Raw genomic sequence first — 115343 nt, 5'->3', positions numbered from 1 at the left:
GAATACGGTAAAGTTGAAATTCTTGGAGTTGGAAAATCTAAGAGTCTTGGCGTGCATCGAGGTGTCGTAAACAATATTACCCAAACGATACAATCGATACAACAAGCCGTTCAAGAAGCCGAAAGTGTCTCTGATTTAAAAATTACGGAAGTTGTTGTTGGAATTGCAGGACAGCACATTCGTAGCTTGCAACACAGCGATTACATTACCAGAAGCAATGCTGACGAAGTAATTGATGATGAGGATATTGACTTGTTAATTAACCAAGTTTACAAATTGGTGATGCTTCCCGGAGAAGAAATCATTCATGTGCTTCCGCAAGAATACAAAGTAGATGGGCAAGCTGAAATAAAAGAACCTATCGGAATGTATGGCGGACGCTTAGAAGCCAATTTTCATGTCGTAGTTGGTCAAGTGTCTTCCATAAGAAACATTGGTCGTTGCGTAAAAAGTTCAGGTTTAGACTTGGCAGGAATCACACTAGAACCTTTAGCTTCTGCCAATGCTGTACTAAGTCAGGAAGAAAAAGAAGCAGGAGTTGCGTTGATTGATATTGGAGGCGGAACAACAGACTTGGCAATTTTTAAAGACGGAATCATTCGCCATACGGCAGTTATTCCATTTGGTGGAAACGTAATTACGGAAGACATTAAAGAAGGTTGTTCTATCATTGAAAAACAAGCAGAATTACTCAAAATAAAATTTGGATCAGCTTGGCCAGGCGAAAACAAAGACAACGAAATCGTCTCAATTCCTGGATTGCGTGGTAGAGAACCCAAAGAGATTACCCTGAAAAATCTCTCTAAAATCATTCATGCTCGTGTGGTGGAAATCATAGAACAAGCCTACTTAGAAATTAAGAATTACGGACATGAAGAACAAAAGAAAAAACTAATTGCAGGAATTGTACTTACAGGTGGCGGAAGTCAGCTAAATCACTTAAAGCAATTAGTAGAATACATTACCGGAATGGATACCCGAATTGGTTATCCTAACGAACATTTGGCAGGCGATTCAGATGCAGAAATGGCGAGTCCATTATACGCAACGGCTGTCGGCTTGGTAATGAATGCAATAGAAAACCAATCAAAAGTTACCATTGAAGAAGAAATTGTGGAACAACCTACAGAAACAATTTCAGATGCAGAAACTGCGTCTATTGATGCTAACGAAGAACATACCAATACCAGTGCTCCAATACAATCGGAACCCAAAAAAGAACGCAAGTCGATCTTTGAAAAATGGGCCGATAAGTTGAAAGATTTTTTAGATAACGCAGAATAAAAAAAACAGTTAAAGAATTATGAGTAGCAACACAGAATTCGGAAACATTTCATTTGATTTACCAAAAAACCAATCAAATGTAATTAAAGTGATCGGTGTAGGCGGTGGCGGAAGTAATGCCATCAACCACATGTTCCAACAAGGAATAAAAGGAGTAGATTTTGTGATCTGTAATACAGATTCACAAGCTTTACAAAACAGTGCAGTGCCTAATAAAATACAATTAGGAGTTTCTCTTACGGAAGGTCTTGGCGCAGGAGCCAATCCAGAAGTAGGAGAAAAAGCCGCATTAGAAAGTATAGAAGACATTAGTACGATGTTGGATACCAATACCAAAATGGTCTTCATCACGGCAGGAATGGGCGGAGGAACCGGAACTGGAGCCGCACCAGTCATAGCAAAACTTGCCAAAGACAAAGACATATTAACGGTTGGTATTGTTACAATTCCTTTTAAATTTGAAGGAAAAATGCGTAATACACAAGCGCGAATTGGAGTAGAAAAACTTCGCTCACATGTAGATTCGCTGATTGTGATAAACAACGATAAACTACGAGAAGTTTACGGAAACTTAGGATTTAAAGCAGGATTCTCTAAAGCAGATGAAGTACTTTCTACAGCATCTAGAGGAATTGCAGAAGTAATTACGCATCACTATACGCAAAATATTGACTTGCGTGATGCGAAAACGGTGTTATCTAATAGTGGAACCGCTATCATGGGGTCGTCTAACGCTTCTGGTGCAAACCGAGCAAGTGAAGCGATTATGAAAGCGTTGGATTCTCCATTGCTAAACGACAATAAAATTGCAGGAGCTAAAAACGTACTGTTGCTTATCGTTTCTGGTTCAGAAGAAATTACCATTGATGAAATTGGAGAGATCAACGATCATATTCAAAATGAAGCTGGTGGTGGTGCAAACATCATTATGGGTGTTGGAGAAGATGAAACCTTGGAAGATGCAATTTCGGTGACGATTATAGCTACTGGTTTTGATGTAGATCAGCAGGATGAAATTGTAAATACAGAATCAAAAAAAGTAATTCACACTTTAGAAGATGAGCAACCTGCCGTTCAGAACTTAACAACAAAGCCAACTTCTGTGGTAACACCAAACATTCCACAGAAACCGACACAAGAAATACCGCCTAAGAAAGCAGAAGTAATTCGTCATACTTTGGTAGATGATACTACGGAACTCAATTTAATTCCGACCACGGAAATCATCAAAAATATGTCAGTAGTATATGAAGAAGTGTCAGCTACTAAAGTAGAGGAGGAATTCGTTATTACGACAATGACGGATGAAATTAAGAATATAAAGGTAAATGAGCCAGAATTTGTAATTGCTGAAACGCAAGAAGAAGATGAGGAAAATCAAATCGCAATTACATTCGACATGCCATTGGCAAATCCTACAGTAGAAGAAACGCCAAAGCAAGAAGAAAATATTGTCAAATTTGAATTAAATACAGAGGAAGTTAATGCTATTGAAGTTAACGAGCCTGTAGAGGTAATTCCTGTGACAGAAGTGCATGACAAAGGTGTCACACGTTACAGTTTGGATGATTATATGGACGAAGATGCTGCTGAAGAAAAAAATATTTCGCAAGCAGCCGAAGATGGTATAGTTTTTGAAAAGAAAATAATTGAAAGTCCGAGTGAAGAAACTAAAGAAGCTGAAGGTGTTGATCCATTTAACAGTACAATTGAAGAAAGCTTAAAAAGTAGAACGGACGAACGCAGGAGAAAATTAAAAGAATTTAATTATAAATTCAATAATAGTGTCTCTCGTATTGATGAAATTGAGAAGCAACCAGCCTATAAAAGAGCAGGGATTGAGCTAAACGATACACAATCGACTGACAATACTTCCCGAACCAGTTTGGGTACGGATAGTAATGATGATATGCAATTAAGAAGTAACAATTCTTTCTTGCATGATAACGTTGACTAATTAGATTTAGTACTATTATATATGTTTTTTAGACCCGGAAATTGCTGTTCTATTTTCGGGTTTAATTTTTTATCTTCGCTTTACCAAAAAAATAAGAAATCATGAGATTACAACAAGATATAATGATGGCGATGAAAGCTGCTATGAAAGCGAAAGATCAAACTGCTTTACGAGCTTTACGCGCTGTAAAATCTGAATTACTTTTAGCAAAAACTAGCGGAAATAGTGATGAATTATCAGAAGAAGACGAGATCAAATTACTTCAAAAACTGGTAAAGCAACGCAAAGATAGCGCGGCTATATTTTTAGAGCAAGGTCGTAAAGATTTAGCTTTGCCAGAAATTGATGAGGCAGAAGTGATTAGTGAATTTTTACCAGAGCAATTATCGGAAGAAGAAATAGAAAAAGTAGTTGTCATGACTATTGATAACATTGGCGCTTCAGGAATGAAAGACATGGGAAAAGTAATGGGAATTGTTTCCAAAGAATTGGCTGGTCAGGCTGATGGAAAAACAATTTCTACGATTGTAAAAGCTAAATTGGCTAATTAAAAAAAGAAATTTATTAATAAGATTCCCACTTTCATGGGAATACGGCCTCGTGGCGCAACTGAATAGCGCACTGGATTTCGGCTCCAGCGGTTGCAGGTTTGAATCCTGCCGGGGTCACAAGACAAAGCCTTACTGTTTCTAGTAAGGCTTCTATTTTTTTATTTTAATTCTTAAGATCGTGTAGAATTCCTCTGAACCAAATTTGTTTCTAGCTCTATAATTTTTGGAGTAATTTGTTTCTTTTTCTTTTTGGCTTTTAATTCTCTATATAATTGCTTAAAAGCCATTTTTCCCATTTCAAAACCTGGTTGATTTATAGTGGTTAATGAAGGTGTAATGGCAGAAGACATAAACCAATTACTAAAACCAACAATAGAAATATCTTTAGGAATATTCACACCTTGTCTATTAAATTCTGTAATAGCTCCAATGGCAACCAAATCGGTATTTACAAAAATACCATCCACATCAGTATGCTCAGATAAAATTTTTCTAGCGAACATTTCTCCGACTTCAAACGTCATGTCGTCAAAAATATACACCAAAGAAGGATCGTAAGTCATTCCGTTATCTTCCAAAGCTTTTTTATAGCCTAGAAAACGATCAATAGAATTTTGTGGCAATAGCGGACCACGAAAATGGGCAATACGCTTGCAACCTGTGTCAATTAAATGCTGAGTAGCTGTATACGCAGCTTTCCGATCGTCAATAATAACTTTTGAACACTTGACAATTTTTGCGATTTTATCGAACATCACAATCGGTTTTCCTTGATCCATAATGTCGGTAATATGTTTAAAATCTGCTGTTCCATTTGCTAGCGATATCAAAATACCATCAACACGTTTACTTACCAATAAATCGAGCTGTTTCTTTTCTAAATCATACGATTCATTAGATTGTAAAATTATCACCAAATAACCCTTCTTTTCCGCCTGACTTATAATTCCTTTAATCACACTCGAAAAAAAGTGGTGCACAATCTCAGGAATAATCAAACCAATTGTTTTGGATTCTTCCGTACGTAAATTAACAGCAAAAGCATTGGGTTTATAATTCAAAGTTTCTGCAAGTTCTTTTACCAAAGCACGCGTTTTTTTACTCACATCAGGATAACCTTTTAATGCTTTCGAAACTGTAGTAACAGAAATCCCTAATTTTTCTGAAATATCTTTTAAAGTAATTGGTTTCATAGAAACTAACGTAGTTTTTATATAACGAATGACTAAAATACGAAATCGAAAACGTTTTCGGTAAAATCGAAAACGTTTTCGATGAGAAAAATGTAAAATAGTATTGCTATAAATATAATTTAGCTAAAAATTAATCCAAAAAACTATAAATAATACAATGAAAAATGCTACTAACTTAAAAGGTCTTTGTTCCTTATTGTTACTTTTGGTTACGACAATATCACTTGCACAAACCAAAATTTCAGGAACAGTTAATGATAAAGCTGGAATGCCAATTCCAGGTGTAAATATCATTCTTGATGGAACTACAAAAGGCGCTGTTACTGATTTTGATGGAAAGTTTGCTATTACAGGAGTTGAAGATGGAACATATACATTAAAAGCTTCTTCAGTTGGATACACTACATATAATCAATCAGTAAATGCAAACGGAAGTGCTATTGTGCTTAAAATTAAATTAGCAGATGATGCAGAATCTTTAGATCAAGTAATCATTACTGGTGTGGTAAATCCGAGATCAAAAATAGAATCAAGTGTTTCGGTAACGAGCATGCAACCAGCAACTATTAAACAATCAGCTCCAAGAAGTACCGCTGAAATCTTTAGAACAATTCCTGGTATTCGTTCAGAATCATCTGGTGGAGAAGGAAATGCTAATATTGCAGTTCGTGGTGTGCCAATTTCTTCTGGTGGATCAAAATATGTACAATTACAAGAAGACGGATTGCCTGTATTATTGTATGGAGATATCTCTTTTGGAACCGCAGATATTTTTACACGATTTGATTACAACGTAAAAAGAATAGAAGCCATTCGTGGAGGTTCGGCGTCAACATTAACGTCAAATGGACCTGGAGGAATCATCAATATTATAAGCAAAACAGGAAAAAATGAAGGCGGCGCTATCGGAACTACATTTGGTTTAGATTACAATTCTTTCAGAACAGATTTTAATTACGGTTCAAAAATAGGAGATGGTTTATACTTTCATGCTGGTGGATTTTATAGAGCAGGCGAAGGTGTTAGAGAAACTGGATTTACAGCAAATAACGGAGGACAATTAAAGCTTAGTTTGACAAAAGAATTTGAAAATGGCTCCGTACGTGTCTATGCCAAATATCTAAACGATAGAGCTGCTGCGTATTTACCAATGCCAATACAAGTAACAGGAACCAATAGCGATCCTGATTGGGGAAATGCACCAAACTTTGACGCAACAAGAGGCTCACTTCATAGCGCAAATCTTACACAAACTGTTAGAATTGGTGCTGACGGACAAATACAAAGAGGTGATGTTACTGACGGAATGAACCCGCTTTCTACTTCTGTAGGAATGCAAGCAAATTTCGATTTAGGAAATGATTGGAAAGTAATGAACAACGCACGTTATTCAGCTAATAGTGGTGCTTTTGTATCGCCATTTCCATCACAAGTAGCTGATGCAACTACAATAGCAGATTCTTTTGGAGCAGGTTCAACACTTGCTTTTACAGATGGTTCGCCTGTAAGCGGAAACAGTTTAGTAGCAAGAATTCATATGTTTGATGTAGAATTGAACAACTTCAATAACTTTATGAATGATTTCAAATTATCAAAATCATTTGACAACTTAGATGTTACGGTAGGATACTTTAAATCTTTCCAAAGTATTTCTATGTCATGGCTATGGAATTCGTACTTGCAAGAAGTAAATGATGACAATGCACGATTAATCAATGTATTTGATGCAGGAAACAACGCATTAAGTGAAAATGGTTTGTATGCGTACGGAACTCCTTTTTGGGGAAATTTACATAGAAACTATGATACCGACTACAATGTATCTGCACCTTATGTAAACTTTACACTAGAAGCTTCTGAGAACTTTACAATTGATGCAAGTTTACGTTATGATAAAGGTCGTGTTTCTGGTTCATTTACTGGTGGAACACAAAGAGAATTTGATGTCAACAATGACGGCGTAATTTCTGTGCCAGAGCAAAATGTATTTGCCATTGATAATGCAAACCCTACGGCAGTAGATTATGACTATGATTATGTGTCGTACTCAGTAGGTTTAAACTATAAATTGCAAGATAACCAAGCTGTTTTTGGACGTTACAGTAGAGGTGCTTCTGCAAAAGCTGATCGTATTTTATTTTCAGGATTAGATTATTTAGATGGAGATCGAATCAACGCGTTAGACTTCATCAATCAAGCAGAAATAGGATATAAAAGAGGTTTTGAAAATGGAGCAATTTACGCAACAGCATTCTACGCAAAAACAGAAGAAGAAGGCGGATTTGAAGCGTCAACAAACAGTATCATAGAAAATGATTACAAGTCGTTAGGTGTTGAAGTAGAAGGTTTCTACAGATTTAATGATTTCAGTTTACGTGGAGCAGTTACGTGGACAGATGCAGAAGTAGATTCTGGAGACAATGCTGGAAACACACCAAGAAGACAACCAGATTTTATTTATAACGTAATTCCATCATACAACTTCGGAAATGAAAAGCAAAACTCAGTAGGACTAAGTTTCATTGGACAATCGAAAGCATTTGCACAAGACAACAATGAATTGGTAATGCCTGGATTCTTAATCGTAAACAGTTTTGTAAATGTTGGAATCACAAAATCACTTAACGTAAACATAGCAGCAAACAACATATTTGATTCTTTAGGAATTACAGAATCAGAAGAAGGAAGTATTGTAGAAGGACAAACAAATATTGTAAGAGCAAGACCTTTACCTGGAAGATCAATCTCTCTTACATTGCAATACATGTTTTAATTATTTGAATACCATAAGTTTTTTAATTAGTTTAAAAGAGTTGATGTCAACTGATATTAACTCTTTTTCTCATAAAAACATCACATGAAAAACCTGCTTATTGCTATATTCCCTTTGCGTATATTGGAATAGCTAACGTTGCATATTTTAACTAATTTCTAGAAAAATAATAGCATACTATGAAGTTTAAGAAACCTAAATTAACTTTTTGGCAAATTTGGAATATGAATATTGGATTCTTTGGAATTCAATATAGCTTTGGGTTGCAACAAAGTGCGGTAACACCCATCTATGATTTTCTAGGAGCAGATCCGTCGCAAATTCCTATACTGCATCTTGCAGGTCCCATGACAGGTTTATTGATTCAACCATTAATTGGGGCAATGAGTGATAAAACATGGCATCCAAAGTTTGGACGTAGGAAGCCGTATTTTTTTATCGGAGCACTTATTTGTAGTATTTGTTTACTAGCGTTTCCGTTTAGCAGTTCTTTATGGATGGCGGCAGGATTGCTTTGGATATTAGATGCAGGAAACAATACAGCAATGGAACCATATCGTGCATTTATTGCAGATAAATTAGACGCAGCACAACAACCCTTAGGATTTCAAATGCAAAGTTTCTTTACAGGTATTGGACAAGTATTGGCAAATGTTTCCTTATTTATATTTCCAATGATTTTTATTGGAACTACAGGCTCGTTGCCAACTTGGGTATATGCATCCTTCTTTTTAGGAGCAGTTTGTTCCATAGGTTCTATTTTATGGACAATGAAAACGACAAATGAAATTCCTCCAACAGAAGAAGAACTAGAAGCGTTACGAAGCGAAAAAAGAAGTATATTTCATCCATTAATAGAAATTTATGAGGCAATTGGCGATATGCCTAAAGTAATGTGGCAATTGGCATTGGTGTACTTATTTCAGTGGTATGCGTTGTTTTGTTACTGGCAAAATTCTTCCAAAAGTATTGCGCTTTCAGTTTGGAATGCAACTCCAAAAAGTAATCCAGAAGCGTATGAACAAGCGGCAAGCTGGACAGGTTTAGTAAATGGTTGGTACAATGCGGTTACTTTCTTAGTAGCCTTTGCTTTGGTAGGATATGCAAAAAAATACAGTCCCAAACGCGTGCATGCTTTTTGCTTATTACTAGCTGCGATTGGATTCTTAGTGTTTCCACACATAGAAAACAAGAACCTACTATTTTTCGCTATTACTGGTTTTGGAATAGGTTGGGCAAGTATCATGGGAATTCCATACTTAATGGTTGTACACGACATTCCAAAAGAACGCTATGGTGTATATATGGGAATTATTAACATGATGATTGTTATTCCAATGTTGTTTCAAACCATATCATTTGGATATATATTAGAACACTTTTTAGACAACGATCCGCGTAATGCGATCACATTTGCTGGCGTATTACTCTTAATCAGTGTCATTTGTACGTTATTGATTAAATCCAAAGCAAAAGAAAAAATAGCAGCTGCATGACAAATCAATCTTACATACAAGCAAAAAAACTACTGTTGAAGGCAAGTTCTGAAAAAGGATTTTTAGCAAGTGCAGAAAATATCACAAACTATCAACGTGTTTGGGCGCGTGATGGCGTTATTTGCGGACTTTCTGCATTGTTGGATGGAGATGAAACTTTGGTGAGAACATTTAAAAATACATTAGAAACACTCGCGAATTATCAACATGAATTAGGACAAATTCCGTCCAATGTATATTTTAAGTCAACTAATGAAGTAGCGCTAAGTTTTGGTGGATTGGCAGGTAGAGTAGATACCATTTCTTGGTTCATTATTGGTGTGTGTAACTATTGTTGGATGATGAAAGATGATGATTTCCTTGAAAAATTACTTCCGAATATTAAGAAAGGATTCAAATTACTAGAAGCGTGGGAATTTAACACCAATGATTTATTATATGTGCCACGATCAGGAAATTGGGCAGATGAATACATCACGGAAGGACATACGTTTTACGATCAAGTATTGCGATTGTGGGCATTGCGATGTGTTCAAAAATTAAAGCCATCTGAGGAATTTGAAACAAAAATTGATCGCATTACAGAAAAATTAAACGGAAATTATAGAAAAACAAATTACCAAACACCTTTTCACCCAAAAGCGTATAATAGGCTAGATGATACTTCCTATTGGATGGCTTCTGTAAATCCGTCAGGTTACCAAACCATGTTTGATGCCTTTGGAAATTCCATTGCACAGTTATTACAATTAGGTGACTCATCGTTTCAAAAAAGGCTCATAAACTATTCTGAAAAATTAAGAGAAAATTTACCATTAAACTTATTACCAGCATTTTGGGAACCTATTCTTGAAAATGATGACAATTGGAAATTACTTGTCAATAATTGTAAATATGAATTTAGAAACTTCCCGTATGAATTTCACAATGGCGGTACATGGCAAATGGTAAATGGTTTTTATGGAATGAGTTTGGTAAGTCAGAATTACCTAGAAAACTCCAAAAATGTGCTAAAAGCAATACAGGAATTGAATGCAAAAGAAAATTATGGCTTTTATGAAAATTTCAACACGAAAACTCAGAAAGCTATCGGAGTTCCGCAATGTACGTGGAGTGCTGCTGGAGAACTATTATTAGAACAATATATTAACGGAAAAAGATTATTAGTTTGATTACAAGCAAAAATATAGACATACTTTGTGTGGGAGAAGCATTAGTTGATTTTATTGGACATCAATACGATGTACTCATCAACAATACACGCGATTATCATAGATATTTAGGAGGTTCGCCAACCAATGTCGCTATGAATACAGCACGTTTAGGTCTGCAAACTACGTTGGTGGCTAGTATAGGAAATGATGGTTTGGGAAGTTATATTTTGGAACGACTCAATGAAATTAACATTAATAGTAAATATATAAAACAGACTGGCGAAAGTCCAACATCAGTTATTTTTGTATCTCGGTCAAAAGATACACCTGATTTCATTCCATATAGAAGTGCAGATTTTTTAATTACTGAAGATCAAATTCCCACAAACTTACTTGAAAGAGCAAAAATTTTTCACACAACATGTTTTGCTTTGAGTAAAAATCCTGCACAAGAAACCATTATCAATAAAGCGAAAGAAGCATATGATTTAGGTTGTAAATTGAGTATTGATATTAATTATTCTGAAAAAATATGGAGTGATAAAGAAAATGCACTTAAAATCATTAAAAAATACTGTAGTTACAATCCGTTAGTGAAAATTAGTGAAGATGATGTTTCACGTTTATTTGGGGAAAATATGCTCCACGAAAAGGTATTTACTTTTTTCCATGAATTAGGTGTGGAAATAGTATGTTTAACTTTGGGGAAAGATGGTGTCAAACTATCACAAAAAAACAAAGAATTAATTTTGATGCCTGCCATAAAAATTAACAAAGTTATGGATACAACAGGCGCAGGAGATGCTTTTTGGTCAGGATTTCTATTTGCGTATTTAAAAGAGCACTCTATTGAAGATTGCTTGCATATTGCATTAAATTTAGCAGCACTGAAATTGCAAAATGTAGGTAGATTGCCTAATAACATTAATATCCTGTCGGAATTATTGAAAAAATAAACTTTGAAGGATTGAGGTCAATTTGTTTATACAGTTTCTTGATTTTTACTTTTATAAACCAAGGATCGTTTTTGTTTTATTGAATCGGTTTGAAAAGGTCAATGATTTTCATGGCAGTCGTTGGTTAGTCCGTTTTTATTTTAATTCCCGCAAGCAAATAATCTGGATTGTCGGTTCCGAAAGTTAAAAATAAATACAAATAGTTTTCGTGAATGATCGGAGAAATAAATCCGCCTAAATGATCGGACGTCCATTCGTATTGTGGATATTTGTTGTGAATTGTCATCGGATTTACGATCAACGGACTGCGCTCATCATGAATCCATTTGTCATTTTCTAGCGAAAGCAAACCATATTCACGATTGAAAGAAGTCAAATATTCAGAGGGTAATTCTTCACTTCCTAATAAAATGTATAACTTTGAATTGAAGCTGATGTAACTTGCATCATCTGCTTTTCCGTGAAGGTATCCTGTTTCATCTTTGGCTTTTTGAATAATTGTACTAGAAATGATTCCTTTATTTTGATGAAACGCTTTAAGAATATTTTTTGTCGTGATTTCATGTACTTCCGTTTCTACAAACTTTTTACTTCTTCGATGGAATAAAACTCTGAAAATACCTTTATGTTTGGTAATGGCTAACGGAAAACTATTTTGATCTTCGCCATGCCATTCAGGAATGTTGATTTCTTTCGGTGCTTGTACAATTTCTAATTTCTTATTAAGAATCATGTACGCAGACGTATAATTTCCGTTAGATTGTTCTACGCCAAGCAACACCAGAAAAGTACCATTTTTTAGTGCTAACGGATTTCCTGTACTAAACACATTTCCCGCTTTTTTAGCGAAGGGAATTTGAGAAGTATCTAGTATTTTCTCATCGTGAAATGTCCAATTTTCCAAATCCGTACTTGTTGCATAATAAATCGCTCGTGTAGCATGTGCGCCAAAAACGACAGGTGTTAACAATACGTAATCGTTCTTTGCTCTTTGGATGATTCCACCGGCTTGAATATAATTGATGTATTCGTCTTTAATGTGTGTTGGATAGGTTTAAACAGCGGATTGTTTCCGATAATTTTATAGTTTGTAAACGGATTGAAAAATTCCAAAGTTTCGCCTTCATCCATGTTAAAAACACCTGAAAACGTTTCGCCAAGCGTAATCCAACCAGTTTTTATATCTACGTTTTTAATTTCAACAATCGTAGAAGCTTCTTCGCTTTGCGTGATAAACCAAGATTCGTTTCCTGTTGCTTTTACCAATAAATTTTCCAGTTGTGTATAATTCGTTTTAATGCGATTGTTTTCTTCGTCAATTTCAATAATATGTATTGGATTTGCTCTCGCGATATTACTTTCCGTATCAGAAATCAGGCAATTTGCAAAAACCTCATTGAGTGTTTTTTGCGCGTGAAGTGACAGACTTAAAAGGATGGTTAGAAAGAGAATAATTTTTTTCATCGTTTTTATAGATACGGCAAGAAAGGTAGGTAAATTTTAGATGATGTGGAAGTATAGAGAATTGTGATTCTTTATCAATACTTATACATCTCCAATTCATCAAAATCTTTAATTTCAGATAGTTTGATTAGTTTTTCAATTTTTACGTCTTTCCAAGTTTCCTTGAATACTTCATCTCCACCTTCTGCATCTTGATTGGTATTTTCTCGGATTAATTTCTTTTTGGTTAAAAAGTTAATGCTTATTTCACTCAGCGTTACAGGTCCGCGATTGCTACTTTCATCATAACCAATGAGTTTAAAGTTAGCTTCTTGGAATCGGAATGTATAGCTCCAAAATCCATATCGTCCGTGACCGTAATGAACGATTAAATTTCCTCGTTTGAATTCAATAGAAAGTTGCGGCGGAAAATAAACGCCTCCATCTTCATTTTCAGAAGAAAAACAGTTGTAGTTTTTATCCGCAAGCTGATATCCGTTCTTGTGTTTAAATAATATGATAATTCCGCGTCTGTTTCTGTCTACTTCTTTGTCAAATCGATTGAAGACAATATTCTTTTTATCAACTTTTTTTATGATGAGTACACAATCTTCTTGTTTATCCTTGTTCAAGTCACCAAAATATTCTTCAAATTTTACATATCCTTCGGGAATGAAATCAGCAGGCTTTTTATGTTGTGCGTTACAGCCAAAAACGACTACTAGAAAGAAGAATGCTATTTTTAAAAATTGATCCATTTTACAGATTTGAATTATACTCTAATTTAGCAAATAAATAACGGATGGAAAATTTGCGAGGATTTTTGTAAATCGGCTAGAACTAGCAATTAATTATACGCGTAGTTAGCCATAGTTATTTTTCATTTGCTTTTATAAATTCAGATATAATTAAGTCGTTATTCATTCGAGCATTTTCGACAGATTCCATACCATTAAAATCAAGATAATAGCTTCCATAAACTAAGTGGTTTTTGATATTTATTAAGTTATAAACATAAACAACTATGTAACTATGGTCGTCTGAATAAGGTTTTATTAATTTAATTGCAGAATATGTTTTCGGTATTTTGCTATATTCTTGAAGTAAGTATGGCTTATCAGCAGTAATGAATGTTGAGTCTGAATATGCTTTATTAATTGCATCCTCAACTTCAATTGCTTTTACTGACGCTTTGTTCATTTGAATGTCAAAAATCCTTTTTAAATCATAATCTTTGATTTTTCGTTTTTGCTCTTTGTCTCGTATAAAAAACAAACAATAATCGGTAAAGTCAATGTAATCTATACTGTCTTTTCTTTTTGCAGTTTCATTATTAAGATAGACACCAATAATTGTAGTTCCGCTGTTTGAGTTTTCGTCAAAGCGTTTTTTAACCAGTTCGTAAGAATAAAGTTCGCTCCAATTATTTAATTCAGGCAATTCGATATTAATTCTTTCAGTTTCATTTAATTCCGCTGTAATATTCGAATTTGAGGAAGTGTCTTTGCAACTTATTAATCCAAGTAATAAAATTATGATGGCTTTTCTCAATGGTTGGGTTTTATTATGGCTAACGGTTTTGTATGTGAAAAGTAGCGGGTTTTACTCACGGACTTTTCGGTTTGGTACTGCCAGAAATTTATAAAATTCATTTTCAATTAAGCACTTAAACCGCTAATTTTTATATACGTTGTTGTACGCTAGCTTTTTTCCATTTTCTATTATTCTACATTGTTCAAATTTCATTTCGGGATAAGCATCATTTGCCCAATCACTTAACATCTTTAAAACGGGTAAAAGTCCAACTGCTTTTTCGGTTAATGAATATTCAACTCTTGGTGGAATTTCAGCAAAAGACTGTCTTAAAAGCAATCCATCGTTTTCTAATTCTTTAAGCTGATTAGTCAGCACCTTTTTTGATATTGTAGGTATTAGAGTATTCAGCATCCCAAATCGCATAGAACCATTTGACAATAAATATAAAATAATTGGTTTCCATTTATTGCCAATTATGTTCATTGTATGAACAAGGGAACATGCATTTGGATTGTCTATATATTTTCTTGCCATTAGTTACTTTTGGGTTACCACTATTTGTTCAATTGAAAACTAAATAGTTTCGTTTTTAAACTAATATCAGTTTCTTTGTGAAACAAATATAATTAAAATTTTAAAATGAAAAATATTTTTATAATCAACGGTCATCAGAAATATCCATTTTCTGAAGGAAAATTAAACGCAACTTTAACTGAAAAAGCGGAAAGCTACTTTAAGAGCAATGGTTACAATATCAAGAAGACTACAATGGAAGATAATTATGATGTCAATGAAGAAATTGAAAAATTTAAATGGGCAGATGTGGTCTTTTTTCAAACACCTTTAAATTGGATGGGTGTAAGCTGGTCATTTAAAAAATACATTGATGAAGTATTTTCGATGGGTATGATGGGCGAAATGTCTGATGGTGATGGCAGAAGTAAAGAAGCTCCAAAAAAGAACTATGGATTAGGTGGAAAGTTAAACGGAAAGTATATGATGTCAGTAACGGCTAATGCACCAAAAGAAGCTTTTAATAATCCAGAGGAAACATTTTTTAATGGAATAAGCGAAGATGAGCTTTTAAAACCAATGCATCTAAATTTTAAATGGTTTGGTTTTGAACCATTACCAACATTTATGGCATATGATGTAATGAAAAACCCAGAAATAGAGAATGATTTTAATCGTTTTGAAAATCATTTAAAAGCAAACTTTTAAAGTATTTATTATGAATAGACCAACACCAAAACATATAGCACCAGATTTGCAATTTCCATTATTAGATGGAAATCAATGGAATTTAGCAGACCAAAATCCAGACAATTTTACTTTGGTTGTTTTTTATCGAGGGTTACATTGTCCACTATGCAAAAAGTATTTACAACAATTACAAGAATTGCTACCTGAATTTGAGCAAAGAGGCGTTAATGTAGTAGCGGTAAGTATGGATACAGAAAAAAGAGCAAGACTTTCTCGACAAAAGTGGGAACTACCAAATATTAGTTTGGGATATGAGTTACCTGAAACCGCAGCAAGAGATTGGGCCTTATATTTAAGTGCAGGTGTTAAAGATGGAGAACCAAGTAAGTTTAGTGAACCAGGATTATTTTTAATTGACAATAATGATCAAGTTTATTATTCAGCTATAAACAGTAACCCTTGGGGAAGACCATATCTTCCTTCTTTTGTAAAAGCGGTAGATTACATTATTACAGCACATTATCCAGCTCGTGGAGAAATGTTATAACTTTACATTATGGATGCAACAACAAAAGAAAGACTGATTCGTCTTGCAGAAGAGGAAATCCCAATTCATAAACATTTTGGTTTAAAAGTTGATACCGTTGAAAAGGATTTCATAAGAGTACGAGTGCCTTTTCGAAAGGATTTAGTTGGTGATATCCGTACCAATCATTGGCATGGAGGAATTATTGCTACGATTTTGGATTCTGTTGGTGGTGCAATTGGTATAGCCAATTTTAATTCAGCAGAAGACAAGCTGTCAACAATAGATTTGCGAGTAGATTATTTAAGATTTGCAGATGGAAAAGATTTAATCTTTGAAGGAAAGTTGGTCAGAATGGGAAACCGAATTATGGTGACCAAAATGAAAGCATTTCAAGAGGATGTATTAGTAGCTGAAGGAAAAGGAGTGTATAATTTTATACGTTCAAAAAAATAATTTCTATTGAAGAAAACATTCAAATATTTAGTTCAAAATAGGCATGCCACATGGTTGGAGCTTTTTTTTGATTTGGTTTTTGTGTCCAGTATAGGTATTGTTACGCATCAACTTGCACATACGCATCACAATCATATAGATCCTAATCAAATTTGGATGTTTCCTCTACAATTCCTATCTATTTGGTGGATTTGGACACTACATACCTTATTCGCTAATCGTTTTGATACAGACAGTAGATACCATAGAATTTCAAGTTTGGCTATCATGTTTTTAATGATAACAATGACTGCCTTTTTAGGTAGTAGTTTATTTGAAAACTATGGGATGTTTATTGGCTTTTATGCAGTTATTCAAATAATTATTGCGGGCTTGTATATTAATTCTACTAAAGCACTTAATGAGTCAAAAGAGTATGCTAATAAAAGTGGTTTAATAATAATTATTGGGACAATTATTACTGGTACCTCATTTCTCTTTCCTGATCCTTACAGAGAAATTACTTTAGTTTTAGGAATCGTCTTTGAAATGATAGCTTTTGTTATTGTAAGCAAAAACAAGGCCGTACGTCCAGTTCATAAAGAGCATTTAGTTGAAAGAATTGGTCTTCTTTCCATTATACTGTTGGGTGAATCTATTATTAACCTGAGTTCGATTAATATTCAGGATAGTTTTACTACCAAAAAAAGATAGATTTTTAGTAAATTAAAGTGTTGAAATTCAATTTATTAATCTAAAAATCTATCTATGGTTTCTTTTTCTAAAATTACGGAAATATTTTGTATTGTTGATGAATTCTGCAAAGAATATGATCAAATAGTTGATAAATCGCTACTTGGTAATGCTCCCAAACGACCTCCAATAATGTCAAAAAGTGAAATTATTACCATTACAATACTTTTTCATTTAAGTGGTTTTAGAACTTTTAAGCACTTCTATATATTTTATATTCAGAAGCACATGCAGGAAGAATTCCCTAAAACTATATCTTACAACAGATTTGTCGAACAAATGCAAAGTAATTTAATGGCTATGACTTTATTTTTGAAGACTTGTTGTCTTGGTGATTGTACTGGGATTTCTTTTGTGGATTCCACACCTATTAGAGTCTGTAAAAACAAGCGTATCAAACGCAATAAGGTATTTAAAGGAATAGCCAACACTGGAAAGTCTACTATGGGATGGTTTTATGGATTTAAACTTCACATCGTCATAAATGATAAAGGCGAAATCCTAACCTTTACAATTACACAAGCCAGTGAAGATGATAGAACACCACTAAAACAAGAACGATTTTTAGACAAAATATTTGGAAAACTATTTGCTGACAAAGGATATATAGGCAAAGAACTAGCCAAATTACTATTCATTGATGGCGTACAACTGATCACCAATATTAAAAATAATATGAAAAACGCGCTGTTGACAATATCAGATAAAATACTGCTTAGAAAAAGATCCGTAATAGAAACGGTCAACGATGAACTTAAAAATATTTGTCAAGTAGAGCATTCAAGACATAGAAGTTTTGAAAACTTTCTTAGCAATCTAATTGCAGGATTGATAGCTTACAGCTTTTTACCTAAAAAACCACAAATTAGATTTCAGTCAAATAATAGTAATCAAATTTACTTGTTTTAATAATCGAACTCAGGTTATTAGTTTAACAACAGCCTTAAGAAATATTAATTGGGATGCACTGAGTATCATTGCTGCCGTAACTGGATTTATAATGATAGGATTAATCTGGTGGATTTATTATGATAGCTTTCATGTAATGGAAAGATTAAAAGCAATGAAGCATGGTTTTACGCTCATTTATTCTCACTTCTTTCTTGCTATGGGATTTGTAATATTAGCGAATGTCATCAGACATGCTATTTTGAATGATTTAAGCCAAAACGATTTTAGGATACTGGCAATAGTAGGAATGTGTTTCTTTTATGTAGGAAAACAAACCATATACTTTAAATTTTTACCACCTTTCAGAAAACCAATAGTTATCAATACACTTATTTGTGTTTTTATAACAGTGGGTTCAACGTTTCTTCCAAAAATTGAATACGCACTTATAGGAATAACAATTGGAATGTTATACTACACAATAGGGAATTTTAAGTTTACATTGACAAAGGACGTGTCGAGGTTTTTGGATTAATAATGATTTGAAATAGTCTTTCAGCTTGCGTACAACAGTATTGGCTATGAGTAGTTGCGAGGATTTTCAGAAGTAGGCGAGAAACAGCAATTACTTATAGCCATTGTGCCTGTTGCACAAGTCTAAGATATTGAATAATTACGTATCTTACTATATGCAAGGCAAGAAAGTCTATCAAGAAAAATTATTCAATAATTTTCAAAATAAAGTCACTATTTGTCAACCATAGCTGGATTTTAAGCGGTACTAATTTTAAGTGTCAATAGGAAAACTCAAAAGAAAGGCACTCTTAAAAGTGCTAAGAATGCCCTATTTTTTTGAAATTATAAGGTTGTGCAATGGTTACCATTGTTGGCAAACGTTATTTGTTAACTGTAGTAACTTTAGATCCATATGAGTAAATTAATATGTCTTTATTATTTGTAACAAAAGTGATTTTTGCTAAATGGTAATTTTCATTTTCTTCTGGTAGAATACTAATAGTATCTAAAAAAACATTTGAGTTTATAACCAAATCTTTATGAATTGATTTTAAAGCCTTTTGAAAATTAGATCTTAAACCCGTATTAGGTTTCTCAAAATATTCTATTGTTTTTTCTTCTTTTTCTGTGGCATCATGAATAAAAGACGCTATGATGCCCTTAAACCTAATTAGTGCCATCTCTGGATTGTCTTCTACATTGGCCCCAATATATTCATCGTATGCCTTTAAGGGCTTTTCTGCAAATTCGGGCACTATTATAAAGGAATCAAACTCTCTAGACATAAAATAGTATTATTCATTTACTTTAATTAGTTAAACAAGAAAGGAGATTATCACAATCTGAATGAAAGCCAAATCTAACATTAATTTTTCTTTTCATTTTCTTTACGAATTTTTACGTAGTTTATTTTAAATTTATGTCTATAACTCTTTTTGTATTTGCCATCTTTGGTGTGGTAAAAAGTAATAAAGTTACTTTCTAGATCCAAGTAAATTCGAGTCTTTTCTCCTTCTTGGTTAGTTACATGAAAAGTGATACTCCTTTTGTTATTATCGTCAACTTCATATTTTATGATGTGAAATACTTCTTTTGTCTCTCCCAATTTTTTTATGATGGTTTTGGCAACTTCGTCTATTACAATTTCAAAAGTTCCTTCTGGTTTGTTTTCCCACCAACAAGGTAGTAATCCATTAACCTCATGTTCTATAACTTTAGGATCAGTAGATCCTTCACAATTACACGCACACTATTTTTTTTCAGCATTAAAATATAGAGTTTGAGCTTTACTTTGGTTGCCAATTACTACAAGTACTAGAAAGAATAAGATTTGTTTTAGATACATGATGTTTTTTTATTAAGTGGGTGGAAATATTATTATTGATATTTGAAAGTGATGTCTTTTGTTTTTTCAAAAATCACTTGGCTTGCTCATTTTCAAAATACAGGCATTATTTGGTAACCATAGCTGGATTTTAAGCGGTACTAATTTTAAGTGTCAATAGGAAACTCAAAAGAAAGGCACTCTTAAAAGTACTAAGAATGCCTTGTTTTTTGTAGAATTATGGGCTTGTGCAACGGTTACCGGTGTTGTACACCGTTTTTATTTTTTCAATTTCTGTTATTATTTCAGTTATCTCGTATCCTTTGTCAACATAAATTAAATGACATTTATGTTTTTCGCAAAGTTGTTTTTTTCTTTTATCTCTTTCTACAGTTTTTTCAAATGCTTCTTGTCCACCAAAAAATTCGATTGGTTCATAATGTTGAGCACCTTGATATTCAATTCCGATGTTTAACTTTGGTAAATAAATATCCAAATGTTGGCGTCCAAGCCACTTTGGTGATGCGTGATGTATAACTTCATCATTTTTAAAATAGTCCGATATTTTATAAAATAACTCTGTTTCACTTATCCAACCTTCTCCAACTTTTGGCATTCCAATAGTTTCTCTATATAAATCTTCAGCTTGTTTTAAAATTAATCTGCATTGATTAAAGATTGATTTCTCAACTACGTGAGGAAATAAACTTTTATAACCTGATTCAGCTTGATAATCATCTATTGCTTTGTAATGTTCATATTCTGCTTTTGATAAGAAAAAATCTTCGTAATATGCCGAATCGTATTCAGATATGATTTGTATGTTTGGCTTTTTAAAAAGTCCAAATAATGATTTTTTGTTGGTAATTTCAACTGTTTTTGTGGTTGTTATTGGTTTACCATCTTTAACAAATAGATTGAAGAATTCAGTTCCTTTTTCAAGTTTATATTTTTCAAGTTGTTGGTTGGCAAAAGGTTTTATTTCGTTTATGTTTTTCTGTCCAAACTCGGTTAAATGACTAAATCCACCAAGTTTTGCAATTAGGTCGCCATTTAATAATTCTCGGTTTAGTTTATTTTCATATTCAATGATTTTTTGTACATTGATATAATCTTTTTGTGAAACTAAATCCCATGCTTTTTCATAATTTCCCAACTTTTCTAATTTTTCTATTATCGCAGATTCTCCATATATTTTTGTTTTAGGATAATATTTTGCAAGTTTTTTTAGATGACTTTGCAATTCTTTTGTGTCTGAATTATGATTTTCTAATAAGTCATAAAATAGAATGAAGGAATAATTATCGTTGCCTTTTATGTCAATGTATTTATCGTTTAGAAAATGTTTTTTATATACTCTATAAAATGCTAATTGTTCCGAATTTGCTTCTCCAATTTCTCTAAATGAATAAACGTATTTATGTTTCCAATGAGGAACTGGGTTATCATAATCGAAATATCCCATTTCACTTTTTGGCAAAATTTTCTTTCTTGTTTTACTATCGTTCCAAAATTTAATTTTACCTTTTACAATCAGATTAGCAAGGTCAATTTCTTTTTCTATTCTTTTTGGCAAAAACAGGTCGCCACCAACAAATTCTAATGAACCTAAATTCCTGATATTAGTATCTCTCAAGCTTAATTTACCGCCAACTTTTTTTAAAGCACCTAAATCTTCAACATTCGAGTATCTTAAAATTAAATCTCCACCAACAAATTCCAAGTTGTCTAATGATTTGATATTTGAGAATACAATATTTGTGCTAATAAAGAGATTTCCTTTGACTTCTTTTAGAGTCCCAAAACTTTCAATAGTTGAATCACTTATTCCAAGAAACCCATTTACTTTTTCAACTTTCTCAAGTTTTTTAATGTTTTCTCCTCTAATTATTATATCAGAATGAATTTCATTTTTGGTAATGATTTTCTTTAAATCAGCAGTTGTAAATATGTCTGTTGGATTGTAGTTCAATGGTTTTCGTCAAATGGTGTACAACGTATGTATATACCGAATTCGGTATATCATACCAATATTAAGTAATAACAGGAACTCATTTCTCAACAACTTCCTGTTATTTCCCATAAATGTAAAACAAAACCCACACATACACAATGTGGTTTTCCGTAAATAAAGTAAAATAACACATGAGTTTCTAAAAAGTATAGATTCCTACCTTTATTTCGGCAAGCTCAGCATGAACGCAGGAATGACAAAATTACGGTACTTTGAAGTTACTGAATGTATGCAAAACATAAACATTCCATTAAAAACACGAAAAATATCATTTTGCGAATTCCGCAATAAAAACATCAATTTTTATAGTTTTATTGAAGAATTCTCAATAAAAATGACCCCGAAACCTTCTCGCAGCAATGCAACAAGCTTTCGGGAAGTCCCGAAACGTTCTCGCAGCGGTGCAACAAGCTTTCGGGAAGTCCCGAAACGTTCTCGCAGCAATGCAACAAGCTTTCGGGAAAACCCGAAACGTTCTCGCAGACCTGCAACAAGCTTTCCAACGCGTTGGAAACGTTCCTGCAGACCTGCGAGACGCTTTCAAACGTGTTTAACGTGAGTTCGACGTAAGAATTTTAGTTTGAAACTTTTCTTTTCCGCAGTATAGCAGGAGTTTTTCGTTAAAAATTTTCGAAACCTTGGAGAAATGTTAACTCATGAACTCCATAACAGAAAATAGAACATGGTGAACTAAAATTTAGAAAAACTCATGCGGTTTTAGTTTTTCCCTAAAAGAAAAACTAAAAATACCTCTGGAAATCAAAGATTCATGAGTTCCATAATTGGAAATAGAAATCATACGAACTAAAAGTTCCCTTTCTTTTGTTGATGCCTGTGCTGAACTTGATTCAGTATTCTTTGGGTAAGCAAAGAAAACGAAAATAAAACCTTAAAAATGAATTATATAGCAGAATTATTTCTAAAATTACTATAAATGTAAATTGAATGATTTATATCGAACTGATGTTATTTAAATCGTTCTCGCAACTGTGCAACACGAAAACTTCTTGCTTTTTTAAGAAAAATGGACTTAATACTCAAATTCGTCTCGAATGATTTTATGTTTTTCTCGACGCTGTTTTTTGATGCGATCTGATTTTTCTTTTGCTGCAACATCATTCTTATCAGATGCAAACCATACGTGATTTTCAGCCAATCGAGAACCTTGTTTAATCATAATTCTGTTGTACGGACAGTCTTTATAGCCGCAATTGTGTTTGGAATAGTCGCCAAAGTTTCGATGTTTTAACTTCTTATCAGAAAGAATTTTTTGTTGTCCCGCTCGGATATCATCCCAAATTTGAGCTTCATCAGCAACCGTTAATTCCATTCCTAATGTTGTTAATTCAAAATAGGTAAAAGGATCTTTTAATTGATAAAAGTTGAAGGTTTTCTGAAAAATAGTATTTGCATATTCGCGTACTTCAATTTTATCATCTAACGAAAGTTTTTCATTCTCACGGATAGAACGGTACATTCCTAAAGTATTGAAATCTGTATACTTTTTGTAATTATCTATATAATGGAAATAGTCACTTTTACTAAGTGTATTGAATCGTTTTCCGATTTTCATGTTTAAAAAGGTAAAAAATATCAAAAACCAGTCATCAACCAATCAATATTCATATATAGAATATACAACATATGTACTCCTGCGATAACAAAGGCAAAGGTTTTCTTTTGTTTGTCTTTTATGGCAGCAGCTAGTAAAAATATAGTAGCTCCACCTATGATACTTAGCAAGATAAATCCGTATTGTGCTGGTGCTTCGTACCAATTAGGAACAAATTTTCGTATCGCAAAACTGATAATTTCATTAAAAAGTAAATATCCTAAAAAGATCATGATGAAGGTGTCGGAAGATTTACTCGTAGTTGTTTGCTTGCTTGGAAATAAGTTGGTTCCGCAGTTGATGCAAAATTGCTGAATGCCTTTTACTTCTGTATTACAGTTTGGACAATGCATAGGTGTCATTTTAGTTTTTATAATCTCTTACTTCTATTACTTGTGTATTGGCAGCTTTATCACCTAATCGTCTTCCATCTTCGGCAGCCAAAACCATGATGGGTTCTATAAGCCAACCTACATACGGAATGAAGCCAAGTAAGGTCATTACAATATTACGTGTAAACGATTGCCCGTAGTCGCAAGGTTTGTTGGTTGGTAAATGTATAACCATGAGTCCGACAGCTTTCTTTCCCCAACTTTGTCCATCGCCAATTCCGTCTTTAATAAAACCATATACTAGAGGAATTAAATATAATAAAGCGGCTAATATAAAGTAAACTCCAGCGGCTGCTTCACTACCACGATAGCTATCCATTTCTGAAAAACCAGCGACCAAAAATATGATAGAAGGAATGGCTAATCCTATAGTTATCAACAAATCTAAAAGGTAAGCTCCAAAACGATTTCCTGCTGAAGCTTTCATATATTGGTCATTGTTGTAAGGATTATTCCTGCTATTCCCGTAGTTTGGTGGTGGTAAATTTTGTTGTGATCGTTGTTGATATTGGTTTCGTCCTTGCGATTGATTTTGTTGCTGACTATATCCGTGTGGCGGTGTTTGTGAACTTGATGTTGTTGACGAAATAGTTGTGATAGAACCACCATCTTTTGGGCAAAACTTTACATCACTTGAATATTCTGTAGCACAAACTACACATTTTCGAATTGTTTTTGAAGGAGCTGATAGTGGAGTCCCGTCAATATCGCAAAATTTTGAACCTTCAGGAAATACTTTACTACATGTTGGACACGTAATTTTTTTTTCAGTTTCTAGTGCAAAGTTATATCCGCAGTTTTTGCAAAATTTCGCTCCTACCGTATTGATATTATTGCATTTAGGACAGGTTTTGGTATTCATGTAAAGTCGTTTTGTTAGTTGTCTTAAAAATAGGAGAAGTGTAAAATAATGATTCTCAGCTTGCTTTTATTTTGTCTAAAAGTAAAACAAAGATTATAGATATGCAATGTGAATTCCCGTAATGCAGTATAGAAAACGATGTTATTGTTTGATTTTGAGTATAATTTATTGAAGTGATTTAAACTTTTCGGGTTTAAGCGAAAATTAGAAGTTTTAAGTACTGTTGAAGGCTTTTTTGAGTTTCATAGCGGCGCTACGGAACGAAAAAAAGACGAAAACAGGGCTGAAAACAGTAATTTTTTAGCAAATCAAAAAAGTTTAAATCACTTCATTGTATAAAATCATTCAAAAACAACCTCATCAATATAAATAGATTGATAAAAACCGCTACTTGAAGAAAAAAGCACAAAACCTGAACGAATACAACTTAAATCTAATCGTTTGACTTTGATGGTGTATTTTTTCCATCGATCGGTAAGTTTTATTTCTTTCGATTTTTTTGCGGTATCTGGAAATGGTTTGTCTTTGTCAATCAATCCGAAACCAATGGTTGCATAAACACTATTGCTATCTGCTTTTGCCCAAAATGAAAACTTTTTGGCACCTTCAATCTCATAACCTCCTAAGGTGTTTCCCCAATCATTTTTAGGATCAACAAAAGCAATTCCGTACCAACCACTTCGTTCTTTATAAGCTATTTTAATAGCATGCTCGCCAGCATACACTTCTTCTGTGTTTTTGACATCTACTGATAAAGCTTTGTAATTGCCCATATAACCTGTTGGTAAATAAGGCAATTCGTCTCCATCTTTATATACGTAGAATGGAAGTGTGGCTTTTGGGACAAGGTATTTCTTATTTTTCATTTCGGAATCGGTTACTGAAATTCCTGTAGAAGCAATGCCAATATTATTGAATGTATCTTTTACATTTACATATATTTTTAGTGAACCATGTACTTTAGGAACTTGAATTTCAAAGCCATCTACAAGCGAACCTCTATAGGTAAGCTCGTTAATTTGTTTTCTTCGTTTGCGACTTCCTGTATGTTGATTGTAATGAAAGCTAACTTCTAAATCATCGTTTTCTGCATCAATAACGTCTAAATTTACAGGAATCCAAGTGCCACTTTTAAATGTTTCGTTTGCTATTGAAAATGTCTTGATACTCGGAATAGCGTTTGTTGGTTCTTTCCCTGTGTAAGCTTTTCGAATTCCCCAATATGTTGGACGATACGAACCTTTGTGATGCGTAAATAACCAAGGTGAAGCATATTCGTTGCCATTGCTATAATGAAATATGTAAACGCCTAAACAGTTAGTTTTATTCTGGATCCAATTTTGATAACCATTAACAATGGCACTGTATTTTTCTTCGTCTGATGGTTCTACTTTTACACCGTTGATTTCAGCTTTAATATCCCATTCGCCCGTTACATTAAATTCGGTAATCACGTAAGGTTTATCAATGTTTCTTTTTGATAATTCTTCCGAAAGGAAATCGGCACCAGCACCATAACAATTCAATCCATAAACATCAATGGAAGGCACATATTTCTCCCACCAATCGAGTCCAAAAGTCCAAGCTTCTGTAGAACTAATTGGGTGATTTTGATCGATCTTTTTAATATTACTACACAAACGTTCTAGAAATTTAGAATAAGCTTCTTTCTCGGCGTCGGTTGCTATGTTGAGGTACACTTCGTTTCCAATTCCCCACGCCAATACCGCAGGATGATTTTTATATTTCTCTACCACTTTTATGGAATGATTGTACATGGTTTCCATACCTTCCGTATCTTCTAGATAATCAAAGCTGTCATCGTCTTCCATGCCAGGACGTCCGTGTCGCATCCAAATACCAACCATGACTTTGATGTTGTGTTTTTCTGCCGTATTTAAAAGTTTTTCGGTATGTTCTCCCGTTGCCCAAGTCCGAATCGTATTTACACCAAGTGCTTTCAAGTCTTTAAAATACAGGTCGTAATTTGCAGTATCATTATCATGTCCAAACGTCACACCTTTTACTGTAAAAGGTTTTCCGTTAACCATAAAACTCCATGTAGTATCTTTTTTTTCTAGGGTAACTTGTGCGTTTGCGAGAAAACAACAAAAGCAGAGGAGAAGTAGGGGAAAAATAAAACGAATTATTATTTTCATATTTTGAGAAGCTACTAAATTTGTTCTTAATTTTCTTTTATAAAATACCGTGCGATTCCTTGTTGAAATTGCCATACATCATAATAATCAGCGGGAACAACGAGTTCTCCTTTAGTGTTGATAACGCCACCTTTTTTGTTCAATTGTATGTGTGAAAGTCCGTTTCTAAATGGAATTGCAGAATCATAAATTGGTGCTATTTTTACCTTTCCAGAAGTGTCAATAAAACCATATTTGCCATTTTCAGCCTTAAAAACCGCAAGACCTTCATGAAAATTGCCTCTCCATGTCGATTTTAATTTAATAGGAATTACAATTTCTCCAGATCTATCGATGTATCCTGTTTTTCCTTTTTGTGTGACCATTGCCAAGCCTTCTGAAAAACCACCTGTTTTATCATATAGAAAATCGATCACGACCTCATTTTTTAAGTTTATAAATCCCCATTTTTTGTTTTTCCTTACAGGAATTAGCTCACCATCAAAATCAAAGCTGTTTTTACCATATTCAATAGGAATTACAATTTCTCCTTTACGATTTACATAACCAGTTTTATTGTTATTTTGAACATGCATTATTCCATTAGAAAAATAACCGCCTACAAGATCATATTTTGCTTTTACAATAATTTCTCCTTTTGTACTGATGAGTCCTTGCTTTATTTCTCCATTGATCGTATCTTGATAAATGATGTTTCCATCGTAGACAAACGTAGCTTTGATATTTAGCGTATCATTAAAAATTTTAGTTCCATTATTATCTATCACAAACCATTTTCCGTTTTGCTTTACGGTAAAATAGCCCTCATCAGAAAACTTTAAATCATCGTAAATCATGGCTGTTTTTAGCTTTCCTTGTCTATTAATCAAAGCAGCTTTTCCGTTTTTTGCAGCATAACCAATGCTGTCTGTATACCAATAAACTTTGTCATATTCTGGGAAAAACCTCGTTTTTCCTTGTCTATTTACATAGCCAAAAGCGCCATCTTTATATACATTTGCATAGTTACCAAAAAAGTTGGTGCAATTATTAAAAGTGGTGTCAAACAAACGTTCTCCTTTATCGTTCACAAAACCGAAAGTTCCCTTTGTTCTTGCGCCGTATGATATACATCTATCAATTCCGTGAACCATAATTTCACTGTAGCTTCTTTTTACTTTTGGAACGATAGCTTTGGAAGCAATTTGTTTTGTAGCACAAGCAGTAATGCTAATAATTAGTATAATGTAGAGGTATTTTTTCATGGTTGTTAATTTGTGCGTATGCGATGTGTTAGGATTCTATAGTTTCAGATAGAAATATACTACATTTAAGGGTTTTTGGAAATGCTTCAAAAGAGAAACTTCAAAAATAAAATTCCCAAAAGTCCAAAACTACTTTTATCTTTACACTTTAGAATTCTACAAAACATGCGAATACATTTTATAGCAATTGGCGGAAGCGCAATGCACAATTTAGCACTCGCTTTGCACGCCAAAGGATATCAAATTACAGGAAGTGACGACGTGATTTTTGAACCTTCAAAAGGACGTTTGGAAGCGAAAGGCTTACTGCCAGAAACATTTGGTTGGTTTCCTGAAAAAATCACTGACGATTTAGATGCCATTATTCTCGGAATGCACGCAAAACCTGATAATCCAGAGTTGTTGAAAGCACAAGAATTGGGCATAACTATCTATTCGTATCCAGAATTTTTATACGAACAATCAAAATACAAAACGCGTGTCGTAATTGGAGGAAGTCACGGAAAAACCACAATTACATCGATGATTTTACATGTGTTAAATTACCACGATATCGCTGTAGATTATATGGTTGGCGCGCAATTGGAAGGTTTTGATACCATGGTGCATCTTACGGAAGAAAATGATTTTATCATTCTTGAAGGTGACGAATATTTATCTTCTCCGATAGATCGCAGACCAAAATTTCATCTGTACAAACCAAACATTGCCTTGCTTAGTGGCATTGCGTGGGATCATATCAACGTGTTTCCAACCTATGAAAACTATGTAGAACAGTTTCAAATCTTTGTAGATTCGATCACCAAAGGCGGAAGCATTAATTATAACGAAGAAGATGCAGAAGTCGTAAGAGTCGTTGAAGCTTCCGAAAATCCGATTCGTAAATTAAGCTACAAAACACCTGAATATATTATTGAAAATGGGCAAACGTTATTGCTTACGCCTGATGGTTATATGCCAATAGAAGTATTCGGTAAGCATAACTTGAACAATCTTGCAGGAGCAAAATGGATTTGTCAACACATTGGCGTGGATGAAGAAGATTTTTACGAAGCCATTTCTACTTTTAAAGGAGCTAGCAAACGTTTGGAAAAAATTGCCGAGAAAAATTCCACGGTAGTGTTTAAAGATTTTGCACATTCGCCAAGTAAAGTAAAAGCAACAACCAATGCCGTAAAAGAACAATACCAAGACAGAACGGTTTTTGCCTGTTTAGAATTGCACACGTATAGCAGTTTGAATGCCGAATTTTTAAAAGAATACAAAGGTGCATTGGATGCGGCAGACAAAGCAGTCGTTTTCTATTCGCCACATGCTGTAAAAATTAAACAACTTGATGCAGTTACAGAAGCACAAATTGCTGATGCTTTTGAGCGTGATGATTTGATTATTTACACAGATCCTTCAAAATTTAAAGAATTTTTATTCAGTCAAAACTTAGCAGAAACTGCCTTATTATTAATGAGTTCTGGGAATTATGGTGGATTGGATTTTTCCGCATTTAAACAACACATATACTAAAATAAAAAAAGCTGCGTTTACAAAACAGACCGAACCAACTAAAACCAACACGTATACTTCATAATTACTTTTTTTACCAATTTAATAAATCGATTAATTATGAAAAATTACTTTTTACTAGCGTTTCTTGCGCTATCAATTATTTCCTGTTCCAATGATGACGACACAACTCCTGAACCAGAAGAAAGTTTTTATGCTTTAAAAGTAGGGAACTCTTGGGTTTATGACTATTTGAATAGGGAAAACCCTATGGCAGACTTATTTAATGGAACCAATTCTATGGCAGCAACTACTGTCATTGATTCTGTAAAAATTGTGGGAACGGAAGAAATAGGAGGAAACACATTTTATAAATTCCGAATTCGGACTTCTGGAAACGATCAAAACTATCCAATGTGTTATAGCGATGGAGAACACTTTCAATATTACCGTGATTCGTTAGGATATCTTGTCAATCAATTTGGAAAAGTAAAATTTGCCGTTGAAGGTGATACACAAGAATTCTTGCAACGAGAAGATCAAAATTTCCGTTACTTTATGCAACTTTCCGAAGAAAGTGAAATGGTTGATACTCCATCGGGAACGTATGATTGTTTTCATATGGACTTTTACCTTCGAAGCTTAGGGAACAATGAACGTTCTGTAGGAGAAAACAATATCTATTATCAAGAAGGAATTGGAGAAGTTTTTTCTACAATTTCTTTTGCTAGCGAAGCATTACACAGAATGGAACGTCGCTTAGTTTCGTATGACATTCAATAACAATTTTTAGTTTAGTACATATAAATACTAGGGTAAAATGCATGTGTTTGTGCCATAAAACACAAGGCGTTTTGTATTTACATGGAGTGTTATTTTTTTAAAATACCGTCAAGAAAAGCCGTAATATCATTGCGGCTTTTTTGTATCAAAGCTTCTTTGGCAAGATTTCGATCTTTTGGTAATTTATCTTGTGATAGCTTAAATTTTCCTTCCCAAGCCGTAATTTCTAGCTTAAAACCAACAATATAATCGACTAAAGTTTGAACTCTCGGATTTTGTTGATCCAACACGTATGGATTTGCCGAAGTCTCTAAAAAAGAAGTCATCTTTGCAATAGAACGAACAATAGCGTCATTATCAGAAATTCGTGTGGCTTTCGCCGAAATATGCACTTTTACATAATTCCATGTTGGCAATTGTGTGGTGCTATACACATTTGGAGAAATATAGCAATCAGGTCCGTGAAATATCGCTTGCGCGGGAATGTTCTCTTGAAGCAATGCTATATGCGGATTATATTTATCTATATGACCAATCAACGAACCAAACTCTCCGTCGGAAGCATCATACATCAAAGGAACGTGTGTGGTAAAAATTTTGCTGTCTTTCGCCGAAATCAAAGTTGCTAGCGGATATTGTTGAATCGTATCGACAATATTTTTAAAATCAGTTTCCTGATGATGTTTTGGTGGATAGTTCATAATTACACGCCAAACTGTGTTAAATGATGGTCTAAATGTTTATACTGCATTTTTCCCCATTGTTCATGTGTAAATTTTCCAAACATCGGATGTGCTGGCCATTGCGTCGTGTCTTTCTGTTGATGAAACTCAGTAACCAATGCGGATAATTTTGCTTTTTCTGCAGCAACATCTTTTTCATCAGCAACTACAAAATCGCGTACTGTTGGTAAGTTTTTACTCCAAGGCTTGTCATTATACATCAAAGGTTTGTACAATTTAAAAACCATGCGTTTCATAAAACCAGGTTTCTTTCCGCTCAAACCAATTTTTCCCATAGACAGTTCTAACGGTTTTTGGCAATGTGTACACATTTGTCCTACAGACATTTTTCCCCAAGAAGCTGTTGTATCTGGAGTTAGGCTTTCTATTCGTGATTGAATTTCAGAATGAACATTTGGATCAAATAACGATTTCATTTTAGGTGTTTTTTGTTGGTGTAAATACAAAAATTAAGTATGAATTAAAGGTACTGCAATCGAATTACTTCTAAAAATAATTCTCAAAAAATAACGCTTACACATTTTTTACAACGCTTATTAACTCATTTTACGATTCTACTCAAAAAAACGGGTAGTTTTATAAAAATAGAAAGTAAAAATGGAAGATAACAATCTACAATCTATAAAATATTGGTCTAAGGACGACCGACCACGAGAAAAATTGGCAGACAAAGGAAAAACAGCGTTGAGCAATGCCGAATTGCTCGCTATTTTAATTAGACTGGGAAACAAAAACGAAAGCGCGGTATCACTTTCCAAGCGTATTTTGGCTTCGGTTGGTGGAAATTTGAACGAACTCGGAAAGCTCTCATCCGATCAACTCAAAAAATTCAACGGCATCGGATTGGTCAAAGCAATTACCATTATCGCTGCGTTAGAATTGGGCAAACGCAGACAAATAGAAACCAAAAAAGAACTCAAAAAAATTACCTCAAGTCGGATGGTTTTTGAAATCATGCATCCCATTATTGGCGAATTGCCACATGAAGAATTCTGGATCATTTACCTCAACAATTCCAACAAAGTGTTGAAAAAAACACGACTGAGTAAAGGTGGCATTACAGGAACATTGGTTGATATTCGATTGGTCTTAAAAACGGCTTTAGAAGTTGGTGCCGTTGCGATTATTTTAGCACACAATCATCCGTCGGGAACTTTAAAAGCAAGTGCAGCCGACAAAGCAATTACCAAGAAATTAAAGTTAGGTGCAGAAAATATCGATATAAAAGTATTAGATCATTTAATTATCACAGAAAAAGAGTATTTTAGTTTCGCTGATGAAAACTTACTCTAAATGCTGTTAGTATACACACAAAAAATTACGCCAAGACTACGGTATACATTCAAACACCTCATGACAAGAATATTGGGGATTCCTGTTGATTTTACAACAAAAATCGAAACCTTTATTGCACACAATGAAGTAAAAATGTCATACGTAAAACAACCGCTTGGAGATGAATTTTTTGTGCGTTGTCAAGATTTACTTTTTGAACAAGGAATTGGCGAAGTAGAGCTTACTATTCAACAATGGGATGAAATACCTTGCTTCTTTCCCGCAAGCGAAAAAAGTACCGTTCCGTATGATATTTTTGCAGCAAGTTTCTATATGTTAAGTCGTTACGAAGAATATTTACCGTATGTAAAAGACGAACACGGACGTTATACTGCACAAGAAAGTTTAGCGTTTAAAAATAACTTTCTGACGATTCCTGTAGTTGATATTTGGTGTCAAAAGTTTTTAAAAATCTTTCAAGAGAAATTTCCAAACATCGTTGCAGAAAAACGCACATTTACTTACAAGCCCATTGTCAATATTCCCGTAGCTTTTGCGTATAAAAAACGTGGGATGATTAGAACACTTGGTGGATTTGCAACTGATATTGTACGCTTACGATTTTCTCGTTTCATAGACCGTTTAGCAGTATTGATAGGCATGAAAGAAGATCCATACGACAACTTTGAAGCATTTATCAAACTACACAAAGAATACAAAACAAAGGCTTTCTACTTTTTTCAAATTGGCGATTATTCAACCTACGATCACAATATTTCAGTCTATAAAAATGTGTTCATCCGACTGATAAAAAATGTGTCTGATTACAGTAAAGTCGGATTGTTAGCTTCCTATGATTCTTCTGCAGATATCAAAAAACTCAAAATGGAGAAGAAGCGGCTAACAACAAGCATTAACAAACCTGTAAAGCGTGTGCGACAGCATTACAACATGCTCAATATGCCACAATTTTACAGAAATTTAATCGATTTAGAATTCACAGAAGATTATTCTATGGGATATCGCGATACCATCGGATTTCGAGCAGGAACGTGCAGTCCATTTTATTTTTATGATATCGGAATGGAAATTCAAACACCTTTGCAAGTACATCCGTTTTGCATGCAATTTACAGGAGAAGTAGACGCAGAAATTTTTACTGATGAAATTATGAAAATGGCAACAGAAGTCCAAAAAGTAAATGGTACTTTTGCAGCAGTATTTCACAATGTTGTGCTTTCTGAGCAAAATATTGCTTGGAAAAAATTGTATATCAATTTGTTAAAAAACATATCATAATGCAGCACATCACTGATATTTTCTTTGATTTAGATCACACACTTTGGGATTTTGAAAAAAACTCCGCTTTAACATTCAAAAAAATTCTAACAGAAAACAAGGTTGCTGTCAATTTTGATCGTTTCTTGGAAGTATATGTGCCTATCAATTTAGAATTTTGGCGTTTGTTTCGTGAAGAAAAAATAACAAAAGAAGAACTGCGTTATCAGCGCTTGTCAAAAACTTTTAAGCTTTTAGAAGTTGACGCTTCAGACGATTTAATCAATCATTTAGCAAAAGAATATATCACACATTTATCAAGTTTCAATCACCTTTTTGACCATACAATAGAATTGCTTGATAATTTACATGGAAAATACAAACTTCATATTATTACCAATGGTTTTCGTGATGTGCAACGACGAAAAATAAAAGCATCTGGTATTTTTGATTATTTTGAACATATCATTGATTCTGAAAGTGTACACGTAAAAAAGCCAAACCCTAAAATATTTAATCATGCGTTGCAATTGGCAAATGTTGCACCCGAAAATTCACTGATGATTGGTGACAGTTTGGAAGCAGATATTAAAGGTGCATTGGCTTTGCAGATCAATGCAATTCATGTAGATTTAGAAAAAAAACACGAACATTCGCTGTGTCCAATTGTTCGTCACTTGTCTGAAATTGAAGAATTACTGTAATAAAACAAAAAAAGTGTCGTTTTTTTAGGGTACAGTTGTTATTAAAAAAAGTCATATTCTTTTCAGAAATATTGTCATTGGCTTACAAACGAACTCTAAAATTCCCTGATGTTAAAAAAAATTGCTCCTTTATTGCTATTATTTCTTGTCGCAGCTTGTGTAGAAGATGTCGATTTTGAACAGGCAGAAAACATTTCGATTTCTCCAATAGTCGAATCGAGTTTGATCTTTTTTGACTTTCCAGCGTCTGAGTTTTCAGAACCTACAGGAACTGCTATTGTGGTGGTTGGTGACGAATTGGAATTGGATGTTTTTAATGATGAATTTCTTCGTGACAACTTAATCAAAGCCGAATTCTTTTTTGAAGTAACCAATTCGATTGACCGAAATTTTCGGGCAGACATTATCATGTACGATGCCAACGATCAAATTACCTATGCTTTCGCAGTAAATATTATGCCAGATGGAAATAATGAAGTCGTAACCACACATACCGAAGTTTTTGAAGATGATTTGTTAGAACAATTAAAAAATACGGTACGAATGGAATTGGTGTTGAGCATGTTTCCAAGTCCGTCAGGAATTCCACTTGATGAAAACAGTATCGGAAATATAAAAATGCGCTCAAAAGCAACCTTATTTTTTCAAATAGACAACGAATAATTAGCATTCACACGGTGAAAAAACGATGTATACTCATATTGCTCTTTTCCTGTGCTGTGTTTTCACAGCATAAGCAATTGCTGTATAATTATACCGACATTCCACAGTCATTATTGTTAAATCCAGGTGCAGAAGTGAATTACAAATGGCATGTTGGAATTCCGTTATTATCACACATTCACGCTAGTGCTGGTGCTTCTGGAGTTTCTGTGTACGATTTATTTGCAGATAATGGTGTCAATTTTAATGAAAAATTACGCCGTGCCGTGTACAATTTAGATCGAAATGATTATTTCACCATCAATCAACAACTAGAAATTATAAGTGGCGGATTTGCGTATGGAAATTCCTATGAACCCAATAAATATCTATCCTTTGGGTTGTATCAAGAATTGGACGCACATGTTTATTACCCAAAAGATTATGCTATTTTAGCTTATAAAGGCAATCGTGACAATATTGGGCGTGTGTTTGATTTGAGTGATTTGAACGGAAAAGCAGAATTAATTTCGGTGCTTCATGTCGGAATCACTACAAAATTGAATAAAAAATGGACATATGGTTTTCGCGGAAAAATCTATTCGAGTTTGCTCAATTTTAAATCCACCAATAACAAAGGAAGTTTTGTTACGACAGAAGGTGCCAACAATTTTTACAATCATAACTTTGATTTAGACTTGGAATTTCAAACATCAGGTTTGGCTTCTTTAGTAGATTTGGATAATGATGGACAAAACGATTGGAATGCGAAAGCAGTAAAAGAATTACGCAAGCGTGTACTTTTTGGTGGAAATTTAGGTTTGGGACTCGATTTTGGCTTTACCTATCATCCCAAAGAACAATGGACAGTAACTGGAAGTGTACAAGATTTGGGTTTTATTTATCATACCAAAGATGTAGAAACGTATACGCTGAAAGGTCAATATACATTTGAAGGTGTCAATCCACTATTTCCAAATAATGGCTCTGGGCAAACCGCAGACGAATATTGGCAGGAAATTACCGATAATTTTGAAGATTTATTCCAACTTGATACCATTACCAAAAATTATGTGGCTTGGCGTTCTCCGAAATTAAACGGTTCTGCTTCATACAAATACGGGAAAAAAGTATTAAAAGAATGCAATTGTACCGCAGATGATAGCGATTACTTAAATGAAGTAGGTTTGCAATTATTCGCTATTGGAAGATCGAGAAGACCACAATTTTCTGTTTCAGCTTTTTATTACAGACGATTATTTAGCTTTTTAAGTGGAAAAATAACCTATACAGCTGACGGTTTTTCTAAAACAAACGTCGGTATTGGTCTGTCGTCACACATTGGAAATGTAAACTTTTACATTATGGCAGACAATCTTTTTGAATATCAAAACCTTGCCAAAGCCAATTACGCTTCATTACAACTTGGCTTTAATTATATTTTTCCGATGGAGAAAAAGTAGCGGATTCCAATAAAATTCTTAATTTGGAAGCCTAATACCAGAAAATTGAAGATCACTATTGCTTAAAATCATTACCTTAAAACGAAATGGTATAATTTTTGGCAACTTCTTTCTGATAAAATTAACTTAATATACTAAACAGATGAAACGTTTTTTAGCGAGTGTTGTTTTTCTTTTAATCACTTTTTCATGTTTTTCACAAGACTTAAATAGCTACAAATATGTGGTAGTTCCTTATAAATTTGACTTTTTAAAGAAGCATGATAAATATCGTGTAAACACATTAATACGTCACTTGTTCAAGCAAGAAGGTTTTGTAGTGTTGTATGACAACGAAAAGTTTCCAGAAGAATTGGCAGACGACAGATGCTTAGGATTATACACAGACATCAATAACAAATCAACCATTTTTACCACAAAAATGGCAATTGTATTGCGTGATTGTTCCAATCAAATTGTGATGGAAACCAATTTTGGACGTTCTAAAATTAAGGCATACGAAAAAGGGTATAATCAGGCATTACGCAGCGCTTTTGAAGAAATAAAAGCAAAAAATTACACATATATTCCAAAAGTAAAAGAAGTTCCTGCGACAGCAGTCAAAACCGTTGAACAAACACAAGAGAAAGCTGTTGAGAATGTAAAAGTTACGGTAACGAAAGAACAAACACCTATCAAAAAAAAGGTAGTACAAACAAAAACGACGACTGTAACAACAGAAACATCAAAGTTAGTATTGTATGCACAACCTATTGAAAACGGATATCAATTGGTAGATAGTACGCCAAAAGTAGTCATGATTTTACTAAAAACAGGTGTGCCAAATGTCTATTTAGTCAAAGGACAAGATGCAACCGTTTACAAAGAAAACGGCAATTGGATTTTGTCGAAAGCTACTGCAGATGGAAATGCAAAATCTACTTTACAGATTAAATTTTAATGATCAAAAATGCTTTTTAAGCAGCATTTGATTAAACTACCTTTTGTTGAATCTTCAAAATAACTACACATAGTAGAGATGTGTGCAACTAATACAGACAGATGAAATTTGAATACCTAATCGGAGATATTTATCAGAAAATAAATGACATTGAAGATAAAGGAGAAATCGCATCATACATTCCAGAACTTTTAAAAGTTAATCCAAATAATTTTGGAGTACATATTACAACAATTCATCAAGTTAACTTTGGTGTTGGTAATTATAATGATAAATTTTCTATTCAGAGTATTTCTAAAGTACTAGCATTAATTTTGGCTTATCGTATTGTTGGTGATGAAATATGGAGCAAAGTTGGCGTGGAGCCTTCTGGTACTGCATTTAATTCGTTAGTACAGCTTGAAGCTGACAAAGGTATTCCTAGAAATCCATTTTTAAATGCAGGTGCAATCGTAGTATCAGATATACTTTTGAGTAATTTAAAGAATCCGAAAGAAGATTTTATCGAGTTTGTTCGAAATATATCTAATAATACCACATTGCAATATTCGAATAAAATAGCTCAATCTGAAAAAGCTGTAGGATATAGAAATGTCGCCTTATGCAATTTTATAAAATCATTTGGAAAAATAGAAAATGAACCTAGCGATGTGCTTGATTTCTATTTTGATTTATGTTCTTTGGAAATGAGTTGTAAAGAGCTTTCTGAGTTGTTCTTGTTTTTAGCTAATAATGGACTTACTGTACAAAATAATAAATCAATATTGAGCGAAAGTCAATCTAAAAGAATAAATGCATTAATGCAAACCTGTGGTTTTTATGACGAATCTGGAGAATTTGCTTTTAAGGTTGGACTTCCAGGGAAAAGTGGAGTTGGAGGCGGAATTATTGCCATACATCCAGATCAATATGCAATTGCTGTTTGGAGTCCAAAACTAAACGAGAAAGGCAATTCATATAAAGGAATGAAATTTCTGGAAGAGTTTACAACGAGATCCGAATCGTCCATATTTTAAAAAGAGATAATAGAAGAATTTTTATCTCAAATGAAGTTTTTGAAAGCAAAGCTATTTTGATTCGGCAAAAACATCATTTAATAATCATACTTATCTTTCCAACGATTTTTTAAGAAGTCACGCATGCTTTTTTCTCGCGCACTACTTCCTGGCTCGTAGATTTTAGTGTTAGAAATTTCATTAGGAAGATATTCTTGAGCCACAAAATTATGATTGTAATCGTGTGAATATTTATAATCTTCGCCATAACCCAAATCTTTCATCAACTTCGTTGGCGCGTTTCTTAAATGCAACGGAACCGACAAATCGCCAGTTTCTCTCACAATAGCTTGCGCTTTTTTGATTGCCATGTATGAAGCATTACTTTTAGGTGAAGTTGCTAAATACACCGCACATTGACTCAAAATAATTCGTGCTTCTGGATAACCGATAATAGAAACTGCCTGAAACGTGTTTGTTGCAATTACCAAAGCTGTCGGATTGGCAATTCCGATGTCTTCACTTGCAGAAATAAGCATTCTACGCGCAATAAATTTTACGTCTTCGCCACCTTCAATCATTCGCGCTAGCCAATAAACAGCACCATTAGGATCGCTTCCGCGGATAGATTTGATAAAAGCAGAAATGATATCGTAATGCTGTTCGCCAGTTTTATCATATAGAACTGTGTTTTTTTGCACACGACTCAATACCAAATCGTTGGTAATTTCTACTTTCTCTGTTCCTTCCGAATTGATTAAAAGCTCAAAAATATTTAGCAGTTTTCGTGCATCGCCGCCAGAAAGTTTCAAGAGTGCTTCTGTTTCTTTAAGTATAATTTGTTTCTTGGCGAGTTCTGTATCTTCTTTAATGGCACGTTGTAATAATTTTACCAAATCGTCTTTCCCGAAAGGATTCAATACATACACCTGACAGCGAGATAATAGTGCAGGAATCACTTCAAAACTTGGATTTTCAGTCGTAGCTCCAATAAGTGTTACCCAACCTTTTTCAACGGCACCCAAAAGCGAATCTTGTTGCGATTTGCTGAATCTGTGAATTTCATCAATAAACAAAATTGGGTTTTTTGTCGTAAACAAACCATTGTCTTGTTTTGCACGTTGAATCACTTCGCGTACTTCCTTCACACCAGAACTAATGGCACTTAAAGTATAAAAAGGTCTGTCAGAAGTGGTTGCGATAATATTTGCCAAAGTCGTTTTTCCTGTTCCTGGTGGTCCCCAAAGAAGGAGCGAAGGAATAATTCCTTGTCGAATTTGGCGTGTAAGCACACCAGTTTCTCCCACAAGATGCTCTTGACTTATGTAATCTTCTAGTGTTTTTGGACGAATGCGTTCTGCTAAAGGTTCACTCATGGTGTAAAAGTAGTACATTGTGTATAAAGTGACAATTTTTCATGCGGATGAATCTTGGCTAATTTTTTGACTACTTGATATAAAATTAGTTAATGAAACCCAAAGAACACCCGTTTGTATTTACGCCAGAAGTTGTACTGATACCATTTTTATTTGTCTTTTCGATTTGGTTGGTGTATTGGAGTGAAATTCGATTTGGATTTCGTTTCAACTCCTATGGAGTATACCCAAGAACGTTTACAGGATTGCGTGGTGTCTTATTCAGTCCGTTTATTCATGGAAATATGAAACACCTTTGGAGCAACACTATTCCGTTATTTTTATTGAGTATGGCGGTTATTTATTTTTACAGGTCGCAACGTTGGACTGTTTTTTTGGTAGGATTATTAGGTTCAGGAATCATTACTTGGATTATTGGTAGAGAAGCCAATCACATTGGTGCAAGTGGTTTTATTTATGTGTTGATGAGTTTTATTTTCTTTAAAGGAATTATTACAAAGTATTATCGATTTGTGGCATTATCGTTGATTATCATGTTTATTTATGGTGGAATGTTATGGTATTTATTTCCTGTAGAACCGCATATTTCTTGGGAAGGTCACTTAGGTGGATTTATCACAGGATTTCTATTGGCAGTTTTTCTTCCTGTAGTTTATGTAAAAGAAACTTTTGAATGGGAAAAAGAAGAATTTGTTCCAGAAGATGATCCTTTCATGCGTCATTTTGATGAAAACGGAAACTTCATTGAAATTTTGCCTGATGAAGTAGAGGAGGACACACAAGTTGTCTCTACGCCAATAAAAGTAAACTATATTTATGTAGATCGTTCTAAAAATACAGAAGAAGAATAGTTACGATTGACGTTGTCGTACTATTTCATACAAAAATGCACCACACGCTACTGAAACATTCAAAGAAGCAATTTCGCCAAGCATTGGTAATTTTGCTTGATGATCTACAATTTTCAAAATAGAAGGAGAAACTCCTTTTCCTTCAGATCCCATTACGATGGCTACGGGAATTGTAAAATCGACATCATACAATGTATTCTCTGTTTTTTCGGTTGCCGCTACGATTTGCACACCTGAACTTTGCAAATGATAAATGGCATCTTTGATGTGATCTACTTTACAGATTGGCATTTTGAAGATAGCGCCGGCCGAAGTTTTTACGGCATCTGCATTTACAGGTGCGCCACCTTTTTTCTGAATGATGATTCCGTCTACTCCGGTACATTCGGCAGTTCTAATAATCGCTCCAAAATTACGCACATCGCTTAATTGATCTAAAATCAAAAACTTTGGAACACGTCCAGATTCAATTACATTCAATACTAATGTATCAAGATCATGAAATTCTATAGGTGAAATTAATGCAATAACGCCTTGATGATTTTTTTTGGTAAGTCTATTTAACTTTTCTGGCGGAACAAATGAAGTACTGATTGCGTTTGAGCGTAGAAGATGGTCTAATTCGTTAAATAGTTCGCCTCTAAGTCCTTTTTGAATAAAAACTTTATCTATAGTGCTCCCAGAATTTATTGCTTCAATAATGGCTCTAATACCAAATATTTGTGTGTTATTATTTTGCATGGCACAAATATAAAATAAAAAACCACCCGATTGGGTGGTTTTTAGTATATGTTGAAATGTTATTTCTACATTGGTGTGTAAACAGAAACTCCGTTTTCTCCGTATCCTTCACAGAACCAAGAGATAGTCATTACTCCTGTTGCTACGTCAACTTCGTTAACACCTCCATTTAAAGGAATGATAGCTCCCCAAGGGTCGCTTTGGTTTTCCCACTGGATTTTGTTACAAGAGTTGCTAAATACTACGTCCATACTTGTTGGACCAGTTCCGTAAGCAGTACTGTAAGGACCTCCATTGTAAAGACCTCCTGAGAAATCTTGTACGAAGAAAGTTCCGTCACCGTTATCAACTACTTCCATTACTTCAGTATTTGGGTTGAAGCTTGGTAAGAAATCATGGTATCCGTAGTTAGTAGTTACACTGTACATTCCACCTAAGTCTAATGTAAGGTCACATACTAAGTTTACTCTGTGACGTACTACTGCAGATCCATCAGATAATCCAACTCCAACACCTCTTGAAGCTCCTTGTAATACAATATCGAAAGAGATATCAGAAGCAACCAAAGCTGTAGCAGCAGTTGGGATGATGTTTAAGTCAATTAAAGCTGAATTTGTATTAGCAGCGATATTCACTGTTCCACTAACAGTTACTGCATCACTAGAAGCACCAACTACATCTTCAATAGTATATGTTACATCTACTGGGCTTGTGTTGATAGGAGCTGTAAAGTTTACAGGAACTGTAATTAACGTTAGTGAGTTATTTACTGACGTTGTAGTTTCAGTAGTAGGGAATTCAATCCATCCAGATTCTGGATCTGATTGAAATCTACTGTCATCATCACTTACACAGCTAAATGTAAGAACCAATACCATTGGTAAGATGAGTAAATTTATAATTTTTTTCATAACAATGTTGATTATATTTTAGTTAATGTATAGGAAGTTACAGCTACAGATCCACAAATCTCTTCAGTATCTTCTGCGAAGATTAGGGTCATGTTTGTGTCATCTCCAACAGTGTATGTTCCTGGTGTTGAAGGACCAAATGCGATAGATCCACCACATCCAACTCCTGAAACTTGACCGTCTAAAAGACCGTTAGCTACCGTAGTACCACATACCAAGCTGAAAGAAAAATCAACTGGTGGGTTAGCAAAACCAAAGCTTGGGTAGCATTTTACGTTGAATGTTCTTTCAGTTGATGCAGCTCCACCAACTAACTCAACAGTAATTCCAGTACCTAAAGCTGGAGCAAATCCAGCAGCACCGATACCACCTGATACAAAGTTTAAGTTGTACATTCCTGTTGCAAATGTTGGAGCAATAGGACAAATTTCTACTAAAGATACAGTGTGTACTTGAGAACTTCCGACACCACCGTCAACAGAATCAATCTTTAATGATAAAGTTTCTCCAGCAGTAGTTAATCCGTCATCGATACCTGTTACTGTTAAAGTTCCAAAAAACTCATTAGCAGGAATTGTTACGGTAGATGAGAATGAGTACATTCCACTTGTAGCACTTGTATTGTCAGCATCAACAGAAACCATTACAGTTCTGTCAGTTGATGATGTAGTACTAACTCCTACAGAAATATCTACAGTGTTAGTATCGTTGATCTCAACTTCTAATGTAGAAGAAGTTCCATTAAAGTAAGCCAATGTTTGGCTACCATCATATATTGGTGATTGCGTCTCCTCACATGATGTGAACATAAACAAAGCACCTATGAAAAGTATTGCGATTTTTTTCATTACTTTCTTTTTTTAGTTATTAGTATCCAGAGTTTTGGACCATGTTAGGGTTAGCATTTATTTCAGCTTGCGGTACCGGGAAAATAAATTTCGGAGACGATACTGGAAGTGAACAAGGAATACCTCCTTGACAATCAGGAGCATCTCTTTCGATACCTTCATTTAAGATATTCTTATATCTCTGAATATCAATATATCTTTTTGCTTCAAAACAAAATTCTAGTCTGCTCTCAGCTTTGATGCTAGTAATTGCTTCATTTAAAGAAGTATAAGTAGCAACAGTTTGAGGAGATCCAAATCTAGCAGATCTGATTGCTGCAATATCCGCTGCTGCTGCTGCGAAATCTGGAGCCGCTTTTCTAGCGTTAGCTTCAGCTCTAACTAAATACATTTCAGAAAGTCTCATTGCTTTGTAGTCATTGATATAGTTAGTATCTGCACCTGCAGGGTACTTACCAATAACTAATACAGGAGGTGAAGCACCTGGATCACTTGAAGGATCAACATTTACAGTACGACGAACATCTCCAGCTTGGAAAAGACCAAATAATTCAGTAGACATTTCGATGAAGTTTCCTCCTGTACCTGTAAAGATCCAGTTGAAAGCGATATTACTGTTGTTTCCTTGTACATTGTCAAACTTAAAGATTACCTCTGTAGTGTCAGTGTCTCCATTGAACATTGCAGTATACTGAGCTTGGTTAGCTAATGAATAACTAGCAATTAAAGTATTTGCATTTGCGATAGCAGTGTTATAATCTCCACTATATAAAGCAACTCTTGCTCTTAAGAAAGTAATAAAGTCTGCCGTAACATAGTTCTTATCAGTTGCACTAGCAGGTATTAAACTAGCAGCTAACGTAAGATCATTGTCAATTTCTGTTAATGCTTCTCCAACAGTTTGTCTTGCTGGGAAATCAGAAGTAGAAACTGTATTTTGATAGTAAACACCTAAAGCAGAAGGATTCATGTTATCCTCAGCATAGTATGTTAATAAATCGTGGTGTAAGTAAGCTCTAAAAGCATAGCACTGTGCTAATACATTGTTGTAAGCATCAGTTTCATCAGCACCAGGCGTGATTGCCGCAGCTCCAGCTAAAACACGGTTAAAGTTGTTTATAGCATTGTATCTGTCAGCCCAAGTTCCTTGGTCCCCTGTTTGAGAGTTTAAAATTTGGTTTAACAAGTTTAATTGTTGTCCACCATTGTCTCCACCGAGTCTGGTATTGTCTGTAAAGATGGAGTTAAAAGCGATTAAACTAGCTTGACCACCTCCACGGTTTATACTATTGATAGCTCCACGTAATCCAGATTCTAAGTCAGATACACTCTGATAAGCGGTTTCTTCAACCAAACTATCTACCGGAAAACGTTCTAATTGATCATCACAACTTACTGTGAAAAGTAAGGTAACAATAATTGGTATTAGAAAATATTTTTTCATTTTTTATTTTTTAAAAGTTTAAGTCAAATCCTAAAGAGAAAGTTCTTGGAACTGGATAGTCGAAGAAACCAGTACTCTGGTTACTTTCAGGATCAAATCCTCTCCATTTTGTCCATGTTGCAAGGTTTGTACCTTGAACGTAAACTCTCATCCCAGATAAGATATTTGTTTTTTCTAAAATTTTAGAATCAACTGTGTATGATAATGTAATGTTTCTTAAACGTAAGAATGATGCATCCTCGATATAACGATCTCCATCAACTGCACGTAAACCTCCGAATGATAAAGCAGGAATGTCAGTTACTTGTCCTGGAGTAGTCCATGCGTTTAATAAAGTAGTAGACTGGTTAGCAAATCCTGCTAATCCTGCATCCTCTACAATCGCTAATGAACTATTTTGTCTATATCTGTCTGCTACAAATGAGAATAAAGTACTTAATGTGAATCCTTTGTAAGATATATCAGCTCCAAAACCTCCAGTGTAAGTAGGATCGAAGTTTTTATCTAAGTATACTGCGTCATTTGGATCAAAAACATTTGTAATGTTTCCGTTTATGTCATAGTACAGTGGCTGTCCGTTTGATGGATCAACTCCTGCCCATCTTACTTGGTGCCATGTGTTAGCTGCAAATCCTTCTGCTACACGTAAGTTGTTACCTGTAAATCCACCAGGTAATTTTTCAACTTTATTTTTGTTGTAGTTACCATTACCGTGAATTCTAACAGACCAAGGGTTTGTTTGAGACTTTCTTAATAAATCGTAAGAAATCTGTAAATCAACACCTGTGTTACTCATGTCTGCAACGTTTGCAGTAACTTGGTTGTATCCTGTTCCTGCAACAGATAATAATTTCTGAGAGAATAAGTCTTTTGTTAAGTTTCTATAGAAATCTAACTCCCCAGATAATCTGTTATTCCAGAATCCAAAACTTAAACCAACGTTTAACTGATTAGAAGTTTCCCATTTGATGTTTTCATCAACTAAAGTACCTAAAGTATATCCTGTACCTAACTGGTAGCTTGGTCCAGCATTAACAGTTTGAAGACCTTGGTAACGGCTTCCTACGTTTTGGTTACCTACAACTCCGTAACTTGCTCTAAGTTTTAAAGTAGAAATGAAATCTACATCACTCATAAAGTCTTCGTTGTCGATATTCCATCTACCTGCTACAGACCAGAAAGTACCTGTTGGGTTTTTAGGGAAACGAGATGTTTTATCACGTCTGATTGTCGCGTCAATACCATATTTTCCGTCCCAATCTAAACCTACTGTTGCGAATACAGAAGCTAAAGCGATTTCAGTTTCTGAAGAACCTACAGTTGGAATGTAGTTGAAAACTTGATCTTCTGGATCATCAACACCATCACCGTTTGTATCAGATGGGAATTCAGCAGTGTTTCCTGCAGTAAAACCACTTCCTGATCCTGGTAAAGCTGGGTTCAAACCAAAAGCTTGGAAATTTGCATTTTGCGTATTAGAGTAGTTGTACTCTCCGTAGATACTAGCAGTTAAGTTTAACTTGTCTGTAATATCATTTTGGTATCTAATGAATGCATTCGTAATAAAGTTTGCATCTCTAAAGAAGTTCTCAAATTGAGTACCTTTTTCCTCAGAAGCTTGGTTAGGAGTAATTAAACCTCTAATACTTCCTGGAGGAGTTATGAATAATGATTCAATATTTGTGTAATCAATACCAACAGAACCTCCAACAGTTAAGTTTTTCGCAAAGTTGTAATCTGCAGAAATACTACCTACTGCTTTAAATTCAGTTTCTTGATCCGTTCCTAATCTAGCTGTGTTTAATGCTAAGTATGGAGTGTTAACAAATCCGTTAGCTCCACTTGCATTTACAGATCCATCAGGATTTAATGCTCCACTTAATTGCGTACCTACAATATTGATGCTTCCATCAGGATTGTAAGGAGATAAGTAAGGTAATCCAATGTAAGGTACAATGAACGGGTTGTCTAACTGACCACCAGTATTGTTTCCTCTTGTTGCATCAACGATAAAGTTGTTTACAGAGTAGTTTAACGTTAATGTAGTAGCATAGTTGAATTTCTTACTATCAGAACTTCCGTTGAAGTTATTTCTGAAAGAGAAACGCTTTAAATCACTACCTAACGTAATACCTTCTTGCTTATAGTACTGTAAAGAAGTATATGAACTTGTGTTTTCATTACCAGTAGAAACACTTAATTCGTGAGATAATGTTGTTCCTTGTTGGAAGAATATATCTGACCAGTTAGTATTTGTTTGAGCTGAAATAGCAGCAATTTGAGTATCTGTTAAAGAGTCTCCAAATTGGTTACCTGGTAATAAATCTCTTTGAAAGTTTAAGAACTGACTTGCGTTCATCACTTCAAATCTTGTCTTTGGCTTTACAGCAACACCGTAAAGTGTTCTGTACTGGATGTTAATTCCAGAACCTTTTTTACCTTTTTTAGTAGTAACAATTACTACACCACCAGATCCTCTGTTACCATAAATTGCGGTAGCAGCTGCATCTTTTAATACAGATAAAGATTCGATGTCATTTTGGTTTAAACTTCTAAAGTTATCTTGATCTACTGGTACACCATCAATAACGAATAACGGCTCTACATCACCTTGTAACGAGTTACGACCTCTAATGATAATCGTACCTGATTGACCTGGTTGACCTGAACCTGTGTTCACACTAACCCCAGCCGCAGCACCTTGAAGTACCTGGTCTAATGAGTTAATAGGAACTTGTTCGATAGTTGATCCATCTACTGTTGCAATCGCAGAGGCTACTTTAGCACTGTTTACAGCACCGCCATAAGCGACAACTGTTACAGCTTCTAAAGCTTCACCTTGTTTTAACTGTACATTGATAGTCGCAGATGATACTTTAATTTCTTGAGTAGTAAATCCAACATAACTAAATACAAGCGTTTGCCCGTTGTTAGCTTTGATAGAATAATTACCATCGAAATCAGTAGTTTTACCTGTGGTTGTACCTTTAATCAAAACAGTTGCTCCTGGTAACGGCATACCGGTGTCATCGGTTACTGTACCTGAGACAGTCTGTTGTTGTGCAAACAGAATTTGCACAAATAACGCTAGGAATAGCGTTAGAATTCCACTAAACTTTGTTCTCATTTTTTTAATTTATTTGAATTAGCTATCGCCAAAAATCCTAATTATATGTTAATAATCCAATTTTTTTTTCTTAAAAATGCTTAGAAATGTGAAGTTTTTTTGAAAAACATGGTTTATTTTATGCTAATAAACAGGCTTATAACTATAGAAATGAGGATAATGCACGATTGTAAATCATAAAATTATCAAAATTCGATTGTTTTGTTAAATATTTTAACGGATTGATAAAATACTGAAATTAAAGCGTATGCTTTATTAACAATTTCATTTTTAAATAAAAAAATCAACAATATAAAGCATAGGATTATTGCTTAATTGTTGATTTTTATTTGACTGTAAATTTAGATTACTACCCTTTGTTAAATTTTGTCTATTCTTTGATGATTTTAGTAGTTGATATTTTAGTGTCTGAATAGATTTTTATAATGTATATGCCAGAACGTTGATTGCTAAAGTCAATTACTTTGTTTTGGGTGGTTGATAGGAGCTCTCCTAATACAGAATAGATTTCAATAGAATCAATATGAGCATCTCCTGATATTGTCAATGTATTTTTAACTGGATTTGGTGCAAGCTTTAAATCAAGAGTTTCCGATTCAGAAATATTCAGAATTGTGCAACCCATTAAATCGGGATTTTGTTCTACTGGCGCTCCAGCCGTTAGCGTTCTTCCTGTAAATGCTGGATAATCTGCAGCATACCGAAGTACTCTAAAAGTTAAATTTGGGGACGCGGTTGAGTCATCTCCCTGAGATAATATTCCTGTAGGTGTTACTGGATTTATATATTCCCAAACAATTTCTTCACTTGGAGTAATCTCAAAAAAGTAGCCATCATCACCATCACAAATAAGCGTATTTCCATTTGGTAGCCTTTGTGCGCTTGATAGTATTCTAGAATAAAAGTCGGTTTCAACTATATTTTTATAAGTGTAATCAGTATTTATTGGTCCGTAAGCAGTTCCTGGTGTGTAGCTGTAAACTCCTTCTGAATTTTCTGGTGGAGCAATGATGTCAATTTGCGAAACACTAGGAATGCGATTGAAACCGTTGTTGAATAGTATAATTTTTCTTTCATCCGCTAAGCCGTCAGCAATAAAATGTGCGTAGTGTTGACCAAATAATTTTTGATCTGTTGCAGTTCCTCTTTTGTAAGCTTGCGGATTTCCCCATCGATATAAAAAATCACCACCTTTTCCTCTAAGACCTCCAGAATGACTTGCCGCTTCCGCTATTGTGGTACTATGATCGATAATGTAAATTTCGCTAAGTAATCTAGAACTAATAACAATTTGATCTAATCGTTCATCATATTGAATAGAGTTGAAATGGAGCCAATTGGCATTTCCTGCGGAGTTTCCTAAAAAGTTAATGTCAAGCAATTGCGGATTATCTTCTACAATACCAAAGTTATCTCTTGAAGCATTAAAATCCTGTATAAGATGATCTTTTACATTCCATTCCCAAACAATATTTGCGCCGTTAGCGCCAACAGGTTCTAATTCTAAAATTTGTTCATTAAATAGTTTTCCTTGAATGATATCATTAGGATCTCTACCTGCTTGAATGGCTTCTGCTTCTGTCATCGTGTCTACTGCTAACATAAGAATGTTTCCATTTGGCATTGGAAATACATCGTGATGTTGTGAGGCAGTAGGAGAGGAGTAGGTATATTCCCAAAGTAAATTTCCATCCCAATCAAACAATTCAACTTTTCCACCAACACCTCCAAAGTTTACATCTGGGTTTGAAATTTTCCCTGCGCGAAGTAAGTTTCCATTTTCTAGTAGATAAACAGCATTTCCTGGTGCAACAGTACTGCTCCATTGATTGATAATTTCTCCGCAGTTGTTAATGAGATAGGTTTCTGTGTGACCTGCAGGTGCGTATAAAGTATATCCGTTGAAAGTTCCTGGATTGTTGGTGAGTGTGCCAACTGTATTTTGAGCTTTTAGCGAGATACAAAATAATAGTGTAGCATAAAGAAAGGACTTAGTTTTCTTTTGATTTTTCATAGCATTTAATCTTTTTGAAAACCAGCTTTAGTTTTCAGATGCGAAAATTAAAGAATATATGATAAAAAAAAAACTGCCTTTGAAAATTATTCAAAGGCAGTTGATATTGCTCTGCGATTTTTTTAAAATCTTTTATCTTATTCGTTACATAGGTTTAATGCAATTGGTCCAGCTGAAGCTCCAGCATTTCCTGTAGCTACTGTGCTACCGCTAGGTCCGTAAATTTGATAAGACATTTCTCCCCAGAAATCACCATTAAAAGTGAAATCACCACTTACGTTAGCTGGTATAGTGAATGTTTCTGTACCGCTTGCAAGTCCAGTTGTGCATGCATAACCTGGCGGTTCGTATGGAGTACATAAGCCTAATTCAATAACGCTTCCGTCACTTAAGGTTATAGTAATTCCTGGTCCACCACCGTTACCAGAAGTTGGTTGCCATCCGTCACCATAAGAATCTTGCATATCAATAGTCCAAGTACCAGCAGGTAATGTTGGTGAGTCACAAACTACTGTTGACGAGAAAGTATGATCTGCAGATTGGTTATCAAAGTTAGCACTTACATCAGAAAAAGTTCCTTGTGGGTTTGTTAGTGCTAATCTGTAATCAAAAGTATCTCCACCTTCTAAGTCAGTAGCATTAATTCCTAAAGCAGAAATTATAGATGCTCCATCAAATGAAATATTTACTTCAGGATATCCTCCTGTAGCAGAAGCAGTGAAACTGGAAGCATCAACTGATGTTAATAAAGCTTCAGGTGCAGTTATGTTTTGTCCTGTAATGCTTACAAATACTTCAACTTTTGTGATGTCTGTTCCTCCAGCAGGAGAAACTAATTGATAATCTTTAGAAAAGCTTGAACTAGCCGGATCTAACTTATTTACATTCGTAGATCCGTTAGTGGTAATTTCAGACGCAAAAGGAAGTCCTGTATTGATTAAATCATCAAAATCAACAGGTAACGTATCGTCATCTTTACAGCTATGGAGTGCTAAGCAAATAACACTCAAAGCCAGAATTGTTTTTAAAAATTTATTTTTCATAATTTATTTTTTATTGAATAAATCCAGCAGGATTATTATCCCAAAACACTTGTACTGCAAGTCCAGGTTTTTGAGAGATATTTATATTTCTATCTACTGTAACATTCGGATACAGGAATGATCTTGGGAAAGTACCTGTACCTAACAATGTTGGTTGTAAGTTTCCTGGTGCTCCAGTTCTTCTGTAAAGGTTGTATCCTTCAACTCCGTTACCATACATTGCTAACCAGTATTCTTTACCAATAATGTCCATTTTTTCAGCATCGCTTGATGCTGCCATGTATGCTGCCATTACATCATTTACATAGTTGTCAATATCAGCTGCGGTAGCTACGTTAGTAAAGTCTCCTGGGTTAGGTAGAAATTCTGTAACTGTAGCCATAGAGGATCTGATTCCTTGTTCTAACATTGCAGCATCATTATCTGTAGTTCCTAAGAAAAGTGCAGCTTCTGCTCTCATGAAGTATACAAATGAATCCATCATGATTGGCCAAATTCCAGCACCTTGAAGACCATCATTGTCATCAATAGTATCAGCATCATTGTCATCATAACGACCACCTACAGGGTATACACCAAATGTAGTTCTTTTGTTGTTATCTGGCGGAATACCTTCGCGGTTTGCGTGATCTCTACCCCAATATCCGTCACCTCTACCAAATAGAGAACAGAATGGAAGTGGAACTGCTTGCATAGCGTCAATTGGTGCATATGTTGCAGGTCTTGGATCATTCCAACAGCTGATTTCATTATCTAATGTAGCTTCATCAGTAGGGAAGCTGTTTACTTGTCTGTAAACGTAGTATCTTAATCTAGGATCATCTGAACCTTTTTCTTCTGCTAATGCCCACATTAAGTAGTTAGGAATATATTCCCCAGTATTTGCAGCTAAGTATTCTTCAACGAAGTACGGGTGTCTACTTTGTGGATTGATTGATGTACCAGAAGTCCATTTGAAATCTTCAGAACTAGAAGTAATGATATCACCACTACCAACTAATGCGTTAATTCCAGCAGTTGAACCAGCTGGATCAATTAATCTTCTGTTTAAATAGTATCTTAGTTTTAATGTGTTTGCTAACTTAGTCCAATTAGTCATTGAAGAACTATTGTCTTCTCCGTAGAACAAGTCATTAAAACCAGGAGTGTTTCCGTCAATACTTGCGAAATCAGCTAAAGCTAAATCAAGTTCAGCTAATGCAGCATCATATACGTCAGCACCAGCATCTACAGCAGGGAAAACAATTCCGCTGTTTCCTTGTAATGCTTCTGAGTAAGGTACATCACCAAAGTAATCTACCATAGTCATCATTGTGTATGCTTTGATAATTCTAGCAACACCAATGTGTCTAGAACGTCCAGCGGCAGAAGCAATAGGAATTAATGCTTCAACTTCATTTAGGATGTTTGTATATCCTGTGATCCACATACCAGAGTTGCTGGCATTTGTGTTATTAAAGTTAATTTCGTACGTATCAAACATGTATTCCAAACGTACAGCTTCTGCTCCAGATTCGGTAGCATCTTCAAAGAAAGAAGCTAGCGAAACTTGGATAAAGTTCAAGTTTGTGTCCGCATCCAATGCACTTGGCGCCGGAACATTAGGGTCTACTAATAAGTCCAATTCTGTTGTTTCACAAGAGAATACAAGTATTAGACCTAGCAACCAAAATAATTTATTATTTTTTATTTTCATTGTTAATTTTTTTAGAAAGTTACTTTTACGCTCATACCGTATCTTCTAGAGTTCCAAGAAGTTAAGTAGTCAAATCCTTGAGAGTTACCAACACCTAAACTGTTTAATTCAGGATCGTAGTTTACACTGTCTGGAGTATTAAATGCTTTTACAAACAGGTTTTGTCCAGAAAGAGTAAATGAAATGTTTCCAAAAGGAGTTTTATCTAACCATTTCTTTGGAAGTCTGTAGCTGATCGAAGCTTCTCTTAATCTTAAGTGTGTAGCATCGTAAATTAATGCTTCATCAATACCGAAACCAATATTGTTAAAGTATGCTTCTGTAGCAGTTAATTGAATATCGTTTGGCTGTCCTGTAGCTTGGCGAACACCAGGCAATACAATACTTTGTGTTCTGTCAAAATCAGTATCTTCAACAAGTCCTCTACCTATTAAGGCACCAACTGTAGTTGCGTAAATATCTCCACCTTGTTGGTATTCCCATTGCATGTTTACAGACCAGTTTTTCCAAGTAATTCCAGTATTTACAGTTGTAAACCAATCTGGGTTTGGATCTCCAATAATACCATTGTTAGGGTCTTGAAGCCAATATCCATCTTCTCCTACAAGTCTGTTTCCGTCTTCATCTCTTAAAATCTGTCCACCAACAATAACACCTAATGGCTGATCGTTAATAGCGGCATTTTGAGTAGTAGAGAAGATACCTCCATATTGTATTTGCTCTCCATCATCTAATCCTTTAACAGAGCTTTCGTTTTGAGTAAAGCTACCAGAAAATTTGAGTTCAAAATCTTCTGTTCTAATTGGAGTAACATCAAAAGCAATTTCAAAACCTTCATTAATTACATTACCAATGTTGGTAAATGTACTTGTGTATCCTGTTTCAGGAGCTAAAGGTCTTTGGATAATTTGATCTTCTGTATCTCTGTTATAGTATGTAAAGTCAAATCCGACTCTGTTGTCTAAGAATCTTGCTTCAAGACCAACTTCAAACTCTTTAGAAAGCTCAGGCTTTAAGTCTGGATTTGGTAAGAAGTTAGGAATACTTGTTGTTGTTGTAGAGTTTCCTCCAGCAGTTTGGAAAATGTTTGGTACTAAAGAAATAACTCCTCTTGTTGTGTAAGGACCAGGGAAACCTGGAGAAGTACCGTAACCAGCTCTAAGCTTTAAGAAGTTTAATCCGTTTGTAGAACGTAATCCTTCAAAAGCAGATGTTGGGATAAATGATAAACTCACACCAGGAGAGAATTGTGATCTATTCTCTTGCTCTAATGTTGAATTCCATTCGTTTCTTAAAGATGTATTTAAGTATAAGTAGTTTTTGTACGACAATGTACCAGAAACATAAGCGGCAACGTTGTTTTGCTCACTGAATGTTTGGTATGTTTGATTGTTATCAGCAAAAACAGTCCCTTCAATAATTGTACTAGAGTTGCTAAAGTTTAAGTGATTCCATAATCCATAAATGATTTGGTCTCTACTTTCAGATCCGTCACGTTCAAAAACTTGACGCTTTGTTGTAGCTCCAATAGTTGCCTGAACAGCAAAATCTTCAGAAAGTTCTTTGTCTAAAGAAATCAATAAAGACTGATCCCAAATAGTGAATCTTTCAGAAGTAGTTTGTAAATATCCATTTGGATGTAAACCATCATTAGAACCTTTGTTAATCACACGTCTTGATCTTGTATTTTGACTGTCAATACCTAAACGGTAGCTTAATGTCATCCAATCTGCTGCTTCATAAGAAGCTACAAAGTTTGTAAATACACGATCGGTACTGTTTTTATCTTGTGTGTTATTTGCAGCCCAAGCTGGGTTTGTACGGTCATTACCACCTCTATACCAAATGCTTTCTCCTGTAATTGGGTGTTGGTTAGGTAAAGTGATGTCAACACTTCGTGGTAAGTAAAGTACATTCCATATAGAAGCAATACCTCCAGTACCAGCAGTAGATGATGTTACGTCACTACCTGTAGAAGCATCTGTAAATGGACTTCTAATATCTGTTTTTGCCAAACTAATTTTACCAGATAATGTAAATTTATTTGACATTTTATACGTTCCACCAACAGAGAAGTTATCTCTACGTAAGCTGTTGTTAGGAACGAATGATTGATCGTCTACATGTGCGTAAGAAGCGTTGAAACTTCCTTTGTCTGAAAAAGAACCTGCAACATTAACAGAAGTACTCGCGATTGTTCCAGTTTTGAAAAACTCTTTCTGGCTATCGTAAGGTCTGTACGTTACATTTTGAGCATCTAAATCAGTTCTTCCTGGGAATAATGTTGATGGTTCAACACCAAAGTTGTTTAAAAGTGACGTTCTGAATGCATTGTCAATCGTAGCTTGACTATCAAAACGTGCTCCCCAGTTACTGAAGAAAGCTCCGTATACATTTTGGAAACCATTACCCCAAGTATCTTGGTAGTCTGGTAAAATAATACTGTTAAAGAAAATTGACTGGTTTACAGTTACTTCCATTTTCTTGTTAGCATCTTTTCCTGTTTTCGTTGTAATTAAGATTACACCATTACGTCCTTCACCACCATATAAAGCTGTTGCACTTAAACCTTTTAAGATACTTACGCTTTCGATGTTATTTGGATCGATGTCGGCAAATCTACTGCTCACGTTACCAGACTGGAAAGCACCTGAACTCGCAGATTGGTTTGCTCCACCTGAAGATCCATCAAATGGTACGCCATCTACAATAAATAAAGGTTGGTTTCCACCAGTAATAGAAGACTGTCCTCTAATGATGATGTTAGAACCACTACCAGAAACTCCTCCAGAACCAGTAATTCTTACACCAGAAGCTTTACCACGTAATATCTTACCGATATCCGTATCTGCTTTCTGTTCTAAGTCTTCACTTTCTACAGTAGTTACAGCGTAACCTAAGGCTTTCTTTTCCTTTTTAATACCCTGTGCAGTAATAATTACTTCCTCTAATTGGTTGTCAGGTTCTAAAGAAGCATTAATTGTGCTTGAAGCACCAACAGTTACTTCTTTATTCTTATACCCAACATAACTAAATACAAGAGTTTGTCCTTGATTTACTTTGATAGAGTAGTTTCCATCAAAATCAGTAGATGTCCCTGTGTTAGTTTCTTTAACGACTACACTGGCTGCGGGAAGCGGTATTCCAGATTCGTCGGAAACAGTACCTTTGACTGTTTTTTCTTGTGCGAGCGCAAGCTGCACCATTAACGCCAGCAAAAGCGTTAACATTCCATTAAACTTTGTTCTCATTGTGTTAATTATTTGAATTAGCTATCCCAAAAATCATAATAATATGTTAATATTCCTATTTTTTTAAGGAAAAAAGTCACTAGGTTACAAGAAAAGTAGCGTTACAATTACTGTTAAAAAGAAGTAGATAAGCTTATATGAACCTTAGATTCAGATAGTTTAATAGCTGAGTTGTTGGTTTTTCCAACAGCGTAATTAATTTTTAAAAGCCCTGATTTTGACCGAATTCCAAGTCCAAAGCCAAAGCCATATAATTTCACATCGGTTTGTGTTAAATCGTCTTGCAAATAAGTAAAATCTATAATAGAGTGTACGTACGAATTTCGAGAAAGAATATACCTGTATTCTGTATTTACAGTACTGTAAAGTGTCGCTTCTAAACTATTTTCATTAAATCCTCTAATGGATTGAATTCCTCCAAGGCGAAACTTCTCGTTGGTCAAATACGCATCGGAAATTAAAGCTTCAGATGTGTTGTTGATATAAATAAAATTTCGATTATTTAATTCCCATAAATAATTTCCTGTAAACGAAAATTTTGTCTGTTGGTTTTTTTCTGCATTATTTTTTCGAGTTCCTAACTGACCTTCTAGACTTACAATTACTTTGTCTGGAAAAATACTGTAATTAGAATTTCTTTTTGAAAAAGTATAGCCAGCAGTAGTAAAAAAACTTTTGTAATCGTCAATGGCGGTATTTGTGTTATCATCCAAAAGATTATTTGACTCTATTTGTTGTATGCCAACATGAACTTGGTTGTTTTGATTAATCTGGTAAAAAGTCTTAAACTTTGTGTTAATAATTGTAAAAAGTGAATCGCGCTTAAAAATGTCCAAGCCAGCATTAATTCCTAGCGGAGAATTGAAAACATACGGAATCTTCAAATCGGCTAAAAACTTAGTTTGTTTATTTCCATCATTCTTCCAAAGAAGATTAAACTGTTCGCCAGCATTCAAATTATTGGTCAATTTCAAATCGAGATAACCATTCAATTTTAAGTTTCCAGTATCTTCATTAGAATTAAATCCAATAAAACCATCAAAAAAATTACTCTTTACCTTTTCAATGTATATATATAAGGTAGTAGAATCTTTTGTGAACAACAATTCCGGATCTTTAATTTGGCGAGCAAAAGGTAATTGGTCAATGCGCTTGGTTTGTTTTGTAATTTCTTCCTTATTGAAAATTTTTGAGGTCAACCGCAAATAATGTTTTGTGTATGACTTCGGAAACTTCTCGTATCCTTTAATAATAATTTTATCCAAACGACGCTTTTCTGTAATTTTAATATTCAAATCGGCTAAAATAATGTCGTCTCTCTTTTTAATATTTTGAAGTTGTACTTCTGCAAACGGATTTCCGGTATTCTGAAAATTTTCTACAATAGCTTCTAGAAAAGGTGTAAGGTTTTCGGGAGTAATCTTAAAATGTGTATCGGTATATTCTAAATTGAATGCGTTGAGGAGACTTGCGTCTAAATCGTCACTATTATATGTAATCTTTAAAGAGGTATATTTTCTATTAAGGCTGAATGTGCTTTGGTAAATACTGTCATTTACTTTCTCAAGCTTGGAATAAGACGCATCAAAATATCCTATGTTAAAAAAAGCTTTTTGTAAAGCAGTCAGTTCATCTACAATAGATTTTATATTTTCGTGCGATTTCTTATAATTGGTCGCATCAATAATTTCCTGTTCATCAGAAGTGCTTCCGCTTATTTGTAAAGTTTGACTGCACGCAAACGAAAAACAAAAAAGCATAAAAAGTATAATTGAAATATGTGTTGTTGATTTTTTCAAGCTAAAAAGTGAATCCGATCATTGCTCAAAATAACGCAAAAAAACAGGAAATACTATGTGTGAATGCTTGAAAAAATTAATCTTATTGAAAATTAAGTCGTTAAGATTTGAATAATAAGAAATAATACTTACCTTTGCCGCCCTCTAAAGAGGGTTTTAACATCAAAATATATTTAATAATAGATGCCAACAATTTCACAATTAGTAAGAAAAGGAAGAGCCAAAATAACTAAGAAGAGTAAATCGGCTGCTTTAGATTCTTGTCCTCAGCGACGTGGAGTTTGTACGCGTGTATACACGACAACACCAAAAAAACCGAATTCAGCAATGCGTAAAGTTGCCAGAGTTCGTTTAACAAATGGTAATGAAGTGAATGCTTACATTCCAGGGGAAGGACACAATCTACAAGAGCACTCGATAGTATTAGTTAGAGGTGGAAGGGTAAAAGATTTACCAGGAGTTAGATATCATATCGTTCGTGGAGCTTTAGACACCGCAGGTGTAGAAGGAAGAACACAACGTAGATCTAAGTACGGTGCAAAACGCCCAAAGAAGTAATTAAAAACTTTTAATGTAAAGACATGAGAAAAAGAAAGGCGAAAAAAAGACCTCTTTTACCAGATCCAAGATTTAACGATCAATTAGTAACACGTTTTGTAAACAACTTAATGTGGGATGGTAAAAAGTCTGTAGCATTCAAGATTTTCTATGACGCAATGGATATTGTAGATTCAAAGAAAACAGACGACGAAAAAACAGCTTTAGAATTATGGAAAGACGCATTATCTAATGTAATGCCACACGTAGAAGTTCGCTCACGTAGAGTAGGTGGAGCTACATTCCAAATTCCAATGCAAATTAGACCAGATAGAAAAGTATCTATGGCGATGAAGTGGTTAATTAGCTATTCTCGTAAAAGAAATGAGAAATCAATGGCTTTAAAATTAGCTTCTGAGGTATTAGCAGCTGCAAAAGAAGAAGGTGCGGCAGTTAAGAAAAGAGTTGATACTCATAAGATGGCTGAAGCGAATAAAGCATTCTCACATTTTAGATTTTAATCACACACAACTATAGAAATGGCTAGAGATTTAAAATATACTAGAAATATCGGTATCGCTGCTCATATTGATGCTGGTAAAACAACTACAACAGAGCGTATCTTATACTATACAGGTGTAAGTCACAAAATTGGAGAAGTGCACGATGGTGCTGCAACAATGGACTGGATGGAGCAAGAGCAAGAACGTGGTATTACAATTACGTCGGCTGCTACAACATGTACATGGCAATTCCCAACTGAAAACGGGAAACCAACTGCAGATGCTAAAGGATATCACTTCAATATTATCGATACTCCAGGTCACGTTGACTTTACAGTAGAGGTAAACCGTTCATTACGTGTATTAGATGGATTAGTCTTCTTATTTAGTGCAGTTGATGGTGTTGAGCCACAATCTGAAACTAACTGGAGACTTGCAGATAACTACAAAGTTCCAAGAATCGGATTTGTAAACAAAATGGACCGTCAGGGATCTAACTTCGCTAACGTATGTACGCAAGTGAAAGAAATGTTAGGTTCAAATGCTGTTCAAATTGTATTGCCAATCGGAGAGGAAATGGACTTTAAAGGGATTGTTGACTTAGTGAAAAACCGTGCTATCGTTTGGCATGATGAAACACAAGGTTCTACGTTTGACGTAATTGACATTCCAGAAGAATTAAAAGCAGAAGCAGCAGAAGCACGTGCACACTTAATTGAAGAAGTAGCAACGTATGATGAAAACTTGTTAGAGAAATTCATGGAAGATGAAAACTCTATCACTGAAGATGAAATTCACGCTGCATTAAGAGCTGCTGTAATGGACATGGCAATCATACCTATGATTTGTGGTTCTGCATTCAAAAACAAAGGAGTTCAGTTCTTGTTAGATGCAGTATGTCGTTACTTGCCTTCACCAATTGATAAAGATGATATCGTTGGTACAAATCCTGAAACAGGAGAGGAGATTACTCGTAAGCCAGATGCTAAAGATCCTTTCGCGGCATTAGCATTTAAAATTGCTACAGATCCTTTCGTAGGGCGTTTAGCATTCTTCCGTGCATACTCAGGAAGATTAGATGCAGGTTCTTACGTATTAAATAACCGTTCAGGTAAAAAAGAGCGTATCTCTCGTATCTACCAAATGCACTCTAATAAGCAAAATGCTATCGATTTTATCGAAGCTGGAGATATTGGTGCAGCAGTAGGATTTAAAAGTATCAAAACAGGAGATACACTTTCTGATGAAAAAAATCCAATCGTTTTAGAGTCTATGGACTTCCCTGATCCAGTAATTGGTATTGCGGTAGAGCCTAAAACTAAAGCGGATGTTGATAAATTGGGAATCGCTTTAGCGAAATTAGCTGAAGAAGATCCAACATTCACAGTAAAAACTGATGAAGCTTCTGGGCAAACAGTGATCTCAGGAATGGGAGAGCTTCACTTAGATATTATTGTAGACCGTTTAAGACGTGAGTTTAAGGTTGAAGTAAATCAAGGTGAGCCACAAGTAGAGTACAAAGAAGCATTAACAAGATTAGCAGAACACAGAGAAACATATAAAAAACAATCTGGTGGACGTGGTAAATTCGGTGATATCGTATTTGAAATGAGTCCAGTTGATGAAGATTTTGAAGGTGTTGGATTGCAATTCGTTGATGAAATTAAAGGTGGACGTATTCCAAAAGAATTCATTCCATCTGTAGAAAAAGGATTCAAAACAGCAATGTTGAATGGACCTTTAGCTGGTTTCGAAATGGATTCTATGAAGATTGTTTTAAAAGACGGATCTTTCCACCCTGTGGATTCTGATGCATTATCATTCGAATTGGCAGCAAAATTAGGATACAAATCAGCAGCAAAAGCGGCTGGAGCGGTAATCCTTGAGCCGATCATGAAATTAGAAGTATTAACTCCAGAAGAAAACATGGGAGATATTGTAGGTGACTTAAACCGTCGTCGTGGACAAGTATCTGACATGTCTGATAGGGCTGGATCTAAAGTTGTAAAAGCAACTGTTCCATTATCAGAAATGTTCGGTTATGTAACTTCATTAAGAACATTATCATCTGGTAGAGCAACTTCAACAATGGAATTCTCTCATTATGCAGAAACTCCTTCTAACATTTCTGAAGAAGTAATTGCTAAATCTAAAGGTGTAACTGCTTAAAACTAAGAAAATGAGTCAAAAAATTAGAATCAAATTAAAATCATACGATCATAACTTAGTTGATAAGTCAGCTGAAAAAATCGTAAAAACAGTAAAAACTACGGGTGCTGTTGTAACTGGACCAATTCCATTACCTACGCACAAGAAAATCTTTACTGTATTGCGTTCTCCACACGTAAACAAGAAATCTAGAGAGCAATTTCAATTAAGTTCTTACAAGAGACTATTAGATATCTATAGTTCTTCTTCAAAGACAATTGATGCGCTTATGAAGCTTGAATTGCCAAGTGGTGTTGAGGTGGAAATTAAAGTTTAATTTCCATTCCCGCGCAGGCGGGAATCTCATCAAACTAAGAAGATCAAACAATAAAGTTTTCCACATGCGTGGAAAGTAAACATGTCCGGAGCTGCGTGCAAAGGAAAAACGGTAAAAATACAATTCAGAGCGAAGCGTATTTTCGCTCTGAATTTTTTTAAATAGTAATTAAATAATAACGGATAATGGTGTTAGGTTTGGAAAACAACTGAGCCTAAAAATCCAAAATTCAAAATCTAAAATCAAATTATGTCTGGGTTAATCGGAAAAAAAATCGGCATGACTAGCATCTTTGACGAGAATGGAAAAAACATTCCATGTACAGTTATCGAAGCAGGTCCGTGTGTCGTTACCCAAGTCAGAACCAATGAGGTTGACGGGTATGAAGCTCTTCAACTTGGTTTCGATGACAAGGCAGAAAAACGTGCTTCAAAAGCGGCTAATGGTCACTTTAAAAAAGCAGGTACTTCGCCTAAATACAAAGTTGTTGAATTCCAAGGATTTGAAGAAGAATACAAATTAGGAGACAGTATTACAGTGGAGCACTTTGAAGAAGGTGAATTCGTTGATGTTGCTGGAACTTCAAAAGGTAAAGGTTTTCAAGGTGTTGTAAAACGTCATGGATTCGGAGGAGTTGGACAAGCAACACACGGTCAACACAACCGTTTGAGAGCACCAGGTTCTATTGGAGCTGCATCATATCCAGCACGTGTATTCAAAGGAATGCGCATGGCGGGAAGAATGGGTGGAGAAAAAGTGAAAGTTCAAAATTTAAGAGTTTTAAAAGTTGTTCCTGAGAAGAACTTATTAGTTGTCAAAGGATGTGTTCCTGGGCATAAAAACGCTTATGTAATCGTTCAGAAGTAATGGAAGTAGCAGTTTTAGACATAAACGGAAAAGAAACAGGTAGAAAGGCAAACCTTTCTGATGCTGTTTTTGCTATTGAGCCTAATGATCATGCAGTTTACTTAGATGTGAAGCAATATCTTGCAAATCAAAGACAAGGAACGCATAAGGCTAAAGAAAGAGCTGAAATCGCTGGAAGTACTCGTAAAATTAAAAAACAAAAAGGTACAGGTACAGCGAGAGCAGGTAGTATAAAAAACCCTTTATTCAAAGGTGGAGGTAGAGTTTTTGGTCCAAGACCAAGAAGTTATGCTCAGAAGTTAAACAAAAATGTAAAGAGATTGGCTAGAAAATCAGCTCTTACATTAAAGGCAAAAAGCGAGTCAATCATCGTAATTGAAGACTTTGATTTTGACGCTCCTAAGACTAAAAATTTCATCAATGTATTGAAAGCTTTAGGGTTAGATAGTAAAAAATCGCTATTTGTGTTGGGTGATTCAAATAATAATGTATATTTGTCGTCACGTAATTTGAAAACCTCTGAGGTTTTAACTAGCTCAGAATTAAGTACTTATAAAATAGTTAATGCAAATAGCATAGTTGTTTTTGAAGGTGCATTAGAAGGAATTGAGTCAAATTTAAGTAAATAAGGAACCAAATGAGCATCTTAATTAAGCCAGTTGTAACTGAAAAAGCTACTGCTGATAGTGAATTAAATAATCGTTACACTTTCTTAGTAAATGTAAAAGCTAACAAAGTAGAGATTAAGAAAACTATAGAGGCTACTTATGGGGTTTCTGTAGAGAAAGTTCGTACTATGAATTACGGACCTGATAGAAAAACACGTTACACCAAAACTGGAATCCAGCATGGTAAAACGAATGCGACGAAAAAAGCAATCGTTGATGTAGCGGAAGGAGATATTATTGATTTTTATAGCAATATATAAGTAAAGACAAAAAATGTCAGTAAGAAAATTAAAACCAATTACACCAGCTCAGCGTTTTAGAGTAGTCAATGGATTCGATGCCATCACTACTGATAAGCCGGAAAAGAGCTTGCTCGCACCGAAAAAGAGATCTGGTGGTAGAAACAATCAAGGTAAAATGACCATGCGTTACATCGGAGGTGGTCATAAGAAAAGATACCGTATAATTGATTTCAAAAGAGATAGAAAAGACATTTCTGCGGAAGTGAAAACTATTGAGTATGATCCAAATAGAACCGCTTTTATTGCATTAGTTCAATACACTGATGGTGAAAAGCGTTACATCATTGCTCAAAATGGTTTAAAAGTAGGTCAGTCTGTTGTTTCAGGAGAAAAAGTGGCGCCAGAAATTGGAAACACAATGCCTTTAAGCAACATTCCTCTAGGAACTATTATTTCTTGTGTAGAATTACGTCCAGGTCAAGGAGCTGTTATGGCTCGTAGTGCTGGTGCTTTTGCTCAGTTGATGGCTCGTGATGGTAAATATGCTACGATCAAATTGCCTTCTGGTGAAACAAGAATGGTGATGGCAAATTGTTTAGCGACAATTGGAGCTATCTCAAATTCAGATCACCAATTGTTAGTATCTGGTAAAGCAGGTAGAGGTAGATGGTTAGGTAGAAGACCAAGAACGAGACCAGTAGTAATGAACCCTGTCGATCACCCAATGGGAGGTGGAGAAGGTAAATCTTCTGGAGGACATCCAAGATCAAGAAACGGAATTCCAGCTAAAGGATACCGTACAAGATCTAAGACGAAAGCGAGTAATAAATATATCATAGAACGTAGAAAGAAATAAGACATGGCTAGATCATTAAAAAAAGGACCTTACGTTCACTATAGTTTAGATAAAAAAGTGCAACAAAATATTGAGTCAGGAAAGAAAGCTGTGATCAAAACTTGGTCAAGAGCATCTATGATTACTCCAGATTTCGTTGGTCAGACTATCGCTGTTCATAACGGTCGTCAGTTTGTTCCTGTATATGTTACAGAAAACATGGTAGGACATAAATTAGGAGAATTTTCACCAACAAGATCGTTTAGAGGTCACGCTGGTGCGAAAAATAAAGGAAAAAAATAATAAGAAGCTATGGGAGTTCGTAAAAGAGAAAGAGCAGAGCAAATCAAAGAGGCTAAGAAAAGCATGGCCTTTGCAAAGTTGAATAACTGCCCTACTTCGCCTAGAAAAATGCGTTTAGTAGCAGATTTAGTAAGAGGTAAGAAAGTAGAAATAGCGCTTCATATATTAAAATTCAGTCAAAAAGAAGCATCACGTCGTTTAGAAAAATTGTTATTGTCTGCAATTGCAAACTGGCAAGCTAAAAACGAAGATGCAAGCGTTGAAGAAGCTGAATTATTTGTAAAAGAGATCCGAGTAGATGGTGGAAGTATGTTAAAAAGACTTCGTCCAGCACCTCAAGGTCGTGCACACAGAATCAGAAAACGTTCCAACCATGTTACATTGGTTTTAGGAGCTAATAATAATACACAAAGTTAAGATAGGAAGTATGGGACAAAAGACAAATCCAATCGGAAATCGCCTTGGTATCATCAGAGGATGGGAATCTAACTGGTACGGAGGTAATGACTATGGAGATAAACTTGCTGAAGACGATAAAATCAGAAAGTATATCCATGCTCGTTTATCTAAAGCTAGTGTTTCTAGAGTAATCATTGAGCGCACACTTAAACTTGTAACCGTTACTATCACTACGGCGCGTCCTGGTATAATTATTGGTAAAGGAGGTCAAGAGGTAGACAAGTTAAAAGAAGAGCTTAAAAAGATTACAGGTAAAGAGGTACAGATCAATATCTTTGAAATTAAGAGACCTGAACTTGATGCAAACTTAGTTGCAGCTAGTATTGCTCGTCAAATCGAAAACAGAATTTCGTATAGAAGAGCTATCAAAATGGCTATTGCTGCTGCAATGCGTATGAATGCAGAAGGTATCAAAGTGCAAATTTCTGGACGTTTAAACGGAGCAGAAATGGCACGATCAGAATCTTATAAAGATGGTCGTATTCCTTTATCAACTTTCAGAGCAGATATCGATTATGCACTACATGAAGCTCACACTACTTACGGTAGATTAGGAGTGAAAGTATGGGTAATGAAAGGTGAGGTTTACGGAAAAAGAGAATTATCTCCATTAGTTGGAATGACTAAAAAACAGTCAGGAAAAGGTGGTAATAATTCAGGAGGAAAAGGAAAATCTCGTCGTAGAAAGTAATTTTTTAAAGTAAAAGAAAAATGTTACAGCCAAAAAGAACAAAATATCGTAAAGTACAGAAAGGGCGTATGAAAGGGAACTCTGGTAGAGGTCACTTGCTTTCTAACGGTATGTTTGGTATCAAATCATTAGATGCAAATTTCTTGACATCTCGTCAAATTGAAGCAGCCCGTGTAGCGGCAACTCGTTTCATGAAAAGAGAAGGTCAATTATGGATCAAGGTTTTTCCAGACAAGCCAATTACAAAAAAGCCACTTGAGGTACGTATGGGTAAAGGTAAAGGTGCTCCAGAATATTGGGCAGCTGTTGTAAAACCTGGAAGAATAATTTTTGAAGTAGGTGGTGTGCCTATGCATGTTGCTAAAGAGGCATTACGTCTTGCTGCTCAAAAATTACCAGTTAAAACTAAGTTTATTGTAGCTCGAGATTTCGAAGCTTAATTTTTAAATAAGTTATGAAACAATCAGAAATTAAAGAATTATCTGTAGCTGAGTTACAAGAAAAACTAAAGGAGTTAAAAAAGAATTACTCAGACTTAAAAGTAGCGCATGCTATCTCTCCTTTAGATAATCCAATTCAGTTGCGTTCGGTAAGAAGAACAGTTGCGAGAGTAGCTACCGAACTAACTAAAAGAGAATTACAATAAATTGAATTCTACTGACAGATGGAAAAAAGAAATTTAAGAAAAGAGAGAATAGGTGTTGTTACTAGCAATAAAATGACGAAATCAATCGTGGTTTCTGAAGTAAAAAGAGTAAAGCACCCTATGTACGGAAAGTTCGTGTTAAAAACAAAGAAATATGTTGCACACGACGAAAAGAACGATTGTAACATTGGTGATACTGTCAAAATAATGGAAACACGTCCATTAAGTAAAACCAAATGTTGGAGATTAGTTGAAATCATTGAAAGAGCTAAATAATTATGGTACAACAAGAATCAAGATTAAAAGTAGCAGATAACACGGGAGCTAAAGAAGTTTTAACGATCCGTGTATTAGGAGGAACGAAAAGACGTTATGCTTCTGTAGGAGATAAAATTGTTGTCACTGTAAAGGATGCAACTCCTAATGGAAGTGTTAAGAAAGGACAAGTTTCTACAGCAGTTGTTGTACGTACTAAGAAAGAAGTAAGAAGGCCAGATGGATCTTATATCAGATTCGACGATAATGCGTGTGTTCTTTTAAACCCAACAGGGGAAATGAGAGGAACTCGTGTATTCGGACCAGTTGCCAGAGAACTTCGTGATAAGCAATTCATGAAAATTGTATCATTAGCACCAGAGGTGCTTTAATACATTGTGTAAGATGACAAAACTAAAGATAAAATCAGGAGATACAGTACGTGTAATTGCCGGAGATCATAAAGGATCTGAAGGTAAAGTACTTACTGTACTTCGTGAAAAGAACAAAGCGATTGTTGAAGGTGTAAATATGGTATCTAAGCATCAAAAGCCTAGTGCTCAAAACCCTCAAGGAGGAATCGTTCAAAAAGAAGCGCCTATCCAAATATCTAACTTATCTTTGTTGACTTCAAAAGGAGAAACAACAAGAGTAGGATATAGAATGGAAGATGGTAAGAAAGTAAGGTTTTCTAAAAAATCTAATGAAGTATTATAGTTATGGCTTATATTCCAAGATTAAAAAAAGAGTACAAGGAGAGAGTTATCCAAGCACTTACAGAAGAATTCAGTTACAATAACGTAATGCAAGTTCCAAAGCTTGAAAAAATAGTTTTAAGTAGAGGAGTTGGTGGTGCAGTAGCTGATAAGAAATTAATTGACCACGCTATTGAGGAGTTTGGTAAAATTACTGGGCAAAAAGCCATTGCTACGATATCTAAAAAGGACGTTGCAACTTTCAAATTACGTAAAGGAATGCCAATTGGTGTAAAAGTTACGTTAAGAGGAGAAAAAATGTACGAGTTCCTTGATAGATTAACGACTTCAGCATTACCACGTGTAAGAGATTTTAATGGAATCAAAGCAAATGGGTTTGATGGAAGAGGTAATTACAACTTAGGTATTACTGAGCAAATTATCTTTCCAGAAATAAATATCGATAAAGTAAACAGAATTGCTGGAATGGATATTACATTTGTAACTTCTGCATCGACAGATAAAGAAGCTAAATCATTATTAACTGAATTAGGTTTACCTTTTAAAAAGAACTAAAGTATGGCTAAAGAATCAATGAAAGCCCGTGAGGTAAAAAGAGCAAAAATGGTTGCTAAATATGCTGAGAAAAGAAAAGCTTTAAAAGAAGCTGGAGATTACGAAGCATTACAAAAGTTGCCAAAAAATGCTTCTCCAGTACGTATGCACAATCGTTGTAAACTTACAGGAAGACCAAAAGGGTATATGCGTCAATTCGGTATTTCTCGTGTAATGTTCAGAGAAATGGCTAACAAAGGATTAATTCCTGGTGTTAAAAAAGCAAGTTGGTAAAATTATAAATTGGTTTCAGGTTCGATAACTATCGAAAACCAAAACCGCAAATTCATAAATATGTATACAGATCCTATAGCGGATTATTTAACTAGAGTTAGAAACGCTAGTAGAGCAGGACACAGAGTTGTTGAAATTCCAGCTTCTAAACTTAAAAAAGAAATTACCAAGATCTTATTCGATCAAGGATATATTTTAAGTTATAAGTTCGAAGATACAACAGTTCAAGGAAGCATCAAAATCGCTTTGAAATACGATAAGATGACAAAAGAGCCTGTAATTAAGAAAATTCAAAGAATCAGTACGCCAGGTTTACGTCAGTATGCTGGAGCTAACGAACTTCCAAGAGTATTAAACGGATTGGGAATTGCAATCGTATCTACTTCTCACGGAGTAATGACAGGAAAGCAAGCTCAACGTGAAAATGTTGGTGGAGAAGTTTTATGTTACGTTTACTAATTAAAAAGACTAACGGAAATGTCAAGAATAGGTAAAAACCCAGTAAGCATCCCAGCGGGAGTTACTGTAGATATAAAAGAAGGTCAAGTAACCGTAAAAGGTAAACTAGGAGAATTGACACAGCAAATTGACGGTATCACTGTTAAAGAAGAAGAAGGTCAATTAGTACTAGAACGTCCATCTGAAAGCAAAGATCATAGAGCAAAACACGGTCTATATAGAGCATTACTTAACAATATGGTTGAAGGTGTCTCTAAAGGGTTTACAAAAGAGTTGGAATTAGTTGGTGTTGGATACAGAGCAAGTAACCAAGGACAAAGACTAGAACTAGCTTTAGGATTTTCTCACAATATTGTAATGGACTTAGCTTCTGAAGTGAAAGTCGAAACAGTATCTGAAAAAGGAAAAAACCCAATTATAAAATTAACTTCACACGATAAGCAATTGGTAGGGCAAGTAGCGGCTAAAATCCGTGCGTTCCGTAAACCAGAACCTTACAAAGGAAAAGGAGTTAAATTCGTTGGAGAAGTATTAAGAAGAAAAGCAGGTAAATCAGCTTAATAATTAATTATGGGATTATCAAAGACTGAAAGAAGACAAAGAATCAAAAACAGAATTAGAAAAATCGTTGGCGGTACAGAAGCTAGACCACGATTAGCTGTTTTTAGAAGTAATAAAGAAATTTATGCTCAAATTATCAATGATGTAGATGGTAAAACATTAGTTGCCGCTTCATCAAGAGATAAAGATATCAAAGCTGAAGGAACAAAATCAGAAGTTGCTACCTTAGTAGGGAAGTCAATCGCTGAAAAAGCTCTTAAAGCAGGAATTGAAACAATTTCATTTGATAGAGGTGGATACTTATACCACGGGAGAGTAAAATCATTAGCAGAAGGTGCTAGAGAAGGAGGACTTAAATTCTAAGAAACTATGTATCAGAAATACAAAAACGCAGAATTAGTAAAGCCAGGTGGACTAGAATTAAAGGATCGTTTGGTAGGAGTACAACGTGTAACGAAAGTAACTAAAGGTGGTAGAGCATTCGGATTCTCAGCTATAGTAGTTGTTGGAGATGAAAATGGTGTTGTAGGACACGGTTTAGGAAAATCTAAAGACGTAGCTACAGCAATTGCAAAAGCAATTGAAGATGCCAAGAAAAACCTAGTTCGTATTCCTTTACAAAACGGTACATTACCACATGAGCAAAAAGGTAAATACGGAGGAGCTAGAGTATACATTCAACCAGCATCTTCGGGTACTGGAGTTATCGCAGGTGGAGCTGTACGTGCAGTATTAGAAGCTGTAGGAGTTCACAATGTATTATCTAAATCTCAAGGATCTTCTAACCCACATAACGTAGTAAAAGCAACTTTTGATGCTTTATTACAATTAAGAGATGCTGGTATGGTTGCAAAACAAAGAGGAATTTCTTTAGAAAAAGTATTTAAAGGATAAATCAAGGATAAAATGGCAAAAATTAAAGTAACACAAGTAAGAAGCAAAATTAGTCGTCCTCAAGATCAAAAGAGAACACTAGAAGCGCTAGGTCTTAAAAAGATCGGTCAGGTTGTAGAACATGATGCTACACCAAACATCCTTGGAATGGTAAATAAAGTTAAACATTTAGTTTCTGTTGAAGAAGCTTAAAAATAACAATTAGTTATGGATTTAAGTAACTTAAAACCAGCTGAAGGTTCAGTTCAAAGTAATAACAAAAGAGTTGGTAGAGGACAAGGTTCTGGAAAAGGTGGTACGGCAACACGTGGTCACAAAGGAGCAAAGTCTCGCTCAGGTTATTCAAAGAAAATTGGATTTGAAGGTGGTCAAATGCCTTTGCAAAGACGTGTTCCTAAGTTTGGTTTCACAAACATTAACCGTAAAGAATATCAAGGCGTAAACCTTGATAGACTTCAGGAATTAGTCGATGAAGGTAAAATCACAGATACTGTTGATTTACAAATATTAGTAGCTAATAGAGTAGCTAGAAAAAATGATTTAGTAAAAATCCTTGGTAGAGGAGAACTAAAATCAAAATTAAAAGTTACAGCGCACAAATTCACAGCTTCAGCTAAAGCAGCTATCGAAGCAGCAGGAGGAGAAGCAGTAACTTTATAATTTCTACATAGAAGCATGAAAAATTTTATAGACACAATAAAAAATATCTGGAACATAGAAGAACTAAAAAATAAAGTTTTAGTGACGCTAGGGCTTCTTTTAGTGTATCGTTTTGGTGCACAAGTGAGTCTTCCAGGTATGGACTATACAAAACTTGGCGCTGAGTTTGCCGGTAATTTTGATAATGGACTTGGTGGTCTTTTAAATATGTTTACTGGAGGAGCTTTCGCTAAGGCTTCTGTATTTGCACTAGGAATTATGCCATATATATCTGCTTCTATTGTAGTTCAGTTGATGGGAATCGCAATTCCTTACCTACAAAAACTTCAAAAAGAAGGAGAAAGTGGTCGTAAAAAAATCACGCAAATCACGCGTTGGTTAACAATCCTTATCTGTTTGGTGCAAGCACCTTTCTATTTATGGGGATTAGGACAACTAGGAGTTCCGCCTGAAGCATTTACAATAGGGAGAGGATTAGACTTTATCATTCCATCTGTTATCATCTTAGTCACAGGAACAATCTTTGCAATGTGGCTTGGAGAAAAAATTACAGACAAAGGTATCGGTAACGGTATATCATTACTAATTATGGTTGGAATTATCGCATACATGCCACAAGCATTTGTGCAAGAATTTGCTGCAAACGCAGGAAAACCAATGTTAATTCTTATCGAAATCGTAATCTGGTTAGCAATCATCCTAGCAAGTGTTATGTTGGTAATGGCAGTTCGCCAAATACCAGTACAATACGCTAGAAGAACTGCTACTGGCGGATATGAAAAAAATCTTTTTGGAGCGAGACAATTTATTCCATTAAAACTAAATGCATCGGGTGTAATGCCAATCATTTTTGCACAAGCATTGATGTTTGTTCCAACAGCTATTGGAGAAGGTTTAGGTACAGAGTCTACAGTAGGACTTTGGATGAAAACAAACTTCTCTAACGTATTTGGATTATGGTATAACGTGCTATTCGCATTGCTAATCATCATATTTACATACTTCTACACAGCCATCACAGTGCCTACTAATAAAATGGCAGATGATCTGAAAAGAAGTGGAGGATTCATCCCGGGAATTCGCCCTGGCGGAGAAACTGGAGAATACTTAGACAAAATAATGTCACAAATTACCTTACCTGGATCAATCTTTTTAGCATTGATCGCAGTATTCCCTGCAATAGTTGGGAATATCTTAGGAATTCAACAAGGTTGGGCATTATTCTTTGGAGGAACATCGTTGCTGATTATGGTAGGAGTTGCCATAGATACCATGCAACAAATAAACTCATACTTGTTGAATAGACATTATGATGGTTTAATGAAAACTGGTAAAAATCGTAAAGTAGTTGCATAATTATGGCTAAACAAGCTGCAATAGAACAAGATGGAACAATCATAGAAGCATTATCAAATGCAATGTTCCGTGTAGAATTAGAAAATGGTCACATCGTAACGGCTCACATTTCTGGAAAAATGCGTATGCATTATATCAAATTATTACCTGGTGATAAGGTGAAACTAGAAATGAGTCCGTATGATTTAACAAAAGCAAGAATTACTTATAGATATTAATCTATTAAATGATTCAAGAATTGAAAGATTCAATAACTCGTAGAGAAAAAATCTTTTAATTTTCAATCATTAAATTAATAAACTCATGAAAGTAAGAGCATCAATAAAAAAGAGAAGTCCCGAGTGCAAAATTGTGCGTCGTAAGGGGAGATTATACGTAATCAATAAAAAGAATCCTAGATTTAAACAAAGACAAGGATAGTTATGGCAAGAATCGCAGGAGTAGACATTCCAAAACACAAAAGAGGTGTTATCGCATTAACATACATCTTTGGAGTAGGTAGAAGCAGAGCTAAAGAAGTATTGGCTACTGCAAAAGTAAGTGAAGACACTAAAGTATCTGATTGGACTGATGACGAAATCGGAAGAATTCGTGAAGCAGTTGGAACTTATACAATTGAAGGTGAATTACGTACTGAAGTTCAATTAAACATCAAACGTTTAATGGATATCGGTTGTTACAGAGGTATTCGTCACAGATCTGGACTTCCATTAAGAGGTCAAAGAACTAAGAACAACTCTAGAACAAGAAAAGGTAGAAGAAAAACTGTTGCTAACAAGAAAAAAGCAACTAAATAAAAAATAGACGTCAGTTAATTAGGAGTTAGATGTTAGCCTAAAGCATCCGTTTTAGAATCACTAACAACTAACAACGAACAACAAAACACTAAAGAAAATATGGCAAAGTCTAGCAAGAGTACAAAAAAACGTAAAGTAATAGTAGAGTCTGTAGGAGAAGCGCACGTAACAGCATCTTTCAACAACATTATTATTTCACTTACAAACAAAAAAGGAGATGTGATTTCTTGGTCATCTGCTGGTAAAATGGGCTTTAGAGGTTCTAAAAAGAATACTCCTTATGCTGCACAAACAGCAGCAGAAGATGCTTCAAGAGTAGCTCATGAAGCAGGTTTGCGTAAAGTAAAAGTTTATGTAAAAGGTCCTGGAAACGGTAGAGAATCTGCTATCAGAACAATCCACAATGCTGGAATTGAAGTAACTGAAATTATCGACGTTACTCCATTACCACACAATGGATGTAGACCTCCAAAAAGAAGAAGAGTATAATAAATTAATTTTCACATTGAGAGACTAACGATTATCGAAGGACAGCCTTAATTCATAATCACTCTCATAACAACTATTAGAAATGGCAAGATATACTGGTCCAAAAACTAAAATTGCTCGTAAATTTGGTGAAGCAATTTTCGGAGACGATAAATCTTTTGAAAAAAGAAATTATCCTCCAGGTCAACATGGAAACAATCGTCGTAGAGGAAAAAAATCTGAATACGCAATCCAGTTGATGGAAAAACAAAAAGCAAAATATACTTACGGTATCCTTGAGCGTCAGTTCAGAAACTTGTTCGACAGAGCAAACAGAAGCAAAGGAATTACTGGTGAAGTATTACTACAATTATGTGAATCTCGTTTAGATAACGTAGTTTTCAGAATGGGAATCTCTCCAACAAGAAGTGGTGCAAGACAATTAGTATCTCACCGTCACATCACAGTAAACGGAGAACAAGTAAACATTCCTTCTTACACACTTAAAGCAGGAGATGTAGTTGGAGTAAGAGAGAAATCTAAATCTCTAGAAGTAATTGAAAGATCTCTAGCAAACGCTAGCCACGTATACGAGTGGATCACATGGAACGGAGAAAAGAAAGAAGGTACATATGTATCTATTCCGGAAAGACTTCAAATTCCTGAAAATATTAAAGAGCAATTAATCGTAGAATTATATTCTAAATAATAATAAATCAGAAAGTATTCTTAATATGGCATTATTAAACTTCCAAAAGCCCGACAAAGTTATCATGATTGACTCATCTGAGTTCGATGGCAAATTTGAATTTCGTCCTTTAGAACCTGGTTATGGGCTAACTATCGGGAACGCATTAAGAAGAGTACTTCTATCATCATTGGAAGGTTTTGCGATTACTTCTGTACGAATAGACAAAGTAGATCACGAATTTTCAACGATTTCTGGTGTTGTAGAAGATGTAACAGAGATTATTTTGAACTTAAAGCAAGTTCGCTTTAAAAGACAAATAGATGATATTGATAACGAATCAGTATCTATTTCTGTTTCAGGTAAAGAACAACTTACTGCTGGTGATTTCCAAAAATTTATCTCTGGTTTCCAAGTGTTAAATCCAGATTTAGTTATCTGTAACATGGATGCTAGTGTGAATATCAACATGGAAATTACTATCGAAAAAGGTAGAGGGTATGTTCCTGCTGAAGAAAATAAAAAATCAAACGCTCCGTTAGGAACAATCTTTACAGATTCTATTTATACACCTGTAAAGAATGTAAAATACAGCATAGAAAACTATCGTGTTGAGCAAAAAACTGACTACGAAAAGTTAGTTTTTGAAATCATTACTGATGGATCTATTCACCCTAAAGAAGCGTTAACAGAAGCTGCAAAAACATTAATTCATCATTTCATGCTATTCTCTGATGAGCGTATCACTTTAGAAGCAGATGAAATTGCACAAACAGAAACGTATGATGAAGAATCATTACACATGCGTCAGCTACTAAAAACAAAATTAGTAGACATGGATCTTTCTGTAAGAGCACTAAACTGTTTAAAAGCTGCAGAAGTAGATACATTAGGAGACTTAGTATCTTACAACAAAAACGACTTAATGAAATTCAGAAACTTCGGTAAAAAATCATTAACAGAACTAGAAGAATTAGTAAATGTTAAAGGGTTAAGTTTCGGAATGGACTTATCAAAATACAAATTAGATAAAGATTAATTCCTTTGTAATTTGCTCCTCAAACGAGTTGTAGCAAGATAAAGGTAAAAAACAAATGTCATGAGACACGGAAAAAAAGTAAACCACTTAGGTAGAAAAACAGCTCATAGAAAAGCAATGTTAGCGAACATGGCTTGTTCTTTAATCGAGCATAAACGTATCAACACAACTGTTGCAAAAGCGAAAGCACTAAAACAATTTGTTGAGCCATTAGTAACTAAGTCAAAAGAAGATACGACTCACAATCGTCGTTTAGTATTTAGTAAGCTTAGAAACAAATATGCTGTAACTGAGTTGTTCAGAGATGTAGCTGTAAAAGTTGCTGACAGACCAGGTGGATACACAAGAATCATTAAGTTAGGAAATCGTTTGGGAGATAATGCGCAAATGGCATTAATCGAATTAGTGGACTACAACGAAACGTACAACACTGAGAAAAAAGCGAAATCAACAAGACGTAGTAGACGTGGAGGAAAAAAATCTTCAACGCCTGCACCAGTTGTTGAAACAAAAGCTTCTAACGAAGAAGAATAATGATATTCAATTCATTACATATAAAAGGATAAACTTTCTTAGTTTATCCTTTTTTTTGTGAAGTTCAGTTTTTAGAAGCTTGAAAGACGAACTAAAAACTGTAAACTGAACTAATTCCCCTGAAAAGGAGAATCTAAATAAAAACGAATTACTAAATCAATGATTCAATTTATAAAATCATTATTTCCCAAAAAGCTAAAGAAGTTTGTAAAGAAAAAAGTACTCAAAAAAGGATACGTTCACAAACCTGTACATATCGCTTCTTTAACTAAAGATGAATTTACATTAAATGCTACAATCGCATATAACAAATATGGCGGATATTGTACACCGTATTCAGCACAAAAAGAATCAGTAGTACAAGAAATCTTAAAAGGAAATGTATACGAACCAGAAACCATTCAATACATTATTGATAACTGTAGCGATGGCGATGTCGTGCAAGCTGGTGCATATTTTGGAGACTTTCTTCCAGGAATTGCCAAACACATTTCTAAAAATGCTCAAGTGTGGACATTTGAACCTAGTAAAGAATACTATCGTTGCGCTCAAATAACAATACTGATAAACGATTTAGCAAACGTAAATCTATTTCAAGTCGGATTAGGCGCCGAAAAATCGCAAGTGCAATTACAAATTGAAACAGAAGATGGAAGACGTTTAGGTGGCGCAAGTAGAATAATTGATTCAAAAAGTGGTAAATTTGTGCCGATCAATATTGAAACACTAGATAGTATGATTCCTGAAAATAGAAATATTTCAATACTTCAACTTGATTTAGAAGGTTTTGAAATTCCAGCACTCAAAGGTGCAATCAATACGATCAAAAGATGCAAACCAATTCTAATACTAGAAATACTATCACACAATGACATTCTATCAAACGATTGGTTCAAACAAAATATTCTCTCTCTTGGTTACGAAATCACGGGAAAAGTACACAACAACACTATAGTAAAAATTCAACACAACAAATAATTACTCAAAAACACAACATAACTAAATTGTACAGCTAGATATGAAATACCAAAATCGACAAAAGGCATTATTACTTCTTGAAGATGGAACAATCTTTTATGGAAAAGCAATCGGACAACCAGGAACAGCTTTCGGAGAAGTATGTTTCAATACAGGAATGACTGGATATCAAGAAATATTCACAGATCCTTCGTATTACGGACAACTGATGGTGACTGCAAATGTACACATTGGAAACTACGGAACAGCAGAAGACGAAATGGAATCTGATAGTGTAAAAATTGCGGGCTTAATCTGTAAAAACTTTAGCTACGAATTCTCTAGAGATGCTGCTAATAGTTCGCTAAAAGACTTCTTAGATAAAAACAATTTATTTGCAATCTCAGACGTAGACACAAGAGCATTGGTAAGTTATATTAGAGACAATGGAGCAATGAATGCCGTGATATCTACCGATGTTGATGACATTGATGGTTTAAAAGCAAAATTAGCAGAAGTGCCTAGTATGGCAGGACTAGAATTGGCTTCAAAAGTATCTACCAAAGAACCATATATCTACGGAGATGAAAACGCAACACACAAAATTGCAGCTTTAGATATTGGATGTAAAAAGAATATCTTGCGAAACCTTGCAAAGCGTGACGCTTGCATCAAAGTATTTCCATACAACACAACTTTTGAAGAAATGAACGCATGGAATCCTGATGGTTTCTTCCTTTCTAACGGACCTGGAGATCCAGAACCATTAGCAGACGCAATCAAAGTTGCGCAAGAAGTAATTTCGCGCGACTTACCATTATTCGGAATCTGCTTAGGACACCAAGTAATTGCTCTAGCAAATGGAATCTCTACCTACAAAATGCACAACGGACATCGCGGAATCAATCATCCTGTAAAAAACTTACTCACAGGAAAAGGTGAGATCACTTCTCAAAATCACGGTTTTGCGATCAACAGAGAAGAAACAGAAGCGAATGAAAATGTAGAAATCACACACGTACATTTAAATGACAATACGGTTGCAGGAATTCGTATCAAAGACAAAAACTGTTTTTCGGTACAATACCATCCAGAAGCAAGTCCAGGACCACACGATGGAGAATACTTATTCGATCAATTCATAGAAAATATTCAAAAAGTAAAAACGGTCTAAGTATCGAATCAAAACAAAAAAGAATGAGAAGAATTAGTATGCTAATTGCAGCATTCGTATTGATAGTTTCTTGCGAAGAAGAAGCAAAATCAACTAAAAATGCTACAAAAAAGGTCAAAGAAACAGCAACCACTAAAGTAGAGCCAACAAATCTTTCTAAAGATAAAGAACAAATGTTAGCTACTACGATTGCATATTTCAAAAACTGCAAAGCAAATGCAGAAACTAGAAACGACTGTAGAAACAGCATTACCAAAATGATCTCTGAATTCTATACAATCGATGATTTTAAAAACGAAAATAACGAATATGTAATCTACGATAGCATTCAGCCTATCATCAAAAAATCTGATACTTGGGTACAACTTGGAAACGCCAACGATCAAGAAGCACTCAACAAAGCACAACAAGCTGCCAATGATGGAAAAGCTACCCTAGCAATTGATGTGTCAGAATCATACGGACAAGTCGCAATGATAATTCCAGGGAAACTGACCAACTCAGGTTCATGGAAACTCAAAGTTCCCAATGCAGCCGCTTTAGTAAATTATAGTGCCGACAAGTCTTTTATGGACAAATCGCTATCGTACGCATTCAAATCCACTGAAAATATAGTGCTATTCAGTAAAAATTAGTTGCATTATTTCACAGGGAAAACGTTTTCGCATTTTAGAAAAATAGCCAAAAAAGGCACATCGCTAACATATCCATAAAACCAACGGCAAAGCTTATAAAACTTGACAGAGTTTTGTAAATTAGCCTAGAAGAATAAAAGAAAAAAGACAAAAAAATGAGCAGAATTATTAACATTCACGCAAGGCAAATATTAGACTCAAGAGGAAATCCTACTGTTGAAGTAGATGTAGTCACTGAAAATGGAGTATTAGGACGAGCTGCCGTACCATCTGGCGCATCTACCGGAGAACACGAAGCAGTAGAATTAAGAGATGGTGGAGATGCTTACATGGGAAAAGGAGTTAGTAAAGCTGTTGAAAATGTAAATACAACCATTGCAGAAGAACTCTTGGGGATTTCTGTATTTGAGCAAAATCATATTGACAAAGCGATGATTGATTTGGATGGAACACCAAACAAAGGAAATCTCGGGGCAAACGCCATCTTAGGTGTTTCACTTGCTGCAGCAAAAGCCGCAGCAAACGAATTGGGAATGCCTTTATACAGATACATCGGAGGCGTTTCTGCAAACACACTTCCTGTACCAATGATGAACATCATCAACGGAGGTTCACATTCAGATGCACCAATCGCATTTCAAGAATTTATGGTCATGCCGGTAAAAGCTAAAAACTTTACACATGCCATGCAAATTGGAACTGAAATCTTTCACAATCTTAAAAAAGTATTACACGACAGAGGTTTAAGTACGGCTGTTGGTGATGAAGGTGGTTTTGCACCAACTTTAGACGGAACGGAAGATGCTTTAGACACCATTTCAAAAGCTGTTGCCAATGCAGGATACAAACTAGGCGATGAAGTAATGATTGCTTTAGATTGCGCTGCGGCGGAATTTTATGTAGATGGCGCTTATGACTATTCAAAATTTGAAGGATCAACAGGAAAAGTAAGAACGTCTCAAGAGCAAGCAGATTATTTAGCAGAACTAGCAGCAAACTACCCAATCATATCTATTGAAGATGGAATGGACGAAAACGACTGGGAAGGTTGGAAATACCTCACGGAAAAAATTGGAGACAAAGTACAATTAGTCGGAGACGATTTATTTGTAACCAATGTAGAACGTTTGTCAAGAGGAATTGAAAGCAATACGGCTAACTCAATTCTTATCAAAGTAAACCAAATTGGTACACTAACAGAAACTATTGCTGCAGTAAACATGGCGCACAATGCTGGATACACTTCGGTAATGTCACATAGATCTGGAGAAACAGAAGACAACACTATTGCAGATTTGGCCGTAGCATTAAACACAGGACAAATAAAAACGGGTTCAGCTTCACGTTCAGACAGAATGGCAAAATACAACCAACTATTACGTATCGAAGAAGAATTGGGAGCTGTGGCATACTATCCACAAGACAAAGCTTTCAAAATAAAATAATGCTTAAAAGCACAGAAATAAAAAACGGGTTCTTTTTTAGAACTCGTTTTTTTTGATTATTTTTAAATGAACTCGTTTTGACCGTTTTTTAGGAAACAGAAAAAGTCAAGATGAGTTCAATACTAAAAACCTATAAATATGAAGAATAAAATAATACTAACTTTTATACTAAGTCTCTTTTACTGTATTACATATGCGCAAAATACAGATGCTAAAACCAACATTGGTGATACATTTATCATAAGCGAAGTTCAAAACAATAACTACGAACACATTCACTTTCCCAAAGAAAACTTTATCAGAAAAAAAGGTGGATTGCCTAACTACGAAAATATCGTTGGTCAAAAAGTAGAAATAACTTCTATCAAAAAGAAAGATGACGGAAGTGTTATTGCTACGGTAAAACTAACCTCTGGAAAATCATTCTTCAACAGTCACAAATACATTACTGTAGACTTAAAAGAAGCAATTGATAATGGAGAATTAACGGAGGAATAAGGTCAGATATCAGATCTTGAGTCTTTGGTGTTGAGAAATTTCAAGTGTTAGCGTGAGTTTCCGTATACATGTTGGTAAACAAGCTAATCAGGTATTGGATTTTGGAAATTAGGTATTAGGAAGTTTCTAAGTGTATTTGAAGTTTCAAAAAACAAAAAAATACTATCTTTATCGAATGTCAGAACACAAAAAACCACATGGTTGTATAGTTGCTTTTCAACGATTCCTTTCGGGATCTTTGGCACTATTAGCAACAGGTTTTTTAATTCTTATCCTGATCTTTCTAGGAATAGAGGTTCAAATAGAAGGCATGTCCTTATTAGTATTGGCAATAAGTGGCTTCTTTGTTTTGCGATACCTTTGGAAAAAAGTGAAACGAAAACCAAGTTCCAATACAGCAGCTTTCAAACACCTCTTTTTTGATTTCTTACGTACGGCAGCAGTTATCATTCTATTCTCCGTAATTATGTCAATCTTAGCACACAACGCAGGATACACAGGAGAAACCATCATCACAGAAGAAGAAACCTCAAAAACAGAAGTAGTAGAAACTACCGAGGGTGACAAAACCATTCGATACATTATCAACAAACTACGATGGAAAGATTTTGATGGCGATTGGTATCGGATGAATTTCAAAATTGCAGAAAACGGTGTGCAAGCTTCCAAACAAAACCGTGAAAAATATCGCTACACACGACAATTTACTTGGGGAAATTTCTACAAAAACATGGCAGATCACGATCGTCCGCTACTAGAACATTTGTACACTTCGTTCAGTAAAATACAGAAAGAAAAAAAGATGAACCGTAGGAAATTTGCCGAATTCATCATTACAAGTATTCAAAACATACAATACAACTATATCAAATCGACTCCATGTGATGGTACGGAAGACTATCCATGTGTGGGAAATGTACGTTTGGGAATCTTTGCTCCGGCAGAATTCAGCGCAAACCTTACAGGAGATTGCGATTCGCGCACAGTATTGCTATTTGTCATCTTGGCGAAATTCAACTACGATGTCGCAATTCTAAATAGTAATGAATATAGGCATTCTGTATTAGGAATCAATTTGCCAGCAAGAGGAAAAAGTAAAACATACAACAGAAAAAAATATTATTTCGTAGAAACTACTGCAAAAGGATGTACCATTGGGTATTTACCTAGCAATGTATCCAATATTAATTTTTGGGATTTTGTATTAGTCAACTAAAAAAAGAAACCAATGAACACAGATTTATTCTATCTAGCCTTAAGCCAAATGGTACTTTCCATCGTATTGGCAATTATCATTTTCTTCATTTCGTATAAAGTACTCATCAGAATCTTCCAACTAAAAGAAGAAAACCTAAATGACTCTAACTTGGCATTAAGTATTTTCTTTTCAGGAATCATCTTTAGTACAGGATATTTACTAAGCGGAATCATTCCGTCAATCATTGGCGCAATAGAAATGTTGAAAATTCATGCGAAAGAAAATCTATTTGTAGAAATCTTAAAATATTCTTCACTATCACTATTTATCGGATTCTTATTAGCCGGACTCATTCATTTCAGTTCATTTATGTTGGCAAAAGCACTCACAAAACATGTAGATGAAGTAGGCGAATTAAAAAAGAACAATTTAGCGGTCGCAATTTTACTTACCACAATTATCATATCAATTACCATCATTTCGAGAGACAGTCTCGTATTTTTGATCGAACTCTTTTTACCACAACCAACAGTAATAGAATACACGGCTTAAAATGATGTCATGGTTTCATTCTTTCATTAGTAGAAGCTATATAAAAGAGATAGATAGCCTAACTTTTGGACGTTACACGAGCGATAGTTATGGAGAAGAAACATATGCTATCTATAACCTTAGCAAGGATCAGCTATTTATTGACAAAAGAGAAATATGGGGAGAACAAAATACATTCAATAAAACATATACATTCAGAGGTCAATTAGCATCCAATGAAAAATTTGAAATAGCAAAAAAACTACTTCATAAAGTTCCTAAAGAAATATATAATGAAAAGTGGAAATGTCTACAAAAGAATTTTGGTCACTATCAAGACATTCTTATCGTAGAAATATCAAAAGGAACAGAGAAAACTACGGTGCTTATCGATGATTACATTATAGATAGATTGAAATTACCCAACTCACTTCTCACATTCAGAAAACTAGTTGAAGCTACTCTTAAAAAACTAAAAGAATAAGAAACCAATACAAAACAATGCTTAGTATAAATCCGTAAGTTCATTTATGGGTCTCTACATTCTAAAGATAAATTTCAACGACACAGTCATTAAAAAAACAAATATTTCTTAAAAAGAGCTTGGGGAAATGTGGAGAAATTTGAAGTAAAGCAATTATAAAATTCATAAAAAACACTTCAGTACAATTATAAATATTAATGATATCTTAATTGTTAAATCCTTTGTAAAGTATTTTCATAAATCGCGACATATTTCGTATTTTAGCAATCCAGATAAAAAATAAAAATTCTTATAGAAAATATGTCAGATAATATAGCTACGTTAGAAATTAATGGTGAAAAACATGAGTTCCCAATTATTGAAGGAACAGAAAATGAAATCGCTATTGATATCAAAAAATTAAGAGGCTCCACAGGTGGAGTTATCACAATTGATCCAGGATACAAAAACACAGGTTCTTGCCAAAGTGGAATCACATTTTTAGATGGAGAAAAAGGTGTGCTTCGCTACAGAGGTTACGCTATCGAAGACTTAGCTGAAAAGGCAGACTTTCTTGAAGTCGCTTACTTATTAATCTTTGGAGAATTGCCAACCAAAGAGCAATTAGAAAAATTTCATAAAGACATCAAAAAAGAATCTGTCGTAGATGATGATGTAAAGAAAATACTAGATGCATTTCCAAAAAGCGCACATCCTATGGGCGTTTTAGCATCACTTACCAACGCATTAACAGCGTTCAATCCGTCTTCTGTAAATGTTGATTCAGAAGAAGACATGTACAAAGCCATTGTAAAAATACTTGGAAAATTCCCTGTATTAGTTGCCTGGACGATGCGTAAAAAACAAGGGTTACCATTAGATTACGGCGATTCATCATTAGGTTACGTAGAAAACGTACTAAAAATGATGTTCAAACAACCAAATGAAGCGTATACTCTAAATCCTATTGTTGTAAATGCGTTAGACAAATTACTTATTTTACACGCAGATCATGAGCAAAACTGTTCTACATCTACAGTACGTATCGTAGGTTCGTCACACGCAGGATTATTTGCTTCGCTTGCCGCAGGAATCTCGGCACTTTGGGGACCATTACACGGTGGAGCTAACCAAGCAGTACTAGAAATGTTAGAAGGAATTCGTCAAGATGGTGGAGACACTAAAAAATACATGGCGAAAGCAAAAGATAAAAGTGATCCTTTCCGTTTAATGGGATTCGGACACAGAGTTTACAAAAATTTCGATCCGAGAGCAACAATTATCAAAAAAGCTGCAGATGAGGTATTGGGTGACTTAGGAGTGGAAGATCCAATCTTAGACATCGCAAAAGGATTAGAAAGTGAAGCGCTAGAAGACAAATACTTCGTAGACAGAAAACTATATCCAAACGTAGATTTCTACTCAGGAATCATCTACAGAGCTATGGGAATTCCAACAGAAATGTTTACAGTTATGTTTGCACTAGGACGTTTGCCAGGATGGATTGCACAATGGAGAGAAATGCGCTTACGTAAAGAACCAATCGGTCGTCCACGTCAAGTATACATTGGTGAAAATCATAGAGAATTTAAAAATATCTCTAACAGATAAATCATAAAATAACATCAAAAAGCTTCATAGATTTCGTATCTGTGAAGCTTTTTTACTATATATCCCAAACTACATGTTAGAACTTTACGTAAATGATGAAACTGCTCAGTTAAAAGCTGTCGTTCTTGGAACTGCAGAAAGCTGCGGACCTACTCCAAAAGCTGAAGATTGTTACGATCCAAAATCAAAACAACACGTATTGGCAGGAACCTATCCGCTAGAAAAAGATATGGTGCCAGAAATGGAAGCCGTAGCTGCTGTATTTGAAAAATATGATGTGCAAGTATTTCGTCCAAAAATCATTCAAGATTACAATCAAATATTTGCAAGAGACATCGCTTTTGTCATTGAAGACAAGTTTATCAAATCAAATATCTTACCCGATCGCGATCGTGAAATAGAAGCAATTCAACATGTAATAGACCAAATCAATCCAGAAAATGTTATCACACTTCCAGAAGAAGTACACGTAGAAGGTGGCGATGTGATGCCTTGGGGCGATTATATTTTTGTCGGAACCTATTCAGGAGAAGACTATCCAGAGTACATCACCGCACGTACAAATGTAGATGCTGTCATTGCATTACAGGAATTATTCCCAAACAAAACTGTAAAATCATTCGAGTTACGCAAGTCCAATACAGAACCAAAAGACAACGCATTGCATTTAGATTGCTGTTTTCAACCTATCGGAACAGACAAAGCAATTCTACACAAAAACGGTTTCTTGGTAGAAGATGAATACGAATGGTTGGTAAATTTCTTTGGGAAAGAAAATATCTTCGAAATCACAAAGGACGAAATGTATAACATGAACAGTAATATATTTTCCATTTCACCAGAAGTTATCATTTCCGAACAAAACTTTACACGCTTAAACACGTGGCTTGAAGAAAAAGGGTTTACAGTAGAAAAAGTACCGTATGCCGAAATTGCAAAGCAAGAAGGTTTATTGCGATGTAGTACAATGCCATTGCGTAGAGCATAAATAGCGGGAGTTTAATACCATTAAAAGTTATTTTAAATACTTTTTCAAATCAAATCAAACTTTAAATTTTACTTGAAACATCACTAAAAAAGTAAGGTTTGCACAATTTTAGAGACTAAAAAATAAAAATTCAGTCTATGTGGAAACATTTCTTAAAGCTAAGTTGTTGTATCATCATTTTTAGTAATTCGTATCAAACAAGCGCGCAAGGTGCTATTAGCGGGTTCTACAACCAAAAAGGAAAAACGACCTTAGTACTTGGCGCAGGATTTGAAGATTCCAAAAACTACTTCATCGGCAGAGAAAAAAGTGATTTAAGTAGAAACTTACACAGTGTTTCTTTATTTGGAATTTACGGAATTAATGATCGGTTCAACGTACAAGCTTCCTTACCATACTTATCAAGTGGTGAACAAAATGGACTGCAAGATGCGCAAATCTATCTCAAATACAAAGCTCTAGAAAGCACTGTAAAAACTGATAAACTAGAACTTTCTTTCGCTACAGGTTTCTCGTTCAATGTAAGCGATTACCGAATTGGCGGATTGAACGATTTAGGACAACAAGCAAAAATACTAGAAACTCGTGCATTACTCCACTATCAAAAACAATCAGGTTGGTTTGCCAACTTACAAAGCGGTTTTTCATTCAAATTTGAAGAAGTTCCAAACAGTTTTCCAATAGGTTTCAAATTTGGAAAAGCAAGTGCCAAAGGATATTTTGATTTCTGGTACGACTTTCAATATTCTTTCGGCGGAATTGACTATCGCGGAACGCCAAGACCTCAAAACTTTCGTGAAATTGGTGTCAATTACCATAAAGTTGGCGGAACTTATCACTATCCATTCTCTCAAAAATCAGGAATATACATTGCGCCATCTTACACAATCACTGGAAGAAATGTGTTTCAAGGATTCGCATATCATGTAGGGTTTACCTATCAATTATAAAAAGAATACAACCAAAAATTGAAAAAATAAAAGGACAAATTAGCATTAAAATTGAAAGGTTATTATTTCTAAGATCATTCTATTGAAAAAAGTGAAATTAAATTAGCATTTTTTTAGTTTTTCCGTAGCTTTACGACATTAAAAAGTAACTTAAAAAAAGCTTAGGTAGCATGCGACAAATTACCAACACGATCCTGATGGTGCGCCCGATAGCGTTTCGTATGAACGAACAAACGGCGGTAAATAATTATTACCAACAAGAACTAGATGATGTAAAACCAAAAACTGTCCAATCGAAAGCGCAACAAGAATTTGATGCGTACGTAGAAAAACTACGCGGAATTGGTGTCAATGTTGTGGTCATTCAAGATACAGACGAACCAGATACACCAGATTCCATCTTTCCAAACAACTGGATTTCTTTTCACCAAAGTGGAAATGTCGGAGTCTATCCGATGTTTGCTGAAAATCGTCGTTTAGAACGTAGGGAAGATGTATTTGAAGTCTTGGAAGCACAAGGTTTTCATATAGAAAATGTGATCGATTATACGTCTGCGGAAGAAGAAGATGTATTTTTAGAAGGAACAGGAAGTATGGCGCTCGACAGAATTCACAGAAAAGCCTATTGTGCGCTGTCGCCAAGAGCAGACGAAGCATTATTTATAGAATTCTGCGAAGATTTTGAATATACTCCAGTAGTATTTACCGCAAACCAAACGGTAGAAGGTAAGCGAAAAGCCATTTATCATACAAATGTAATGATGTGTTTGGCGGAAACATTTGCGGTGATTTGTTTGGAATGTATTGATGACAAAAAAGAACGTGAAAACGTTAAAAAACATCTCAAAGACGATGGAAAAGAACTCATTATCATCACAGAAAAGCAAGTAGAAAACTTTGCTGGAAACATGCTGCAAGTATTAGGTACGAATGACGAACCGTATCTCGTGATGAGTCAATCTGCATACAAAACACTCACGTCAACTCAAATACAAACAATAGAGAAACACTGTAAAATTTTATACAGCGATATTGAAACCATTGAAACTTGTGGTGGTGGAAGTGCGCGTTGTATGATGGCTGAGGTTTTCTTGCCTAAAAAATAATATTTCAACTTCGCTCAATAAACCGTTCAATTAAAGTTCATGGAGCTAAGTTGAATAGGTATAAACAAAAAAACGCCTGAGAAAAGCACTTCTCAGGCGTTTTTTAAATCATTCAATTTTTGAATCATTCAATTCCAAAATTAAATTAATTACAATCATTATACTCTTGAATGATTTGTTTTAAATTTTCTTCATTCTTTACATCAAATTCGCCCGCTTTTAAGTCGTTCGCAACTTGCTTACATTTCTTCAAATATTTTGCCAATGCTTTGGAAATTTTCTCGTTTTTACGATCGTCAATCATAAAGCCTACTTTCTCGTTTTTCACTTTAATTACGTATGTTCCTTCTTCGCCAGGTTTTACCAACAGCATATTTCCATTTTCCTCATAAATCTTTTCGTAAAAATATGAATTGTTGAATCCGAAGTTTGCAGCATTTGATAATTTCTTCATAGCATTTCCTTTCGTTTTCATTCCGAAAAACTCTTTCTCAACACCTTCATCAGTAGCAGTAAATGAAATTCCATCTTTAGCAGAAAACTTTTTAATACGCGTTCTTCCTTTTTCATTTTTATAACGAATGCTAATCGATTTCCCGTAATTGTCAATAGAATTCATATCGTGTAAACCTGAAACTTGTTGTCCAGGTTCAATCTGTAATTTCTCAAAAATAACATATACAGTTCCAGTGTATTTCTTTCCTTTCTTATCGGTAATACTTCCAGGAACACCATATAAATTCACACTATTTTCTTTGGCAATTTTAATCTTTTCTTTGCGTAAATCGCTCATATATTTCTTAGCTTGTCGTCCAAAAACATATCCACGACCTACCATTTCTTCCACGAAAATTTGTCCGGTAGTTCTTGAAAAACGATTCGTAAACATAGTTTTAGAACCATGGTCGAACTCAAAAGTTTCGTCCGTATACGTTTTTGCAACGGCAGCTGTAGAACCGGTTTTACGTGATTCTGTAGCAGAAGCGACACGAATTCCATCCAAATCAGTAATCACATACGCATTCTCAGAAGCGGAATAATATACCTTTCCAACAATCTTTGTTCCTTGCGATCCGCCAAAAGTAATTGTTCCGTTTGGCTTTACATAAGGTTTGTATCGACCTACAGTTTGCGCACGTTTATCGGCTTCTAGTTTTGCTTCAGCCGCCGCTTTCATATACTTTTCACTAATAGATTCACGTTCTTCTGCAAAAAATGCCGCAACCGCTTCTTTATTAATTCCGTCAGCATCAATCAAACCATACTTTTCACTCAACAAGCGAATGATGATTTTTTTAGAATTAAACGAAGTTTGTAATATTTCATACGGAATCTCTGTTTTTTGTCCATCAGCCGAAGTCATTTCTAAATACTGATGATCTTGAATAGAAGAAATAGAAATGGCCTTGTAATGTGCATCAAACGCTTTCTCGCCAGACAAATATTTAAAAGTATGTTTATTTCGTTCGTCTCCTTTTTCTAAAATGGCTACTTCTTTCTTATCAAAAAGTATCTTATTCTTCTTAATCTTAATTTTTTGACTCATTGCTAATACAGGTAGTAAAAGCAATACAAATATGATTTTTTTCATGTGAATGTTTAATTATTTCTAATAATTGCTGGCTAAAGTACTAAAATAAACGGATACAGTAGGTTATCATTCAATCGTAAATTTTCACTAAGAAAAAAATGTCCTATTTTGGTAATTGAGTCAACCAAAAATTGAAATGCAATAATTATCCTTTCATGGTAACAGTACATTTGTAATCTTAAGTACATTTAACAATAGTACATCGCATATGAAACAGTTTTTAAAGTCACACAAAATTTCACTATTCGGAGGATTAATTGCTGCAAGTTTTACAGGAATTGGTGTTTTTCTATTAGGAAATATTTCTGGTTATCAAGCAAAACAATTACTTGAGAGTTCACTATCAGGACTCAACATGCTTTGCAACACCATTGTGTTGGCTTCAGCAACGATTCTAGCACTTTTACTAACTTTATTAAGTATAAGTTCTGGATCTAAAAATACCTTGAAAAAGAAGCATTACAAGCAAGTATTGACCATTGCGCGATTTGATGTTATTCTTTTCATTTCTGCACTTATGCTATTTCAGTTCTTTAACATGCCGATTATCGAGTCGGATGAAGTGCCAACAAGCTGGTTTAGTATTATATATTGGTTGAATATCATCTTTTCATCAATCATTAGCGGAATGATGATTACTGTAATTTTGATGCTTTATAGAGCAGTAACAAACATTATTGCAATTGTAGGTCTTGATGAAGACCGAAACATGTTATATACAGAAGATGACGAGGAAAAAATGGAGGAGAGTAAGGAAGATATCGAAAATTCATAGCTAACACACACCAGAAAAATGAAAAATAAATAAGCACTTTTCTCAAATTTACTTCTATAAAGCTATATTATTAACGAATACTTTTGTTTTTAACTAACAACCGTTTATTTTTACCATTAGATTGGAATGCCTCGAAACATGACCAAGACAAGAAATTTATTTGTATGCTTTCTAAAAAAACAAAATACGGACTCAAGGCATTAACTTATATTGCTAGAAAAGGAGATGAGGCACCTGTGCTAATTTCTGAAATAGCGACGGAGGAAAAAATCTCTAAAAAGTTTCTAGAAGCAATTCTATTACAGTTAAAAAATAATGGTCTCTTAGGTTCCAAAAAAGGAAAAGGAGGCGGTTATTATTTGATAAAAACACCAGATGAAATCAAAATCGCTTCGCTCATTCGTATCTTAGAAGGTCCCATAGCAATGTTGCCTTGTGTAAGCTTAAATTTCTACGAAAAATGCGACGACTGTCCAGACGAAACTAAATGCGGATTACACCAATTAATGTTAGAAGTACGCGATAACATGTTGGCAGTTTTAGATAATAAAACGCTGGAAGACCTTACCAGTTCGTAAATCTCAATTAATTTGAGTTGGATATAAGAACTATCGTAAGAAATAGTTCTTTTCCGCAGTATAGCAGGAATTTTTCGTTAAAAATTTCTGAAACCTTGGAAGAAATTTAGAAAAATTCATGCGATTTTAGTTTTTCCCTAAAAAGAAAAACTAAAAATACCTCTGGAAATCAAAGATTCATGAGTTCCATAATTGGAAATAGAAATCATACGAACTAAAAGTTCCCTTTCTTTTGTTGATGCCTGTGCTGAACTTGATTCAGTATTCTTTGGGTAAGCAAAGAAAACGAAAATAAAACGCTGAAAATGAACTAAGAAATGGAAGTGTTTTTTAAATAATCACAAATATAAATTGAAATTAGTTATATAGCATTCACGTTAATTATCTTATCAACTTTCGTAATACATAATCAATAATTGATATCTTTGCATCTTAAATTTTTTAGGAGTAATGAACATTCAAGACGTATTAACGAAAAAAGTCAAAGAAGCATTTGAAACCTTGTACAACGCTACATTAAATACTGTAGAGTTTCAAGCAACAAGGAAAGATTTTGAAGGTGATATCACGGTTGTGGTATTCCCAATGCTGCGCGTTAAAAAGATGAATCCTGCACAACTCGGACAAGAGTTAGGTCAGTATTTAGTAGAAAATGTAGCTGCGGTAAATCGTTTCAACGTGGTAAAAGGATTTTTAAATCTCGTGATTGATGATTCATATTACCTGAATTTCTTCGCGGAAGCAAACAAAAATGATGCATTCGGACATGAAACTTCAAAAGCTGGAGACAAAGCAGTGATGGTTGAATATTCTTCGCCAAACACAAACAAGCCGTTGCATTTAGGACACATTCGTAACAACTTATTAGGTTACAGTGTTGCGGAAATCATTAAAGCTTCTGGAAAAAAAGTATACAAAACGCAAATCATCAACGATCGTGGAATTCACATCTGTAAATCAATGTTGGCTTGGCAGCGTTTTGGAAACGGCGAAACACCACAATCTACAGGATTAAAAGGTGATAAACTTGTCGGAAACTACTATGTAGCATTTGACAAAGCTTACAAAGCAGAAATAGCGCAATTAATTGCAGAAGGAAAAACGGAAGATGATGCAAAAAAAGAAGCACCAATTTTACTAGAAGCACAAGAAATGTTGCGTAAATGGGAAGCTGGAGATGAAGAAATAGTAGCACTTTGGAAACAGATGAACCAATGGGTTTATGATGGTTTTGCAGAGACATACACAAACTTGGGTGTCGATTTTGACGCGTTATATTACGAAAGTGATACCTACCTTTTAGGAAAAGACTTTGTAAAAGAAGGTTTGGTAAGTGGTGTATTTTACATGAAAGATGATGGTTCGGTTTGGTGCGATTTGACAGAAGAAGGTTTGGATGAAAAAATCGTATTACGTTCAGACGGAACTGCCGTATATATGACGCAAGACATCGGAACAGCAATTCAGCGTGTAAAAGACTATCCAGACATTGGCGGAATGATTTACACAGTTGGAAATGAGCAAGACTATCACTTTAAAGTATTGTTTTTAATCTTGAAAAAACTCGGATTTGAGTGGTCAAAAAACTTACATCACTTATCATACGGAATGGTAGATTTACCAAGCGGAAAAATGAAAAGTCGTGAAGGAACTGTGGTTGATGCGGATGATTTAATGCAAGAAATGGTTGATACGGCAAAGCAAATTGCAAACGAAAAAGGGAAATTAGACGGTTATTCAGAAGAAGAAAAAAATAGCATTCATAACAAAATAGGATTGGGCGCATTAAAATATCAAATGCTGAAAGTTGACCCTAAAAAACGTATTCTATTTGATCCTGAAGATTCAATTGATTTCAATGGAGATTCGGGTCCTTTTATCCAAATGATGTACGTGAGAACGCGCGCTATCTTGAGAAAAGCAAATTTTGATTATTCGGAAGTAATCACAAACATTGAATTGCACGAAAAGGAAAAAGAACTTTTAAAAGTATTGGAAAATTATCCTACTGTCATTCAAACGGCAGCAAGCAATCAAAGTCCTGCATTAATCGCAAACTATGCGTTTGATCTTTCAAAAGAATTCAGTTCGTACTATCAAATGGTTTCCATATTAGGAGAAACAGATAAAGCAAAAAAAGTGTTCAGAGTCCAACTCTCTAAGAAAATTGGAGACACTATAAAACTCGCATTCGGATTGTTAGGAATTCAAGTTCCTGAAAGAATGTGACGCTGTCATCCTGAACTCATTCAGGATCTCAATAAAATTATCCTAAAATCGCTTAAGCAGACATTCAAATGTCAGTTTAAGCGATTTTTTTATAGAAGGATTCTTGTTACATTTCATATAAAATCAAATAGTGAACTCAGAAAAAACTTTGAATCATTGAATTTTTGAATCCTTAAATTGAGCGCAGCGAAAATCAATTCAAACTATAGCCTTTTTCAGCTAACTTTCTTAGTACATTTTTATACAATTCTCCGCTCCATTGCATAGAAATTTCTCCTTCTATCTCTGCCAGACCATCTTTGCTAGCAATCATTTTCTGACCAGTTTCTGAGTCGTAAAAATTTCCTATTTGTTCTCGTTGTTTGCTAGTAAGTTTTGAAGCATCTGCTAACATTTGTTTCGCTGCCGCAGATTCATAAAAAACGGTCATCTTTTTAATATCATTCAACGTAAAATACGCTTTGTAGGCGGAAACCAAAATCGCTTTTACATCTTCTACCTGTGCTTTCTTATCACTTTGAAGTTCTTTCCAAACGGTTTCTGGAATGTCATAACTCTTAAACTGCTTCTTCAACATATCAAACATCGCATCAATAGCGCCTTCGTATTGTTGTTGGGTTCCATTAATCGTTAAGTAATGCTTTACATTGTCAACATAAGGATCTGTTTGTGCAGTAGAAGTATACACACTCACAAAAAGAATCGCGGCAATCAATATTTTTTTCATATCTATAAAATAAAACTGGTAGGCTTTACAAGGATATCGCTTTTCAAAAAGTATTCCAAAAAAGTACGCATCTTCTTGTAATTGGTGGAAAGATGTTAAATTCTTACAAGTCATCCAAAAAATATTGTGATAATTTCAAAAAAATCGACAAAAAACGTTATTTTTTTGTTAATTTCCCGACAAAAAAAATTGCTAACTAATCAATGCTAACTATTTACTATGAAAAAAATTACCTTTATCTTATTGCTAGCCTTTATATTTCAGGCATCAGCACAAAATCCTCAAAGACCTACTCCAGAAAGTTGGAACATTCCTACAATTGAAAAAGTAACTCCAATTGAATTTGAAAGACCAAATTTAGCTCCATTACGAGCAGAAGATGCTATAAATGATGTAGATAAATCAATTCCATGGCGTTTTGGTTACGATCATTTTGTAGATTACGGACTAGACAATGCAGGAACATGGCACACCATGCCAAATGGCGATCGTATTTGGAGAATCAAATTCATTTCCCCAGGAGCTTTAACAATGAACTTAGTATTTGATCGTTACCGAATTCCCGTAGGAGGAAAAGTATATATATATAGTGGCGATCGTTCTCAAATCTTAAATGTATTTACTGACCAACACAACAGTCCAGAAGAAATTTTAGGAACTTGGATGGTTGATGGAGAAAGTATTTGGATTGAATATTTTGAACCAAAAAAAGTAAGAGGGCAAGGACGTTTAAATATTGGAAACGTAGTACACGGATACAGATCATTACAATATCCAGATGGGATGGTTGGTCCAGAAGCATTAAATGATTCAGGTCCTTGTAATGTTGATGTAAACTGTGATATTTCAGCGTTTAATTCAGATGCACATGATATCAAAGAAGCTACCAAAAGATCTGTCGGGATGATCGTTGTCGGAGGAAGTGGAAACTGTACAGGTGCATTGGTAAACAATACCAACAACGATGGAACACCTTATTTCTTAACAGCAAATCACTGTTTAGGTGGTTCGGTTGCTGGATGGGCTTTCCGTTTTAACTGGGCAAGTGACGAATCTGTGGCAGACTGTGCTACCAACGCGCCAAGTCAAAACAATGGTTTTATACAAACAGCAAGTGGAGGAATTTTAAGAGCTGCGAACTCACAATCAGATATGGCATTAATTGAAATTACTGATGCTACATTCTTCGCAAACAACAGTGCTGACTTAGTTTGGGCAGGATGGAATCGTTCTACTTCTGCAGTACCATCATTAAATGTTGGTGTACATCATCCAAGTGGAGATATTCAAAAAGTATGTGTAGACTTACAAGGAGCTACAAGACAAACAACGAATTTTAATGGAAATCCTAATACAGAAGTTTGGCGAATTGCCGATTGGGATTTAGGAGTAACTGAGCCAGGTTCTTCAGGTTCACCATTATTTGACCAAGATGGATTAATCATCGGAAAACTTTCTGGAGGTTCTGCAGCATGCGCCGGAACAAATGATAACGGAGGTTTTGATATTTATGGACGTTTTGGAGTTTCATGGGATTTCGGAACAACCAATGCTACACAATTAAAATTCTGGTTAGATCCAGCAGGAACAAATCCTGTAACATTAACGCAATTTCCACCAACACAAACTTTTGATTTTGATGCAGCAATTTCTGTATTAAATGTTCCAACAAACTTATGTGACGCAACAATTACACCAACATTACGCCTTAGAAATGCTGGAAATACAACATTAACAAGCGCAACAATTACATATCAGTTAGATTCTGACACGCCAACAGTTATTAACTGGACAGGAAGTTTAGCAACTGATGCTACGGAAGACATTCCTTTATCAGCAATTCCTGTAACAGGTGAAGGCGCACATTCATTTACAGCTTCTGTATCTAACCCGAGTGGAAACCCAGATCAGTCGCCAACAAATGATACGAATGTCAAAAACTTCTCTATTCCTCAAGGATTTGAAGTAACAACCATTCGGGTAATCATTACTCCAGACCGTTACGGAGCTGAAACAACTTGGACATTAGAAGACTCTAACGGAACTGTTGTGGGAAGTGGTGGACCATATACTACTGTTGGTACAGATGGTACACAACCAGATGAAATTCAAGATGTAACAATCACAACGCTTGACGAATGTTATACATTTACATTAAATGACTCATACGGTGATGGAATTTGTTGTTTATATGGAAACGGAACATATCGTTTGGAAGATGGAGAAGGAAATATATTAATTAATGGTGATGGATCTTTTGCTTCTAGTACTTCAAACTTATTTAAAGTAACAGAACCATTAAGCGTTGGAGAAAATGCTTTAGCGAGCAGCTTACGTATATATCCAAACCCTTCTTCTTCAGACTTTACCGTTGCTATTAGCAACTTCTCAAATATAACGTATGAAATAAGCAATGTTACTGGGCAAAGAATGCAAGCAGGAACTTTTGCTAATGGAAACAATACGCTTTCTATGCGCAATGAAGCTGCAGGTTTATACTTCATCAGAATTACAGATGTAGAAACAAATACAACTGTTACAAGAAAAATTATAAGATACTAGAAACTTAAACTTTAAATACAATACAACATCCGTTTTTCTCCAGAAAAGCGGATGTTTTGTTTTAAGTCGATTTTCTTAGTGAATAACTTTCGAGGAAATCTGAAAGCATTTTTTTTAGACTTCATCAAAATCGCTTACTTTTAACCAAATTTTTGGAACCAATGAGTAGTAAAGACAATTTTAAAGCACATATTGATGAAGGATATGTAACCAAAGGCGATTATATTACAATGGGCGCAGCGATGTATGAAGGAGAAACGGTAACCGATGCCTATGTGAAAATTCCATTAAAGACTTTAAACAGACATGGTTTAATTGCTGGTGCTACAGGAACGGGAAAAACGAAAACATTACAAATACTTGCAGAAAATCTTTCTGACAAAGGAATTCCTGTGTTGTTGATGGACCTCAAAGGTGATTTAAGTGGAATTGCACAACCAAGTGCTGGACATCCAAAAATTGACGAACGTCACGCAAAAATTGGCTTTCCTTTTGAAGCGAATAACTTTCCAGTAGAAATTCTTTCCTTATCAGATCAAGATGGTGTGCGTTTGCGTGCTACCGTTTCTGAATTTGGTCCAGTATTGCTTTCGCGAATTTTAGATTTGACCGAAACTCAATCAGGAATTGTTGCCGTTGTTTTTAAATACTGTGACGACAACAAAATGCCATTACTTGATTTAAAAGACTTTAAAAAAGTATTGCAATATGCTACAGGCGAAGGAAAAGGTGAATTTAAAGAAATGTACGGACGAATTTCTTCTGCTTCCACAGGAGCAATTTTGCGTAAAATTGTAGAATTAGAACAACAAGGAGCCGATTTATTTTTTGGCGAAACATCTTTTGATGTAGAAGATTTAACTCGAATTGACAAAGATGGTCGTGGTTTCATCAACATCATCCGCTTGACAGACATCCAAGACAAACCCAAACTATTTTCAACATTTATGTTGAGTCTTCTTGCAGAAATTTACGAAACGTTTCCAGAACAAGGTGACAGCGGACAACCAGAATTAGTATTATTTATTGACGAAGCACACTTAATCTTTAAAGAAGCTTCCAAAGCGTTACTAAATCAAATAGAAAGCATTGTAAAACTAATTCGTTCCAAAGGAATTGGCTTGTACTTCGTAACGCAAAATCCAACCGATGTACCTGACGCAGTTTTAAGTCAATTAGGTTTAAAAATACAACATGCCTTGCGTGCTTTTACGGCAAAAGATCGAAAAGCGATTAAGCTTACCGCAGAAAATTATCCTGATTCTGAATATTACGATACTGCTGAGGTTTTAACGTCTCTCGGAATTGGTGAAGCATTGGTTTCTGCTTTAGATGAAAAAGGGCGACCAACGCCACTTGCTGCGACAATGTTGCGCGCACCAATGAGTCGTATGGACGTATTAACGTCTTCTGAATTGAAAGAAGTGATTGACAATTCAAAATTAATCAAAAAATACAATGACGAAGTAGATCGTGAAAGTGCGTATGAAATGCTGAACGAAAAAATTAAAAAAGCGGAAGCATTGCATGAAAAAGAAGAAAAAGCCAAAGAAAAGGTAAAATCTTCCAGAAGTTCTGCCCGAAAAAGTACGCGACAAAATCCGATTATCAAAGCATTGACAAGCCCAACAGTGATAAGAAGTGTGTTGGGAATTCTAAAAAAATATCTCTAATATAAAATACTTAAACTGAAAATTACGTGAAAAAATCCTTATTCCTTGGACTTATAATCGCTTGTTTGGCAAGCTGTACTGAAAAAGAAAATCCGTTTTTGATTCAAAAAAATCAAGTTGGAAAACTTCACAAAGACATTACCGTAAAGCAATTAGATTCTGTCTTTGCTAATGATTCTCTTGTAAAACGCATAGGGGAAGGCGATTATGTACAAGCTGGCACAGATAAATATTTGATTTATGAAAAAGGCGGAAAACAATTATTTACGCTAACGCCAAGACAACAACACGACGAAAATGAAAAAATAAAAACGATTCAAATTCACGATCCGCGTTTTAAAACCGAAAAAGGTGTTTCTTTAAACAGTACTTTTAAAGATATTCGTGAAAATTATAAAATAAAATATATTCACAACACGCTTAACAACTTAGTGATTACGGCAGTTGGAGACGAATATTTTATGATTGATAAAAAAGAACTTCCAGAAGATTTACGTTATGATATGAAATTGAACATTGATGCGATTCAAATTCCTGATGCAGCAAAAATCAAGCAATTTATGATTAATTGGGAACACGAAGAAACGCCAAAAACAGAAGAAAAAGATGCACAATAAAAAATATCACGTTCAAAAGAAACCATTTGTCGTTCCAACCACAGATGGAAAACTAATTGAAGAACATTTTGGTAATGCTACTGATGGAAATTCAGACGTAAGTATTGCTCATATGATTGCGCCACCAAAATGGAGTGAACCGTTTCAAACTCCTGAATTTGATGAATTCACATACATCATTAAAGGGAAAAAACAATTTATCATTGATGATGAAACCATTATCCTAGAAGCTGGACAATCTATCAAAATAGAAAAAAATACGCGTGTACAATATTCCAATCCGTTTGATGAGGATTGCGAATATTTGGCAATTTGCTTACCAGCGTTTTCCATGGATTTGGTGAATAGAGAAGAAAAATAAATCGGTTTCAAATCGCCGTACATAACAGAAAGAGGTTGTCTAAAAAAAATGGAAACCGTCATTCTGAACTTGATTCAGTTTGGCATTTTTTTAACTTTTTAGACAACCTTTTTTCTATTGAATTAAATTACTTAAAGTGTTTTCGATATAAAAAAGTTAATTTGATCCTTTTCTTTTCCGTAGTATAGCAGGAATTTTTCGTTAAAAATTTTTGAAGCCTTGGAGAAAATTTAGAAAAATTCATGCGGTTTTAGTTTTTCCCTAAGAGAAAAACTAAAAATACCTCTGGAAAAGTTCCCTTTCTTTTGTTTCTTTTCTTTGGGTAAGCAAAGAAAACGAAAATAAAAAAATAGAAAACGTGGTTTTATGTAGAAGTTTTCTAAACTTACTAAGAATATAAATTGAATTAATTATATCGAACTGACGTTACTTAATAATCGTCACATATCGATACGTACTATTTTTGCCGATATAACCATAACCATTTGTTGTTCTAGCTCTTGCATAAATATTAAACGAATGTGCACACGTCGTCTGTGCATTAAAACTTCCTAAAATATGATGACTTCCATTCCAATTTCCTGGTGTTGTTGCCGCATTATACTTTTTGTACACAATACTTTGAGAATCGCCTTCGCCCCAACGAGCTCGCAAACTATAATCGAGTAAATTTCCTTCTTTATCAAAAGCTTCAAAATCAATATCTATTTTATCTGTAGGATTTTGAAGATTCACAATTCCACATGCGCCAACTTCAGCATTTTTATATTTTACAGAATTGATACTTACTTCTGGAACATTATTATCGATATACATCGTTAAAATTTGCTCTGGATTTGTGGCACCAACTTCCGTTCCTGCATTGTTATAAAATTTCACTTTAAACTGATGTATTCCTGTACTGAGCTTTGTAGAATTGAACTGAAACAGTAAATCATCAATTGAATAATCGACACCTGCACTTGGCATTTTATAAAAATTATTGCTATCTGCGGAAGCGGCTTCGAGTACATAATCAGAACCATTCCATTTGTAATTATACCAAGAAGTCACAAACTCAGAAAATCCGCCAGAAGCTCCTTTTCGGTGGAAAACTTTATACTTTTTTGCTCCTATTCCTGGCAACTGATCCATTTTTGTGCGGTTTCCAATCACGTTCAATCGTCCACCAAAAGCGGCATTTTGCGCATGAATAAAATAATTGGAAGCTGTTGTAGCGCGTCCTGATGCGTTAATTTTTGTTGTTGGAATCAATCCGACACTTCCCATAATTGGTCCTAAATCGCTACTTGAAATAGATGGTTTTCTGGAAAAATACAGCGTGTGTAACTTTGAGAAATCTCTAAAAAAGTTGGTTGGCGTATCGTAATTTAAATTTGGTGTTTTTGAATGTACTCTAAAACCAAATTTTGTGTATGAGCTAAACCACCACCATAATAAGTTGACTTTTAAATCGGTAAGTCTAAATCGGAATTTCCAGATTCTATGTGGCGTGTCAGAATTTGGGGAAGTTCCGAATGTACTTCTGCATTCTGATTTTTGTTCTTCGTTTAACAAACCTGTCCATCTTCCCGCTCCTTTGTAATATTGGCGTCCAATTTTATTAGGATTTCCAGGATAGGTTCCGTAATTCACATCATAATTTGGAGTAATGGCTTTGTTTCGGTTTCTATCAAACGTAAACCAAAAATAGTCGCCTGTAGGATCGTTGTGCGTATCTTTAATTACATCTAAAATAACATACAAATACTTTGCATCATTTTTAGCAAGCATAAATCCGCCATCAAAAGCCATTTTTTTGTCTTGCGCTCCTGCCCAAACGGCATCTTCTATCTGATCGTCTAACGTAATGGGCGTTCCTGCCCAAGTTGATTTAATTGTTCCCATGATTTTTTTCTAGTTTTTAGGTTATATTATTTCTTAGCGCAAAAATACTTTGGCGTAAAACCTTGTGTAAGAGTTTAAAAGCTGATTTTATATAGGAAAAAGACTGTTTTGGTTAGGGGAAGAAAATTGAATTTCCAAAAATTACAACGAATTCTAGTTTAACACTAACGAATTCTAAAAGCACTCCAAAAAAGCGCGAAGTTGCTACTACATTTGAAATGTAATTAAGAAACAAAGTCATCTTAATCACAACAAAAAAGATAAACATTTTAAAACAAACATCAAATGTGGTACGATTTAACAGCAACAAAAATGATTCAAAAATATTTGAATATCTATTCGCAAATCAAAATGCAGTTTGATGGCGAAGGAAAAATAAACACCGTAGCCTTATTTCAAGAAGGCAGATGGATTTCGAGTCCGGCATTGGCAAAACAAATGCGCTTACAACACATCACGCTGCCTATACGACAAGAAGCTTCTATGGTATTAAAAAGATAAATTAGGTTGGTTAGTTGGGAGAAAACAGTCCGAATCTTTTTGATGGCTGTCAAAAAGTACTATCAGAAATGTATTAAAGAGTGGGTTTTTAATTGCAATACAGATAGTAATTTCAATCCGAAAGCAGATGGAGATTATTCGGGCTGATTTTCAAAACTGATTAAACTTTTAAAAGATTAAAAGATTGTAAGATTAACGATTGAATTATTCAATCATTGAGTCTTTAAATCATTAAATAATTAACATAAAACATCACAACACTATGAAAACAAAAGCACTTAAAATGGCAACATTCATGGGACTTGTATTAGCATTTGTTTTTGCATGTTCCCCAAAAGAAAACACAGACAATTTAACCGCAATGAACGAAAGTGAAAAGGTAGCTTCGCAACAATCGGTTGTGTTTATTGCAGGATATGACAAAGGTTCTAGCACGTATTATAAAGACGCTAAAAATCATTTTCAAGAATTGGATTATACGATTGTAGACGATGCTTTTTCATTACAAGAAATCATTGCTTGGTTGAATAAAAATCATAACAATCAAGATTATAGCGAGATTCACATAGTAAATAAAGGAAACTCTAAAAAAGGACTTTCGTTAGAAACAACAATTCACGGTGATCTATTATCACAAGAATCACTACTCAATTGTTTAAAAGAAGACAAATTACCAAAACTTAAAAATGTATTGTCAGAAAATAGTAAATTGGTATTTCATACTTCTGAACTTGGAAAAAATCAGCAGTTGTTACAAATATTAAAGCAAACTTTTACGGCAAATCATCAGCCAAAAGTTTTTGCAACGCCACATGCAACGGTTTTTAACGGACAGTTTCAAAAGCATTTCTTAGCCAAAGTATTTTACGGATATTATCCAACAGCACAATCGCCAGGAAATGTTGATTTATCAAAACAATTCATTCGTAAATATCCTTTAGAAGATATTCATTGGTTAGACGCAATCAGAACAAAGGAAGAAGAAGAGCCTGGAGAAGCATTTTCGTATAAATTCAATATTCCTGTACGTTGGGAAATAGATTTTTCAGGCGATGAAGAAGCACCTTCATTGACAAGTCCGGAAGCGATTATGGACTGGGTTGACGACAACGATAAGTACGGCAAAATTATCAAAGACATGGGAATTCCTGTAGAACAATTTAGATGGAAAGCTTATAAATCTGGCGACAAACTCATCATCAAAGGAAAAACTACCGTAGTTTGTGTAATGAAACCAATGATGCAACGTAACAATCCGTTATCATATGTTCGTACAGAATTTGACAATCAACGGTATTATACACAGCTTTAACCTTATAACAATTGCTTATGCTATGTGAATTAATTTAAAAATTAGTTGATTCACATAGCTCGCTTTATTACTGAAATAAAAAACGTCAACTTCTATTGATTTTCTAGTCGAAGTGACGCTTTTAGATGCTTAAAAAAATCAAATACCAACACCAAATTTTAACCTATATTTGTTTTATGAAGACGTCTTATGTAAAAACACTATTCTTCTTATTTATATTTTGTGCTACAGTACTTCATGCACAAAGCATTGAATATCTCGCGTTAGATCAAGAATTTAAAATTGGGAACACCTATCCATTATTTGGAGATAATGTAAACCTGCGTGCAGCACCAAACACTTCTTCCAAAGAAATGACCCGTTTGCGTATTGGTTTTAATGTAACGATTCTTGCTAAAACGGATATTATATTTGAAAATGGCAATCATAAAATGCCTTGGTATAAAGTACAATATAACAACCTGAAAGGGTATATTCCAGGACAATTTATTGCAAGTAAATCGATCAAAAAAGAAGCTCAAAGTTTTTATTTTAGAAAGCATACTTCTAAGAAAAATAGGGAAGAACTTCTCATCAGAATGGTCACAGGAACAAGCTATCATGCCTATTCTGAAAGTAGTATGCAACTTTATGGCGCTAGTGTTGCTGCATTTATAGAAGATAATCACCAACTGTATAATGTTCAGCATATATTGAGAATTCAGCATTATGGAGATTCTTGCGGTGCTGAAAATGGCAATACTTATTTTTTTATCAATGATGTAAACGAATTGGTGTTTGTGGCACATCTTTCTGTTAGTGGAGATGCTTTGTATTCAGAATCGGAAACATTTACTTTTACTACAAATCCAGCTAATGAACAACCTTCTATTTTATTTACCAAAGAAGTAAGTGATACGGTAGACGAAGTGACAGGTTGGACAGAATCTAAAAGTATGTCTCGCTATTACGAATGGAATGGCACGAAATTAGTACCAGAATTTTCAAAAGAATTCTACAAACGAAAAACAGCAAACTAACATGAAATTAGTTTCCCAAACATACATCCTACGCACACTTTTCATTATTGGAACATGGTTTGCAGCAGCACAAAACAATCAGTTACGCATCTTTACATTAAAAGATGGTTTGCCACAATCGCAAGTAAACGCCATTACACAAGATGATTTAGGATATTTATGGATTGGAACACAAGGCGGTGGAATTGCCCGTTTTGATGGAATTTCTTTTAAAGTATGGAATGAAAAAAATGGGTTGGGTTCCAACTACATTCACGCACTAAAGTTTTACAAAGACACACTATTCATTGGAACGCGACAAGGACTTTCCGTTCGTATAAAAAATACGTTTGACAAATACACAACGCCACGAGTTTATGATATTGAAAATACGGATAAACTCACGTACCTAGCAACACGAAAAGGAATTTACCAATACGATGCGAAAGAAGGTACAAAACCGATAGATTGCAATGCAATTCTCAATTCAACACAAATAAATGACCTCTTATTTGACGGAACTTCTTTTTGGATTGCTTCTCGCAGAGGATTGTGGAAAACAGATCGTTTGGCGAACAACGGAAGCTTCAAAAAAATCATGGATGGCGATTTTAAATCTCTCGTTCAATACAAAGAAAAACTAATTGCCGCGAGTTTCTCTGATGGTGTTTTTGCGTTTCAAGATGGCAAAGAAAGTTTTGAAATTCTCTCGGAAGTCACACAAATCAATACCATAAGCTTGGTAAATGCAGATCAATTGTGGATCAACACAACAAACAAAGGTATCAAACGCATCAATCTGACAGATAATTTAGCCGAAAAATCGATCACAAAACGAAATGGTTTGTCTGTATATCACGTTCGTAAAGCGTTTCAAGACCGACAAAATAATGTGTGGATTGGTTCGTCAGGTGGCGGATTGTTTAAATATGAAAAAAACAACTTTAGACATTACACAAAAAACAACGGACTCACTGCCAATCGTATTTACGCGTTGCATTATGCAGAAAATACGTTGTGGCTTTCCACTTCTGAATCTGGCTTAATGACGATTGATTCTACAGGAATTCAACAACAGGAAGCCACAAGCGAATATCTCAATGTAAAAGTAAAAACGCTGACCAATGATAAAGAAGGTCGAATTTGGGCAGGAACAGAAGGAAAAGGAATCTATCTCTACCAAAGAAAAGTGCGTGATTCTATTGTGTACGACAGCACAATTGTAGATGAAATATCGTATGAAACACAACAAGTAGAAGACATTTATACCGCAACCATTACCACTGATAATGGATTGCCTTCTGATTGGATTCGCAACATTAAAATCTTCGGTTCTGAAATCTGGATTGCTACGTATTCACACGGAATTGCCCGTTTTCAGTACGATTACAAAAGCAAAAAAATATTCAATCTTAAAACCTTTGGTTCAGAACAAGGTGTCAAAGACTTGGCAATTCGCGATTTGGCACGCGATGAAACTGGGCGCGTTTGGTATGCTACAAACAAAGGACATTTAGGTTATATCAAAAACAATAATGTCACACATATTACCGCAGAAAATGTTACAGGAAGCGAAGTTACTATTGGAACCATTCGTTTTCATAATTACGACATGTATGTGGGGACTTTTGGAAAAGGAATTTGGGTTTCTACCTTATCAAAAAACTTAAAATTTGAACGCTTACGCGGAAAAAAAGAACTCTATTCCAACAACATTTATCAGCTTGTTTTTGATGATAATGGCGCACTTTGGGCGGGAAGCGAACGTGGTGTAGATCAAATAACTCTCAACAAGAAAAATGAAATCATCAACGTTGTACATTACGGCGAAAATGATGGCTTTTTAGGAATTGAAACCTGTCACAACGCAACCACAAAAGATAGTGAAGGAAATCTTTGGTTTGGAACGATTTACGGATTAACGAAATACGCACCTTCTACTTCCGAACGACAAAGCTCAAAACCGCAATTACACTTTGAAAATATTGAAGTTGCTTACCAAAGTTTAGATTCAATCGATTTACGAACTTGGACAAATTCCGATAAACAATTACAACTCTCTGAAGATGAAAACAACATGGCGTTTCAATTTCGTTCTGTCGATTTGGACAATCCAGAAGCCATTGTATACCGACATAAATTTGACGATAACAATTGGAGCCCGTGGAATCAGGAAAGTAAGATTACATTTGGTGGTTTGGACTATGGCGATCATACTTTTTTGGCGCAATCAAGGAATAAAGATTGGCTAGAAAGCGATCCGATTAGCTTTCAATTTCATGTCATTCAACCGTTGTACAAAAAAACATGGTTTAGAAATATTATATGGACAATTCTTGGATTGATTGTACTTTTTATCATCTATTCATACATCAAACGAGTAAAAGCTAAAAACCGTGCCATTCGCGAACGTTTGCAATTGGAAAATCATTTGCTTTCACTAGAACAAAAAGCATTGCGCTTACAGATGAATCCGCACTTTATTTTCAATGTGTTAAATGGGATAAAGGGCATGAGTAGAAACGATATTACAAAGATGGACAAAACGATCAATACCTTTGCGGTATTGCTTCGAGAAACGTTAACAAATTCTAGAAAAGATACAATTACGCTTGCGCAAGAAATCAAAACTTTAAAAAACTATGTAGAAGTAGAACGTTTGATGGCGAGCAAAGATTTTGCCTATCAAATTGATTTAAAATCTGATCTCGATCCTGAAGAAGTATTAATTCCACCAATGTTGATTCAACCGTTTGTAGAAAATGCTATTCGTCACGGAATCATGCCGCTGCAACGATCTGGCGAATTGAAAGTGCAATTTACCACCGACACTAAATTTTTATACGCAACCATACTTGACAACGGAATTGGCATTCAGCAATCGCAACAAAACAAGCCAAAAACCGATCATCAATCGATGGCATTGCAAGTTACCAAAGAACGAATTGAGTCGTTGGCAGGTCATAATACGCTAAAAATTGAAGACATGTCTAAAAAAGATGCTACTTTAGCAGGAACGAAGATTTCATTTAAGATTCCACTGGAAACGGATTATTGATTTTAGAAATTAGATCGCTGACGCTGTTAGATGTTAGATCGCTTTGCTTTTAGACTTGTTCCTGCGTTGCAGGAATCTATTAGATTGTTAGACTTTAAAAAATTAATCTGTTTCTAATTTAAAGAACAAATGTTACTTAAGTAAAAATGTATTTTGATATAAAACTCATAACCAAAAACATGCTCACTACTGTTATTGTTGACGATATTCCTGCGGCATTACAAATGCTCAAAGAAGACATAGAACGTTTACATCCTGAATTAAATATTATTGGAACTGCTTCAAGCGTTGTGGAAACGGCAAAATTATTACGCAAACAGCAACCTGATATTTTATTTTTAGATATTATGCTAGGCGATGGCTCTGGATTTGATGTGTTGGAGATTTTTCCGAATCTAACATCAAAAATCATCTTTGTAACGGCAAGTGACGAATTTGCCATCAGAGCGTTTAAATTTGCTGCAATTGATTACGTGTTGAAACCTTATTCAGAAGAAGAACTATCTACAGCGATTGAAAAAGCAAAAGGTCAAATTCACCCAAACAAAGAACGTTTAGACATCTTAAAAGATACCTTAGCCGCTCCAAATGAAAAGCCTACAAAAATATCATTACACACGCTCGACAAGATTATTATTGTGAGTATGGATGAAATTATTCGTTGTGAATCTGATAGCAACAATACGATTTTCTACTTAAAAGACGGACAGAAGATTTTTGTAACCAAAACGCTCAAATACTTCGCGGATATGTTGAAAAACTATCAATTTTTGCGTGTGCATCAAAGTCATTTAGTCAATCTGCAATTCATTAAAGCATTTATCAAAACGGATGGTGGTTATTTATTGTTGAAAGATAAAAGTACGGTTCCGGTTTCTGTTCGTAAAAAAGTTGAGGTGATGGAGATTTTGAGTAGTATTCATCGAAAGTAGCTTCGACATTGCTCAGCTACCTTTCTTTGGATCGCTTTGCTCAATTCAAGGATTTAAAAATTCAATGATTCAAGGTTGTTTCTAACACTATTTACAAATAAATAATTTCTTTGGTGTTTTCAATTAAAAAGTTTGATTAAAAAACTCAGAATTTTGGTATCGCTTTCGCTCAAATTATGTTCGTATTTTAGTTTGAATTTTCAATTATTCTTAGAACTTGACTAATACCCAATACTCAATACCCAATACCCAAAAGCTAATACCTATTTTTTTTCGCTTCGCTCAATTCAAGGATTCAAGGTTGTTTATGAGATCATTATTTGATTTTATATAAAATGTTAAGTTTTAAATACGTTTCTAAGATAAATTTGAGTGTTGTTTGAAACGTCTTTGCGAGAATTTCGTAGAAAGTCGTGGCAATCTGCTCTTATGAAACCAAAAAGTTCGCAATGATGCTAACATACTAATATTTCAAAAAAGCGCACTACCAACACCAAATCTCTGAATCCCTGAAAATTTACTATCTTTCAAAAGATTAAAATCCATTTCTATGAAGCCGATAGCCACTTTCTTGTTGATATTTTTCATATCATGTACGTTTGCGCAAAGCGAATACGAACCTACAGCCATTGATCCGTATGGAATTAAAAATCCGAAAGCGCCTAAACAATTGGACGATTTTAAACCGATGATTGGTATCTGCGACTGCGATTCAGAAAGTAGGAATCCCGATGGAACTTGGGCAAAACCTGTAAAAATGACCTGGAAATATTCATACATTATGAATGGAATGGCAATTCAGGATCAAACCTTAAAAGCAGATGGAAAGCACTCGGGAAGCATCCGACAGTTTCATAAAGACAGTTTAAAATGGTATGTACATTACTATGCTTCGGCAACTCCAACGGCAACGTTATCTTCTTGGGAAGGCAATAAAACCAAAGATGGGAAAATTGTGCTCTACAAACCACAAAAAGCACCAAATGGCGCCGAAGGTTTTTCACGCTTAACGTTTTATGATATTACTGATAAAGGTTACAAATGGATTGGCGAATGGGTTGACAAAACGGAAAAGATTGTTTATCCTTTTTGGAAAATTTCATGCACAAAACGTGAAGAATAATCACATAAAACACTACTATTAAAACACTTACGTCCACACATAAATAAAACTTATAGATATCATACAAAACATAAATGAAAATGTATAAACTTTATTCTCGATCTTTGTTGTGCAATTAAGATAAGAGTTATACAACTCATAAGTTAAATAAAGTTTATTAAAGACAAAATCGTATACAAGTAGTTAGTAAGTGTTATATACAAGTTAGCGAAACCGAACAATATTTGTGAGAATGTATTGTTCGGTTTTTTTAGTTTTATGGATTGTATATTTCATTAAATACTTCTTTTAACTTTTCAAATTTTAGTTTACTAAAATTTTTGTTAGGGAACCAAGATCCATCTTTTTTCTCATATAAAATTGAGAAGTTAGTACTATACAAATATTTTTCTAAAACCTTGATAGCATCTTTTCTACTTACTTTTACTGTCTTAGCATATTCATCATAATACTTTTTATGATCTTCCCAATCATTTGGAATTGCTGTGACTGTTATTTGATCAATATTAGTTTGAGCAAAAGATTGAAATACTACATAGATAATATCCCTTTTTACAATTTCTTCTTTTAGCTCGCGAGATTCAGTCTCTAAAATTGATTTGGATACTTGAACATGAACATTTGATTCTTCTTCAGATATAAATTTTAGTGAACCATTTTCTTCATGAAAATCAGAAGATTCTTTTAGCATTTCTCTTACACTCTGAAATTTGGGTAAGGTTTCTTGCTCACAAGATGAAAATAAAACTACAATTAAAATAAAAAATATTTGTTTCATAAAGTACAATTTGAATAAAAATAATACACCTCAAACTAAGAATCTTACGGCTTTCCATAAAAAAAAACAGAAAACACACACCGCATTTTCTGTCTTTTTAAAAGCCTTTTATAAAAATCACAAAAAGCTAAAATCTATAAACTACGGATTACAAGAACCAGCACCAGAGCAACCGCCAGAGCATTCTTGTGTACAATAATTTCCATCTGATTTAATAGTTTTCATATCTAACTTACCGCCGTTAATCTCTAATTGTTTTAGTTTAGAAATTACTTCTTTCTGTAAACGTAAGGTTGCTAATTGTCTTTTTTTCATAATAAACGTGAGTTCGACTTAACAAATCACTATATAGTTCATAATTCACTGAAAAATAACTAATTGTCAGTTCGAGCATTATCGCAGATACCGAGCGTAGCTCAAGAGAACACTATAAAAAATAAAATTTCGATTGAATCTCGATAGCTACGCTAGGTATCTTCAATTAAAATATATTTTAATTTCAATAATGCTCGATTTGACATTAAGTATAATCTGCTGACAATCAATTTTATAATGAAATAGTTATATCGAACTCACGTTAATAAAGTATAGTATTTGTAATTTTTTTTTTGGTTACTAATTAATGTGATGTTTTAAAAATAGACAAAGCTTTACAGCTATACAATGATTTTTTCTCTTTAAAAATAAGAAGGAATTACTGCTACATTTTTTAATTTTCTTAAGACCAACATGCAAACACATCCGCGACTTTTACTCAATTTATCTTTAGCTTTTAATTAAACGGTCAAAAGGTTTTGAAATTTTACTAGGTAGCAAATTTTTATTTACTAACTAGAAAACTATTTTTTGCTAAGTAGTAAAAATATTTTTTATATTTAACAAAAGCTTAAAACATCAAAGAGTTTTTTATAAAATCACTTGAAGAAGTGTTTAATTTCTCTTTACAAATCAAATAAAAACAGAAGAACATGTCTATAAAATATAAAATTATTGAGCGTGGTGCGCCAGGTGTTTCAGGTGGTGGCTCCAAAAAATATTATGCATCTACCACAGCACGCGAAAAAGTAGATTTAAAGCAATTAAGCGAACGCCTAGCGGCAATTTCTACAGTAAGTGAAGTAGATACCATTGCGGTATTGCAAGGTTTGGTGCATTTATTACCCGAATATCTATGCAATGGTAGTAGCATTTCATTGGGCGATTTTGGCACCTTCACACCACACATTCGTAGTGAAGGAAAAGATACTCCCGAAGCAGTCAACGCACAATCTATCAAAAGTGTGAATGTAACGTTTAGACCAAGTGTAGAGTTTAAAAATCGGATGAAAACTGTGCGCTTTAAAAAGCATTCTTAGTAATATCTTTTTTTTTCTTCCTTTGAATCACTAACAGGTAAGCCTTTTTATTTTTCCAATTATTGTGATGCTTATTTATGCTTTCATAACAAGTAAACATCAAGTATGGATACTTATATTTTCATCCAAACAAGAAAAGGATTCATAAAAACCATTTATATATATCATATAAAACATAAATAAAAATATATGAATTATATTCTTGATCTTTGCAGTGTAATATTAAAAAAACAACACGATGGAGAATATCAAAACACAGGTTACACAAGCACAACATACCGCTACTAAAACAAAAGTTGCCGTGGCTTACGGTGACGGAATCGGTCCAGAAATAATGAAAGCGACCCTAAAAATCTTAGAAGCGAGTGGCGCAAATATTGAACCTGAAATTATTGAAGTCGGTGAAAAGGTATACTTATCAGGAAACTCATCAGGAATTGAAAAGAAGTCTTGGGAAGCCATCAACCGAAATAAAATTATCTTAAAAGCTCCTATTACAACGCCACAAGGAAAAGGATACAAAAGCTTAAATGTTACCTTGCGTAAATCACTCGGACTTTTTGCAAATGTACGTCCTGTAAATGCATTACATCCGTATGTGCAGACACATTTCCCAAACATGGATGTTGTAATTATTCGTGAAAATGAAGAAGATTTATACGCAGGAATCGAGCATCAACAAACACAAGATGTGGTACAATGTTTAAAGTTGATTACACGTCCAGGTTGTGAAAAAATTGTACGTTATGCTTTTGAATATGCAAAACTATACGGAAGAAAGAAAGTGACTTGCATGGTAAAAGACAACATTATGAAATTGACAGATGGTTTGTTTCACAACGTATTCAAAGAAATTGCCGCAGAATATCCTGAAATCAAAAGTGAATCACAAATTATTGACATAGGTTCGGCACGTTTAGCAGCAAATCCAGAAAACTATGATGTGGTGGTAACTTCAAATTTATATGGAGATATCATTTCTGACATCGCTGCGGAAATTGCAGGTTCTGTAGGAATGGCAGGTTCTGCAAATGTTGGAAAAAATGTTGCCATGTTTGAAGCCATTCACGGATCAGCGCCAGACATTGCAGGGAGAGCCATTGCAAATCCTTCAGGATTATTGAATGCTGCGGTAATGATGTTGATTCATATTGGAAAAGCTAACATCGCCAACAAAATAAAAAATGCTTGGCTAACCACAATAGAGCAAGGATATCACACTGCAGATATTTACAAAGAAGGACAAAGCAAACAAAAAATGTCTACCAGTGAATTTGCCGATAAAGTAATTGAAAACTTAGGAAAAACTCCGCAGCAATTAACGCCAAGTACTATTGACGAAAATGTAGGAAACATTCAAATTCCTGAATATAACAGACCAAAGCAGGAGCAAGCCTTAGTAGGAACGGATGTATTTATCAACTGGCAAGGCTCTAATCCGCAAGAGATTGGCGATGCTTTAGCAAGTTTACAATCCTACAAACTAAAACTCAAAATGATTACCAATCGTGGTGTCAAAGTATATCCAAACGGATTACCAGAAACCTACTGTACAGATCACTGGCGTTGCCGATTTGTTGCCACAGATGCGGTAATTAACGGAGAAAAACCAAAATACATGCCTGTAGATTTTGAACAAATTCTTGCCTTATTATCAAACATTAACGAAATAGGGTATGAAGTCATCAAAACAGAAAACTTGTACGAATTTGATGGGAAACGCGGTTTCTCACTCGGACAAGGAGAATAAAAAGAGTAGTAGTAAGTGTTATTATATATTTAGCTTGAAGCCGAACAATACGTGTGTGCAAAGTATTGTTCGGCTTTTATTTTGTTTTTATCTTCTATACTAAAAACGCTTCTGCAGATAGAACTCAAAGTCGATTGCTGCTTGTTTGAATGTTCTCTTATCAAAAATAAACGACTGAAAACAAAGTGCTTACACGTAAAATACTGTTAATATTTCTTAAAAAACGTCTAAACTGTTTAATCTTTGTTTATATTTGTTAAACAAAATTAATATAACCGTACACCATGAAATCACTACTACTTAAATTTTTAGCACTTTCATTTATTGCACTGCTTTCGTTCAAAACTGGCGAAGTACAGCAATTTCAAGGAAAAGCCTATTATTTTTCCAAATCTAAAATGCAACTAGGAAGTTGGGGCGCACGATTGAGCGAAGCCCAGAAAAAAGATGTGGCAGCACGGTTAAAAAACAGATTGGAAAAAACATACGTATTAAGTTTTGACAAAGAAGCATCCGTTTTTAAAGAAGAAGACAAACTAGATGCAATCTCAGGAGCTACAGATTCTTGGGGCGCTAACTTTTCAAGAGGTTACCAATATAAAAATGTAAAAGATTCTGCTTTAGTGCAAAGTCAGGAATTTTATGGAAAAAAGTTCCTAGTAAAAGATAAATTGCACACAATTGAATGGAAAATGGGCAAAGAAACGAAACAAATTGGACAATACATGTGCTTCAAAGCAACAGCGAGCATATCACAAGACGACTTGGCTTGGTACAATTTTTCATGGAGCGATCTCAGAAGAAAAGACGAAGATGGTGATGGAACACCAGACGTTCCTATGGTAGAAGTTGAAGCTTGGTACACGCCACAAGTTCCGGTAAGTCATGGACCAGCAGAATATTGGGGATTACCAGGATTAATCTTAGAAGTAAGCGCTGGAAATACAACGATGTTGTGTTCTAAAATTGTCATAAATCCAGGAGAAGAAGTTAAAATTCAAGCGCCAAAAGGCGGAAAAGAAATCACCAAAAGTAAATACCAAGAAACCATCAAAGGGAAAATGCAAGAAATGATGAACAATCGCAGAAGAAGACGCGGTTAAGTTTTTTAGTTTAGTATTAAACTTTTATCTTAAATTCTAGTCTAAATAAAAAACTAACTAAAACACACTGATGAAACAAATACTTTGTATTTTCCTATTGTTTGCAGCAAACTTCGCTTTTGCACAAATTAAAATGGAAGGAGTTGTAAAAGATAGCCTTAACAAACCACTAGAATTAGCAAACGTTATTGCTTTAAACAAACAAACAAATACCCTAGAATCTTACGGAATTACGGATAAGTTTGGAAAATACAGACTTAAATTAACCAAAAACACGACTTATAAAATTCAAGTAAGTTACATTGGTTTAAAAAATGTAGAAGAAGAACTTTCCTCAAAAGAAGTTGATATTACCAAAGATTTTATCATGAACAAAAGCAACTCGCTCGAAGCTGTTGAGTTGACTTACGAGATGCCTGTGACGATTAAAGGTGATACACTTGTTTACAATGCAGATTCTTTTAAAAACGGAACTGAGCGGAAGCTAGAAGATGTGCTGGAAAAATTGCCTGGCGTAGAAATCAACGAAGATGGTCAAGTAGAAGTAGAAGGGAAAGTTGTGAATAAATTGATGGTAAACGGAAAAGATTTTTTTGATGGAGATACCAAATTAGCCACAAAAAATATTCCTTCAAAAGCAGTAGATAAAATTCAGGTATTGCGTAACTATTCGGAAGTTGGACAGTTGCGAAGCGTCACGAATAATCAGGATAATGTTGCCATAAATATTAAATTAAAAGAAGGAAAGGAAAACTTTTGGTTTGGAAATATTACGGCAGGAAGTGGTTCTTCGCCAGATAATGAACTCTATTTATTTCAACCCAAACTATTCTATTACAGTCCGAAGTATAGCATCAATTTTATTGGAGATGTAAATAATATTGGAGAAGTTGCGTTGTCGCGACGTGATATTCGAGGTTTTACAGGAGGTTTTCGTGCGCCAAGCAGAAGTAGTGGAACCAACATTAATCTTGGAGATAATGGGTTGAACTTTTTGACGAATCAAAACAATGCCTTAGAAATAGAAAGCAAACTTGCCACTGGAAACTTTAGTTATTCACCAAATAAAGCCTTGGATTTAAGCGGATTTTTAATCTACAGTAGTAGCCGAATTTTATCAAGAGAATCAAGTTTGGTACAATATACCGATCCAGAATTAGGCATTCCTGATGAAGCAACCGAACAACGAAGCAGAGAGCGTTCTGACCAAGTTGTGGCAAAATTAAGTGCTTCGTATCAGCCGAATTTCAACAATCAATTGGATTATGACGTGATTGGTCGTGTTTCCAACGACACGCAAAATCAAGGTGCATTTTCATCAGTTATTGGAACAACAAACCAAATAGATGAGGTGACTCCATACAGTTTCAATCAAAATTTAAATTATTATTACACACTCAACGAGAATAATATTTTTGCACTCGAAGCGCAGCATTTAATTAAAAATGAAGATCCTTTTTACAACGCAATTTTAGATAACGAAGACGATAGTGCGTTTGATACTACTGCACAGGCTTTAGGTTTGGATACAACGACAGAGCAATACAATCTTGGGCAAAACAGACGTATCAAATCGAATCAATTTGATGCGAAATTGGATTATTATAATATTTTGAATGCGCGAAGTAACATCAACATTACGTTTGGTACAATTTTGAGTAATCAGCAATTCAATTCAAACTTATTTCAATTTTTAGGACCAGGATTGACTTTAAATCCTACACCAAGTTTTAATGATGGACGTGCAACGAATGATATTGAATATAACTTTAGTGACATCTACTTAGGATTTCATTATCGTTTAAAAAGTGGAAAGTTTACGTTTACACCAGGTTTTTCAGTGCATGCGTATGGAAATAAAAACAGTCAGTTTGGTGTAGAATACGATGATAATTTCTTTAGAATTTTGCCTGATTTTGAAACGCGAATTCAGTTTAAAAAGAGTGAAGCCTTAACGTTACGCTACCAAATGCGCAATCAGTTTACTGACGTGACACGTTTGGCTGAAGGTTTGGTGATGAACAACTTTAATAGTTACCAATTTGGAGAACCAACATTGGAGAATGCGTTGTCGCACAATGTGAGTTTAATTTATACAAGTTTCAACCTTTTTAACTATACAAATGTATTTGCGAGAGCTTCGTATTCAAGTAACATTGACCAAATTCGTGGCTTGACAAACTTTGAAAGTGTGATTAGAACAGGAACATTCTTTAATTCTAGTTTTGCTGATGAAAATGTAAGCGTTGTTGGACGTGTGCAACGTACGTTTGGAAAAGTAAGAGCGAGCATTTTTGGGAGATTTAACTATAGTAAAATCAATCAGTTTATTCAGCAACGACGTTCTATAAATGAAGGATTTACGCAAACCTATGTTCCTGAGATTCGCACCAATTTTAAAATTGCTCCGAACGTTCGATTACGCCATAGCTATAGTGTTACCGACAATCAACAAGGAGGACGAGATACTCAGTTTGTGACAAATGCCACTACGTTTGATTTTGATGCTTACATTTGGAAACGCATTACATTCCGAACAGATTATACATATACAAATCAAGATTTAGGAAATGGAAATTCGCAATCGTTCCAAACATGGAATGCAACACTTTCGTATAGAAAAAATAGAGATGCCAAATGGGAATATGAAATTAAAGCAACTAACTTGTTAAACATTGATGCGCAAGT

Annotated in this window: 116 protein-coding genes and 1 tRNA gene (2 of these 117 running past the window's edge); 86 read left to right on the top strand and 31 right to left on the bottom strand. The window is 34.7% G+C overall.

Annotated features, from left to right (window positions below; all coding sequences use genetic code 11):
- The 4 genes from ftsA to KAOT1_RS11780 form a co-directional block, all read left to right on the top strand.
- A protein-coding gene (gene ftsA / locus KAOT1_RS11795; RefSeq protein ID WP_007095044.1) for a cell division protein FtsA crosses the window boundary here: on the top strand, window positions 1-1284 show its 3' portion. Its footprint begins 75 nt before the window's first position; only the last 1284 of its 1359 coding nucleotides appear in the window; the start codon falls outside the window, past its left edge; its stop codon occupies window positions 1282-1284.
- Between the two features lie 19 nt (window positions 1285-1303).
- Complete coding sequence (ftsZ, locus tag KAOT1_RS11790) at window positions 1304-3241, top strand: cell division protein FtsZ (RefSeq protein ID WP_007095043.1); 1938 nt, start codon at window positions 1304-1306, stop codon at window positions 3239-3241.
- 101 nt (window positions 3242-3342) lie between these two features.
- The gene (locus KAOT1_RS11785) at window positions 3343-3792 is read left to right on the top strand and encodes a GatB/YqeY domain-containing protein (RefSeq protein ID WP_007095042.1); all 450 of its coding nucleotides are present in this window, start codon (window positions 3343-3345) and stop codon (window positions 3790-3792) included.
- A 43-nt stretch (window positions 3793-3835) separates the two neighbouring features.
- Window positions 3836-3909 (top strand) — tRNA-Arg (locus KAOT1_RS11780).
- Between the two features lie 53 nt (window positions 3910-3962).
- Here the strand turns inward: KAOT1_RS11780 and KAOT1_RS11775 are convergent.
- Window positions 3963-4985, bottom strand: coding sequence for a LacI family DNA-binding transcriptional regulator (locus KAOT1_RS11775; protein WP_007095041.1), 1023 nt, complete (start codon window positions 4983-4985; stop codon window positions 3963-3965).
- A gap of 157 nt (window positions 4986-5142) precedes the next feature.
- On the opposite strand from KAOT1_RS11775, the gene KAOT1_RS11770 reads away from it, so the two are divergent.
- The 4 genes from KAOT1_RS11770 (at window position 5143) to KAOT1_RS11755 (ending at window position 11364) form a co-directional block, all read left to right on the top strand.
- Window positions 5143-7758, top strand: coding sequence for a TonB-dependent receptor (locus KAOT1_RS11770; RefSeq protein WP_007095040.1), 2616 nt, complete (start codon window positions 5143-5145; stop codon window positions 7756-7758).
- Window positions 7759-7937: 179 nt separating this feature from the next.
- On the top strand, window positions 7938-9254 hold the full coding sequence (locus KAOT1_RS11765; protein WP_007095039.1) for an MFS transporter: 1317 nt from the start codon (window positions 7938-7940) through the stop codon (window positions 9252-9254).
- Window positions 9251-10426, top strand: a complete 1176-nt coding sequence (locus tag KAOT1_RS11760) for a glycoside hydrolase 100 family protein (RefSeq protein WP_007095038.1) — start codon at window positions 9251-9253, stop codon at window positions 10424-10426. Before KAOT1_RS11765 ends, KAOT1_RS11760 begins: the two co-directional genes overlap by 4 nt.
- Window positions 10426-11364, top strand: a complete 939-nt coding sequence (locus KAOT1_RS11755) for a carbohydrate kinase family protein (protein ID WP_040560040.1) — start codon at window positions 10426-10428, stop codon at window positions 11362-11364. The genes KAOT1_RS11760 and KAOT1_RS11755 overlap by 1 nt, the downstream gene beginning before the upstream one ends.
- A gap of 124 nt (window positions 11365-11488) precedes the next feature.
- On the opposite strand, the gene KAOT1_RS11750 is transcribed toward KAOT1_RS11755, so the two are convergent.
- The 5 genes from KAOT1_RS11750 to KAOT1_RS11730 form a co-directional block, all read right to left on the bottom strand.
- Window positions 11489-12334, bottom strand: coding sequence for a hypothetical protein (locus KAOT1_RS11750; protein ID WP_007095036.1), 846 nt, complete (start codon window positions 12332-12334; stop codon window positions 11489-11491).
- Window positions 12328-12828 (bottom strand): hypothetical protein, encoded by a 501-nt coding sequence (locus tag KAOT1_RS11745; protein WP_007095035.1) that lies wholly within the window; start codon window positions 12826-12828, stop codon window positions 12328-12330. Before KAOT1_RS11745 ends, KAOT1_RS11750 begins: the two co-directional genes overlap by 7 nt.
- Before the next feature lie 74 nt (window positions 12829-12902).
- Window positions 12903-13565, bottom strand: coding sequence for a hypothetical protein (locus tag KAOT1_RS11740; RefSeq protein WP_007095034.1), 663 nt, complete (start codon window positions 13563-13565; stop codon window positions 12903-12905).
- A 115-nt stretch (window positions 13566-13680) separates the two neighbouring features.
- Window positions 13681-14358 carry a hypothetical protein gene (locus KAOT1_RS11735; protein ID WP_007095033.1) on the bottom strand — a complete coding sequence of 226 codons (678 nt, stop codon included), beginning with the start codon at window positions 14356-14358 and terminating at the stop codon, window positions 13681-13683.
- 123 nt (window positions 14359-14481) lie between these two features.
- The gene (locus KAOT1_RS11730) at window positions 14482-14877 is read right to left on the bottom strand and encodes a winged helix-turn-helix transcriptional regulator (protein ID WP_007095032.1); all 396 of its coding nucleotides are present in this window, start codon (window positions 14875-14877) and stop codon (window positions 14482-14484) included.
- 105 nt (window positions 14878-14982) lie between these two features.
- On the opposite strand from KAOT1_RS11730, the gene KAOT1_RS11725 reads away from it, so the two are divergent.
- From KAOT1_RS11725 to KAOT1_RS23775, 6 genes are read left to right on the top strand one after another with little or no spacing between them, the layout of a single operon-like run.
- The gene (locus KAOT1_RS11725; RefSeq protein ID WP_007095031.1) at window positions 14983-15564 is read left to right on the top strand and encodes an NAD(P)H-dependent oxidoreductase; all 582 of its coding nucleotides are present in this window, start codon (window positions 14983-14985) and stop codon (window positions 15562-15564) included.
- A 10-nt stretch (window positions 15565-15574) separates the two neighbouring features.
- Window positions 15575-16093, top strand: a complete 519-nt coding sequence (locus tag KAOT1_RS11720) for a peroxiredoxin-like family protein (RefSeq protein ID WP_007095030.1) — start codon at window positions 15575-15577, stop codon at window positions 16091-16093.
- A 9-nt stretch (window positions 16094-16102) separates the two neighbouring features.
- Window positions 16103-16528 carry a hotdog fold thioesterase gene (locus tag KAOT1_RS11715; protein ID WP_007095029.1) on the top strand — a complete coding sequence of 142 codons (426 nt, stop codon included), beginning with the start codon at window positions 16103-16105 and terminating at the stop codon, window positions 16526-16528.
- Between the two features lie 6 nt (window positions 16529-16534).
- On the top strand, window positions 16535-17221 hold the full coding sequence (locus tag KAOT1_RS11710; protein ID WP_007095028.1) for a low temperature requirement protein A: 687 nt from the start codon (window positions 16535-16537) through the stop codon (window positions 17219-17221).
- A gap of 54 nt (window positions 17222-17275) precedes the next feature.
- The gene (locus KAOT1_RS11705; RefSeq protein WP_007093529.1) at window positions 17276-18169 is read left to right on the top strand and encodes an IS982 family transposase; all 894 of its coding nucleotides are present in this window, start codon (window positions 17276-17278) and stop codon (window positions 18167-18169) included.
- Window positions 18141-18686, top strand: a complete 546-nt coding sequence (locus KAOT1_RS23775) for a low temperature requirement protein A (RefSeq protein ID WP_083777305.1) — start codon at window positions 18141-18143, stop codon at window positions 18684-18686. Before KAOT1_RS11705 ends, KAOT1_RS23775 begins: the two co-directional genes overlap by 29 nt.
- Window positions 18687-19047: 361 nt before the next feature.
- On the opposite strand, the gene KAOT1_RS11695 is transcribed toward KAOT1_RS23775, so the two are convergent.
- A complete protein-coding gene (locus KAOT1_RS11695) occupies window positions 19048-19452 on the bottom strand; it encodes a hypothetical protein (RefSeq protein WP_007095026.1) in 405 nt (134 codons plus the stop codon).
- A 777-nt stretch (window positions 19453-20229) separates the two neighbouring features.
- Entirely contained in the window at window positions 20230-21963 is a 1734-nt protein-coding gene (locus KAOT1_RS11685; protein WP_007095023.1) for a hypothetical protein, read from the bottom strand.
- Between the two features lie 401 nt (window positions 21964-22364).
- Here KAOT1_RS11685 and KAOT1_RS11680 point away from each other — a divergent pair, with 401 nt between their 5' ends.
- Entirely contained in the window at window positions 22365-22559 is a 195-nt protein-coding gene (locus KAOT1_RS11680) for a hypothetical protein (protein ID WP_007095022.1), read from the top strand.
- A gap of 476 nt (window positions 22560-23035) precedes the next feature.
- Here the strand turns inward: KAOT1_RS11680 and KAOT1_RS11675 are convergent, their stop codons facing one another.
- The 5 genes from KAOT1_RS11675 to KAOT1_RS11655 all read right to left on the bottom strand — a co-directional run bounded on the left by KAOT1_RS11675 (window position 23036) and on the right by KAOT1_RS11655 (window position 28274).
- The gene (locus tag KAOT1_RS11675; RefSeq protein ID WP_007095021.1) at window positions 23036-23578 is read right to left on the bottom strand and encodes a hypothetical protein; all 543 of its coding nucleotides are present in this window, start codon (window positions 23576-23578) and stop codon (window positions 23036-23038) included.
- Window positions 23579-23598: 20 nt separating this feature from the next.
- A complete protein-coding gene (locus KAOT1_RS11670; RefSeq protein ID WP_162014343.1) occupies window positions 23599-23970 on the bottom strand; it encodes a zinc ribbon domain-containing protein in 372 nt (123 codons plus the stop codon).
- A gap of 10 nt (window positions 23971-23980) precedes the next feature.
- Entirely contained in the window at window positions 23981-24871 is an 891-nt protein-coding gene (locus KAOT1_RS11665) for an RDD family protein (protein WP_007095019.1), read from the bottom strand.
- A gap of 341 nt (window positions 24872-25212) precedes the next feature.
- Window positions 25213-27030 carry a glycoside hydrolase family 2 TIM barrel-domain containing protein gene (locus KAOT1_RS11660; RefSeq protein ID WP_040559509.1) on the bottom strand — a complete coding sequence of 606 codons (1818 nt, stop codon included), beginning with the start codon at window positions 27028-27030 and terminating at the stop codon, window positions 25213-25215.
- Between the two features lie 26 nt (window positions 27031-27056).
- The gene (locus tag KAOT1_RS11655; protein WP_007095016.1) at window positions 27057-28274 is read right to left on the bottom strand and encodes a WG repeat-containing protein; all 1218 of its coding nucleotides are present in this window, start codon (window positions 28272-28274) and stop codon (window positions 27057-27059) included.
- A 165-nt stretch (window positions 28275-28439) separates the two neighbouring features.
- Between KAOT1_RS11655 and KAOT1_RS11650 the strand changes: the two genes are divergently transcribed.
- Together KAOT1_RS11650 and KAOT1_RS11645 are read left to right on the top strand one after the other, a co-directional pair.
- Window positions 28440-29795 (top strand): UDP-N-acetylmuramate--L-alanine ligase, encoded by a 1356-nt coding sequence (locus tag KAOT1_RS11650; RefSeq protein ID WP_040560035.1) that lies wholly within the window; start codon window positions 28440-28442, stop codon window positions 29793-29795.
- Between the two features lie 99 nt (window positions 29796-29894).
- Entirely contained in the window at window positions 29895-30557 is a 663-nt protein-coding gene (locus tag KAOT1_RS11645; RefSeq protein WP_007095014.1) for a hypothetical protein, read from the top strand.
- An 89-nt stretch (window positions 30558-30646) separates the two neighbouring features.
- On the opposite strand, the gene KAOT1_RS11640 is transcribed toward KAOT1_RS11645, so the two are convergent.
- A complete protein-coding gene (locus KAOT1_RS11640; RefSeq protein WP_007095013.1) occupies window positions 30647-31258 on the bottom strand; it encodes an FMN-binding negative transcriptional regulator in 612 nt (203 codons plus the stop codon).
- Between the two features lie 2 nt (window positions 31259-31260).
- On the bottom strand, window positions 31261-31716 hold the full coding sequence (locus tag KAOT1_RS11635) for a DUF1569 domain-containing protein (protein ID WP_007095012.1): 456 nt from the start codon (window positions 31714-31716) through the stop codon (window positions 31261-31263).
- A 181-nt stretch (window positions 31717-31897) separates the two neighbouring features.
- Here KAOT1_RS11635 and radC point away from each other — a divergent pair, with 181 nt between their 5' ends.
- From radC to KAOT1_RS11600, 7 genes are all read left to right on the top strand, one after another.
- Window positions 31898-32593 (top strand): RadC family protein, encoded by a 696-nt coding sequence (radC, locus tag KAOT1_RS11630; protein ID WP_007095011.1) that lies wholly within the window; start codon window positions 31898-31900, stop codon window positions 32591-32593.
- Complete coding sequence (locus KAOT1_RS11625; protein ID WP_007095010.1) at window positions 32594-33874, top strand: polysaccharide deacetylase family protein; 1281 nt, start codon at window positions 32594-32596, stop codon at window positions 33872-33874.
- Entirely contained in the window at window positions 33874-34557 is a 684-nt protein-coding gene (locus KAOT1_RS11620; RefSeq protein ID WP_040560033.1) for a YjjG family noncanonical pyrimidine nucleotidase, read from the top strand. Before KAOT1_RS11625 ends, KAOT1_RS11620 begins: the two co-directional genes overlap by 1 nt.
- 108 nt (window positions 34558-34665) lie before the next feature.
- Window positions 34666-35220: a hypothetical protein gene (locus KAOT1_RS11615; RefSeq protein ID WP_007095008.1), complete on the top strand. Its 555-nt coding sequence runs from the start codon at window positions 34666-34668 to the stop codon at window positions 35218-35220.
- 38 nt (window positions 35221-35258) lie between these two features.
- On the top strand, window positions 35259-36662 hold the full coding sequence (locus KAOT1_RS11610) for a DUF5723 family protein (protein WP_007095007.1): 1404 nt from the start codon (window positions 35259-35261) through the stop codon (window positions 36660-36662).
- 142 nt (window positions 36663-36804) lie between these two features.
- A complete protein-coding gene (locus KAOT1_RS11605) occupies window positions 36805-37602 on the top strand; it encodes a hypothetical protein (protein WP_007095006.1) in 798 nt (265 codons plus the stop codon).
- Window positions 37603-37703: 101 nt separating this feature from the next.
- Complete coding sequence (locus KAOT1_RS11600) at window positions 37704-38618, top strand: glutaminase (protein ID WP_007095005.1); 915 nt, start codon at window positions 37704-37706, stop codon at window positions 38616-38618.
- Between the two features lie 77 nt (window positions 38619-38695).
- On the opposite strand, the gene KAOT1_RS11595 is transcribed toward KAOT1_RS11600, so the two are convergent.
- Window positions 38696-39973, bottom strand: a complete 1278-nt coding sequence (locus tag KAOT1_RS11595) for a replication-associated recombination protein A (protein ID WP_040559504.1) — start codon at window positions 39971-39973, stop codon at window positions 38696-38698.
- A gap of 92 nt (window positions 39974-40065) precedes the next feature.
- Between KAOT1_RS11595 and KAOT1_RS11590 the strand changes: the two genes are divergently transcribed.
- A complete protein-coding gene (locus KAOT1_RS11590) occupies window positions 40066-40824 on the top strand; it encodes a rhomboid family intramembrane serine protease (protein WP_007095003.1) in 759 nt (252 codons plus the stop codon).
- On the opposite strand, the gene rlmB is transcribed toward KAOT1_RS11590, so the two are convergent.
- From rlmB to KAOT1_RS11540, 10 genes are all read right to left on the bottom strand, one after another.
- Window positions 40825-41565: a 23S rRNA (guanosine(2251)-2'-O)-methyltransferase RlmB gene (rlmB, locus tag KAOT1_RS11585; protein ID WP_007095002.1), complete on the bottom strand. Its 741-nt coding sequence runs from the start codon at window positions 41563-41565 to the stop codon at window positions 40825-40827.
- 65 nt (window positions 41566-41630) lie between these two features.
- Window positions 41631-42476, bottom strand: coding sequence for a hypothetical protein (locus KAOT1_RS11580; RefSeq protein ID WP_007095001.1), 846 nt, complete (start codon window positions 42474-42476; stop codon window positions 41631-41633).
- An 11-nt stretch (window positions 42477-42487) separates the two neighbouring features.
- Complete coding sequence (locus tag KAOT1_RS11575) at window positions 42488-43285, bottom strand: DUF1735 domain-containing protein (protein ID WP_040559503.1); 798 nt, start codon at window positions 43283-43285, stop codon at window positions 42488-42490.
- Between the two features lie 58 nt (window positions 43286-43343).
- Window positions 43344-44768 carry a RagB/SusD family nutrient uptake outer membrane protein gene (locus tag KAOT1_RS11570; protein WP_007094999.1) on the bottom strand — a complete coding sequence of 475 codons (1425 nt, stop codon included), beginning with the start codon at window positions 44766-44768 and terminating at the stop codon, window positions 43344-43346.
- 10 nt (window positions 44769-44778) lie between these two features.
- Window positions 44779-47895, bottom strand: a complete 3117-nt coding sequence (locus KAOT1_RS11565; RefSeq protein ID WP_007094998.1) for a SusC/RagA family TonB-linked outer membrane protein — start codon at window positions 47893-47895, stop codon at window positions 44779-44781.
- A 370-nt stretch (window positions 47896-48265) separates the two neighbouring features.
- A complete protein-coding gene (locus tag KAOT1_RS11560; RefSeq protein WP_007094997.1) occupies window positions 48266-49909 on the bottom strand; it encodes an aryl-sulfate sulfotransferase in 1644 nt (547 codons plus the stop codon).
- A gap of 137 nt (window positions 49910-50046) precedes the next feature.
- A complete protein-coding gene (locus tag KAOT1_RS11555; protein WP_007094996.1) occupies window positions 50047-50952 on the bottom strand; it encodes a hypothetical protein in 906 nt (301 codons plus the stop codon).
- A 10-nt stretch (window positions 50953-50962) separates the two neighbouring features.
- Complete coding sequence (locus tag KAOT1_RS11550) at window positions 50963-52648, bottom strand: SusD/RagB family nutrient-binding outer membrane lipoprotein (protein WP_007094995.1); 1686 nt, start codon at window positions 52646-52648, stop codon at window positions 50963-50965.
- An 11-nt stretch (window positions 52649-52659) separates the two neighbouring features.
- A complete protein-coding gene (locus KAOT1_RS11545) occupies window positions 52660-55899 on the bottom strand; it encodes a SusC/RagA family TonB-linked outer membrane protein (RefSeq protein WP_007094994.1) in 3240 nt (1079 codons plus the stop codon).
- A gap of 113 nt (window positions 55900-56012) precedes the next feature.
- Complete coding sequence (locus KAOT1_RS11540; RefSeq protein ID WP_007094993.1) at window positions 56013-57659, bottom strand: BamA/TamA family outer membrane protein; 1647 nt, start codon at window positions 57657-57659, stop codon at window positions 56013-56015.
- 222 nt (window positions 57660-57881) lie between these two features.
- Between KAOT1_RS11540 and rpsL the strand changes: the two genes are divergently transcribed.
- From rpsL to ctlX, 44 genes are all read left to right on the top strand, one after another.
- Window positions 57882-58256 (top strand): 30S ribosomal protein S12, encoded by a 375-nt coding sequence (gene rpsL, locus KAOT1_RS11535; protein ID WP_007094992.1) that lies wholly within the window; start codon window positions 57882-57884, stop codon window positions 58254-58256.
- Window positions 58257-58279: 23 nt separating this feature from the next.
- Window positions 58280-58756, top strand: a complete 477-nt coding sequence (rpsG, locus tag KAOT1_RS11530) for a 30S ribosomal protein S7 (RefSeq protein WP_007094991.1) — start codon at window positions 58280-58282, stop codon at window positions 58754-58756.
- Between the two features lie 18 nt (window positions 58757-58774).
- Window positions 58775-60907, top strand: coding sequence for an elongation factor G (gene fusA / locus KAOT1_RS11525; protein ID WP_007094990.1), 2133 nt, complete (start codon window positions 58775-58777; stop codon window positions 60905-60907).
- A 10-nt stretch (window positions 60908-60917) separates the two neighbouring features.
- Window positions 60918-61223 carry a 30S ribosomal protein S10 gene (rpsJ, locus tag KAOT1_RS11520; RefSeq protein ID WP_007094989.1) on the top strand — a complete coding sequence of 102 codons (306 nt, stop codon included), beginning with the start codon at window positions 60918-60920 and terminating at the stop codon, window positions 61221-61223.
- 249 nt (window positions 61224-61472) lie between these two features.
- Window positions 61473-62090, top strand: coding sequence for a 50S ribosomal protein L3 (rplC, locus tag KAOT1_RS11515; RefSeq protein ID WP_007094988.1), 618 nt, complete (start codon window positions 61473-61475; stop codon window positions 62088-62090).
- Window positions 62090-62719, top strand: a complete 630-nt coding sequence (gene rplD, locus KAOT1_RS11510; RefSeq protein WP_007094987.1) for a 50S ribosomal protein L4 — start codon at window positions 62090-62092, stop codon at window positions 62717-62719. Before rplC ends, rplD begins: the two co-directional genes overlap by 1 nt.
- Window positions 62720-62727: 8 nt before the next feature.
- Window positions 62728-63018, top strand: a complete 291-nt coding sequence (rplW, locus tag KAOT1_RS11505; RefSeq protein ID WP_007094986.1) for a 50S ribosomal protein L23 — start codon at window positions 62728-62730, stop codon at window positions 63016-63018.
- A 13-nt stretch (window positions 63019-63031) separates the two neighbouring features.
- Window positions 63032-63856 carry a 50S ribosomal protein L2 gene (gene rplB / locus KAOT1_RS11500; protein ID WP_007094985.1) on the top strand — a complete coding sequence of 275 codons (825 nt, stop codon included), beginning with the start codon at window positions 63032-63034 and terminating at the stop codon, window positions 63854-63856.
- A gap of 3 nt (window positions 63857-63859) precedes the next feature.
- Complete coding sequence (gene rpsS / locus KAOT1_RS11495) at window positions 63860-64138, top strand: 30S ribosomal protein S19 (protein ID WP_007094984.1); 279 nt, start codon at window positions 63860-63862, stop codon at window positions 64136-64138.
- Window positions 64139-64147: 9 nt separating this feature from the next.
- Window positions 64148-64555, top strand: a complete 408-nt coding sequence (gene rplV / locus KAOT1_RS11490) for a 50S ribosomal protein L22 (protein WP_007094983.1) — start codon at window positions 64148-64150, stop codon at window positions 64553-64555.
- A 10-nt stretch (window positions 64556-64565) separates the two neighbouring features.
- Window positions 64566-65288 carry a 30S ribosomal protein S3 gene (gene rpsC / locus KAOT1_RS11485; RefSeq protein ID WP_007094982.1) on the top strand — a complete coding sequence of 241 codons (723 nt, stop codon included), beginning with the start codon at window positions 64566-64568 and terminating at the stop codon, window positions 65286-65288.
- 20 nt (window positions 65289-65308) lie between these two features.
- Window positions 65309-65728: a 50S ribosomal protein L16 gene (gene rplP, locus KAOT1_RS11480; protein ID WP_007094981.1), complete on the top strand. Its 420-nt coding sequence runs from the start codon at window positions 65309-65311 to the stop codon at window positions 65726-65728.
- Between the two features lie 14 nt (window positions 65729-65742).
- On the top strand, window positions 65743-65934 hold the full coding sequence (gene rpmC, locus KAOT1_RS11475) for a 50S ribosomal protein L29 (RefSeq protein WP_007094980.1): 192 nt from the start codon (window positions 65743-65745) through the stop codon (window positions 65932-65934).
- 18 nt (window positions 65935-65952) lie between these two features.
- Window positions 65953-66210: a 30S ribosomal protein S17 gene (gene rpsQ, locus KAOT1_RS11470; protein WP_007094979.1), complete on the top strand. Its 258-nt coding sequence runs from the start codon at window positions 65953-65955 to the stop codon at window positions 66208-66210.
- A 2-nt stretch (window positions 66211-66212) separates the two neighbouring features.
- A complete protein-coding gene (rplN, locus tag KAOT1_RS11465; protein WP_007094978.1) occupies window positions 66213-66581 on the top strand; it encodes a 50S ribosomal protein L14 in 369 nt (122 codons plus the stop codon).
- A 13-nt stretch (window positions 66582-66594) separates the two neighbouring features.
- The gene (rplX, locus tag KAOT1_RS11460) at window positions 66595-66906 is read left to right on the top strand and encodes a 50S ribosomal protein L24 (RefSeq protein ID WP_007094977.1); all 312 of its coding nucleotides are present in this window, start codon (window positions 66595-66597) and stop codon (window positions 66904-66906) included.
- 2 nt (window positions 66907-66908) lie between these two features.
- The gene (gene rplE, locus KAOT1_RS11455) at window positions 66909-67460 is read left to right on the top strand and encodes a 50S ribosomal protein L5 (RefSeq protein WP_007094976.1); all 552 of its coding nucleotides are present in this window, start codon (window positions 66909-66911) and stop codon (window positions 67458-67460) included.
- A gap of 3 nt (window positions 67461-67463) precedes the next feature.
- A complete protein-coding gene (gene rpsN / locus KAOT1_RS11450) occupies window positions 67464-67733 on the top strand; it encodes a 30S ribosomal protein S14 (protein ID WP_007094975.1) in 270 nt (89 codons plus the stop codon).
- 60 nt (window positions 67734-67793) lie between these two features.
- Window positions 67794-68192, top strand: coding sequence for a 30S ribosomal protein S8 (rpsH, locus tag KAOT1_RS11445; RefSeq protein ID WP_007094974.1), 399 nt, complete (start codon window positions 67794-67796; stop codon window positions 68190-68192).
- 18 nt (window positions 68193-68210) lie between these two features.
- Window positions 68211-68753, top strand: coding sequence for a 50S ribosomal protein L6 (gene rplF / locus KAOT1_RS11440; protein WP_007094973.1), 543 nt, complete (start codon window positions 68211-68213; stop codon window positions 68751-68753).
- A 9-nt stretch (window positions 68754-68762) separates the two neighbouring features.
- Window positions 68763-69116 (top strand): 50S ribosomal protein L18, encoded by a 354-nt coding sequence (rplR, locus tag KAOT1_RS11435; protein WP_007094972.1) that lies wholly within the window; start codon window positions 68763-68765, stop codon window positions 69114-69116.
- Window positions 69117-69122: 6 nt separating this feature from the next.
- Complete coding sequence (rpsE, locus tag KAOT1_RS11430; protein ID WP_007094971.1) at window positions 69123-69647, top strand: 30S ribosomal protein S5; 525 nt, start codon at window positions 69123-69125, stop codon at window positions 69645-69647.
- Between the two features lie 12 nt (window positions 69648-69659).
- Window positions 69660-69839 carry a 50S ribosomal protein L30 gene (gene rpmD / locus KAOT1_RS11425; protein ID WP_007094970.1) on the top strand — a complete coding sequence of 60 codons (180 nt, stop codon included), beginning with the start codon at window positions 69660-69662 and terminating at the stop codon, window positions 69837-69839.
- Between the two features lie 15 nt (window positions 69840-69854).
- Entirely contained in the window at window positions 69855-70307 is a 453-nt protein-coding gene (gene rplO / locus KAOT1_RS11420) for a 50S ribosomal protein L15 (RefSeq protein ID WP_007094969.1), read from the top strand.
- 15 nt (window positions 70308-70322) lie between these two features.
- Window positions 70323-71663, top strand: a complete 1341-nt coding sequence (gene secY / locus KAOT1_RS11415; RefSeq protein WP_007094968.1) for a preprotein translocase subunit SecY — start codon at window positions 70323-70325, stop codon at window positions 71661-71663.
- A 2-nt stretch (window positions 71664-71665) separates the two neighbouring features.
- Window positions 71666-71881, top strand: a complete 216-nt coding sequence (gene infA / locus KAOT1_RS11410) for a translation initiation factor IF-1 (protein ID WP_007094967.1) — start codon at window positions 71666-71668, stop codon at window positions 71879-71881.
- Window positions 71882-71966: 85 nt separating this feature from the next.
- Window positions 71967-72083 carry a type B 50S ribosomal protein L36 gene (gene ykgO, locus KAOT1_RS22365; protein ID WP_007094966.1) on the top strand — a complete coding sequence of 39 codons (117 nt, stop codon included), beginning with the start codon at window positions 71967-71969 and terminating at the stop codon, window positions 72081-72083.
- Between the two features lie 2 nt (window positions 72084-72085).
- The gene (rpsM, locus tag KAOT1_RS11405; protein ID WP_007094965.1) at window positions 72086-72460 is read left to right on the top strand and encodes a 30S ribosomal protein S13; all 375 of its coding nucleotides are present in this window, start codon (window positions 72086-72088) and stop codon (window positions 72458-72460) included.
- Window positions 72461-72559: 99 nt separating this feature from the next.
- The gene (rpsK, locus tag KAOT1_RS11400) at window positions 72560-72949 is read left to right on the top strand and encodes a 30S ribosomal protein S11 (protein WP_007094964.1); all 390 of its coding nucleotides are present in this window, start codon (window positions 72560-72562) and stop codon (window positions 72947-72949) included.
- 82 nt (window positions 72950-73031) lie between these two features.
- Window positions 73032-73637: a 30S ribosomal protein S4 gene (gene rpsD, locus KAOT1_RS11395; protein ID WP_007094963.1), complete on the top strand. Its 606-nt coding sequence runs from the start codon at window positions 73032-73034 to the stop codon at window positions 73635-73637.
- Between the two features lie 25 nt (window positions 73638-73662).
- Window positions 73663-74655, top strand: coding sequence for a DNA-directed RNA polymerase subunit alpha (locus KAOT1_RS11390; RefSeq protein ID WP_007094962.1), 993 nt, complete (start codon window positions 73663-73665; stop codon window positions 74653-74655).
- A gap of 60 nt (window positions 74656-74715) precedes the next feature.
- Entirely contained in the window at window positions 74716-75189 is a 474-nt protein-coding gene (gene rplQ / locus KAOT1_RS11385; protein WP_007094961.1) for a 50S ribosomal protein L17, read from the top strand.
- 159 nt (window positions 75190-75348) lie between these two features.
- The gene (locus KAOT1_RS11380; protein WP_007094960.1) at window positions 75349-76167 is read left to right on the top strand and encodes an FkbM family methyltransferase; all 819 of its coding nucleotides are present in this window, start codon (window positions 75349-75351) and stop codon (window positions 76165-76167) included.
- A 40-nt stretch (window positions 76168-76207) separates the two neighbouring features.
- Window positions 76208-77320 carry a glutamine-hydrolyzing carbamoyl-phosphate synthase small subunit gene (gene carA, locus KAOT1_RS11375; RefSeq protein ID WP_007094959.1) on the top strand — a complete coding sequence of 371 codons (1113 nt, stop codon included), beginning with the start codon at window positions 76208-76210 and terminating at the stop codon, window positions 77318-77320.
- A 23-nt stretch (window positions 77321-77343) separates the two neighbouring features.
- Window positions 77344-77955 (top strand): hypothetical protein, encoded by a 612-nt coding sequence (locus KAOT1_RS22005; protein ID WP_157560114.1) that lies wholly within the window; start codon window positions 77344-77346, stop codon window positions 77953-77955.
- Between the two features lie 155 nt (window positions 77956-78110).
- Window positions 78111-79400: a phosphopyruvate hydratase gene (eno, locus tag KAOT1_RS11365; protein WP_007094957.1), complete on the top strand. Its 1290-nt coding sequence runs from the start codon at window positions 78111-78113 to the stop codon at window positions 79398-79400.
- Window positions 79401-79538: 138 nt separating this feature from the next.
- Window positions 79539-79898, top strand: coding sequence for a hypothetical protein (locus tag KAOT1_RS11360; RefSeq protein ID WP_007094956.1), 360 nt, complete (start codon window positions 79539-79541; stop codon window positions 79896-79898).
- A 175-nt stretch (window positions 79899-80073) separates the two neighbouring features.
- Entirely contained in the window at window positions 80074-81114 is a 1041-nt protein-coding gene (locus KAOT1_RS11355) for a hypothetical protein (protein WP_007094955.1), read from the top strand.
- A gap of 12 nt (window positions 81115-81126) precedes the next feature.
- On the top strand, window positions 81127-81648 hold the full coding sequence (locus KAOT1_RS11350) for a DUF350 domain-containing protein (RefSeq protein WP_007094954.1): 522 nt from the start codon (window positions 81127-81129) through the stop codon (window positions 81646-81648).
- Window position 81649: 1 nt separating this feature from the next.
- Window positions 81650-82111, top strand: a complete 462-nt coding sequence (locus KAOT1_RS11345; protein WP_007094953.1) for a hypothetical protein — start codon at window positions 81650-81652, stop codon at window positions 82109-82111.
- A 300-nt stretch (window positions 82112-82411) separates the two neighbouring features.
- Window positions 82412-83701, top strand: coding sequence for a citrate synthase (locus KAOT1_RS11340; RefSeq protein ID WP_007094952.1), 1290 nt, complete (start codon window positions 82412-82414; stop codon window positions 83699-83701).
- Window positions 83702-83774: 73 nt separating this feature from the next.
- Window positions 83775-84689, top strand: a complete 915-nt coding sequence (locus KAOT1_RS11335; protein ID WP_007094951.1) for a dimethylarginine dimethylaminohydrolase family protein — start codon at window positions 83775-83777, stop codon at window positions 84687-84689.
- A 137-nt stretch (window positions 84690-84826) separates the two neighbouring features.
- Window positions 84827-85639: a hypothetical protein gene (locus KAOT1_RS11330; protein ID WP_007094950.1), complete on the top strand. Its 813-nt coding sequence runs from the start codon at window positions 84827-84829 to the stop codon at window positions 85637-85639.
- Window positions 85640-85809: 170 nt separating this feature from the next.
- Window positions 85810-86745 carry a citrulline utilization hydrolase CtlX gene (gene ctlX, locus KAOT1_RS11325; protein WP_007094949.1) on the top strand — a complete coding sequence of 312 codons (936 nt, stop codon included), beginning with the start codon at window positions 85810-85812 and terminating at the stop codon, window positions 86743-86745.
- Window positions 86746-86890: 145 nt separating this feature from the next.
- Here ctlX and KAOT1_RS11320 read toward each other — a convergent pair whose 3' ends face one another.
- Window positions 86891-88336 carry a hypothetical protein gene (locus tag KAOT1_RS11320; protein ID WP_007094948.1) on the bottom strand — a complete coding sequence of 482 codons (1446 nt, stop codon included), beginning with the start codon at window positions 88334-88336 and terminating at the stop codon, window positions 86891-86893.
- 208 nt (window positions 88337-88544) lie between these two features.
- Between KAOT1_RS11320 and KAOT1_RS11315 the strand changes: the two genes are divergently transcribed.
- The 3 genes from KAOT1_RS11315 to argS all read left to right on the top strand — a co-directional run bounded on the left by KAOT1_RS11315 (window position 88545) and on the right by argS (window position 91918).
- On the top strand, window positions 88545-89111 hold the full coding sequence (locus tag KAOT1_RS11315; protein ID WP_007094947.1) for a hypothetical protein: 567 nt from the start codon (window positions 88545-88547) through the stop codon (window positions 89109-89111).
- 164 nt (window positions 89112-89275) lie between these two features.
- The gene (locus KAOT1_RS11310) at window positions 89276-89689 is read left to right on the top strand and encodes an RrF2 family transcriptional regulator (RefSeq protein WP_007094946.1); all 414 of its coding nucleotides are present in this window, start codon (window positions 89276-89278) and stop codon (window positions 89687-89689) included.
- Window positions 89690-90139: 450 nt separating this feature from the next.
- The gene (argS, locus tag KAOT1_RS11305) at window positions 90140-91918 is read left to right on the top strand and encodes an arginine--tRNA ligase (RefSeq protein WP_007094945.1); all 1779 of its coding nucleotides are present in this window, start codon (window positions 90140-90142) and stop codon (window positions 91916-91918) included.
- 193 nt (window positions 91919-92111) lie between these two features.
- Here argS and KAOT1_RS11300 read toward each other — a convergent pair whose 3' ends face one another.
- Complete coding sequence (locus KAOT1_RS11300; protein ID WP_040560030.1) at window positions 92112-92645, bottom strand: DUF2059 domain-containing protein; 534 nt, start codon at window positions 92643-92645, stop codon at window positions 92112-92114.
- Window positions 92646-92864: 219 nt separating this feature from the next.
- Here KAOT1_RS11300 and KAOT1_RS11295 point away from each other — a divergent pair, with 219 nt between their 5' ends.
- The 4 genes from KAOT1_RS11295 (at window position 92865) to KAOT1_RS11280 (ending at window position 97858) form a co-directional block, all read left to right on the top strand.
- Window positions 92865-95207, top strand: a complete 2343-nt coding sequence (locus KAOT1_RS11295) for a T9SS type A sorting domain-containing protein (RefSeq protein WP_007094943.1) — start codon at window positions 92865-92867, stop codon at window positions 95205-95207.
- 161 nt (window positions 95208-95368) lie between these two features.
- The gene (locus KAOT1_RS11290; RefSeq protein WP_007094942.1) at window positions 95369-96880 is read left to right on the top strand and encodes a helicase HerA-like domain-containing protein; all 1512 of its coding nucleotides are present in this window, start codon (window positions 95369-95371) and stop codon (window positions 96878-96880) included.
- A 26-nt stretch (window positions 96881-96906) separates the two neighbouring features.
- The gene (locus tag KAOT1_RS11285) at window positions 96907-97497 is read left to right on the top strand and encodes a hypothetical protein (protein WP_007094941.1); all 591 of its coding nucleotides are present in this window, start codon (window positions 96907-96909) and stop codon (window positions 97495-97497) included.
- Window positions 97487-97858 (top strand): cupin domain-containing protein, encoded by a 372-nt coding sequence (locus KAOT1_RS11280; RefSeq protein WP_007094940.1) that lies wholly within the window; start codon window positions 97487-97489, stop codon window positions 97856-97858. The genes KAOT1_RS11285 and KAOT1_RS11280 overlap by 11 nt, the downstream gene beginning before the upstream one ends.
- Before the next feature lie 426 nt (window positions 97859-98284).
- Here KAOT1_RS11280 and KAOT1_RS11275 read toward each other — a convergent pair whose 3' ends face one another.
- Entirely contained in the window at window positions 98285-99745 is a 1461-nt protein-coding gene (locus tag KAOT1_RS11275; protein WP_007094939.1) for a hypothetical protein, read from the bottom strand.
- Between the two features lie 285 nt (window positions 99746-100030).
- Here KAOT1_RS11275 and KAOT1_RS11270 point away from each other — a divergent pair, with 285 nt between their 5' ends.
- The 6 genes from KAOT1_RS11270 to KAOT1_RS11245 all read left to right on the top strand — a co-directional run bounded on the left by KAOT1_RS11270 (window position 100031) and on the right by KAOT1_RS11245 (window position 107669).
- Window positions 100031-100246 (top strand): hypothetical protein, encoded by a 216-nt coding sequence (locus KAOT1_RS11270; protein WP_007094938.1) that lies wholly within the window; start codon window positions 100031-100033, stop codon window positions 100244-100246.
- 262 nt (window positions 100247-100508) lie between these two features.
- On the top strand, window positions 100509-101558 hold the full coding sequence (locus KAOT1_RS11265; protein ID WP_007094937.1) for a hypothetical protein: 1050 nt from the start codon (window positions 100509-100511) through the stop codon (window positions 101556-101558).
- A gap of 176 nt (window positions 101559-101734) precedes the next feature.
- Entirely contained in the window at window positions 101735-102577 is an 843-nt protein-coding gene (locus tag KAOT1_RS22000; RefSeq protein WP_007094936.1) for an SH3 domain-containing protein, read from the top strand.
- A 1-nt stretch (window position 102578) separates the two neighbouring features.
- Window positions 102579-105614: a ligand-binding sensor domain-containing protein gene (locus KAOT1_RS11255; protein WP_007094935.1), complete on the top strand. Its 3036-nt coding sequence runs from the start codon at window positions 102579-102581 to the stop codon at window positions 105612-105614.
- Between the two features lie 179 nt (window positions 105615-105793).
- Window positions 105794-106546 carry a LytR/AlgR family response regulator transcription factor gene (locus KAOT1_RS11250; RefSeq protein WP_040560025.1) on the top strand — a complete coding sequence of 251 codons (753 nt, stop codon included), beginning with the start codon at window positions 105794-105796 and terminating at the stop codon, window positions 106544-106546.
- 550 nt (window positions 106547-107096) lie between these two features.
- On the top strand, window positions 107097-107669 hold the full coding sequence (locus KAOT1_RS11245; RefSeq protein ID WP_007094933.1) for a hypothetical protein: 573 nt from the start codon (window positions 107097-107099) through the stop codon (window positions 107667-107669).
- Window positions 107670-107925: 256 nt separating this feature from the next.
- On the opposite strand, the gene KAOT1_RS11240 is transcribed toward KAOT1_RS11245, so the two are convergent.
- Both KAOT1_RS11240 and KAOT1_RS22935 read right to left on the bottom strand, forming a co-directional pair.
- Window positions 107926-108447 (bottom strand): hypothetical protein, encoded by a 522-nt coding sequence (locus KAOT1_RS11240; RefSeq protein ID WP_007094932.1) that lies wholly within the window; start codon window positions 108445-108447, stop codon window positions 107926-107928.
- A gap of 141 nt (window positions 108448-108588) precedes the next feature.
- Window positions 108589-108762 carry a hypothetical protein gene (locus tag KAOT1_RS22935; RefSeq protein ID WP_007094931.1) on the bottom strand — a complete coding sequence of 58 codons (174 nt, stop codon included), beginning with the start codon at window positions 108760-108762 and terminating at the stop codon, window positions 108589-108591.
- A gap of 653 nt (window positions 108763-109415) precedes the next feature.
- Between KAOT1_RS22935 and KAOT1_RS11235 the strand changes: the two genes are divergently transcribed.
- From KAOT1_RS11235 to KAOT1_RS11220, 4 genes are all read left to right on the top strand, one after another.
- Window positions 109416-109802: an HU family DNA-binding protein gene (locus tag KAOT1_RS11235; RefSeq protein WP_007094930.1), complete on the top strand. Its 387-nt coding sequence runs from the start codon at window positions 109416-109418 to the stop codon at window positions 109800-109802.
- Between the two features lie 238 nt (window positions 109803-110040).
- On the top strand, window positions 110041-111552 hold the full coding sequence (locus KAOT1_RS11230) for an NADP-dependent isocitrate dehydrogenase (RefSeq protein WP_007094929.1): 1512 nt from the start codon (window positions 110041-110043) through the stop codon (window positions 111550-111552).
- A gap of 284 nt (window positions 111553-111836) precedes the next feature.
- Window positions 111837-112655 (top strand): GLPGLI family protein, encoded by an 819-nt coding sequence (locus tag KAOT1_RS11225; protein WP_007094928.1) that lies wholly within the window; start codon window positions 111837-111839, stop codon window positions 112653-112655.
- Window positions 112656-112725: 70 nt separating this feature from the next.
- Window positions 112726-115343, top strand: the 5' portion of a protein-coding gene (locus tag KAOT1_RS11220; RefSeq protein ID WP_007094927.1) for a carboxypeptidase-like regulatory domain-containing protein. Its footprint extends 91 nt past the window's final position; the window shows 2618 of its 2709 coding nt (coding positions 1-2618); it begins with the start codon at window positions 112726-112728; the stop codon falls past the right edge of the window.

The sequence above is a fragment of the Kordia algicida OT-1 genome (genome assembly GCF_000154725.1).
Taxonomy (GTDB): Bacteria; Bacteroidota; Bacteroidia; order Flavobacteriales; family Flavobacteriaceae; genus Kordia; species Kordia algicida.
The sequence above is the reverse complement of the archived record's forward strand: the minus strand, read 5'-3'. Positions and strand labels throughout refer to the sequence as shown.

What these genes read in the sequence shown, in the direction of transcription:
- KAOT1_RS11275 (WP_007094939.1), bottom strand. Translation starts at nt 99,745, where the DNA reads ATGGGAACAATTAAATCAACTTGGGCAGGAACGCCCATTACGTTAGAC.
- KAOT1_RS11265 (WP_007094937.1), top strand. Translation starts at nt 100,509, where the DNA reads ATGAAAACAAAAGCACTTAAAATGGCAACATTCATGGGACTTGTATTA.
- rplE (WP_007094976.1), top strand. Translation starts at nt 66,909, where the DNA reads ATGGCTTATATTCCAAGATTAAAAAAAGAGTACAAGGAGAGAGTTATC.
- KAOT1_RS11235 (WP_007094930.1), top strand. Translation starts at nt 109,416, where the DNA reads ATGTCTATAAAATATAAAATTATTGAGCGTGGTGCGCCAGGTGTTTCA.
- KAOT1_RS11340 (WP_007094952.1), top strand. Translation starts at nt 82,412, where the DNA reads ATGTCAGATAATATAGCTACGTTAGAAATTAATGGTGAAAAACATGAG.
- KAOT1_RS11580 (WP_007095001.1), bottom strand. Translation starts at nt 42,476, where the DNA reads ATGAAAAAAATTATAAATTTACTCATCTTACCAATGGTATTGGTTCTT.
- KAOT1_RS11295 (WP_007094943.1), top strand. Translation starts at nt 92,865, where the DNA reads ATGAAAAAAATTACCTTTATCTTATTGCTAGCCTTTATATTTCAGGCA.
- rpsN (WP_007094975.1), top strand. Translation starts at nt 67,464, where the DNA reads ATGGCTAAAGAATCAATGAAAGCCCGTGAGGTAAAAAGAGCAAAAATG.
- rplN (WP_007094978.1), top strand. Translation starts at nt 66,213, where the DNA reads ATGGTACAACAAGAATCAAGATTAAAAGTAGCAGATAACACGGGAGCT.
- rpsK (WP_007094964.1), top strand. Translation starts at nt 72,560, where the DNA reads ATGGCAAAGTCTAGCAAGAGTACAAAAAAACGTAAAGTAATAGTAGAG.
- KAOT1_RS11625 (WP_007095010.1), top strand. Translation starts at nt 32,594, where the DNA reads ATGCTGTTAGTATACACACAAAAAATTACGCCAAGACTACGGTATACA.
- KAOT1_RS11740 (WP_007095034.1), bottom strand. Translation starts at nt 13,565, where the DNA reads ATGGATCAATTTTTAAAAATAGCATTCTTCTTTCTAGTAGTCGTTTTT.
- KAOT1_RS11230 (WP_007094929.1), top strand. Translation starts at nt 110,041, where the DNA reads ATGGAGAATATCAAAACACAGGTTACACAAGCACAACATACCGCTACT.
- rpmC (WP_007094980.1), top strand. Translation starts at nt 65,743, where the DNA reads ATGAAACAATCAGAAATTAAAGAATTATCTGTAGCTGAGTTACAAGAA.
- KAOT1_RS11280 (WP_007094940.1), top strand. Translation starts at nt 97,487, where the DNA reads ATGCACAATAAAAAATATCACGTTCAAAAGAAACCATTTGTCGTTCCA.
- KAOT1_RS11775 (WP_007095041.1), bottom strand. Translation starts at nt 4,985, where the DNA reads ATGAAACCAATTACTTTAAAAGATATTTCAGAAAAATTAGGGATTTCT.
- KAOT1_RS11575 (WP_040559503.1), bottom strand. Translation starts at nt 43,285, where the DNA reads ATGTTCACATCATGTGAGGAGACGCAATCACCAATATATGATGGTAGC.
- KAOT1_RS11545 (WP_007094994.1), bottom strand. Translation starts at nt 55,899, where the DNA reads ATGAGAACAAAGTTTAATGGAATGTTAACGCTTTTGCTGGCGTTAATG.
- KAOT1_RS11300 (WP_040560030.1), bottom strand. Translation starts at nt 92,645, where the DNA reads ATGAAAAAAATATTGATTGCCGCGATTCTTTTTGTGAGTGTGTATACT.
- argS (WP_007094945.1), top strand. Translation starts at nt 90,140, where the DNA reads ATGAACATTCAAGACGTATTAACGAAAAAAGTCAAAGAAGCATTTGAA.
- KAOT1_RS11590 (WP_007095003.1), top strand. Translation starts at nt 40,066, where the DNA reads ATGAAACCCAAAGAACACCCGTTTGTATTTACGCCAGAAGTTGTACTG.
- KAOT1_RS11560 (WP_007094997.1), bottom strand. Translation starts at nt 49,909, where the DNA reads ATGAAAAATCAAAAGAAAACTAAGTCCTTTCTTTATGCTACACTATTA.
- KAOT1_RS11675 (WP_007095021.1), bottom strand. Translation starts at nt 23,578, where the DNA reads ATGAAAATCGGAAAACGATTCAATACACTTAGTAAAAGTGACTATTTC.
- rpsH (WP_007094974.1), top strand. Translation starts at nt 67,794, where the DNA reads ATGTATACAGATCCTATAGCGGATTATTTAACTAGAGTTAGAAACGCT.
- rplW (WP_007094986.1), top strand. Translation starts at nt 62,728, where the DNA reads ATGAGCATCTTAATTAAGCCAGTTGTAACTGAAAAAGCTACTGCTGAT.
- KAOT1_RS11550 (WP_007094995.1), bottom strand. Translation starts at nt 52,648, where the DNA reads ATGAAAATAAAAAATAATAAATTATTTTGGTTGCTAGGTCTAATACTT.
- KAOT1_RS11245 (WP_007094933.1), top strand. Translation starts at nt 107,097, where the DNA reads ATGAAGCCGATAGCCACTTTCTTGTTGATATTTTTCATATCATGTACG.
- rpsS (WP_007094984.1), top strand. Translation starts at nt 63,860, where the DNA reads ATGGCTAGATCATTAAAAAAAGGACCTTACGTTCACTATAGTTTAGAT.
- KAOT1_RS11620 (WP_040560033.1), top strand. Translation starts at nt 33,874, where the DNA reads ATGCAGCACATCACTGATATTTTCTTTGATTTAGATCACACACTTTGG.
- KAOT1_RS11600 (WP_007095005.1), top strand. Translation starts at nt 37,704, where the DNA reads ATGAAATTTGAATACCTAATCGGAGATATTTATCAGAAAATAAATGAC.
- KAOT1_RS11605 (WP_007095006.1), top strand. Translation starts at nt 36,805, where the DNA reads ATGAAACGTTTTTTAGCGAGTGTTGTTTTTCTTTTAATCACTTTTTCA.
- KAOT1_RS11320 (WP_007094948.1), bottom strand. Translation starts at nt 88,336, where the DNA reads ATGAAAAAAATCATATTTGTATTGCTTTTACTACCTGTATTAGCAATG.
- rpsL (WP_007094992.1), top strand. Translation starts at nt 57,882, where the DNA reads ATGCCAACAATTTCACAATTAGTAAGAAAAGGAAGAGCCAAAATAACT.
- KAOT1_RS22935 (WP_007094931.1), bottom strand. Translation starts at nt 108,762, where the DNA reads ATGAAAAAAAGACAATTAGCAACCTTACGTTTACAGAAAGAAGTAATT.
- KAOT1_RS11770 (WP_007095040.1), top strand. Translation starts at nt 5,143, where the DNA reads ATGAAAAATGCTACTAACTTAAAAGGTCTTTGTTCCTTATTGTTACTT.
- ftsZ (WP_007095043.1), top strand. Translation starts at nt 1,304, where the DNA reads ATGAGTAGCAACACAGAATTCGGAAACATTTCATTTGATTTACCAAAA.
- rplB (WP_007094985.1), top strand. Translation starts at nt 63,032, where the DNA reads ATGTCAGTAAGAAAATTAAAACCAATTACACCAGCTCAGCGTTTTAGA.
- ykgO (WP_007094966.1), top strand. Translation starts at nt 71,967, where the DNA reads ATGAAAGTAAGAGCATCAATAAAAAAGAGAAGTCCCGAGTGCAAAATT.
- KAOT1_RS11695 (WP_007095026.1), bottom strand. Translation starts at nt 19,452, where the DNA reads ATGTCTAGAGAGTTTGATTCCTTTATAATAGTGCCCGAATTTGCAGAA.
- KAOT1_RS11380 (WP_007094960.1), top strand. Translation starts at nt 75,349, where the DNA reads ATGATTCAATTTATAAAATCATTATTTCCCAAAAAGCTAAAGAAGTTT.
- KAOT1_RS11655 (WP_007095016.1), bottom strand. Translation starts at nt 28,274, where the DNA reads ATGAAAAAATACCTCTACATTATACTAATTATTAGCATTACTGCTTGT.
- fusA (WP_007094990.1), top strand. Translation starts at nt 58,775, where the DNA reads ATGGCTAGAGATTTAAAATATACTAGAAATATCGGTATCGCTGCTCAT.
- rplX (WP_007094977.1), top strand. Translation starts at nt 66,595, where the DNA reads ATGACAAAACTAAAGATAAAATCAGGAGATACAGTACGTGTAATTGCC.
- rplO (WP_007094969.1), top strand. Translation starts at nt 69,855, where the DNA reads ATGGATTTAAGTAACTTAAAACCAGCTGAAGGTTCAGTTCAAAGTAAT.
- KAOT1_RS11595 (WP_040559504.1), bottom strand. Translation starts at nt 39,973, where the DNA reads ATGAGTGAACCTTTAGCAGAACGCATTCGTCCAAAAACACTAGAAGAT.
- KAOT1_RS22000 (WP_007094936.1), top strand. Translation starts at nt 101,735, where the DNA reads ATGAAGACGTCTTATGTAAAAACACTATTCTTCTTATTTATATTTTGT.
- KAOT1_RS11310 (WP_007094946.1), top strand. Translation starts at nt 89,276, where the DNA reads ATGCTTTCTAAAAAAACAAAATACGGACTCAAGGCATTAACTTATATT.
- KAOT1_RS11785 (WP_007095042.1), top strand. Translation starts at nt 3,343, where the DNA reads ATGAGATTACAACAAGATATAATGATGGCGATGAAAGCTGCTATGAAA.
- KAOT1_RS11555 (WP_007094996.1), bottom strand. Translation starts at nt 50,952, where the DNA reads ATGAAAAATAAATTTTTAAAAACAATTCTGGCTTTGAGTGTTATTTGC.
- rpsC (WP_007094982.1), top strand. Translation starts at nt 64,566, where the DNA reads ATGGGACAAAAGACAAATCCAATCGGAAATCGCCTTGGTATCATCAGA.
- KAOT1_RS11355 (WP_007094955.1), top strand. Translation starts at nt 80,074, where the DNA reads ATGTCAGAACACAAAAAACCACATGGTTGTATAGTTGCTTTTCAACGA.
- KAOT1_RS11645 (WP_007095014.1), top strand. Translation starts at nt 29,895, where the DNA reads ATGAAAAATTACTTTTTACTAGCGTTTCTTGCGCTATCAATTATTTCC.
- KAOT1_RS11350 (WP_007094954.1), top strand. Translation starts at nt 81,127, where the DNA reads ATGAACACAGATTTATTCTATCTAGCCTTAAGCCAAATGGTACTTTCC.
- KAOT1_RS11765 (WP_007095039.1), top strand. Translation starts at nt 7,938, where the DNA reads ATGAAGTTTAAGAAACCTAAATTAACTTTTTGGCAAATTTGGAATATG.
- KAOT1_RS22005 (WP_157560114.1), top strand. Translation starts at nt 77,344, where the DNA reads ATGAGAAGAATTAGTATGCTAATTGCAGCATTCGTATTGATAGTTTCT.
- KAOT1_RS11250 (WP_040560025.1), top strand. Translation starts at nt 105,794, where the DNA reads ATGCTCACTACTGTTATTGTTGACGATATTCCTGCGGCATTACAAATG.
- rplQ (WP_007094961.1), top strand. Translation starts at nt 74,716, where the DNA reads ATGAGACACGGAAAAAAAGTAAACCACTTAGGTAGAAAAACAGCTCAT.
- eno (WP_007094957.1), top strand. Translation starts at nt 78,111, where the DNA reads ATGAGCAGAATTATTAACATTCACGCAAGGCAAATATTAGACTCAAGA.
- rplD (WP_007094987.1), top strand. Translation starts at nt 62,090, where the DNA reads ATGGAAGTAGCAGTTTTAGACATAAACGGAAAAGAAACAGGTAGAAAG.
- radC (WP_007095011.1), top strand. Translation starts at nt 31,898, where the DNA reads ATGGAAGATAACAATCTACAATCTATAAAATATTGGTCTAAGGACGAC.
- KAOT1_RS11345 (WP_007094953.1), top strand. Translation starts at nt 81,650, where the DNA reads ATGATGTCATGGTTTCATTCTTTCATTAGTAGAAGCTATATAAAAGAG.
- KAOT1_RS11705 (WP_007093529.1), top strand. Translation starts at nt 17,276, where the DNA reads ATGGTTTCTTTTTCTAAAATTACGGAAATATTTTGTATTGTTGATGAA.
- KAOT1_RS11720 (WP_007095030.1), top strand. Translation starts at nt 15,575, where the DNA reads ATGAATAGACCAACACCAAAACATATAGCACCAGATTTGCAATTTCCA.
- rplR (WP_007094972.1), top strand. Translation starts at nt 68,763, where the DNA reads ATGGGATTATCAAAGACTGAAAGAAGACAAAGAATCAAAAACAGAATT.
- KAOT1_RS11745 (WP_007095035.1), bottom strand. Translation starts at nt 12,828, where the DNA reads ATGAAAAAAATTATTCTCTTTCTAACCATCCTTTTAAGTCTGTCACTT.
- secY (WP_007094968.1), top strand. Translation starts at nt 70,323, where the DNA reads ATGAAAAATTTTATAGACACAATAAAAAATATCTGGAACATAGAAGAA.
- KAOT1_RS11660 (WP_040559509.1), bottom strand. Translation starts at nt 27,030, where the DNA reads ATGAAAATAATAATTCGTTTTATTTTTCCCCTACTTCTCCTCTGCTTT.
- ctlX (WP_007094949.1), top strand. Translation starts at nt 85,810, where the DNA reads ATGCGACAAATTACCAACACGATCCTGATGGTGCGCCCGATAGCGTTT.
- rpsM (WP_007094965.1), top strand. Translation starts at nt 72,086, where the DNA reads ATGGCAAGAATCGCAGGAGTAGACATTCCAAAACACAAAAGAGGTGTT.
- rplV (WP_007094983.1), top strand. Translation starts at nt 64,148, where the DNA reads ATGGGAGTTCGTAAAAGAGAAAGAGCAGAGCAAATCAAAGAGGCTAAG.
- rpmD (WP_007094970.1), top strand. Translation starts at nt 69,660, where the DNA reads ATGGCAAAAATTAAAGTAACACAAGTAAGAAGCAAAATTAGTCGTCCT.
- rpsE (WP_007094971.1), top strand. Translation starts at nt 69,123, where the DNA reads ATGTATCAGAAATACAAAAACGCAGAATTAGTAAAGCCAGGTGGACTA.
- KAOT1_RS11255 (WP_007094935.1), top strand. Translation starts at nt 102,579, where the DNA reads ATGAAATTAGTTTCCCAAACATACATCCTACGCACACTTTTCATTATT.
- KAOT1_RS11540 (WP_007094993.1), bottom strand. Translation starts at nt 57,659, where the DNA reads ATGCTTTTTTGTTTTTCGTTTGCGTGCAGTCAAACTTTACAAATAAGC.
- rlmB (WP_007095002.1), bottom strand. Translation starts at nt 41,565, where the DNA reads ATGCAAAATAATAACACACAAATATTTGGTATTAGAGCCATTATTGAA.
- KAOT1_RS11715 (WP_007095029.1), top strand. Translation starts at nt 16,103, where the DNA reads ATGGATGCAACAACAAAAGAAAGACTGATTCGTCTTGCAGAAGAGGAA.
- KAOT1_RS11270 (WP_007094938.1), top strand. Translation starts at nt 100,031, where the DNA reads ATGTGGTACGATTTAACAGCAACAAAAATGATTCAAAAATATTTGAAT.
- infA (WP_007094967.1), top strand. Translation starts at nt 71,666, where the DNA reads ATGGCTAAACAAGCTGCAATAGAACAAGATGGAACAATCATAGAAGCA.
- KAOT1_RS11680 (WP_007095022.1), top strand. Translation starts at nt 22,365, where the DNA reads ATGCAACAAGCTTTCGGGAAGTCCCGAAACGTTCTCGCAGCGGTGCAA.
- KAOT1_RS11335 (WP_007094951.1), top strand. Translation starts at nt 83,775, where the DNA reads ATGTTAGAACTTTACGTAAATGATGAAACTGCTCAGTTAAAAGCTGTC.
- rpsD (WP_007094963.1), top strand. Translation starts at nt 73,032, where the DNA reads ATGGCAAGATATACTGGTCCAAAAACTAAAATTGCTCGTAAATTTGGT.
- KAOT1_RS11650 (WP_040560035.1), top strand. Translation starts at nt 28,440, where the DNA reads ATGCGAATACATTTTATAGCAATTGGCGGAAGCGCAATGCACAATTTA.
- rplP (WP_007094981.1), top strand. Translation starts at nt 65,309, where the DNA reads ATGTTACAGCCAAAAAGAACAAAATATCGTAAAGTACAGAAAGGGCGT.
- KAOT1_RS11570 (WP_007094999.1), bottom strand. Translation starts at nt 44,768, where the DNA reads ATGAAAAAATATTTTCTAATACCAATTATTGTTACCTTACTTTTCACA.
- KAOT1_RS11725 (WP_007095031.1), top strand. Translation starts at nt 14,983, where the DNA reads ATGAAAAATATTTTTATAATCAACGGTCATCAGAAATATCCATTTTCT.
- KAOT1_RS11665 (WP_007095019.1), bottom strand. Translation starts at nt 24,871, where the DNA reads ATGAATACCAAAACCTGTCCTAAATGCAATAATATCAATACGGTAGGA.
- KAOT1_RS11390 (WP_007094962.1), top strand. Translation starts at nt 73,663, where the DNA reads ATGGCATTATTAAACTTCCAAAAGCCCGACAAAGTTATCATGATTGAC.
- KAOT1_RS11225 (WP_007094928.1), top strand. Translation starts at nt 111,837, where the DNA reads ATGAAATCACTACTACTTAAATTTTTAGCACTTTCATTTATTGCACTG.
- rpsQ (WP_007094979.1), top strand. Translation starts at nt 65,953, where the DNA reads ATGGAAAAAAGAAATTTAAGAAAAGAGAGAATAGGTGTTGTTACTAGC.
- KAOT1_RS11565 (WP_007094998.1), bottom strand. Translation starts at nt 47,895, where the DNA reads ATGAGAACAAAGTTTAGTGGAATTCTAACGCTATTCCTAGCGTTATTT.
- KAOT1_RS11760 (WP_007095038.1), top strand. Translation starts at nt 9,251, where the DNA reads ATGACAAATCAATCTTACATACAAGCAAAAAAACTACTGTTGAAGGCA.
- rpsJ (WP_007094989.1), top strand. Translation starts at nt 60,918, where the DNA reads ATGAGTCAAAAAATTAGAATCAAATTAAAATCATACGATCATAACTTA.
- KAOT1_RS11730 (WP_007095032.1), bottom strand. Translation starts at nt 14,877, where the DNA reads ATGGCAAGAAAATATATAGACAATCCAAATGCATGTTCCCTTGTTCAT.
- rplC (WP_007094988.1), top strand. Translation starts at nt 61,473, where the DNA reads ATGTCTGGGTTAATCGGAAAAAAAATCGGCATGACTAGCATCTTTGAC.
- KAOT1_RS11635 (WP_007095012.1), bottom strand. Translation starts at nt 31,716, where the DNA reads ATGAAATCGTTATTTGATCCAAATGTTCATTCTGAAATTCAATCACGA.
- KAOT1_RS11670 (WP_162014343.1), bottom strand. Translation starts at nt 23,970, where the DNA reads ATGCATTGTCCAAACTGTAATACAGAAGTAAAAGGCATTCAGCAATTT.
- KAOT1_RS11290 (WP_007094942.1), top strand. Translation starts at nt 95,369, where the DNA reads ATGAGTAGTAAAGACAATTTTAAAGCACATATTGATGAAGGATATGTA.
- KAOT1_RS11615 (WP_007095008.1), top strand. Translation starts at nt 34,666, where the DNA reads ATGTTAAAAAAAATTGCTCCTTTATTGCTATTATTTCTTGTCGCAGCT.
- KAOT1_RS11240 (WP_007094932.1), bottom strand. Translation starts at nt 108,447, where the DNA reads ATGAAACAAATATTTTTTATTTTAATTGTAGTTTTATTTTCATCTTGT.
- rplF (WP_007094973.1), top strand. Translation starts at nt 68,211, where the DNA reads ATGTCAAGAATAGGTAAAAACCCAGTAAGCATCCCAGCGGGAGTTACT.
- carA (WP_007094959.1), top strand. Translation starts at nt 76,208, where the DNA reads ATGAAATACCAAAATCGACAAAAGGCATTATTACTTCTTGAAGATGGA.
- KAOT1_RS11315 (WP_007094947.1), top strand. Translation starts at nt 88,545, where the DNA reads ATGAAACAGTTTTTAAAGTCACACAAAATTTCACTATTCGGAGGATTA.
- KAOT1_RS11330 (WP_007094950.1), top strand. Translation starts at nt 84,827, where the DNA reads ATGTGGAAACATTTCTTAAAGCTAAGTTGTTGTATCATCATTTTTAGT.
- KAOT1_RS11360 (WP_007094956.1), top strand. Translation starts at nt 79,539, where the DNA reads ATGAAGAATAAAATAATACTAACTTTTATACTAAGTCTCTTTTACTGT.
- rpsG (WP_007094991.1), top strand. Translation starts at nt 58,280, where the DNA reads ATGAGAAAAAGAAAGGCGAAAAAAAGACCTCTTTTACCAGATCCAAGA.
- KAOT1_RS11640 (WP_007095013.1), bottom strand. Translation starts at nt 31,258, where the DNA reads ATGAACTATCCACCAAAACATCATCAGGAAACTGATTTTAAAAATATT.